The sequence below is a fragment of the Streptomyces sp. NPDC001373 genome (genome assembly GCF_042895815.1).
Taxonomy (GTDB): Bacteria; Actinomycetota; Actinomycetes; order Streptomycetales; family Streptomycetaceae; genus Streptomyces.
Genome location: NZ_JBIAWQ010000008.1, coordinates 177,725 through 293,067, shown reverse-complemented (window position 1 = coordinate 293,067; position 115,343 = coordinate 177,725). Strand labels below are relative to the sequence as shown.

The window sequence follows — 115,343 nt, the reverse complement described above, 5'->3', positions numbered from 1 at the left end:
TCTCCACCGACGACGCGGCGATCGCCCGCGCCGCCCGGGAGGCCGGCGCCGAGGTGGTGGAGCGCCCGGCCGGGCTGGGCTCGGACCGGGCCTCCAGCGAGTCCGCGCTGCTGCACGCGCTGGACGTGCTGGAGGAACGTCACGCCGAGACCGTGGACGTCCTGGTCTTCGTCCAGTGCACCAGCCCGTTCACCACCTCCGAGGAGGTGGACGACACCGTGCTGGCCGTCGTCCGCGACGGAGCCGACTCCGCCTTCACCGCCGTGCCCTTCCACGGCTTCCTGTGGAACGCCGACCCCGGCGCCGGCCCCGGCCACCGGGCACAGGGCGTCAACCACGACAGCGCGGTCCGCCTGCGCCGCCAGGACCGCACGCCCGAGTACCTGGAGTCGGGAGCCGTCTACGCCATGCGCACCGAGGGCTTCCGCCGCAGCGGCCACCGCTTCTTCGGCCGGACCCAGCTCGTCCCCACAGCCCCCGAGCGGGCCATCGAGCTCGACGAACCCGGCGACCTCGACCGGGCCCGGGCCCTGGCCCCCCTCCTGGACGCCCCGCAGACTTCGGCGACCCCGTCGCCGCGACCCCAGCAGTACCCCGGAAAGGAACTCTGAACAGTGGTGCACAGCAACCGGATCCGCCGGATCGGAAACAGGGAGGTCGGCGCCGGCCGGCCCGCCTATGTGATCGGTGAGATCGGGATCAACCACAACGGCGAGCTGGCGAACGCCCTCGCCCTCATCGACGCGGCCGCCGACGCGGGCTGTGACGCGGTGAAGTTCCAGAAGCGCACGCCCGAGATATGCACCCCGCGCGACCAGTGGGACATCGAGCGGGACACCCCGTGGGGCCGGATGACGTACATCGACTACCGCCACCGCGTGGAGTTCGGCGAGGACGAGTACCGGGCCATCGACGAGCACTGCGCGAAGCGCGGCATCGACTGGTTCGCCTCTCCCTGGGACACCGAAGCCGTCACCTTCCTGGAGAAGTTCGACGTGCCCGCACACAAGGTGGCCTCCGCCTCCCTGACCGACGACGAGCTCCTCCTGGCCCTGCGCGCCACGGGCAAGACGGTCATCCTGTCCACCGGCATGTCCACCCCGCAGCAGATCCGGCACGCGGTGGAGGTGCTCGGCAGCGAGAACATCATCCTGCTGCACGCCACCTCCACCTACCCGGCCAAGGCCGAGGAGCTGAACCTGCGGGTCATCAACAGCCTGGAGGCGGCCTACCCCAACGTGCCCGTGGGCTACTCGGGGCACGAGACGGGCCTGCAGACCACCGTGGCGGCCGTCGCCATGGGCGCCTGCGCCGTCGAGCGGCACATCACCCTCGACCGCGCCATGTGGGGCTCCGACCAGGCCGCCTCCGTCGAGCCCGGCGGCCTCGCCCGCCTCGTGCGCGACATCCGCACCATCGAGACCGCCCTCGGCGACGGCGTCAAGAAGGTCTACGACTCCGAGCTCGGCCCGATGAAGAAGCTCCGGCGCGTCCAGGGCGCCCATTCCGCCGAGGGCGTGACGACCTCGGCATGAGCGAAACCCTCGCCCTGGTGGAGAGCCCGGCTCAACTACTGAATGTCCTGGAGTGGGCCCACGTCCACCCGGGCGAGGCAGCGTCCCTCACCATCGCCGTGCTTCAGCCGGTGGACCCGCGCTCGCGCGCACAGGTCCGCCGGCTGTGCCGGTACGCCTCGCAGGCCAAGGTGGCGTGGCGGCGCTACGAGGTCCGCGCGGGGTACCTGGGGCGGGCCGGCGAACTGGTCCGGCTCGGCCGGGCTGTCGCCGCGGCCCGGCGCCTGGTGATCGGGGACCTGTTCTCCCGCACCATCCAGCTGCTGCTGCCGCGCTCCCGGGCCCGCGAGGTGGTCGTCGTCGACGACGGCACCGCCACCACCGAGCTGGTGGCGTTGCTGACGAGCGGGCAGCAGCTGACCCGCTGGCACCAGGGGGACGTCAAGTCCTCCAAGGGCGGCCCGGTCAACCGGTGGCTGGCCCGGGAGGAGCTGGAGCGGGCCGTCTTCTTCACCTGCATGCCGGTGTCCGCCCCGCCGGGCGCCGAGGTACGGCCGAACGACTACGCCTGGAGCCGGGCCACCTTCGGCCCGGCGCGGCCCCGGCCCGGCGCGGACCTGGCGGGCAGCTCCCTGGTGGAGACCGGGGTCATCGACGAGGACCGCTACATCGAAGCCGTCGGCTGGATCGCCCGCAGCCGGGCGGCCGGACGCTATCTGGCGCACCGCCGGGAGAGCGCGGCCAAGCTGGAGCGGATCGCCGCACTGACCGGGATGGAGATCGTCCACCCCGAGCTGCCGCTGGAGCTGACCGCGCTGACCGAGCCCATCGGCCTGTCCCTGCTGACCTTCGCGTCCACCATCGCCTACACCCTGCCGATCGTGCTGCGCGGTGCGCCGGTACGGGTGGAGCTGTGCGAGATCGACGACGCCTGGATCACCCCGGACACGGCGGCCCGTTCGGTGGACTTCCTGCGGCGCATCTCCAGCCTGGCGATCGCCCGGCACGGCCTGGCCAGCATCCCGCCGCAGGGACGGCGGCGGACGGGCGGCCGGTCAGAAGCGCTGCCAGCGGCCCAGTGAGAGCCCGGAGCTGTCCTTCTGACGGTTGACCAGCAGTTCGCCCCGGGCGCTGATCGAGACGATGACGACCAGTCCGCGGGCGTCGACGGCGAGGGCCGGGGACCCCAGGCACTCCTCGCCGATCTCGGTCCACCACAGCCCCGCCGCCTCGTGCTCCGTCGGGTAGGCGGCGAGGACGGTACGGCCACCCACGGCCCGGTGGGCCAGCACTGTGCAGTCGTACCCGTCGACCAGCGCCCGGACGGCGGCCACCGCCCCGTAGGCCGGTCCGCCGCCCAGGGCCATCACCCCGGCGCCCTCGCGGTGGGCGAATACCCCGCTCCCGTCGGCCGCGTGCCAGAAGTGGGTGACGCGTCCCGGGGCCGTCTCCAGGGCCCGCACCGACCCGTCCAGGGCGAGGTACGGGACGTCCTCGCCCCTCTCCAGGGGGCCGCCCGGCCCGCTCTGGGCCCAGAAGGAGAGCCCCTTCTCGCCCGGGGCGGCGAACCATATCCGGCCGTCGGCGGTGGAGGAGGCGCAGCAGCCCTCGAAGGTCATACTGCCCCGCAGGTCCTGCCACGCCACCCAGTTGCCCTTCTTGTCCTGGCGCTTGACGTGGATGCCGCGCCCGTTGTTGCGGACGAAGACGTGGGGGGTGCCCTGGGCGTCCGCCGTCACGGCCGGCGGGCCGCCGCGCAGCGACATCTCGACGTTGTGGTAGAGGGTGCCGAGGGAGTCCCAGGGGCCCATCGGGCGTCCGCTCTGGTACTGCACGGCGTGGTGGTAGGTGAGGGTCTCGGTGCCGTCGCCGCCCTCGGCGCGGGCCCGGCGCCGGCCCGCGAAGTGGGCGTATCCGTCGGGGCCCTGACCCACCGAGAGGTCGGTCAGCCCGTCGGTGGGGAAGAGGTCGGGGCCGCTCCAGTCGGGGCCGCCGGGGACGCGCTCGGTCCAGCGGAGCAGACCGCCCTCGGCGCGCGCGTACGCGGTGAGCCGTCCGTCCTTGCCGGCGAGGACCCAGCGTCCGGCCACGGGGCCCAGGGCCACGGAGTTCCAGTCACGGGCGCCGGCGCCGCCGGGCCCCGCGGGGCGTCCGGGGGATTTGTTCGGACTGCGTCTGGATCGCGTCGCCATGGACCGCAAGCAACCCTTCCCCCGCACGATTCGAACAGAATCAGGATACCCCGGGGGTCGTCCGGCGGGCCGCTGCGTCTATGTTGGAGCCCGCGCTCCCCCGCCGCACTCCCCCCGCCACCCGTTCGGAAGGACCGGTCCCCGGGCATGACTTCAGACGCCACCGCCCCCGCCACGACCACGCCGGAACCGGCGCCGGAACAGGCCCCGACCCGTTCGCGCGCGAGCCGGATCCGCCGGGGACTGGCCTGGACGGCGGCCGTCGTGGTCCTCGGCTCGGCCGGAGCGGGCTGGTGGGTCTACAGCCACCTCGAGGGGAACATCGACAGCGTCGACCTGGACCGGGCCATCGGCGCGGACAACCGGCCGCCGAAGGTGGCCGAGAAGGCCCAGAACGTCCTGGTGCTCGGCTCCGACTCGCGGGCCGGCGCCAACGGCGAGCTCGACCACGGCAACGTCAGCGGGGCCCGCTCCGACACGGCGATGCTGGTGCACATACCCGAGGGCCGGTCCCGGGCCACCGCGGTGAGCATCCCCCGCGACACCCTGATCACCCGGCCCGAGTGCAAGGACCAGGACGGGAAGACCGTCCCGGAGGCGAACCGGGTCATGTTCAACTCCGTCTACTCGGTGGCCGGCCCGGCCTGCGTGGTCAAGACCGTCGAGCAGCTGTCGGGCATCCGCGTCGACCACTTCGTCGAGGTGGACTTCGCCGGCTTCAAGGGCCTGGTGGACGCCCTCGGCGGGGTCACCGTCACCCTCGACCAGCCGATGACGGGCGCGAAGGGCGGCCTGAAACTCGACGCGGGCACGCACCGGCTGAACGGCACGGACGCGCTGAAGTTCGTCCGCACCCGCTATGGCTACGGCGACGGCAGCGACCTCGGACGCATCGGCCTCCAGCAGCAGTTCATGCTCGCGATGCTCTCCGAGATCAAGAAGCAGGACGCCCTCGGCAACCCGGCCCGGCTCTACAAGCTCGCCGACGCCGGCACCAAGTCCCTGACCACCGACTCCGACCTGGCCTCGCTCAGCGCACTGGCCGACTTCGCGCAGAGCATGAAGGGCGTGGACCCGTCCACGATGGAGACCATCATGCTCCCGGTGGCGTACGACAAGGTGGACCCGAACCGGGTCGTGATCGCACAGGAGCAGGCCTCCCAACTGTGGGAGGCCCTGCGGACCGACCGGAAGGTGCCCGCCTCGGCGAAGGACTCCCCCGCCAAGGGCGGCTCGGGCACCAGGTCCAAGTCCCCGGCGCCCTCGCCGACCCCGTCGGCCTGAACCGCAGGCGCTCCGGCGGCCGCTCCTAGAGCTCCGCGTCCCGTCCGAGCTGGGCCAGGCGGCTCTTGCGCTTGCCGTACAGGAAGTAGACGACGAGGCCGATCACCATCCAGATCGCGAACCGCAGCCAGGTCTCGGCCGGCAGATTGAGCATCAGCCAGAGCGAGGCCGCCATCGACAGGATCGGCACCACCGGCACCCACGGGGTACGGAAGGCCCGGTGCAGGTCGGGGCGGGTCCTGCGCAGGATGATCACGCCGAGGGCCACCACGACGAAGGCGAACAGGGTGCCGATGTTGACCAGCTCCGCGAGCTTCTCCAGGCTGGTGAACCCCGCGACCACGGCGATGATCGAACCGAGCAGCACGGTGGCGCGGTAGGGCGTGCGGAACTTCGGGTGGGTGACGGAGAAGACGCGCGGCAGCAGTCCGTCACGGCTCATGGCGAAGAACACGCGGGTCTGCCCCAGAAGCAGGATCATGCACACCGTGATCAGGCCGATGGCCGCCCCGAGGCTGATGGCTCCGGAGAAGAAGGGCTGGTCGACGGCTTTGAACGCGGCGGCGAGCGGGGCTGTCGGAGACATCTCCTTGTAGTACTGCATACCGGTGACCACGATCGTCACGGCGACGTAGAGCAGCGTGCAGATGAGCAGCGAGCCCAGGATGCCGCGCGGCATGTCCCGTTGCGGGTTCCTGGTCTCCTCGGCCGCGGTGGCCACGACGTCGAAGCCGATGAAGGCGAAGAAGACCAGGGAGGCGGCGGTGAAGATGCCCATGACACCGAAGTTGGTGGGCTGGTAGCCGAAGATCAGCTGGACCAGGGGCGCCGTCCAGCCGCTGCCGCCGGGTTGTGGCTCGGCCGGCGGGATGAACGGGGAGTAGTTGTCGGCCTTGATGAAGAACGCGCCCGCGACGATGACCAGCAGCACCACGAAGACCTTGATGGCGACGACGATGGCGGTGATGCGGGCCGACAGCTTCGTGCCGATGACGAGGATCGCGGTCAGCGCGAGGACCAGCAGGAAGGCCAGCAGGTCGAAGTGCCCGCCGTCGTCGGGCCCGGACAGGGCGGTGGGCATGTCCCAGCCGAGGTTCGTGTGCATGAGCTGGCGCACGTACCCCGACCAGCCGACGGCCACGACGGCGGTGCCCAGGGCGAACTCCAGGACGAGGTCCCAGCCGATGATCCAGGCGGGCAGTTCTCCGATCGATGCGTACGCGAAGGTGTAGGCCGACCCGGCCACCGGAACGGTGGACGCGAACTCGGCGTAGCAGAGGGCCGCGAGGGCACAGACGACGCCCGATACCACGAAGGAGAGGGCGGTGGCGGGGCCGGCGTTGTTGCGGGCCGCGATGCCCGTCAGGACGAAGATGCCGGTACCGATGATGACACCGACACCGAAGACGGTCAGGTCCCAGGCGGAGAGCGATTTGCGGAGCGCGTGCTCCGGCTCCTCCGTGTCCCGGATGGACTGTTCCACCGTCTTGGTACGGAACGGGCTGTTGAGATCCGAGCTCACCGACGCACCTCCCAAGAAGTACGCGAACGGGCCGGGAGGCCCACCCTTCAAGGGTGATCTCCCGGCCCGTGTGCTGCAACCGCGCGACCGCGGCGCCCCCGCGGTACGGCTAGTCGACGGCGGCGGCCGGCTCGCTCTCGAAACGGCCGTCCAGCTTCGCGACCAGGCCGGTGACCTGGCGCGCGATGTCCGGGGCGGTCAGGCCGATCTCGGCCATGATCTCCTTGCGCAGCGCGTGGTCGAGGAAGCGCTGCGGGATGCCGAAGTCGCGCAGCGGCACGTCCACGCCCGCGTCCCGCAGGGCCTGCGCGACGGCGGCGCCGACACCGCCGGTGCGGCCGTTGTCCTCGACGGTGACGACGACCCGGTGGCGTTCGGCGAGCGGGGCCATGGCCTCGTCCACCGGCTTGACCCAGCGGGGGTCGACGACGGTCGAGGAGATGCCCTGCTTGTCGAGCAGGGCGGCGATCTCCAGGCACATCGGGGCGAGCGCGCCGACCGAGACGAGCAGTACGTCCGTGGGGGCACCTCCCAGGCCCGAAGGGCCGAGGGGGAGCGTGACCTCGGGGGCCGGCAGGCGCAGCACGTCCATGCCGCCGACCTTGCCGACGGCCGGCACGGCCGGGCCGACGACGCCCTTGGAGTAGCGCACCACGGTCGGGGCGTCCTTGACCTCGACGGCCTCGCGGAGCTGGGCGCGCAGCTGCTCGGCGTCGCGCGGGGCGGCGAGCCGCAGGCCCGGGACGACCTGGAGGATGGACATGTCCCACATGCCGTTGTGGGAGGCACCGTCGTCGCCGGTGACACCGGCGCGGTCCAGGACGAAGGTGACCCCGCACTTGTGCAGGGCGACGTCCATGAGGACCTGGTCGAAGGCGCGGTTGAGGAAGGTCGCGTAGACCGCGAAGACCGGGTGGACGCCGCCGGTGGCCAGGCCGGCGGCCGAGGTGGCCGCGTGCTGCTCGGCGATGCCGACGTCGTAGATGCGGTCCGGGAAGGTGTCCGCGAACTTCTTCAGGCCGACCGGGTGGAGCATCGCCGCGGTGATGCCGACGATGTCCTTGCGCTCGTGGCCGAGCTTGACCATCTCGTCGGCGAAGACGGAGGTCCAGCTGGCGGCTGCGGCCTTGACCGGCAGGCCGGTGTCGGGGTGGATCGGGCCGATGCCGTGGAAGCGGTCGGCCTCGTCCTGCTCGGCGTGCGTGTAGCCGCGGCCCTTCTGGGTCAGGCAGTGCACGATGACCGGGCCGCTGAAGCGCTTGGCGCGCTGGAGAGCGGACTCCAGGGCCTCGATGTCGTGGCCGTCGATGGGGCCGATGTACTTCAGGCCGAGGTCCTCGAACATGCCCTGCGGGGCGATGAAGTCCTTGAGGCCCTTCTTGGCGCCGTGCAGGGTCTCGAAGAGCGGCTTCCCGACGACGGGGGTGCGCTCCAGGATCTCCTTGCCGCGGGCCAGGAAGCGCTCGTAGCCGTCCGTGGTGCGCAGGGTGGCGAGGTGGTTCGCGAGGCCGCCGATGGTGGGGCCGTACGAGCGCTCGTTGTCGTTGACGACGATGACGAGCGGGCGGTCCTTGGCGGCGGCGATGTTGTTCAGCGCCTCCCAGGCCATGCCGCCGGTGAGGGCACCGTCGCCGATGACGGCGGCGACGTGGTGGTCCTCGCGGCCGAGGACCTCGTTGGCCTTGGCGAGGCCGTCGGCCCAGCCGAGGACCGTCGAGGCGTGCGAGTTCTCGATGACGTCGTGGTCGGACTCGGCGCGCGAGGGGTAGCCGGACAGGCCGCCCTTGGAGCGCAGGCCCGCGAAGTCCTGGCGGCCGGTGAGCAGCTTGTGGACGTAGGCCTGGTGCCCGGTGTCGAAGAGGACCTTGTCCTTCGGCGATTCGAAGACCCGGTGCAGGGCGATCGTCAGTTCGACCACGCCGAGGTTGGGGCCGAGGTGCCCGCCGGTCTTGGAGACGGCATCGACCAGGAAGGACCTGATCTCGGCGGCGAGCTGGTCGAGCTCCTCCTGGCTGAGCCGGTCCAGATCGCGCGGTCCCTTGATGCGGGTCAGCAGCACCCGTGCCTCCTTGCAGTTGCTGGCTGGTCTGTCGAGTCTAATGTTCCGCTCGCGAGCGGATTCATCGGGCGGTGCCGGGAGGGGTACGCCCACGGTCATACCTGTACACCGCACGGCGGAATCACACCTCCCAAACGGACGTATAACCGCACACTCATACGTACATATGTACGCACAGGTGCCCGGCGCCACGCGGAGTGGCACCGGGCACTGTGACGGGTCTTACCGTGGGGGCGAGGCCCCGGGCGCGCGGTCAGGCGCGTCCGGCGGTCTTCTGGGTCTTGCGGGTGACCGAGTCGATGACCACGGTGGCGAGCAGTACGGCACCAGTGATCATGTACTGGATCGGAGTCGCGATCCCCTCCAGGGCCAGACCGTACTGGATGGAGGTGATGACCATGACGCCGAGGAGGGCGTTCCAGGTCCGGCCGCGTCCGCCGAAGAGGCTGGTGCCGCCGATGACGGCTGCCGCGATCACGTTCATCAGCAGGTCGCCGGCGCCGGCGCTCTGGTTGGCCGCCGCGATCTTGGAGGCCCAGAAGAGCCCGCCGACGGCGGCGAAGGTGCCGGAGATGGAGAAGACCGCAATGCGGATGGCGTTGACGTTGATGCCCGCGCGGCGGGAGGCCTCGACGCTGCCGCCGAGGGCGAAGACGTTGCGGCCGAAGGTGGTGCGGCGCAGGAGGAAGTCCGTGCCGACCAGGGCCAGCACGAAGAGCACCACCGCGAGCGGCAGGCCCTTGTACTGGTTGAAGACGACCGCGGGACCGAAGGTGAACACGGCCAGCAGGCCGGTGCGCAGCAGGATCTCGGAGAGCGGGCGCGAGGGGACCCCGGCGGCCGCCCGGCGGCGGTTGTCGAGGAAGGACGCGAGGAAGTACACGGCCGTGGCGAGCGCCGCGAGGCCGTAGCCGGCGGCCACGTCCGAGAAGTAGTACGTCGTCAGCTGCCCGACCACGCCGTCGGGGTCGATGTTGATGGTGCCGTTGCTGCCGAGGATCTGGAGCATGGCACCGGACCAGAACAGCAGGCCCGAGAGGGTGACGGCGAAGGCGGGGGCGCCGATCCTGGCGAAGAAGAAGCCGTGGATCGCGCCGATCAGGGCGCCGCCGGCGACGGCGGCGAGGATCGCGAGCCATTCGTTGACGCCGTGGGTCACGGCGAGGACGGCGACGATCGCGCCCGAGACACCGCTGACCGAGCCGACCGAGAGGTCGATCTCGCCGAGCAGCAGCACGAAGATGATACCGACGGCGATCATGCCGGTGGCGACCATCGTGATCGCGATGTTGGAGAGGTTCTCCGGGGAGAGGAAGTTCGAGTTCAGGCTCTGGAAGATGCCCCAGATGACGATCAGACCGAGGACGACCGGGATCGAGCCCAGGTCGCCCGCCTTCATCTTGCGGCCGAACTCGCTCAGGTAGCCGGAGAGGCCCTGCTCGCGCACCAGGAGGCGGGGGTCCACCGCCGGGATGGCGTCCGCCGGCGCGGCGGGGTTGGCCAGCCGGGCCACCTCTTCCGCGTGGGTGTGGTGTTCGGTGCTCACTTGCGGGCCTCCCCGGTGCGGGCCGCCCGGCGGGTCACGGCGTTGTCCGTGGCCCCGGTGATGGCGGAGATGATCTCTTCCTGCGAGGTGTCGGCGACGTTGAAGACACCGTTGTTGCGGCCCAGCCGCAGCACCGCCACCTTGTCGGCGACGGCCTTCACGTCGGCCATGTTGTGGCTGATGAGGATGACGGCGTGGCCGCGCTCGCGCAGCCTCTCGACCAGGTCGAGGACCTGGGCGGTCTGCTCGACGCCGAGGGCCGCGGTGGGCTCGTCGAGGATGACGAGCTTGGGCTCGCCCAGCATCGAGCGGGCGATCGCCACCGTCTGGCGCTGACCGCCGGAGAGGGAGGCGATGGGGATCCGGACACTGGGGATCCGGATGGACAGGGTGGTCAGGAGCTCGCGGGCGCGGCGCTCCATCTCCACCTCGTCGAGCACGCCGTAGCGCTTGAGCTCGCGGCCCAGGAAGAGGTTGCCGACGACGTCGATGTTGTCGCACAGCGCGAGGTCCTGGTAGACGGTCGCGATGCCGAGGTTCTGGGCGTCGTGGGGCTTGCCGATGGAGACCGGACGGCCCTCCCACTCGATGACTCCGTCATCGATGGGGTGCACGCCGGCGATCGTCTTGACCAGCGTGGACTTGCCGGCGCCGTTGTCGCCGACCAGGGCGACCACCTCACCGGAGTGGATCTCGAGTTCTACGTCGGTCAGGGCCTGGACGGCGCCGAACCGCTTCGAGACCCCTCGCAACGCCAGCACGGGCGCAGCGGACACATGAACCATCTCCTTCGCCGCCTGACCGGCGGGGATGTCGTGCAAAAGAGCAGGAGCGGGGCGGATGGGATACGACAAGCGAAAGGTGAAACGTTTCTGCCCGGCGCCCCGCGGGTGGCGGGGACATGAGGAGCGGGGCGCCGGGCAGGGCAGGGGGGCCGGCTCTCCGCGGCGGGAGGCGGCGGAGGGCCTTACTTGAGGCCGATGGCGGCGCAGGCGGCCGCGTACTTGTCGGTGCAGATCTCGTCGACCGTGTAGACGCCGTCCTTGACGACGCTGTCCTTGATGTTGCTCTTGGTCAGCGAGACGACCGGGATCAGCACGGAGGGGACGCCCTTGGTGGTCGGGCTGTCGACCTTGTTGTTGATGATGTCGTCGGCCTTCTTGCCCTGGGCGAGGGCGACGGCCATCTCGGCGGCGGCCGAGGCCTCGGGGGCGTACGGCTTGTAGACGCTCATGAACTGCTCGCCCGCGACGATCCGCTGGACGCCTGCGAGTTCGGCGTCCTGGCCGGTGACGGGGGGCAGGGGGCTGAGACCGGCCGCCTTGAGGGCGGTGATGATGCCGCCGGCCATGCCGTCGTTGGCGGAGTAGACGCCGATCACCTTGTCCTTGCCGAGCGCGGAGAGGGCGCCCGCCATGTTGGTGTTGGCGTTCTCCGGCTTCCACTCCTTGGTGTCGTACTCCTTGCCGATGTTCACCTTGCCGTCGAGGACGGAGTGCGCGCCCTTCTTGAACAGCGCGGCGTTCGGGTCGGTGACGGAGCCGTTCATCATGACGATCTGGCCGTCCTTGGCCTTGTCGCCCAGGGCCTCCAGCAGGGCCTTGCCCTGCACCTTGCCGACCTCTTCGTTGTCGAAGGAGGTGTAGCCGTCGATCGGGCCCTCCGCCAGGCGGTCGTAGGCGACGACCGGGATGCCGGCGTCCTTGGCCTTCTTGACCGAGCCCGCGATGGCCTTGGCGTCGACCGCGTCGATGATCAGGACGTTCACCTTGTTGGTGATCATCGTGTCGACCTGGGAGTTCTGCGTGGTCGCGTCCTGCTTGGCGTTGGCGTAGACGACCTGGGCCTTGCCGTTGGTGAGATCGGAGATCTTCTTCTCGATCAGCGGCTTGTCGAACTTCTCGTAGCGCGCGGTCTGGTTCTCCGGCAGGAGCAGGCCGACCTTGATCGCGTCACCGGCGGCCACGGGACCCGAGGGCTTCTCGCCCCCCGCTTCCTTGGCGCTGCCACAGGCGGCCAGCGAGACGGCCATGGCGCCGGCGGCCACGGCAACAGCGGCTCTACGCATACGCGTGTTCATGAAGTGAACCTCCCTGACGAGGCCGCAACACCGCGGCCGAGGTGGATGTGAGTCAACCCCGGCCGCGAGTTTGCCGTCAAGGAGTGAATCCTTAACGAGATGACAACGGAGTCATCCGTTATCTAAATGAAGACACGACGACGGGAGTGCGCATCCCACCATTTTCTGCCAAAAGTGTTGAATCGCCCATCTCGCTGAGTACGAGCGCGAGTGCGCCGAGTACCTCGGCGCGGCTGCCCAGCGTCCCCGTCAGGACCGACAGCTGCCGGGCCGCGCTGGGGATCGCGTACCGCCCCACGGATTCGCGGATCGGCGCCAGGACCAGCTCACCGGCCTCCGCCAGCGAGCCGCCGAGCACGATCCGGCTCGGGTTCAGGAGGTTGCACAGGCTGGCCACGCCGCTGCCGATGTGCCGCCCCACGTCGGCGATGACCCGGCGGCAGCCCGGGTCGCCCTCGCGGGCCAGCTCGACCACCCGCTCCATCGTCAGTTCCGGCCCGTGGCTGCCCTGGAGCAGGGGCAGCACGTAGCGGGCCGCGGCGAAGGTCTCCAGGCAGCCGCGGTTGCCGCAGCGGCAGACCGGGCCCGACTCGTCCAGGGTGATGTGCCCGATCTCCCCGGCGGTGCCGCCGGGGCCGCGGTAGATCTGCCCGTTGATCACCAGACCGGCGCCCACACCGCTCGCGACCTTGATGTACGCCAGGTCCCTGACCCCGCGCCCGCTGCCCCACACCAGCTCGCCGAGGGCGCCGAGGTTCGCGTCGTTGTCCACGTAGACGGGCACGCCGAGGCGCTGCGAGAGCTCCTGGCGCGGGTTGATCCCCGCCCAGCCCGGCAGGATCGCGGTCGACCCGAGGGTGCCGGACTCCACGTCGATGGGACCCGGGACGCCGAGCCCGACGCCGATGACCTTGTCCCGGGCCACGCCGACCTGCTCGACCAGCCGTCCGACCAGCGCCTCCGCGCGGTCGAAGCCCTCCACCCAGGAGGCGTCCACGTCCAGCGGCTCGGACTCCTCGGCCAGCACCTGGTGCGCGAGGTTGCCGACCGCCACCCGCAGGTGGGTGTGGCCGAAGTCCACGCCGATCACGATGCCCGCGTCCCCGCTGAGCGAGACGCTGCGCGCCCTCCGGCCGCCCGCCGAGGTGTCGGTGACCTCGACGGTCCCGCCCTCCTTGAGCTCGCGGACGATGTTGGAGACCGTCGCCGCCGACAGTCCGGTGGTACGGGCGATCTCCGCCTGCGTCAGCGAACCCGCGAGGCGCACCGCCCGCACGACCCGTTCGAGATTCGCGCGATGCAGCGAGGACTGCGATCCGGGAGTCTGCACGACCCATCCACTCCTGCCCATAAGCGACGGCCATCCGTCGCCCCCCGGCCGGTCGTCGCGGTAGGTGTTCCGAGACCCCGGCTTCTCTCCAACTTGTGAACCTTAAGTCGAGCCTTTGGCCCCTGAGACGTCAAGGCCCTGAGACAGACGGAAAAGGACACCTCAGGCCAAAGGGGTGCACACCGCCCTCCGAGATCGTGTTACGGTCGCCGAGGCGCCCCGTCCTCTGCGGCCTTCCGGCCGGACCCGGCGCCGTGTTCTGACGGCGCGACGCGAGGAGGTGTTCGGGATGAGTCCCGATCGAAGTCCTCGCCGCGCCCACGTCGGCTGACTCTTTCCCCTGGGAACCCTTCTTCCCTTCCTTCCGCATGCCCTGACTCTCCTGTCCGGCATACGTCATCCCTGTCCACGGCGTACCCCGTGGCGGCTCCCGCCACCCGCGCCGCACCATGACCACTCCACGTGACCGCGCGGCTGCGCGCTGCCCGGACGCGGTGGAGGGAGGTATTCGTCATGACCATGCTCACCCCCCGTTCCCCGGCGAAGCTCGCACCGCCGGGCCGGACCCGCCGCGAGCGCCAGGCCGCCGAGCTGGAGACCGCCACCCGCCTCGTCGGCGAGCGCCTCGCCGCGATCAGCACCCGGCCGGTGGTGCAGGTCCTCCAGGAGGCCGACACCTCCCGGGGCGGCCTCACCCACGGCGAGGCGGTGCGCCGCCTGGGGCTGCACGGCCCCAACACCGTCGCCCGGGAGCGCGCCCCGCTGTGGCCGGTGCAGCTCGCGAAGGCGTTCTGCAACCCCTTCATCGGCGTGCTGGTCTTCCTGGCCGCCGTCATGTTCTGGCAGGACCCCGAGGACCCCGGCGTCCTCATCCTCTCCGTGATGGTCGCGCTCAGCGGACTGCTGCGGTTCTGGCAGGAGTACCGCTCCGGCCGCGCCGCCGACGCCCTGAAGCGGCTCGTCACCACCACCTGCGCGGTACAGCGGCGGGCCGGCAGCGGCTCGGCGGCGACCACTCTCGAGATCCCGATGGACCAGGTGGTCCCGGGCGACCTCGTCAGGCTGGCCGCCGGCGACCTGATCCCGGCCGACCTGCGGCTGATCACCTCCAAGGACCTGATGGTCAGCCAGGCGGCCCTGTCCGGCGAGTCGTTGCCGGTGGCCAAGGCCGATGCCTCCCCCGGCTCCGAGGACCTCGGCCGGCACGGGAGCAGCGACCCGGTGGAGGCCGGCAACCTCTGCCTGATGGGCACCTCGGTCACCTCCGGCACCGCCACCGGCGTGGTCGTCGCGACCGGCTCCGACACCTACTTCGGGTCCATGGCCGGCACCCTCGTCGGCGAGCGCCCGCAGACCAACTTCGACAACGGCGTGCGCAGGGTCAGCTTCCTGCTGATCCGCTTCATGCTGGTCATGGTCCCGGTCGTCTTCATGGTGAACGGCCTGACCAAGGGCGACTGGAACGAAGCCTTCCTGTTCGGTGTCGCCGTCGCGGTGGGGCTGACCCCCGAGATGCTGCCGATGGTCGTCTCCGCCAACCTGGCGCGCGGCGCGGTGGCCATGTCCCGGCGCAAGGTCGTCGTCAAGCGGCTCAACGCCATCCAGAACCTGGGCGCCATGGACGTGCTCTGCACGGACAAGACCGGCACGCTGACCGAGGACCGGATCGTCCTGGACCGCTACCTGGACGTGCACGGCGACGAGGACGGCGAGGTCCTGGAGTACGGCTACCTCAACGCGCACTTCCAGACCGGCCTGCGCAACCTGCTGGACCAGGCGGTCATCGACCGGGTGAACGAGGCCGAGGAGGTTGTCGTCGACGCACGGTTCACGATGGTCGACGAGATCCCCTTCGACTTCGCCCGGCGGCGGATGTCCGTGGTCCTGAACCGCAACGCGATGGTGGACAGCCCCGGCCGCTCCGAACACGTGATGATCACCAAGGGCGCGGTCGAGGAGGTCCTGGACCTCTGCGGCCACATGACCGACCGGGGCGAGCGGGTGGAGCTCACCGAGGAGCTGCGCCGGCGCGTCAGGGCGATCGCCGAGGACAACAACCGCAGGGGCCTGCGGGTCCTGGCCGTGGCCACCCGCCGGATCGACACCCCGCGCGACACCTACACCGTGGCGGACGAGGACCGGCTCACCCTCGTCGGCTTCCTCGCCTTCCTCGACCCGCCGAAGCCCTCCGCCGCCCGGGCCCTGCAGGGCCTGGCCGACAAGGGCATCGCGGTCAAGGTGGTCACCGGCGACAACGAGCTGGTCGCCGCCCGGGTCTGCGCCGACGTCGGCATCGCGGTGGGCCATGTGGTCCAGGGCTGCGAGGTGGACGCCCTCGACGACGCCGGCCTGCGCGCGCTGGCCGCCCGTACGACGGTCTTCGCCAAGGTCAACCCGGTCCAGAAGGCGCGGATCGTCCGGTCCCTCCAGGCGGACGGCCGGACGGTCGGATTCCTCGGGGACGGCATCAACGACGCCGCCGCGCTGCGGGACGCCGACGTGGGCATCTCGGTCGACACCGCCGTCGACATCGCCAAGGAGTCGGCGGACATCATCCTGCTGGAGAAGGACCTGACCGTCCTGGAGCAGGGCGTGGTCCAGGGCCGCACCACCTTCGGCAACACGATCAAGTACATCAAGATGACGGCCTCGTCGAACTTCGGCAACGTCTTCTCGGTCCTGGTGGCGAGCGCCTTCATCCCCTTCCAGCCGATGCTCGCGATCATGCTGCTGGTCCAGAACCTCGTCTACGACATCGCCCAACTGGCCACGCCCTGGGACCGGATGGACGAGGAGTACCTGCGCAAGCCGAGGAACTGGGACGCCAAGGGCATCTTCCGCTTCATGGTGACGATCGGTCCCATCAGCTCGATCTTCGACGTCGCCATGTTCGTGATCATGTGGAACGTGTTCGCCGCGAACACCGTCGGCGAGGCCTCGCTCTTCCAGACCGGCTGGTTCGTCGAGGGCCTGCTCTCGCAGACCCTCATCGTCCACATGATCCGGACCCGCAAGATCCCCTTCCTCCGGTCCCGCGCCTCCTGGCCGGTGATGGCGGCCACCGTCCTGGCGGTGCTGACCGGGCTCTGGCTGCCCTTCTCGCCGCTGGCCCCAGCACTGGGCTTCACCGCCCTGCCGGCGGACTACTTCCCCTGGCTGGCCGGCGTGCTCCTCGCGTACTGCACGCTGACCCAGCTGGTGAAGACCTGGTACGTCCGCCGGTTCGGCACCTGGCTGTGAGGAGGCCGGCCTACTTGAGGGTGGCCGAGGTCAGTCCCGCCTGGATCTGGCGCTGGAAGGACAGGTAGACCACCAGCATCGGGATCATCGCGATGGTCACGCCGGCGAAGAGCACCGGCAGGTCCGTCTCGTAGCCCATCTGGTACTGGAGCTGGATCAGGCCCTGGGTGAGCATGTAGCGCTCGGGGTCCGATCCGCTCTGGGGCTGCATCAGCACGGAGGGCAGGATGTACTGGTTCCACTGGCCCAGGACGTTGAATATCCCCACGCTGATCAGGCCGGGCTTGGCCATCGGCAGCATCACCCGGAAGAAGATCCGGGTGTCGGAGGCCCCGTCGATCACCGCCGCCTCGTGCACCGCCGTCGGCAGGGTGCGGAAGAAGGAGTGCATGAAGAAGACGGTGAAGGGCATCGAGTAGGCGACGTAGACCAGGATCAGGCCCTGGTACGTGTTCAGCATGTCCAGGCGCTTGACCATGAAGAACAGCGGAACGAGCGCCAGGAACACGGGGAACATGGCCCCGCTGACGAAGAAGTAGTAGATGACCCGGTTCCCCCGGAAGGGGTAGCGGGCCAGCACGTACGCCGCCATCGAGCCGAGCAGCATGGTCAGGGGGACGGAGAAGGCCAGTACGACGAGGGTGTGGCCGAAGTAGCCGCCGATCCCCTTGTCCCAGGCCCGGCCGAAGGCGTCGAAGTGCCAGTTGGCGGGCCAGCTCAGGGCGGAGGCGCCGATCTGGGAGTCGGTCTTGAAGGAGCCGAGCGCCAGCCAGACCAGGGGCAGGACGATCAGCACCGCCCAGACGGCGAGGAAGCCGTGGGAGAAGACGTTCAGCGCCGTGCCGTCGGAGCGGGCCCTGCCGCCGCCGTCGGGGCGGCCGCCTCCCCGGGACCGTTCGGCGGCGGACTCGCCGGGTGCCTTGACAACTGTGGTCATCGGGTCTCCCGCTCAGAACTCGATGCGCTCGCGGCGGGTGGCGCGCAGCGTGACGACGGAGAGGATCATGGTCAGGACGAGCATCACGACGCCCATGGCGCACGCGTAGCCGCTCTTGCCGAAGTAGAGGAAGTTGCGCATCAGCACGGTCGCCATGACCTCGCTGTGGTGGTCCGGGCCGCCGCCGAACTGGCCGGAGGTCATGGTGGACACCAGGACGAACATGTCCATGGCGGCGATGCCCAGGTAGACCGCCGAGGTCTGCACGGAGTCCCACAGCAGGGGCAGCGTGACCCTCAGGAAGGTCTGGGCGCGGCCGGCGCCGTCGAGCAGGGCGGCCTCGTAGATGTCCTTGGGGACGGACTGCATGGCCGCCGAGAAGAGGACCAGGTAGAAGCCGACCCCGTGCCAGACCACCACGAGCAGCAGGCACCACAGGACCAGGTCGGGCTGGTTGAGCCATTCGACGGGGTGGGCCGGGTCGACCAGGCCCGCCTTGGCGAGGAATCCGTTCAGCAGGCCGCCCGCGTCGCTGCGGTACACCGCTCCGAAGAGGACCGCGAGGATGGCGAGGGAGAGGACCTGCGGGAAGAAGTAGACGATCTTGTAGAAGGCCGAACCGCGGACGCCGCGCACCCCGCCGGCCCCGCTGCGCCCTCCCGCGTTCACCATGAAGGCGAAGAAGAGGGCCAGCAGGATGGTGATGACGGGGACGAACACCAGGAGCAGCAGGTTGTGCCACAGGGCGCCGCGGAAGACCTCGTCCTCCATCAGGGCCGAGTAGTTCTCCAGGCCGACGAAGTCGAACGTCGGCGACTGGCCCGACCAGTTGGTGAAGGAGTAGCCGAACGTCTGAACGTACGGCCAGATGACGAAGGTCAGATACAGCGCGAGCGGCAGGAAGAGGAAGCCGGCGATGAAGCCGGTCCGTCCCCTGCTCCGGGCTACTTGGCTCATGGTGTCCGTCCCTGGTGACGCCGCCGGTGGACGTGGGGTCAGCTGCGGTGGTTGTTCTTGGCGTTGGGGTCCTTGGCGGCCTTGTCCACCGCGGCCTGGGCCCGCTTGATCCACTCCTTCGGCTGGATGCGCTGGGCCATCAGCTCATTGGACGCGTTCTGGATCTCGGTGTCCATTTCGCTGTACCAGTCGGGGTACAGGTAGTTGAAGGTGTCCGCCCCGGCGGCCTTGACGGCGGCCACGGCCGACTGGGTGCCCGGGCGGAGCTTGACGCCCGGGTCCACGCCGTCCTTGACGACGGTGAGCGAGTTGGCCTGCTGGGCGAAGACGGTCGACCACTCGCGGGAGAGCATGGAGCGCAGGAACTCCAGGCCGGCGGCCTTGTTGGCGGCCTTCTCGGGGACGATGAAGGGCTCGTTCGCGCCCGCCCGGATGGCGGTGAAGGGGAGCTTGCTGTCGGCGAGGACCGGGACCGGCAGGAACTTCATGTCGAAGTCCGGGGGGGTCTGCTTGAGCTGCTCGTTCTCCAGCCAGGAGCCGGAGGGGATGAAGGCGGCCTTGTACTGGTTCCAGGCGGTCTGCGACTCCGTGTGGGTGAGGCCGTTGGTGCCGGGCATCAGGTAGCCCTTCTCGACCACCTCGTAGACGGCCTCGACGGCGGCCAGGGCGGCCGGGTTGCCCTCGAAGGCGTTCGGGGCGAGGTTGTCGATGGCCTTCATGGCCTCCAGACCGCCCTTCTTGGCGATCAGGTCCATGATCACGACATTGATGTAGTAGGGGTACTTCCCCTGGTGGGCCAGGCCGCCGATGCCGGCCTCCTTGGCCTTGGCGCAGACCGCCAGGAACTCGTCCCAGGTCTTGGGCTCGGTCCAGCCCTTCTCCTGGAAGAGCTTGCCGGAGTACCAGAGGCCGAAGACGGTGTAGACGTAGTTGAGGGAGACGAACCTGCCGCCCTGGGTGCCCTGTTCGACGGTGCCCGCGATCAGGGTGTCGCGGATCTTCTTGCCCGGGTCGTCGAGCGAGGGTGCGTCGAGCACCGCGGTGAGGTCGGCGAGCTGGCCGCCCTTGGCGAGGACGTCGACCTTGATCTGCTGCGCGCCGGAGTCGTCGATGACGTCCGGCGGGTTGCCCCCGTTGAAGCGCGGCTGGAGCTTGGCGGCGATCTCCTGGGTCCCCAGGTGGGAGCTGGAGGTGCCCCACTTCTTGTCGAAGGCGGCCTCCCAGGCCTTCGCGTAGTCGTCGCCGAACCCGCCCTTGAAGACGACCACGTCGAGCTCGCCGCCCTTGGCGACTCCGAACGGGTTGTCCTTGGACACGAGCCCCTTGTCGGGCCCCTTCGTGGAGGCGTCCCCACCGCCGGAGGCACAGGCGGACAGGAAGTTCATCGTCGGCACGGCGATCAGTCCGAGCGCTGCGGAGCGCTTGACCAGATCACGGCGGCCGAGGCCCTCACCGGTGGATCCCATGCTCAAGTCCTCGCCTTCGTCAGGATTGGGGCACAGGTATAGTCCACTCCGGCTTTGCTGAGCAAGATCGTGCACAAGGATCGTTCCCGGCTTTTCCGAGTTGAGACCTGTCCGTCATCCGATTCCTCCGCCCCGAAAAGCGGAAGGGCCGCACCCCCTTTGACGGGGGTACGGCCCTATGGTGCCGACAAGCGGCGGATCACTCCGCCTGGCGCGCCCTTAGCCGCGGATGAGGTTGCGGAGGACGTACTGCATGATGCCGCCGTTGCGGTAGTAGTCCGCCTCGCCCGGCGTGTCGATGCGGACGACCGCGTCGAAGGAGACACCGGTGTCGGTGGTGACCTTGACCGTGCGCGGGGTGGTGCCGTTGTTCAGCTCCTCCACACCGGTGAAGGAGAAGGTCTCCTCGCCGGTGAGGCCCAGGGAGGCCGCGGTGGCGCCCTCGGGGAACTGGAGCGGGAGGACGCCCATGCCGATCAGGTTGGAGCGGTGGATGCGCTCGTAGGACTCGGCGATGACGGCCTTGACGCCGAGCAGCGCGGTGCCCTTGGCGGCCCAGTCGCGGGACGAGCCCGAGCCGTACTCCTTGCCCGCCAGGATGACCAGCGGGATGCCGGCGGCCTGGTAGTTCTGCGAGGCGTCGTAGATGAAGGAGACCGGCGCGCCCTCGACGGTGAAGTCGCGGGTGAAGCCGCCCTCGGTGCCCGGCGCGATCTGGTTGCGCAGGCGGATGTTGGCGAAGGTACCGCGGATCATGACCTCGTGGTTGCCGCGGCGGGAACCGTAGCTGTTGAAGTCGCGGCGCTCGACGCCGTGCTCCGTGAGGTACTTGCCGGCCGGGGTGTCGGCCTTGATCGCACCCGCCGGGGAGATGTGGTCGGTGGTGACCGAGTCGCCCAGCTTCGCCAGCACGCGGGCGCCGGCGATGTCGGAGACCGGGGTGGTCTCCATCGTCATGCCCTCGAAGTAGGGGGGCTTGCGGACGTAGGTGGACTCGGCGTCCCACTCGAAGGTGTTGCCGGTCGGGATCGGCAGCGCCTGCCACTGGGCGTCGCCCGCGAAGACGTCCGCGTAGGACTTCGAGAACATGTCCTCGCCGATGGCGTTGGCCACGACGTCGTTGACCTCGGCCTCGGAGGGCCAGATGTCCTTGAGGAAGACCGGGTTGCCCTCGGTGTCCGTGCCGATGGCCTCGGTGGTGACGTCCACCTTCATGGAGCCCGCGATGGCGTACGCGACGACCAGCGGCGGGGAGGCCAGGTAGTTCATCTTGACGTCGGGGTTGATGCGGCCCTCGAAGTTGCGGTTGCCCGAGAGGACCGAGGTGACCGCGAGGTCGTGCTCGTTGATCGCCTTCGAGATCTCCTCGTCCAGCGGACCGGAGTTGCCGATGCAGGTGGTGCAGCCGTACCCGACGAGGTTGAAGCCCATCTTGTCGAGGTACGGGGTCAGGCCGGCCTTGTCGAAGTAGTCGGTGACGACCTTCGAGCCCGGGGCCAGGGTGGTCTTGACCCACGGCTTGCGGGTCAGGCCCTTCTCGACCGCCTTCTTGGCCACGAGCGCCGCGGCGACCATGACGTAGGGGTTCGAGGTGTTGGTGCAGGAGGTGATCGCGGCGACGGTGACGGCGCCGTGGTCGATCTCGAAGGAGGTGCCGTCGGCCAGGGTGACCTGGGTCGGGCGGCTCGGGACGCCGTTGGTGGCGGCCGGGGCGTCGGAGGCCGGGAAGGACTCCTTGCCCGCCTCGTCGGCGTCGTCGACGTAGTTCAGGACGTCCACGGCGAACTGCTCCGCGGCGTTGGCCAGGACGATGCGGTCCTGCGGGCGCTTCGGGCCGGCGATGGACGGGACGACCGTGGAGAGGTCCAGCTCGAGCTTCTCGGAGAAGTCCGGCTCGGCCTTCGGGTCCAGCCAGAGGCCCTGCTCCTTGGCGTACGCCTCGACCAGCGCGACCTGCTGGGCGTCGCGGCCCGTCAGGCGCAGGTACTTCAGGGTCTCGTCGTCGATCGGGAAGATCGCGGCGGTGGAGCCGAACTCCGGCGACATGTTGCCGATGGTGGCGCGGTTCGCGAGGGAGGTGGCGGCGACGCCCTCACCGTAGAACTCGACGAACTTGCCGACGACGCCGTGCTTGCGCAGCATCTCGGTGATGGTGAGCACCAGGTCGGTGGCGGTGGTGCCGGTCGGCAGCTCGCCGGTCAGCTTGAAGCCGACGACGCGCGGGATCAGCATGGAGACCGGCTGGCCGAGCATCGCGGCCTCGGCCTCGATGCCGCCGACGCCCCAGCCGAGCACACCGAGGCCGTTGACCATGGTGGTGTGCGAGTCGGTGCCGACGAGGGTGTCCGGGTAGGCCTGGCCACCCCGGACCATGACCGTGCGGGCCAGGTGCTCGATGTTGACCTGGTGGACGATGCCGGTGCCCGGGGGGACGACCTTGAAGTCGTCGAAGGCGGTCTGGCCCCAGCGCAGGAACTGGTAGCGCTCCTTGTTGCGGCCGTACTCCAGCTCCACGTTCTGGGAGAACGCGTCCTTGGTGCCGAACTTGTCGGCGATGACCGAGTGGTCGATGACCAGCTCGGCCGGGGAGAGCGGGTTGACCTTGGACGGGTCGCCGCCGAGCTCCTTCACGGCCTCACGCATGGTGGCGAGGTCCACGACGCAGGGGACGCCGGTGAAGTCCTGCATGATCACGCGGGCCGGCGTGAACTGGATCTCCTGGCTGGGCTGCGCCTGGGAGTCCCAGCCGCCGAGCGCCCGGATGTGGTCGGCGGTGATGTTCGCGCCGTCCTCGGTGCGGAGCAGGTTCTCCAGCAGGACCTTCAGGCTGTAGGGAAGGCGCGCGGCGCCCTCGACCTTGTCCAGCCGGAAGATCTCGTACGACTCGTCGCCCACCTGCAGCGTGCTGCGGGCGTCGAAGCTGTTCGCCGACACGACAGTCTCCTTCATGCATGATTTCGCGCGTATGACCGCATCCTGCCGCCACGCCCTGTGGCCAATCCGCTGAGGTAAGGCTAAGTTAGGTAACCCTTACCCACGGGGGCGGCTGCGGTGCGCCTTCGGCAGATATCTCGATGTCGAGATAACTCTAGTACATGGCCGCGCCTCGGGTCAGCACGCGTCCGTGTCCGTCTCGGCACGTCGCACCGCCCCTCGTCCGCCGTCCACCGCTGCCGCACATCTGGTCACGGCGCGCTCAACGGACGGAGGAGGTCCGGTGGAGCAGGGTCGCGGGGACGGTGAGCCCGTCCGGGGCGGCGGGGGCTCCGCCCTCCAGCAGGGCCACCAGGGCCGCCACCGCCGTCTCGGCGAGCGCCTCCGGGTGGAGGGTGACCGTGCTGACCGGAGGCAGACAGTCCGCGTACGCAGGGTCCTCGCTCGCGCAGACCAGCAGCAGGTCGCCCGGCACCGACAGGCCGTGCCGGGCCGCGGCGGCCAGCGCCTGGCGGCCGCCGGGGTCGTAGAGGGAGTAGACGGCGTCGGCCGCGCCTTCGGCGAAGGCCCGGTCGAAGGCGTGGCCGGGCGCGTCGTGCGGATCGAACCGGAGCGGCAGCGGCGTCCGGCCGCGGCGCGCGCACCAGCGGCCGTACGCCTCGGTGACGGCCCGGGTGTAGTGCTCGTCGCCGAAGCCGGTGTGCAGCGCGATGCGGCGCGCCCCGGCATCGGCGAGGTGGTCGAGCACCTCGTGGGTGGTGGCGGTGTGGTCGTTGTCCACCCAGACGTCGCCCGGCCGGGGGTCGGCGGGGCGCCCGTCGAAGACCAGCGGGATGCCCCGGGCCCGCAGGGCGCGCAGCACCGGGTCGTCGCAGGGGCTGTCGAGCAGCAGCATCCCGTCCACCGCGAGGTGGTGCCAGGGCGTTCCGGCGCCCCGGTCGGCGGGCAGCGTGGTCAGGGCGTAGCCGTGGGCGTGGGCCGCGGAGGTGGCGGCGGTCAGCCAGCGGGAGAAGTAGGCGACGGCCACGAAGTTCCAGGGCGCCCCGGCGAAGGTGGTGACGGCCAGGCCCAGGGTGCGGGTGCGGGGCGCGCGCGGGAAGCCGTACCCCAGGCCGGTGGCGATCTCGCGGACCCGGCGCCGGGTGCCCTCGGCGAGCCGGCCGGTGCCGTTGAGGGCGTGCGAGACCGTGGCGGTGGACACCTCCGCGGCGCGGGCGATGTCGGCGAGGGTCGGTCCTGGCGGCACGCGGGTCATCGTACGGATTCCGCGCCCGGCGGGGTATGCGGAATCCGTCGCGGCGGGCGGGTTCTGGTTAAGGGGTTAATCACCCAGTGTCCTGGCCACAGCCAACGGTTTGGAGTGGTCATGACGTCTTCTGTTTCCCGGCGCGGGCTCCTCGCGGCGGCCGGGGCCGCCGGGGCGGCGGGCCTGCTGGGCCCCGCGGCGGGCAGCGCCTCGGCGGCCCCGGCGCGCGGACCGGCCGCCCTGGTGGTGCACGGCGCGCGGGTGTTCACGGGCACGTCCGGCGGCGCGCCGGTGACGGCCGTGGCGGTCGGCCGCGACGGGCGGATCCTGGCCGCCGGCACCGACGCGGAGATGCGCCGGCTGTCCGGCCGGGACACCGAGGTGGTCGACGGGCGCGGCGCCACCCTGATGAGCGGGATCCACGACGGGCACGTCCACCCGCTGGGCGCGGGCGACCGGTCGCTGCGGCCCTCTCTGGAAGGGGCCGAGACCACGGCCGCCGAGCTGACGGAGATCCTCACGGGGTTCCTCGCCGACACCGGCGGCGCCGGGGCGGAGCCCGACACCTGGCTGGTGGTGGAGGACTGGAACCCGGTCGGGCTGCTGCCCACCGGCACCCTCCCGCACCACGCGCTGCTGGACGCGCTGCCGACCCGGCGTCCGGTGGTCCTGGTCGGCGGCGACGGGCACAACCTCTGGGCGAACGGGCGGGCGCTGGACATCGCGGGCATCACGGCCGCCACCCCCGACCCGGCGGGCGGCAGGATCGTCAAGGGCGCCGACGGGCAGCCGACGGGCGTGCTGAAGGACGACGCGCAGGACCTGGTGAAGCGGCACGTGCCCGAGCCCACCCGGGCCGAGCTGGTCGAGGCCTGCGCGAAGGTACTGGCCCAGGCGGCGGCCTCCGGGGTGACGACGATGATGGACGCCCTGGCCGGACGGCACGAACTGGAGCTCTACCAGGCCCTCTCGGCGGCCGGGCGGCTCCCGCAGCGGATCGTGCCGGCGATCCGGCTGGACGTGGAGCAGACGAAGGACCCGGCGGCCTCGAAGGCCTACGCTCTGGGGCTGGAGCGGGAGTTCCGCGGGGTGGCCGGGCTGCGCTTCGGCACCGTGAAGGTGTTCCTGGACGGGGTCATCGAGTACCCGGCGCAGACCGCCGCACTGCTGGAGCCCTACCTCGACGGCCAGGGGCACTCCACGGCGAACCGGGGCGAGCTGTACACCTCGGCCGCCGACTACGGGCGGCTGACCGCCGCGTTCAACGCGGTCGGCTGGCAGATGCACGCCCACGGCCTGGGCGACCGGGCGGTGCGTACCGCCCTGGACGGGTACGAGGCCGCCCGCCGGGTCACCGGCAGGCTCGACCTCCGCAACACGATCGCCCACCTCCAGCTGGTGGACCCGGCCGACCTGCGGCGGTTCGCCATGCTCGGGGTGGCGGCCTGCATGCAACTCCAGTGGGCCACCGCCGACACCTGGACGATGGAGGCGCTGCTGCCGTACATCGGTCCGGAGCGGCACCGCCGCATGTACCCGGCGCGCAGCCTGGAGCGGGCCGGGGCCCGGCTGACGGGCGGTTCGGACTGGCCGGTGGACGCGCTCCAGGTGTGGAACCAGCTCCGTACCGCCATCGACCGCCAGGGGGCGTACGGCGCGGGCGCGCTCCACCCGGAGCTGGAGGCCCTGAGCCGGACCTCCGTCCTGCGGATGCACACCCTGGGCACGGCCTGGCAGCTGCGCCAGGACGGGCTGACCGGGACCGTGGAGCGGGGCAAGGCGGCGGACCTGGTGCTGCTGGACCGGGATGTGACGCGCTGCCCGGTGGCCGACATCAGCGGAACGCAGGTGCGGATGACCCTGGTCGGCGGGCGCGTGGTGCACGACGCCGGGTCGGCGGCGGGCCGCGCCGCCGCGGCGGGCCTGGCGCGCGGGGCGGCGGGCCCGCGCCCCGCCTCGTACGCGGCGGTCCACGGCGGCCGCCACCGCGCCTGCGGCTGCACGGGCCACTGAGAAGAGGGACGGGTGGGGGCCCTGGCCCTCACCCCCCCCCGCCCGCCCTTCCCCCTCCCGCTCGGCCCGGGCCACGACCTGACGCCCGGTAAGCCCCTTCCCGCCCGCAACACCCTTATGTCACCCATTCGTACCACCCGATGCGATCACCATCTCATATCTGAGATAACGTGCACCCATGGCAGACGACTACCTCGTACGCATCGGCAAGCTCATCCGTGACGCCCGGCAGCACCGGGGCTGGACCCAGACCCAGCTCGCCGAAGCGCTCGGCACCAGCCAGAGCGCAGTGAACCGCATCGAGCGCGGCAACCAGAACATCAGCCTTGAGATGATCGCCCGAATCGGTGAAGCGCTCGACAGCGAGATCGTCTCCCTGGGCTACGCCGGCCCGATGCACCTGCGCGTGGTCGGCGGCCGCCGTCTGTCCGGCGCCATCGACGTCAAGACGAGCAAGAACGCGTGCGTCGCCCTGCTGTGCGCCTCGCTGCTCAACAAGGGCCGTACGGTGCTGCGCCGGGTGGCGCGCATCGAGGAGGTCTACCGGCTCCTGGAGGTCCTCAACTCCATCGGCGTCCGCACCCGCTGGATCAACGACGGCGTGGACCTGGAGCTGATCCCCCCGGCCGCCCTCGACATGGACGCCATCGACGCGGAGGCGGCCGTCCGCACCCGCAGCATCATCATGTTCCTGGGCCCGCTGCTCCACCGGATGGAGCACTTCCGCCTGCCCTACGCCGGCGGTTGCGACCTCGGCACCCGCACCATCGAGCCGCACATGATCGCCCTGCGCCGCTTCGGCCTGGACATCACCGCGACCGAGGGCATCTACCACGCCAAGGTCGAGCCCGGCGTCTCCCCCGGCCGCCCGATCGTCCTGACCGAGCGCGGGGACACCGTCACCGAGAACGCCCTGCTGGCCGCGGCCCGCCACGACGGCGTCACCGTCATCCGCAACGCCTCCTCCAACTACATGGTCCAGGACCTGTGCTTCTTCTTGGAGGCACTGGGCGTGAAGGTGGAGGGCATCGGCACCACCACCCTCACCGTGCACGGCATGCCGGTCATCGACGTGGACGTGGACTACTCCCCCTCGGAGGACCCGGTCGAGGCGATGAGCCTGCTGGCCGCCGCCGTCGTCACCGAGTCCGAACTCACCATCCGCCGGGTGCCGATCGAGTTCATGGAGATCGAGCTGGCGGTCCTGGAGGAGATGGGCCTGGACCACGACCGCTCCGCGGAGTACGTCGCCGACAACGGCCGCACCCGCCTGGTCGACCTCACGGTCCGCCCCTCCAAGCTCGAAGCGCCGATCGACAAGATCCACCCGATGCCCTTCCCCGGGCTGAACATCGACAACGTCCCGTTCTTCGCGGCCATCGCGGCGACGGCCCAGGGCCAGACCCTGATCCACGACTGGGTGTACGACAACCGCGCCATCTACCTGACGGACCTCAACCGCCTGGGCGGCCGCCTCCAGCTCCTGGACCCGCACCGCGTCCTGGTCGAGGGCCCCACCCGCTGGCGCGCGGCCGAGATGATGTGCCCGCCGGCCCTGCGCCCGGCGGTGGTCGTCCTCCTGGCGATGATGGCGGCGGAGGGCACCTCCGTGCTGCGCAACGTCTACGTCATCAACCGCGGCTACGAGGAACTCGCCGAGCGCCTCAACTCGGTCGGCGCCCAGATCGAGATCTTCCGGGACATCTAGGACGGGAGCGCCGTCCGCCCGCCGGACCGGGATCGTTATTCGGCCGGTTGGCGCGCGGACCCTCGCCCGGGCGGGCGCGCGGACGGCAGAATCCCCCTCGTCGGTACGGAGTCGAGGGGGACGGTCATGGCAGTGGGGACGAGCGCGGAGACGGGTACGGGGACGGAGGTTCCCGGTCTGGAGGGGATACCGCTGCTCGGGTCGCTCCTCGACCTGAAGGCCGACTCCCTCGGCACCTACCTGCGGGCACAGCGGCGCCACGGCGACGTCGTGCGGATCGACGCAGGCCCGCCGGGGCTGCGCATGGAGCTGTACTGCGTCTTCTCGGCCGAGGGCGCCCAGCAGGTGCTGGCCTCCGAGTCGGCCAACTTCCGCAAGGACAACCCCTTCTACCAGGAGATCCGGGACTCCTTCGGCAACGGCCTGCTGACCGCCCAGGACGAGGACTACCTGCGCCAGCGCCGGCTCGTGCAGCCGCTGTTCACCCGCAAGCGGGTGGACGGCTACGCCGGGGCGGTCGCGGCCGAGACCGAGGGCACCCTCGCGGCCTGGACGGAGGCGCGGGACGGGATCGTCGACGTCTCGGACGAGATGATGCACCTGGCGCTGCGCGCGGTGTCCCGGATCCTCTTCGGCTCCGACGTGGACGCCACCGTCGACGTCGTCCACCGGTGCTTCCCCGTCATCACCGACTACGTCCTGCGCCGCGGCTACTCCCCGGCCAACGTCCCGCGCGGCTGGCCGACGCCGGGCAACCGGCGGGCGGCCGCCGCCATGGACGAGCTGTACGGGGTCTGCGACCGGATCATCGCCGAGCGGCGCCGGTCGGCGGACGCGGGCGGAGCGCCGGCCGAGGACCTGCTGACCCTGCTGGCCGGGGCGCAGAGCTCGGGCGACGCGGCCTTCGGCGCCGCCGAGCTGCGCGACCAGGTGCTGATCTTCCTGCTGGCCGGGCATGAGACGACCGCCACCTCACTGGCCTTCGCCCTGCACCTGCTCGGCCGCCACCCCGAGGAGCAGGCCCTGGCGCGGGAGGAGGTCCTGCGCGTCCTGGGCGACCGTGCGGCGCCGGAGGCCGCCGACCTCGACCGGCTGCCGTACCTCACCCGGGTGCTCAAGGAGGCGATGCGGCTGTACCCGGCCGCGCCGGTGTTCGGGCGGGAGGCGGTGGCCGCCACCGAGATCGACGGGCACGCCGTGCCGGCGGGCGCCACGGTCATCCTGGCCCCCTGGGTGACGCACCGCCACCCCCGCTACTGGAGCGACCCGGACCGCTTCGACCCCGGCCGCTTCACCCCGGAGGCCGAGGCCGGCCGGCCGCGGTACGCCTGGTTCCCCTTCGGCGGCGGGCCGCGCGCCTGCATCGGCCAGCACTTCTCGATGCTGGAGTCGGTGATCGCGCTGGCGATGATCCTGCGGGCCTACGAGTTCGAGGCCGTGGACACGCAGGTCCCGGTGGGCGCCGGGATCACCCTGCAGACCAAGGGGCCCATGCGCTGCCGGGTCCGCCGCACCGGACGGTAACGGGCCGGCCGCGGCCGGCGGTGGCCGGCGGGGTCAGGGGCGGTTCCCGCGGTCGGCGGCGGTCCACACGTCAGCGGTAGTCCTCGGGGTGGTCCTGCATCCAGGCGGCGACCCCGTCCCGGGCGCCGAACACCGCGGGCTGGTGCCGCTTCAGGTTCTCGAAGCCGTGGTCGGCGCCCAGCTCCCGGTCGAGGCCGGCGATCAGGGCGAGCGGCTCGGGGAAGTGGCCGGGGCCCCGGGGGTCCGCCTTCATCGCGCGGTCCACGCGGTGGAGTTCGTCGTGGACCCTGCCGAGGAGGTACGCGCAGTTCGCCGGGGTGCAGGAGTCCTCCAGGGTGGCCTGGAGCCCGGCGAAGGCGTCCCGCACCCTCTCCGGCTGCGGGGGCGGCGGCTGCGGACCGGCGTCGGAGGCGGAGGCGGCGAGGGCGGCCGCGGCGGGCCCGGGCGCGGGCCCCGACACCCGGCCGCTGTCGCAGGAGACGGTGAGCGCCGCCAGGGTGACGGTCGCGGCCGTCACGGCGGCGCCGCGCAGGATGGGTCGGAGCATCGGTTTCCCCCCGGTGATCGATGACCAGCCGACCCTACCCGGGAGACTCCCCCGGAACGCCTGCCGGGGTGTGGTTGCCCTTGAACCGCTCCAGGTCGGAGGCCCGGACCCGGATCACGAAGACCGCGATCAGCGCCCCGACCAGGGTGAAGGCCGCCGCCGCCTCGAAGGCCGCGCTCACGCCCGAGGTGAGCACCAGGTCGGACCAGGGCTTGGGGAACTGGTGCGTGCGCAGGAAGAAGGCCTTCTGCTCGGGGGTGGAGGCGCGCAGGAACGGCAGCGCCTGGTCCTTCGCCTCGTTGCGGCTGGCGGTCCCGAAGACGGTGACGAGGATCGACAGGCCGAGCGAGCCGCCGACCTGCTGCATGGAGTTGAGGAGTCCGGAGGCCGCGCCCGACTCCCGGTCGGGCACGTTGGACAGGGCCGTCAGCGTCAGTGAGAGGAACTGCATGCCCATCCCGGTGGCGAACACGACGATCGGGCCGAGGATGTCGCCCGGGTAGGTGGAGTGGACGTCGATCCGCGTCAGCCATGACAGTCCGGCGGCGCAGCAGAGCGCGCCGGTGACCATGAAGGGCTTGGGCCCGAACCGGGGCAGCAGCCGGGAGGTGGCGGTCGCCGTCAGGGCCACCATGACGCTGACGGGCAGGAAGGCGAGGCCGGCCCGCAGCGGGCTGAAGCCGAGGACGTCCTGCACGAACAGGGTCAGGAAGAAGAACATGCCGAAGATCGCGCAGGCGAGGAAGAGCATGATCCCGTAGGTCCCGGCCCGGTTGCGGTCCGCGAACATGTGCAGTGGGGTGATCGGCTGCGGCGAGCGCCGCTCGTTGAGGACGAACAGGGTCAGCAGGACCACGGCCGCGCCGAAGGAGCCGAGGGTGCCGGCATCGCTCCAGCCGTCCTGGGAGGCACGGATGAACCCGTAGACCAGCGCGACCATGCCGCCGGTTCCCAGGAACGCGCCCACGAGGTCGAAGTGCCCGGGGTGGCGTTCGGACTCGTGCAGGACCCTGCGCGCCATCACGGCGATGACCAGCGCGATGGGCACGTTGACGAAGAGCACCCACCGCCAGTTGAGCCATTCGACGAGCAGGCCGCCCATCAGGAGCCCGATGGCGCCGCCGCCCGCGGAGACGGCGGCGAACACCCCGAAGGCCCGGTTGCGGGCGGGGCCTTCGCGGAAGGTGGTGGTGATCAGCGCCAGGGCGGTCGGGGAGGCGATGGCTGCGCCGACGCCCTGGAGGGCCCGGGCGATCATCAGCTGGCCGGAGTTCTGGGCGAGTCCGCCGAGGAGGGAGGCCAGGCCGAACAGCAGGACGCCGGAGGCGAAGACGCGCTTCCTGCCGAGGATGTCGCCGGTGCGGCCGCCGAGCAGGAGGAGTCCGCCGAAGGTGAGGGTGTAGGCGTTGACGACCCAGGAGAGGCTCTCGGTGGAGAAATGCAGTGCCGTCTGGATGTGCGGAAGCGCTATGTTCACGATCGTGATGTCGAGGACGACCATCAACTGGCAGGAGGCGAGGACGAACAGGGCCGGCCCGTTGCCGTTGCCGGCGCCCTTCCCTCGGGCCTTGCCGTCGGTCCCGGTGCTGTGCGGCGATGCGTTCGGGTCCACCAGTCGACGCTACGCCCGCCCATCAGGGGTCACCACTCGAATGGGTTAGCCCCTGTGATATTTCACATGTCACACTAAGATCATGGACGATTTCCTCAGGCAGTCCGCCGCCACGGCCCGGTTCACCCATGGCTCGCCCCGCGCCTTCTCCTTCGGCGACGCCGGCCGCCTCCTCTGGTTCCTGCGCTCGACGGGCCCCACCGACGCCGTCGAAAGCCTCTGGGTCCTCGACACCGCCACCGGCGAGGAGAGCCTGCTCGCCGACCCCCGCACCCTCGTCCCCGAACCCGGTGAACTCCCCGCGATCGAGCGCCGGCTGCGCGAGCGCACCCGTCTGGTGGCCGCCGGGATCGGCACGTACGCCCTCTCCGGCGACGGCCGCCGCGCCGTCTTCCCCCTTTACGGGCGGCTCTACGAGGTCGCCTGCGACGGCGCCCCCGTACCGGTCCCGACCGCCGGCCCCGTCTTCGACCCGCGCCCCGCCGCCGACGGCTCGCGCACCGCCTACGTGGCGGACGACGCCCTCCACACCGTGCCCGGGGGCCGGATCAGCCCCGATGACGGGGCCCGGTGGGGCGTCGCCGAGTTCGCCGCCGCCGAGGAGCTCGACCGCACCCGGGGCCACTGGTGGTCGCCCGACGGGCGCACCCTGCTCGCCGCCCGGGTGGACGAGAGCGCCCTCCAGCGGCGGCACTTCACCGACCCCGCGCACCCCGAGCTCCCGGCCGAGGACTTCGCCTACCCCGAGGCCGGCGGCCCCAACGCCGACGTCCAGCTGTGGGTCCTGCGCGCCGACGGCGGCCGGGTACGGCTCGACTGGGACGCCGCCGCCCTCCCCTACGTCTCCGACGCGGGCTGGGAGTCCGAGGACGAGATCCTGCTGACCGTCCAGGACCGGCTCCAGCGATGCGTCGTCCTGCTCACCGCCGACCCCGCCACCGGCCGCACCCGCGAGCTCTCGCGCACCACGCACCCCCAGTGGGTGGACCCCCTGCCCGGCACCCCGGCCCGCCTGCCCGACGGACGCGTCCTCACCTCCGTGGACGTCGGCGACGGGGCCGCACGCGGACTCGCCGTCGACGGCAAGGCGCTCACCGGCGAGGACGTCCAGATCCGCGCCGTGGCCGGGATCCACCGAGACCGGCTGCTCGTCGAGGCCGCCCTGCGCGACCCCTCCGAGCAGCAGGTGCTCCTCCTGGACCCGGCGACCGGCGCGCTCACCCCGCTCGCCGACGGACCCGGCGTGCACACCGTCAGCGCCTGCGCGGCCGGGGCGCTGCTGCTGACCTCCGCCGACGCCGACGGCGTCCGGCGCACCCTGTACACCGCCGACGGCCGCGAGCTCAGCCCCCGCGACCTGTCCGCACCCCTGCCCTTCCGGGTGGTTCCGGCCCTGGAGCGGGTCACCGAACGCGAGATCCCCACCGCCCTCGTCCTGCCCCGCGGCCACGTCCCCGGCCGGCGCCTGCCCGTCCTGATGGACAGCTACGGCGGCCCCGGCGCCCAGGACGTCTGTGCCGAGCCCCGCCGCTGGCAGCACCGCCAGTGGTGGGCGGACCAGGGCTTCGCCGTCGTCACGGTCGACAACCGCGGCACCGCGAACGTCTCCCCCGCCCACACCCACGCCATGTACCGGGGGTTCTCCGAGGTCACCCTCGACGACCAGGTCGCGGCCCTGCGGGCACTCGGCGCCCGCCACGGCGACCTCGACCTCGAGCGGGTCGGCGTCCGCGGCTGGTCCTACGGCGGCTACCTGGCCGCGATGGCGGTACTGCGCCGCCCGGACGTCTTCCACGCTGCGGCCGCCGGGGCCGCGCCGACGGACTTCCGGCACTACGACACGGCGTACACCGAACGCTACCTGGGCCTTCCCCAGGACCACCCCGAGGTGTACGAGCGGGACTCCCTGATCCCCGACGCGCCCCGGCTGACCCGGCCCCTGCTGCTGGTCACCGGCCTGGCCGACGACAACGTCCACCCGTCGCACACCCTGCGGCTGTCGCAGGCGCTGACGGACGCGGGCCGCCCGCACCAGCTGCTGGCGCTGCCCGGCGTCACGCACATGACCCCGGGCGGGGCCCGGGAGAAGATCACGGCGCTGGAGCTGGAGTTCTTCCGCCGCGAACTGGCGTAGTCCCCCGTAACACCCGAAGGGCCCCGCGGACGCTGCTTGCCGTCCGCGGGGCCCTCCCTTCTTCCCGTGATCCCCGTCAGTCACCCGGGAAGTGACAGGCCACCTCGCGCGAGGCGGCGATCCGCAGCAGCGGCCGTTCGGTGCGACAGACCTCCTGCGCCTTGGGGCAGCGCGGGTGGAAGGTGCAGCCCGGGGGCGGGGAGGCCGGGCTCGGCGGGTCGCCGAGCAGCACGATCCGCTCGCGCCGCCGCTCCGCCGCCGGGTCGGGCAGCGGGACGGCGGACAGCAGCGCCCGGGTGTACGGGTGCTGCGGGTTCTCGTACAGGGACTTCTTGTCCCCGATCTCGACGATCCGGCCGAGGTACATCACCGCGACCCGGTCGCTGACCCGCTTGACCACCGAGAGGTCGTGCGCGATGAACACGTAGGCCAGGCCCAGTTCGGCGCGCAGCCGCTCCATCAGGTTGACGATCTGCGCCTGGACGGAGACGTCGAGGGCCGAGACCGGCTCGTCGGCGATCACCAGCCGGGGGCTGGTGGCCAGTGAGCGGGCGATGCCGATGCGCTGCGCCTGGCCGCCGGAGAACTCGTGCGGGTAGCGGTCGATGTGCTCGGGGATCAGTCCGGTCAGCTCCATCAGCTCCGCGGCCCGGCGCCGGGCGTCGGCCGCGCTCCAGCCCTGCACCAGCAGCGGGTCGGAGATGATCCGGGCCACGGTCTGGCGGGGGTTGAGGGAGGAGTGCGGGTCCTGGAAGACCATCTGGATGTTCCTGCGCAGGGGCCGCAGCGCGCTCTGGGAGAGCCGGCTGATGTCCCGGCCGTCGAACACGACGCTGCCCGAGGTGGGTTCCAGCAGCCGCACCAGCATCCGGCCGGTGGTGGACTTCCCGCAGCCGGACTCGCCGACCAGGCCGAGGGTCTGCCCGGCCTCCAGATCGAACGAGACCCCGTCGACGGCCCGCACGGGCGCCGAGCGGCGCCCGGTCAGGGTGCGCTTGCCGGGGAAGGCCATCGTCAGGTCGCGGACGCTCAGCAGCGGCCCGGAGGAGGACCCCTCCCGCGCGGCGGCGGGGTGGGGGCGGGTGGCCGGGGCGGTCATCGGGACACCTCCGGGGCAGGGGCGGCGGGAAGCACGCCGGCGAAGTGGCAGGCCGCCAGCCGGTCCGGGGAGCCGTACGGGCGCAGTTCGGGCCGTTCGCCGGTGCAGCGTCCCGCGTCCCCCGCGGGCGGCGCGGCGGCCACCGCGCAGCGCGGGGCGAAGGCGCAGCCCGGCGCCGGGTGGAGCAGGGAGGGCGGCGAGCCGGGGATGGACGGCAGCGGGACGTCGTCCGCGCTGTCGAGGCGGGGCAGCGAGTCGAGCAGCCCCCGGGTGTAGGGGTGGGCGGGACCGCTGAACAGATCGTCGACGGAGGCCTGTTCGGCGGCGCGGCCGCCGTACATGACCAGCACCTCGTGGGCGACGCGGGCCACCACCCCCAGGTCGTGGGTGATCATCACGACGCCGAGGCCGCGCTCCTCCTGAAGGCGGGCGATCAGCTCCAGGATCTGCGCCTGGACGGTGACGTCGAGGGCGGTGGTGGGCTCGTCCGCGATGAGGAGGTCGGGTTCGCAGGCCAGGGCCATGGCGATCATCGCGCGCTGGCGCATGCCGCCGGAGAACTGGTGCGGGTACTCCCCGGCCCGGCGGGCCGGTTCGGGGATGCCGACCTCGCCGAGCATGTCGACCGCGCGTTTGCGCGCGGCGGCCCGGCCGGCCCGGAAGTGCACCCGGAAGTGCTCGGCGATCTGCTCGCCGACGGTGTAGTAGGGGTGCAGGCTGGACAGCGGGTCCTGGAAGATCATGGCCATCTTCCGGCCGCGGACCGTGGCGAGCTGTTTCTCGGGGAGCCCGGTGAGCTCCTGTCCGGCGAGCCTGACGGAGCCCGCGACCTCGGCACCGGCCCGGTGCAGGCCCATGACGGCGAGGGAGGTGACGGACTTGCCGGAGCCCGACTCGCCGACGATGCCGAGGGTGCGTCCGGCCTCGACGGTGAAGCCGAGGGAGTCCACGGCCCGTACGGTGCCGCGCGGGGTGCTGAACGTGACGCTGAGGTCGCGCACTTCGAGGAGGGGGGCGGCGGGGGCGGTCATCAGTACCTCACCCTCGGGTCGATGACGGCGTACAGGAGGTCGACGACGAGGTTCGCGACGACGATGAAGAAGGCGGCGAGCAGGGTGACCCCGAGGACCACGGGCTGGTCGGAGCTGACGAGCGCCCCGTAGAACAGCCGGCCGATGCCGGGGAGTCCGAAGATGGACTCGGTGATCACGGCTCCGGCGAGCAGGCCGCCGAGGTCCATGCCGAAGATGGTGAGGATCGGGGTCATCCCGGAGCGCAGGCCGTGCTTGACGACGACGGTCCGCTCGGGCATGCCCTTGGCGCGGGCGGTGCGGATGTACGGCTCGGCCATCGCCTCGATCATCGAGCCGCGGCTCTGGCGGGCGTACATCGCGGCGTAGAGCAGGGCGAGCGCGGTCCAGGGCAGCAGCAGGTTGCCGGCCCAGCCGAGCGGGTCGGCGGTGAGCTCGTGGTAGCTGGGGTAGGGCAGCAGCCCGGCGATGCGGATCACCCCGTAGATGAGCATGACCGAGGTGAAGTAGACCGGCAGGGAGGCGGCGGCGACCGCGCCGACCATCAGCGCCTTGTCGGTGGCGGTGTCCTTGCGCAGGGCCGCGGTGATGCCGGCGCCCAGGCCGAGCAGCAGCCACAGTACGGCGGCGCCGAAGGCGAGGGAGGCGGAGACCGGGAGGCGGTCCATGAGCAGGTCCCAGACGGGCAGGGAGTTCTCGTACGAGTAGCCCAGGCAGGGGAAGTCGCACCGGACGGCGTACTGGCCGGTGCCGAGGGTGCGCCCGGTGAAGATGCCGGTGAGGAAGTGGGTGAACTGCTCCCAGAGCGGCCGGTCGAGGCCGAGGTATTCCCGTACGTCGGCGAGCCGTTCGGGGCTGCAGGTCTTGCCGCAGGCCGCGGCGGCGGGGTCGGTGGGCAGGACGTAGAAGATGAGGAAGGTGACGGCGGCGATGGCGACGAGCACGCCCGCGAGGGCGAGGAGCCGGCGCAGGAGGTAGAGGATCAACTGCGGCCGCCCCTCGGGTCGAGGATGTCGCGCAGGGCGTCGCCGAGGAGGGTGAAGGCGAGGACGGCGAGGAAGAGGAAGACGCTCGGGATGACGAAGTACATCGGGTCGGTCTCGTAGAAGGCGACGGACTCGGCGATCATCTGGCCCCAGGAGGGGGTGGGCGGGCGCACGCCGACGCCGAGGTAGCTGAGGGCGGCCTCGGTGCTGATCATGCCGGGGATCAGCAGGGTGGTGTAGGCGATGACCGGGCCCGAGACGCCGGGGAGGATGTCGCGGGTCAGGATCCGCCAGGGGCCGGATCCGCCGACGCGGGCGGCGTCGACGTACTCGCGGTGTTTGAGGGAGAGGGTCTGGCCGCGGACGACGCGGGCCACGCCGGGCCACCCGAAGAGCCCGATGACGGCGGTCATCAGCACGATCCGGTTGACGTCCTTGGCCACCGACAGCATCGCGATCATGAAGATGAGGGAGGGGAAGGACATGGTGAGGTCCATGAGCCGCGACAGGACGGCATCGGTGCGGCCGCCGAAGTAGCCGGCCGCGATGCCGACGGCCGTGCCGGCGAGGACGACGATGGCGGTGGCGGCGAAGGCGATGAGCAGGGAGACCTGGGCGCCGTGGACGACGCGGGCGAACAGGTCGCGGCCGGTGACGGGTTCGACGCCGAGCCAGTGCTCGGGGCTGATCCCGCCGAAGGAGCCGAGCGGCTGGCCGGCGAGGTAGGGGTCGACGGCGGCCTTGTCGAACTCCTCGGGCGACCAGCCGCCGAGCGCGCCCAGCCAGGGGGCGGTCAGGGCCGTCAGGACGAAGAGGAGGACGACGCAGAGGCTGACGCGGACGGCGGGGCGGCGGCGCAGTTCCCGCCGGGCGAGCTGCCAGGGGCTGCTGCCCGGGGGGACGGCCCCGGTGGGCGTCGTGGCAGGGGCCGCCTCGGGGGCGGCGCCGGGTGCGGTGGTGGTCATGGTGGCTCGGGGTCCCGGTCCCGGCTTCCTCAGCCCTGGCTCTTCGACGGGTCCTTGAGGCCGATGCTGCCGTAGTCGACGGTGCCGGTCCACACGGGGTGGCCGTAGGCGCCGGCGATGTTGGGTCCGACGAGGAGCGGCTTGCGCTCCAGCAGGATCGGGATGGACGGGGACTTCTTCATGACCTCGGCGTCGAGGTCGATCCAGGCCTGGTTGGCCTGCTTGGCATCGGCCATGGCGTTGATCTCGTCGATCCGCTTCATGGTGGCGTCGTCGCGGAACTGGGCGTAGTTGCCCTGGTTTCCCTTGTCCTTGATGGTCCGCCCGTCGAAGACGAAGGGGATCCAGGTGGAGCCGGAGGGGTAGTCGGGGCACCAGCCGGTGTACGTCATGTCGGGGGTGGTGGAGAGGTCGCCGATGACGTCGTAGTAGGCGCCGGGGTCGACGGTGTCGATGACGACCTCGACGCCGGCCCGGGCCAGGCCCTGCTGGAGGGCCTCGGCCTTGGCCTTGTCGCCGGTGGAGACGGAGAGGGAGACCTTGAGGTGCTCCTTGCCGGCGGCCTTGAGGAGCTCCTTGGCCTTGGCGGGGTCGCCGGCGGCGGGGATCTTCAGGGTGTCGGCCTGCTTGCCGCCGGTGAGGGCCGGGGGCAGGTAGGCGGTGGCGACCTCGTTGAGGGCGGGGCCGCCCGCGGCGGTGACGACGGCGTCCTTGTCGACGGCGTACTGCATGGCCTCGCGGACCTTGGGGTCGTTGAAGGGAGCGCGGGAGTTGTTCAGGTGGAGCATGGTCGTACAGCCCTGGGACTCGGCGAGCAGGCGGGCCTTGACGTCGGGCTTGGGCAGGACCTTGGGGGCGCTCTCGGGGCGCATGTTGAAGTACTCGACGGCGGAGGCGTCGGCGCCCTCGCCCGCGATCAGGCGGTCGTCGATCTGGCCGCCCTTGAGGCCCATGACGACGACGAACCGGTCCGGGTAGGCCTTGCGGACGGAGTCGGTCTTCGGGTCCCAGTGCTCGTTGCGGACGAGGACCAGCTTCTTGTCGCGCTCGTAGGACTCGATCTTGTACGGGCCCGAGGAGAACGGGCGGGAGTCGTACTGGGTGCCCTTCTCCTGGGACTGCGGGACCGGGGCGAAGGTGGGGAGGGTGGCGGTCTGGGAGAACTCGGCGACGGGGCGCTTGAGTTCGAAGACGATCGTGCGGTCGTCCGGGGTCTTGACCGAGTCGAGGTGCTGCCCCTGGAGGGGGCCCTTGTAGCCCTCGGTGCCGGCCAGGTACTGGGCGGCGTAGTCGGGGCCGCCGGTGAGGTCGGGGGCGAAGGAGCGCTCGACGTTGTACTTGACGTCCTGGGCCTTGACCGGGCTGCCGTCCTCGTACTTCAGGCCCTCCTTGAGGGTGAAGGTCCAGGTGCGGCCGCCGTTGGAGGGGGTGCCGAGGTCGGTGGCGAGGTCGGGGACGAGCTCGCTGCCGCCCTTGCCGGGCTCGGCCTTGAAGGTGACGAGCGTGCGGTAGAGCAGACGGGTGCCGAAGTCCATGGCCGGCATGACCCAGTTGCGGGCCGGGTCGAGGTGGGAGAAGTCCTGGTTGGACAGGACGGTGAGGGTGCCGCCCTTCACGGGGGTGCCGCCGAGGGTCTTGCCGTCGTTGGCGGCGGCCGGGTTGGCGCCGCCCTTCCCCTCGGATCCCTTCTTGGGGTCGGAGCAGCCCGCGGCGCCGAGTGCGAGCGACGCCACCAGGGCGGCGGCGAGGGCGAGTTGCGTGCGCTTGGTCATGGGTCACTCCAGTGAAGGGCCGCGCTTTAGGGTGTGACCGGTAACATAGTAATGTGAAATTGTACTGACAACCCCTCGTCGCCGCCGTTATCCAGCCGTGTCCAAATCGGCTCCCCTGCCGAGGAGTTGGGGCGCGGAGGACGCGTCGGCCGCTGGACGCGAAAAGCCGCCGGGCGGTTGCCCGGCGGCTTCTGCGCGAGGAGTGGCCCCTACAGGCCGGAGCCGAGGCCGCCCTGGGGGCGGCCCACCGGTTCGTCGCGGCCCTGGGCCCACAGGGAGCGGACGTGGCCGAGGTGGCGCTGCATGCACTCCTCGGCCGCCTCCGCGTCGCCGGTCAGCATCAGGTCCAGCAGTTCGAGGTGCTCCTCGGCGGAGGAGACCAGCTTGCCGGCCTCGTCCAGGCCCGTCAGCCCGTACAGCCGGGAGCGCTTGCGCAGGTCGCCGACGGTCTCGACCAGGCGCTCGTTGCCGGCGAGGGCGAGGAGGCTGAGGTGGAAGCGGCGGTCGGCCTCCAGGTACCCGATGAGGTTGTGCTCACGTGCGCTGCCCACGATCTCCTCGGCGATCGGGCGCAGCCGCTCCAGCTGCTCCCGCGTGGCCGTGCGGGTGATCCGCCCGATGGTCGGGACCTCGATCATCGTGCGCAGCTCGGTGTACTGGTCGAGGTCGCGCTCGCTGACCTCGGTGATCCGGAAGCCCTTGTTGCGGACCGGTTCGACCAGGCCCTCGCGGGCCAGGTCCAGCATCGCCTCGCGCACGGGCGTGGCCGACACGCCGAGTTCGGCGGCGAGACCCGGAGCCGAGTAGACGCTGCCGGGACGGAGCTCTCCCGCTATCAGCGCGGCCCGGAGGGCATGGCCGACCTGGTCGCGCAGCCGTTCCTGGGCCTTGATGAGACTGTGCTGCTTCAGGTCACCCATTGCTCTTCCTCCGAGACCCCGCACACCACGGACGTGCGGAGGAACAGCGTACAATGTCACGTTTCGCCGTTCGCTCCGGTCGCGTGGTAGATCGCCACCGCGACGGCAAGATCTTCCCAGGCCATGCCCACGCTCTTGAAGAGCTGTGGACCGTCCGTCCGTCCTCCGGGGAGGTTCCGTCCGGTGACCAGGTCCGCCAGGGTGCCGTGGATGTGACCGGGACCGATCGCCCCCTCGGCCTCGGGGATCAGCAGGTCCCCCGCCTCGCGCAGCGCCGCCGCGCGCGACTCCACGTACACCGCCGCGCGTCGCACGAGGGCGGTGTCCGTCTCCCGGGCGTCCGGCTCGTGGGAGCCCACGGCGACGACCACCGCCCCAGGGGCCACCAGCCGCCCGTCGAAGAGCGGCTCGCGGGCGGTGGTGCAGCAGAGCACCAGGTCGGCCCCCGCCACGTCCTGCGGCGTGCCCGTGCGGGCCGGGACGCCCAGGGCCCTGGCGTACGCCGCCAGTTCGCCGGCGCGGCCGGCGTCGCGGGCCACGACCACCGCCTCGGCGAGCTCCCGCAGCTCCAGGACCGCGTCGAGGTGCCCGTAGGCCTGCGGGCCCGCGCCGAAGAGCACCAGCCGTAGCGGGCGGCCGGGTTCGGTGAGGTACCGCAGGGCGAGGGCGGAGACCGCCGGGGTGCGCAGGGCGGTCAGGGCGGCGCCGTCCAGGACGGCCAGCGGGCGCAGGGTGGGGCCGTCCAGGAGGAGGTAGCTGCCGGTGATCCGGGGCAGTCCGCGGGCCGGGTTGCCGGGGGCCACCCCGGCGATCTTCACCCCGGCGTACGCGCCCGACGCGGCCGGCATGAGCAGGAGCTCGCCGCCGGGCGTGGGTACGCCCGTGCGCTGCGGGCAGGCCTCCGGGTCGAGGCCGGCCCGCAGGGCGCCGTCCAGGGCGTCGGCCGCCCGCGCGGTGGTCAGCAGGCCCGCCGTCTCGTCCGCGCCCAGCAGGACGGGAACCGTCGCGGGGGCGGCCGTCACAGCAGGAAGCCCGCGCCGAGGGCGTCGGACGGGTCGACGGTGAAGAGGTGCTCCCCCGTGCGGTAGGCGGTGCCGGTGACCTCGGTGACCCCGCCGTCGAGGATCCGGCCGGTGAACACCGTGCCCGTCACCGACTCGTGCAGCAGGTCCTCCCCCGCGCCCAGCCGGCCGTCCTGCGCCAGCAGCGCGAGCCGGGCGGAGGTGCCCGAACCGCAGGGCGAGCGGTCGATCTGCCCGTCGGCGAACACGGTGACGTTGCGCTGGTGCGGCCCGAACGGGGTCTCGGGCAGCTCCTCGTGGAGGATCACCCCGTAGACGCCGGAGAGCAGCGGGCCGTCCGGGTGCCAGGTCGCCGGGTGGGTGGCGAGGGCCGCGCGGATCTCCCGCCCGGCGCCGACCAGGGCCGGCAGCGCGGCGCGGGTCACCTCCAGGCCGAGGTCGCGTGCGGAGACGGAGGCGTAGCAGGCGCCGGCGTGCGCGATGTCCACCTCGACGATGCCCAGGGTGGTGGCCACCGGCACCTTGCGGGCGCCCACCACGGCGGGGACGTTGCGGAAGGTGACCCCGGTGGTGCGGCCCCCGGCCCGGTGGACGGTGGCGGCGACCCGGCCCGAGGGCACGTCGATCCGCACCTGGACGTCCCCGTCGTCGGGGGCCGCGACCCGGCCGGAGTCCACGGCCCAGGCACCGAGTGCCATGGTGCCGTGGCCGCAGGCGGTGGAGTAGCCGTCCTTGTGCCAGAACAGCACCCCGAGGTGGGCCCCGTCGTCGTCCGGGGGCACCACGAACCCCCCGTACATGCCGGCGTGTCCGCGCGGCTCCTGGACCAGGAGCCGCCGTACGTCGTCCAGCGGGCCGCGCCGCGGCGCCGTCCCGGATCCGCCCGGGCCGATGGCGGTGGCGCAGCGCTCGGCGACGGTGTCGCCGGGGACGGAGGGCATCCCGTCGCGGGCGGTGTCGACGATCCGGAAGGGCTCGCCGGCGGTGTGGTAGTCCACGGTGCGGACGGAGGTCGGGGCGGTCACAGCAGGAACCCTCCGGGGAAGGGGTCGGACGGGTCGAGGAAGTACTGGGCGGTGCCGGTGATCCAGGCCCGGCCGGTGACCGTCGGGACGACGGCCGGGTGGCCGGCGACGGTGGTCTCCCCGATCAGGCGGCCGGTGAACTCGGTGCCGATGAAGGACTCGTTGACGAAGTCGGTGTCGAGGGGCAGCAGGCCCCGCGCGTGCAGCTGCGCCATGCGCGCGCTGGTCCCGGTGCCGCAGGGCGAGCGGTCGAACCAGCCGGGGTGGATCGCCATGGCGTGCCGGGAGCGGCGGGCGTCGGAGCCGGGGGCGGCGAGGTAGACGTGCTTGACGCCGGAGATGGAGGGGTTCTCTGGGTGGACGGGCCGGTCCGGGGAGCCGTTGACGGCGTCCATGACCGCGAGCCCGGCGGCGATCAGGTCGTCCTTGCGGGACCGGTCGAAGGGCAGTCCCAGGGCGTCGAGTTCGACGAAGGCGTAGAAGTTCCCGCCGTAGGCGAGGTCGTAGGTGACGGTGCCGAAGCCGGGGACCTCGGCCTTCAGGTCGAGGCCCACGCAGAAGGAGGGGACGTTGGTGAGGGTGACGGCGGTGGCAGCGCCGTCCTCCACCCGTACGTCCACGCTCACCAGCCCGGCCGGGGTGTCGAGCCGCACCGTGGTGACCGGTTCGGCCACCGGGACCATGCCGGTCTCGACCAGGACCGTGGCCACCCCGATGGTGCCGTGCCCGCACATGGGCAGCAGGCCCGACACCTCGATGTACAGGACGCCGAAGTCGGCGTCGGGTCGGGTGGGCGGCTGGAGGATGGCACCGCTCATCGCCGCGTGGCCGCGCGGCTCGTACATGAGCAGCGTGCGGACGTGGTCCAGGTGTTCGATGAAGTGGAGCCGCTTGTCGGCCATGGTGGCGCCGGGGATCACCCCGACTCCCCCGGTGATCACCCGGGTCGGCATGCCCTCGGTGTGGGAGTCCACCGCGTGGTAGACGTGGCGTGTGCGCATCGGTTCGCCCCTCCGGCCGTTCGCTGGTTCGTACTGGGTGGCTGGACAGCCGGGTGGCTAGTTGAGGCCCTCGGCGAGGGCCTTCTCGGTCGCGGCGCGCACGGCGGCCTCGGTCTCCCCGGTGAGCGGGAAGCGCGGGGGGCGGGTGGCGCCGCCGGGGCGGCCGGCCAGGGCCATGGAGAGCTTGATGGCCTGGACGAACTCCGTCTTGGAGTCCCAGCGCAGCAGGGAGTGCAGGGACTTGTAGAGCGGCAGGGCGGTGGCGGTGTCACCGGCGACAGCGGCCCGGTAGAGGGTGGCGCAGGACCGGGGCAGGGCGTTGGGGTAACCGGCGATCCAGCCGACGGCGCCGGCCAGGGCCAGTTCGAGGAGGACGTCGTCGGCGCCGATGAGCAGGTCGAGGCCCGGGGCGAGCTCGGCGATCTCGTAGGCGCGGCGGACGTCCCCGCTGAACTCCTTGACGGCGACGATGCTGCCGTCGGCGTGCAGGCGCGCGAGGAGGGAGGGGGTCAGGTCCACCTTGGTGTCGTACGGGTTGTTGTAGGCCACCACCGGCAGGCCGGAGCCGGCGACCTCGGCGTAGTGCGCGCGGACGGTCCCCTCGTCGGCGCGGAAGGCGTTGGGGGGCAGGAGCAGGACGGAGCCCGCTCCGGCCTCGGCGGCCTGGTCGGCCCAGCGGCGGGCCTCGGCGCTGCCGTACGCCGCCACGCCGGGCATGACGCGGGCGCCGTCACCGGCGGCCTCGACGGCGGTGCGCACGACGCGGGCCCGCTCCTCGTCGGTGAGGGTCTGGTACTCGCCGAGGGAGCCGTTGGGGACGACGCCGTCGCAGCCGTTGGCGATCAGCCAGGCCACATGCTCGGCGTAGGCGTCGTAGTCGACGGTGAGGTCCTCGCGCAGTGGCAGGGCGGTGGCGACCATGATGCCGTGCCAGGGGCGGGTGCGGGTGTCGGGGCCGTGGTCGGCGGAGGGCGCGGGGGTGGGCGCGTCGGTCATGGAAGGACTCCCTAGTGTGGTGTGTGACATTTTACTAGTGGGCGTGGATCGGCCACAAGGGGCCGGAGGGCGCCGGTTGGGGCGCGGTGGTGATTCGGGGGAGCGGCCCCGGCGCTCAGGGGCCGGGCGGGGTCTGCGCCGGGGCGGTTCCCGTCGGGGCCGCCTCCGCCGGGGGCAGCGCGGCGAGGTGGCGCAGCGGGACCGGACAGGACAGCGGCCGCCGGTCCGGCGCGGGTTCCCCGCCGGCCAGGGCGGCCACCGCCGGACCGCACATCCGGCCCTGGCACCAGCCCATGCCGGCCCGGGTGAGGAGCTTGACCGTCCGCGCGTCCCGCGCCCCGAGCTCCTGGACCGCCTCGCGGATCCGGCCGGCCGGGACCTCCTCGCAGCGGCACACGTCGGTCTCCTCGCGCAGCCAGCCGGTCCAGCCGGAGCCGGGGCGGTGCGCGGCGGCCATCGCGCCGGCGAAGGCGCGCAGGCGGGCGCGGCGGCGGACGAGGGCGTCGGGGACCGGCCGGCCGGCGATCGCGTGGGCGGCGATCTCACCCTCGGTCAGCGCCAGTGCGGCCCCGCCGATGCCGCCGGTCTCGCCGGCCGACCAGACGCCCGGGACCGAGGTCCGCTGGGCCGCGTCCAGTTCCAGGGCGACGGTGCCGTCGGGACTGGGGCGGGTGGCGCAGCCGAGGCCGGTGGCCAGTTCCAGCTGGGGCACGAGGCCGTGTCCCACGGCGAGGGCGTCGCAGGGGATCCGGCGGGCGGTGCCGGGCAGCGGGCGCCAGTCCTTGTCGAGGCGGGCGACGGTGACGGCCTCGACGCGGGTGGTGCCGTGCGCCTCGGTGACGGCGTGGCGGGTGAGCAGGCGGATGCCGTGGCGGAGCAGGGCCCCGCCGTACGTGGCGCCTTCGGCGAGTTTGGCGGGGTTGCGCAGGAGGGCGGGTGCCTGGGGGGCGTACGCCGTGTAGGAGGCGGCCTCCAGGACGGCCGGGACGGTGGCTCCGGCCGCGGCGAGGGAGCCGGCCACGGCGAGGAGGAGCGGGCCGCTGCCGGCCACCACGACGCGCCGGCCGGGCAGGACGAGGTTGTTCTTCAGCATGGCCTGGGCGCCGCCGGCCCCGACCACGCCGGGGAGGGTCCAGCCGGGGAAGGGCAGCTGGCGTTCGTAGGCGCCGGTCGCGAGCAGCACGGCGCGCGCCCGGACGGTCTCCCGGGTCTCGTCGGGGGCGTGGCCGGCCACCGCGTGGAGGGTCCAGGCGCCGGAGGTGCCGTCGGGGACCACCGTCCACACGTGGTGCCGGGGGAGGTACGTGATGCGGCCCGACCTCTCGTGGGCGCGGAGGGCGGCTTCACGGGTGGCGAAGGCCCGCCAGTCGTGGTGCAGGGCCTCGGGACGCTCGGCGCCGAGCGCGGCGGCCGGCCGGCGGTAGTACTGGCCGCCGGGGCGGTCGGCCGTGTCGAGGAGGGTGACGCGCAGGCCGAGCCGGGCGGCGGTGACGGCGGCCGCGAGCCCGGCGGGGCCCGCGCCGATGACGGCCAGGTCGGCGGGGGTCGCCCCGGCGGAGGGTGTGGACTCAGACGGCGAGGTCGGCATGGCCGGTGCCCTCCTGCGTGGTGACGGTGTCTCCGGGGCGGGCCGGGACGAGGCAGGCGCGCTGGTTGGGGCGGCCGTTGACGGTGACGAGGCAGTCGTAGCAGGCGCCGATCCCGCAGAAGGCGCCGCGCGGGGCGCCGCCCTCGCGGGTGGTGCGCCAGGCGAGGATCCCGGCCTCCCACAGGACGCCGGCGATGGTCTGGCCCTCCTGGGCGGGCAGTGCGCGGCCGTCGAAGTCGATCGGGTACGTGGCCGCCGGGCTGCCGCCGACCAGCTCGCGGGGGCTGCGCTTCAAGAGGGGCTCCTGGGGTGTGCGGGGGACGGGGCGGCCGGGGTCACGGACCGAAGCGGTCCGGGCGGAAGGGGGCGGGGTCCAGCGGGGGTTCGGCTCCGGTGAGGGCCGCCGCGACGAGGGCTCCCGTCGCGGGGGCCAGGCCGATGCCGGCGCCCTCGTGGCCGCAGGCGTGGAGGAGGCCGGGGGCTCGGGGGTCCGGGCCGATGGCCGGGAGGTGGTCCGGGAGGTAGGGGCGGAAGCCGTGGTAGGTGCGCAGGGCGCGGACGTCCGCCAGGACCGGGAAGAGGGCCGCCGCCTGGGCCGCCAGGCGGCGCAGGGCGTCCGTGGAGAGGGTGCGGTCGAAGCCGACCCGCTCGCGGGTGGCGCCGATCAGGACCGGGCCCGAGGGGGTGCCCTCGACGACCGCCGAGGACTGGAGGGCAGCCGAGTCGCTGGCCACGTCCGCGATGTAGTCCGCGGCGTAGACCTTGTGCCGGACCACCCGCGGGAGGGGTTCCGTCACCAGGACGAAGCCGCGGCGGGGCAGGACGGGCAGGGCGGTTCCGGCGAGGTCGGCGATCCGGCCGCCCCAGGTACCCGCGGCATTGACCACGGCCGTCGCCCGCAGCGTCCGACGGGAGGTGCGCACACCCCGGACGGCCCCCGACTCCAGGAGGAGCCCGGTGACCTCTTCGCCCGGGTGCACGGCGGCGCCCGAGGCCCTCAGGAGCTGGGCCGCCGCCTGGGCAGGCTGGACCTGGGCGTCCTGGGGGTAGTGGAATCCGCCCGCCAGGCCCGGGGCGAGGTGGGGTTCCAGCTCGTGGAGGCCATCCGGGCCGACTTCGGCGGAGACCACCCCGGCCGTGCGCTGGCCTTCGGCGAAGTGGCGCAGGGCCTTGAGGGTCGTCTCGTCGGGGGCCACCACCAGGCCGCCCTTGGGCTCGTACTCGACGGCCCCGGGGAGTTCGGCGGAGAGGTCCTGCCAGAGGCGGGCGGAGAGGAGGGCCAGGTCGAGTTCCGGCCCGGCCTCCTTGTCGGAGACGAGCAGGTTGCCCTCACCGGCGCCGGAGGTGCCGCCGGCCACGGGGCCCCGGTCCACCACCGCCACGGAGAGACCGGAGCGGCTCGCGTAGTACGCGCACGCGGCTCCGACGACGCCGGCGCCAATGATCACGACGTCCATGTCAGTAATATGTCACATTCTTTTGATGGTGCCTAGGGTCGCCCGGGCCGGTTCCGCCCCCCGTGGGACTCGGAACCGGCCCGGGCGTGGGGTCAGCTGCGGAGGGGGCCCTCACAGCTGTAGGGGGAGGTGCCCGCCGCCTTGTTGTCCCAGATCTCCAGCGGCCCGAAGGAGCAGTTCATGTCCGCCAGGTTGTTGGAGGCCGCGCCCGCCCGGTCGAGCAGGAAGTAGTCGACCGTCTCGGACATGTCCTTGAAGTTCTGGTCGTCGCTGCGCCAGTTCTTCAGGTTCGCGGTGATCCGGCCCGTACAGGTGAAGCGGCGCTTGCCTGTGTCACCGTTCTCCACGCAGTCCGGGGTGTTGTAGGTCGCCGACGCGAAGGAGGACTTGACCGACGCGAGCGCGGAGTCGCGCAGCTGGTCGTTGGGCGTGAAGGTGGTGTTCGGGACGTAGAGCTGGTCCACCTTGGCGATCTGGGCGTCCAGGAAGCGGTTGTAGTCGCGCTGGAGGTAGGTGTCCGCGCCCATGCGGTTGCGCCAGGCGTCGAAGCCGGCGACGTCGTTGGCGCGGAGGTAGCCGTACATCTCGCGCAGCAGCGAGGGCTTCTCGGTCCAGAGGAACTCGAAGAACGTGCCCGCGTAGTTGTAGAAGCGGAAGCCGTCGCCGTCGTACGTGGCGTGCAGGAGCCGGTCGACGCTCATGCGCGGGCCGCCGCCGGCGGTGTCGTTGATGATGCCCCGGACCAGGGACTTGCGGACGGCGATGCCGTTGTCGCGGGTGGAGCCGTCGAAGAACTCGGCGGTGCCCTCGTCCATGGCGGTGGTGCGGTCGCCCTGGTACCAGTCGCCCTGGCCGAAGAAGCCGGGGACGGCGAAGCGGCCGTTGAGGTAGTGCGTGTACTCGTGGCGGAAGAGCTCTTCCAGGGTGAGGGAGGAGTCCTGCGGGACGCGGCGCTGGTAGGTGTAGAAGGTGGCGCCGTTCTCGATGTAGATGCCGCCGTTGTTGGTGCCGTATCCGGTCAGGATCGGGTGGTAGTTCTCGTAGTCGGCGCGGGAGGCGTACAGCACGATGTTCAGCGTGCTGTTGGGGTCCCCGGCCAGCGGCTGGTCGGTTCCCAGGACGCGGTGGAACTGGGTCTTGACCTGCTTGCTCGCGTAGTAGAGCTGGTCGACGGTGGCCCGGTCGAGGGCGGTGCGGACCTTGATGCCGCCGTTGTCGTAGGTGTAGGTGTTCGGGAAGAGCTGCTTCTCGATGTCCTCCTTGCACACCCCGTACGGCTTGCACGCCTCATAGAAGTTGAGCCAGGAGACCAGCTTGGCCCACTGCTCGCTGCCGTTGCCCCAGCCGGACTTGACGGGCTCCAGGAGGGCGCCGAGGTCGGTGGTGATCTGGTCCTTGAGGCCGTCCACCTGGCCGAAGCGGCCGTACTCGCCGAGCGCGTCGCGGGCCGCCCAGGAGTTGGCGGTGCCCTTGAGGTGGGTGTAGCCCGCGAAGGCCTTGAAGAGGGCACGGTAGGCGGGGTCGGCGGTGACGGCGGCGTGGAAGGCCGCGTCCTGGTTGCCCGGGTAGACGCCCAGGTAGTTGACGGAGAGGGCCGCGAGGGCCGCGCCGCCCCAGGCGGCGTCCGTGTTGGTGGCCGGGTGGGAGGCGTCCAGGGTGGCCAGGACCTTCTTGATCAGGCCGAGCTGGTGCTGGCGCAGACCGGGGGCGCTGCCCGCATAGAGGGCCTCGCGCAGGGTGCGGGCGTTGGAGGCCGTGACGTCGAAGGTGTGGGCGGCATCCCCGAAGTCGGCGATGGCCCGGCGCATGGCGTCGACGGTGGGGGCGTCGGTGACGTCGATCTCGGTGCGCGAGTAGTCGTGGTAGGCCACGGCGTGCAGGTAGGTGAACATCTCCTCCAGGTGGGAGGAGTTGCGGCCGTCGTGGGCGGCGGACAGGGCGGATATCCGGCGGGACACGGCCTGGACGTGGGCGTCGGACATGACCGGCGCGAGGCGCGCGTCCCAGGTCCATATGAGGCCGCGCAGGCAGCCGTCGGCGGTGACGGCCGGGTCGGCGAGGAAGTCGGCGAACTGCTCCGGGCCGAGGCCGGTGATCCCGTCAAGGGTGCAGGGGACGCCCGCGGCGACGCTCTTCGCGGTGGGCGCGGCCTGGGCGGGGGCCGCCTTGCCGCTCTTGTCGGCGCCGGGGGCCGGGTCGGCGGCGCCGGGAACCCGGTTGTCGGCCACGGACTTGCCGCCGGGGGCGGGGGCGGGAACCGGGGCGAGCTGCTTGGCGTCGGCGAGGCGGTCGACCTCGTCGAAGGGGTTCGGTGCGGCGGCCGGACCCGCGGCGAAGGCGGCGGGCGCCGACGCGGCGGGTGCGGCGGCGGGGGTGCCCCGCTCGGCGGCCTGGGTCACTGCCTGGCCGGCGGTGGCGAGGAGGGTGACCGTGACGGCGGCCGAGAGGAGAGACGTACGCACAGCTCTGTGCTGGGACACCTGGGACTCCTGTGGGAAGGGAGGTGGGGGTAGTGGTGCGTGAACTGCCCTGCTTCACACGGCGTTTGACGGGGATTAATGCGCCGCGGTGTGAGCTGTAACATAGTAATGTGAAATTGCACTGACAAGACCTGTGCGCCCCCCAGTTCAGTCCTTCTTGAGGGAGCCTCCGTGACCGACACCTCCTCCCGCCTGAACACCGGCAGCCACGACCTCCCGGTATCAGCGGAGTTGTCCCGCTTCATGGCGGGGAACTGGGCGCCTTCGCCCCTGCCGGCGGGCTCCCGGGTGACCGCGTACGACGTGACCCCCGCCCGCCGCGCCCGGCTCTCCGCGCGCTTCCCGGGCGAACGGCTGATCGTCCCGGCCGGCGAGCTGAGGGTCCGCTCCAACGACAGCGACTTCCGCTTCCGCCCGCACAGCGCCTACGCCTGGCTCACCGGCCTGACGGGCGAGGACCAGGTGGGCCACGTGCTGGTGCTGGAGCCCGCCGGCCCGCACGGCCACGAGGCCGTCCTCTACCTGCGCCCCCGCTCCGACCGCTCCGACGGCACGGAGGAGTTCTACCGGGACCGCCGCTACGGCGAGTTCTGGGTGGGGCGGCGCCCCGACCTGGCCGAGGCCGAGCGGCTCACCGGCCTGCGCTGCGCCCACCTCGACGCGCTCGGCTCCCCCACCGCCCGCGACGCCGCCACCGACACCGCCCTGGCCGCCGCCCTGTCGGAGCTGCGCCTGGTGAAGGACGCCTGGGAGGTCGACCAGCTCCAGCTCGCCGTCGACCACACCACCGCCGGATTCGAGGACGCCGTGCGCGCCCTGCCCCGGGCCCTCGTCCACCCGCGCGGCGAGCGCTGGATCGAGGGGGTCTTCAACCTGCGGGCCCGGGCCGAGGGCAACGGCCTCGGCTACGAGACCATCGCCGCCTCCGGCGCGCACGCCTGCGTGCTGCACTGGACCCGCAACGACGGCCGGCTCGACCGGGACGAACTCCTGCTGCTGGACGCGGGCGTGGAGACCGACAGCCTCTACACCGCCGACATCACCCGCACCCTCCCGCTGTCCGGGCGCTTCTCCCCCGTCCAGAAGCAGGTCTACGAGCTGGTGCTCGCCGCCCAGGAGGCCGGCATCGCCGCGCTGCGGCCCGGCGCGAGCTTCCGCGACTTCCACCGGGCGGGCATGCGGGTCATCGCCGACGGCCTCGCCGCATGGGGCGTGCTCAAGGACGCCGAGGGCGACCTGTACCGGCGCTACACCCTGTGCAGCAGCGGCCACATGCTCGGCCTCGACGTCCACGACTGCGCCCAGGCGCGCGCCGAGACCTACCTCGACGGGGTGCTGGAGGAGGGCCAGGTCCTCACCGTCGAGCCGGGCCTCTACCTCCAGCCGGACGACGAGACCCTCCCGGCCGAACTGCGCGGCATGGGCGTGCGCATCGAGGACGACCTCGTCATCACCTCCGACGGTGCCCGCCTGATGTCCGGCGCCCTGCCGCGCACGGTGGCCGGCATCGAGGAATGGATGGGCACCCTCCTCGACTCCGCCTCGTAGCCCGCCTCACGGGAGCACCGCGATCCCGTCCAGTTCCAGCAGGGCCTCGGTGTCCCAGAGGCGGACCACTCCCACCACGGCCATCGCCGGATAGTCGCGGCCCGCCAGCCGGTGCCAGATCCGCCCCAGTTCGCGGGCGTGGGCGCGGTAGTCCTCCACGTCCACGGCGTACACCGTCACCCGGGCCAGGTCCGAGGGGACGCCACCCGCCGCCGCGAGGGCCGTCAGCAGGTTGGCCAGGGCGCGCTCGAACTGCTCCGGCAGGGTCCGCCCCACCACCGTGCCCGATCCGTCGAGGGCGGTCTGGCCGGCCAGGAACACCAGCCGGCCGCCGGTGGCGGTGACGGCGTGGGAGAAGCCCGTCGCAGGGGACAGCTCCGGCGGGTTGATCCGGTGCGGGCCCGGACGGCCTGCGCTCATCGGGCCGCCACCCCCCGGTACAGCTCCTTGGCGATGATGCCGCGCTGCACCTCGCTGGCCCCCTCGTAGATCCTGGGGGCCCGCACCTCCCGGTACAGGTGCTCCAGCAGATGGCCCCGGCGCAGCGCCGCCGCACCGTGCAGCTGGACGGCGTGGTCGACCACGTACTGGGCCGTCTCCGTCGCGAGGAGCTTGGCCATCGCCGCCCGGCGGGGCACGTCCGGGGAGCCGCTGTCGTAGGCGCCGGCCGCCGCGTACACGAGCAGCCGGGCGGCCTCGGTGCGTGTGGCCATCTCCGCCACCCGGTGCGCGACCGCCTGGAGGTCGGCCAGCACCCCGCCGAAGGCGGTACGGCCGGCGGTGTGCGCCAGCGTGGCGTCCAGCGCGGCCCGCGCCATGCCGACCGCGAAGGCCCCCACGCTCGGCCGGAAGAGGTTCAGGGTCTCCATCGCCACCCGGAACCCCTGCCCCGGCGCCCCCAGCACGTCCTCCCGGCCGACGGGCACCCCGGCGAAGGACAGCGAGCCGATCGGGTGCGGCGAGAGCATGTCGAGCGCCTCGCCCGTCAGCCCCGGCCGGTCCGCCGGGACCAGGAACGCGGTGATGCCCTTGGCGCCCGGCGCCTCACCCGTGCGGGCGAACACGGTGTAGAAGTCGGCCTCGGGAGCGTTGGAGATCCAGCACTTGGCCCCCTCCAGCCGCCAGCCCGTCCCGTCCGGCGCGGCCTCCAGCGCCAGGGCCGCCGCGTCGGAACCGGCGCCCGGCTCGCTCAGCGCGAACGCCGCCACCAGCCGCCCCGCCCGGACCCCCGGCAGCCACCGCTCCCGCTGTGCCGCGCTCCCCGACCGCAGCACCGGATGGCCGCCGAGGCCCTGGAGGGCCAAGGCCGTCTCCGCCTCGGTGCACCCGTAGGCCAGGGACTCCCGCAGCAGGCACAGCTCCAGCGCGCCGGAACCGAAGACCCGCTCCAGCAGACCGATCTCGCCCAGCTCCGCCAGCAGCGGCCGGTTCACCCGGCCGGGCTCGCCCTTCTCGGCGAGCGGCCTCAGCCTCCGCTCCGACAGGGCGCGCAACTGCGCGCACCACTCCTCTTCTTCCCCACCGAGCGCGAATCCGGCCATCCGAAGGCCCCCAAGTCCCGTCGAGTCATCTATCGCGTCCTGTTGACTGCCGTCACCATCACGATACGCTCTGGACAGATCAGCACGGCCGGCTCCACCCCAATCCGGACGTCGCAAGGGGGCGAACCCGCCTTGGAGCTCAAGCCCTCCGCCCACACCGACACCTTCGCGCGCGACAGCCTGCCGCCGGCTCACGCCTGGCCGCAGCTCCTCTTCGAGCTGCCCGAACTGGCCTACCCTGACCGGCTGAACTGCGGCGCCGAACTGCTCGACGCCACCATCGACCGGTTCGGGCCGGACCGGCCCGCCTTCCGCAGCGGGTCGGGCGAGGTGTGGTCGTACGGGGAGCTGCGCGAGCGCGTCGACCGCCTCGCCCATGCCCTGACCGTCGATCTGGGCGTCGTCCCCGGCAACCGGGTGCTGCTGCGCGGCCCCACCGGGCCCTGGCTCGCCGCCTGCTGGCTGGCCGTGATGAAGGCGGGCGCGGTGGCCGTCACCGTCCTGGCCCAGCAGCGCGCCCAGGAGCTGGCGACGGTGTGTGCCATGGCCAGGGTCCGGCACGCCGTCTGCCACGCCGACGCCCTCGGCGACCTGGCCAGGGCCGAGGTCCCCGGGCTGCGGATCGCCCCCTACGGCGGGAACTCCCCCGACGACCTCCTGCGGCTGGCCGACGCCCACCGCGCGCCGTACCCCGCTGTCGAGACCTCCGCCGACGACGTGGCCCTCATCGCCTTCACCTCCGGGACCACGGGCCGCCCCAAGGGCTGCATGCACTTCCACCGCGACCTCCTCGCCGTCGCCGACACCTTCTCCCGCACCGTCCTGAGACCCCGCCCCGACGACGTGTTCGCCGGCAGTCCTCCCCTCGGGTTCACCTTCGGCCTCGGCGGACTGGTCGTCTTCCCGCTGCGGGCCGGGGCCTGCGCCCTGCTGCTGGAGGAGGCCGCACCCCGCCGCCTCCTGCCCGCCCTCGCCGAGCACCGGGTCACCGTCGTGTTCACGGCCCCCACCGCCTACCGCTCGATGCTGGACGCCCTCGGCCCCTACGACACGGGCGCGTACGACCTTTCCGCACTGCGCCGCTGCGTCTCCGCGGGCGAGAACCTGCCCGCCGCCACCTGGCAGGCCTGGTACGAACGGACCGGACTGCGGATCATCAACGGCATCGGGGCCACCGAACTGCTGCACATCTTCATCTCCGCCGCCGATGAGGACATCCGCCCCGGCACCACCGGCCGGGCCGTCCCCGGCTGGCAGGCCCGTGTGGTGGACCCCTCCGGCCGGCCGGTGCCGGACAACGAGCCCGGGCTGCTGGCCGTGCGCGGTCCGGTCGGCTGCCGCTACCTGGCCGACCCCCGTCAGGGCGAATACGTACGGGACGGCTGGAACCTGACCGGCGACACCTACGTCCGCGACCCCGACGGCTACTTCCGCTACGTCGCCCGCGCCGACGACATGATCATCTCCTCGGGCTACAACATCGCGGGCCCGGAGGTGGAGGAGGCGCTGCTGCGCCATCCCGACGTGGCGGAGGTCGCGGTCGTGGGCCACCCGGACGAGCGGCGCGGTCAGGTCGTGGTGGCCTACACCGTGCCGCGCGAGGGGGCCGTGCTCACGGAGGACGGGCTGCGGACCTTCATGAAGGGGGAGCTGGCCCCCCACAAGTGCCCCCGCTCCTTCGTCTTCCTGCCGACGCTGCCCCGCACCCCGACCGGCAAGCTTCAGCGCTTCCGGCTGCGCGATCTAGAGTGAACCCGTGGTCGAGCAGCACACTCCGCGATCCCTGATCGTCACCTTCTTCGGCGCCTACGGACGCTCCTTCGAGGGAGCCGTCCCGGTGTCCGCCCTGGTCCGCCTGCTGGGCGCGGCCGGCGTCGACGCGCCCTCCGTCCGCTCCTCGGTGTCCCGGCTCAAGCGGCGGGGCTTCCTGGTGCCCGCGAAGGCCGCCGACGGCTCCGCCGGCTATGAGCCCTCCGAGGAGGCCCGGCTGCTGCTGGAGGACGGCGACCGGCGGATCTACGGGGCCGTACCGGTCTCGCCGGAGTGGCTGGTCGCCGTCTTCTCCGTCCCGGAGCAGGAGCGCCACAAGCGGCACCTGCTGCGCTCGCGCCTGGCCCGGCTGGGCTTCGGGTCGGTGGCCCCGGGGGTGTGGATCGCACCGGCCCAGCTGACCGAGGAGACGGAACACACCCTGGAGCGGCTGCACCTGACCGGATACGTGGAGCTCTTCCGCGGCACCCACCTCGGCTTCGCCCCGACGGCCGAGGCGGTGGCCCGCTGGTGGGACCTGGCCGCCCTGGCCAAGCAGCACGAGGAGTTCCTCGACCTGCACGAACCCGTCCTGCGGGCCCTCCACTCGGGCCCCGAGCCCACCCCCGAGGCCGCCTACCGGGCCTACCTGCCAGCCCTGGACACCTGGCGGCGACTGCCCTACGCCGACCCGGGGCTGCCGCGGGAGCTGCTTCCGGCCGACTGGCCGGGCGACCGGGCCGCGGCGGTCTTCACCGAGCTGCACGCCCGGCTGCGCGACACGGGCGCCCGCTTCGTACAGCCGTAGCGGGGCGGTGCGCGTCGCCCGGCCGGTGACTTCGTGAGCGTCCATGGTTCCTCCTCGTCCGAGGGCCCGCCGTGGTCGGCCGGGCCGGTGTCCTGCTCGCCCTCCCAAGATCCCAGCGGCCCGACGCCGGCTCCTCCCCTATGCGGGGGTATCGCCTCCCCCGCCCGGGGGAGCGCGCCCGCCTCCCCCGGGCGCCCCCGGAAAAACCCGGTGCGGGCCGCCTCCCGCGCCCGTCACGATGGGGCATGGCCTGGACCTTCAGCACCGATCTGGCGGCCTGTCCGGCCGCCGCGCGCCGGACCGTCGCAGCGCACCCCGTCGTCAACACCACCCTGCTGAGCGTCATCGACGCCCTGGAGCGGTGCGGCCCCCGGGCCTACGGCGACGCCGAACCCCTCTTCGGCTGGTGGACCGGGCCCGACGGCACGGCCGGCGGGGTCGTGCTGCACACCCCGCCCCGCCCGCTGCTGCTCGGCGTCCTGCCCGCCGAGGCGGTCCGGGCCCTGGGCGGCGCCCTCTCGTCGGAGCCGCTGCTCGCCCGCGTGCGCAGCCTGACCGTCCGCCGCACCGACGCGGAGACGCTGGCCCAGGCCTGGGCAACCCCGACCCGCGTCGGCGAGGAGCTCCGCCTGTACCGGCTGGGCACCCTGACGGCCCCCGACCCGGCCCCCGCAGGACGGGCCCGGCACGCCACCGAGGCGGACCTGCCGCTGCTGACGCGGTGGTGCGCGGAGTTCAACCGGGAGTGCGGCATCCCCGGCGTCCCCTCCGAGGCCTCCCTGCGCGACCGGATCTCGTACGGCGGGTTCCTCGTCTGGGAGCGGGACGGCCGGCCGGTCTCCTTGGCCGGCTTCTTCCGGCCGATCGGCTCCGCCTCGCGCATCGGACCCGTCTACACCCCGCCCGCCGAGCGCCGCCGCGGTTACGCCGCCGGGGTGACGCACGCGGTGAGCGGGGCGGCGTACGGGGCCGGGGCGAGCGAGGTGCTGCTCTTCACCGACCTGGCCAACCCCACCAGCAACGGCGTCTACCGGCGCCTCGGCTTCACGCCCGTCGAGGACCGCGTCGAGCTGGTCCGCGCCTGAACCCCGGGAGCCCGGCCTCCCGGAGGCCGCCTCACCCCTTCCCGGTGGGCGGCTTGCGGCTGCCCGCCCGGTACGGGGCGGGCCAGGGGGCGCCCGGGCCCGCGTACCCCTGGTCGGCGGCCGCGTGCAGGGTCCAGTGCGGGTCGTACAGGTGCGGCCGGCCCAGGGCGCACAGGTCGGCGCGGCCGGCCAGCAGCAGGGAGTTGACGTCGTCCCAGGAGGAGATCGCCCCGACGGCGATGACGGGCACGCCCAGGGCGTTGCGGATCCGGTCGGCGTAGGGGGTCTGGTACGAGCGCCCGTACTCCGGGGCCTCGTCCGCGACCACCTGTCCGGTGGACACGTCGACGGCGTCGGCGCCGTGCGCGGCGAAGGCGGCGGCGATCCGCAACGCCTCCTCCGGCGTGGTGCCCCCGGGGGCCCAGTCGGTCGCCGACAGCCGGACCGTCATCGGCCGGTCCCCGGGCCAGACCTCGCGGACCGCGTCGAAGACCTCCAGGGGGAAGCGCAGCCGGTTCTCCAGGGGGCCGCCGTAGGCGTCGTCGCGGTGGTTGGTGAGCGGGGAGAGGAAGCCGGACAGCAGGTAGCCGTGCGCACAGTGCAGTTCCAGCAGGTCGAACCCGCAGTCGGCAGCCCGTGCGGCAGCCGCCGCGAAGTCGGAGCGGACGGCCGCGAGGTCGGCCGCCTCCAGGGCGCGTGGCACGGCGGAGACGCCGGGCCTGTAGGGCAGGGCGGAGGCGGCGACCAGGGGCCAGTTGCCCTCGGGGAGCGGATCGTCCATGCCCTCCCACATGAGCCGGGTCGAGCCCTTGCGGCCGGAGTGGCCGAGTTGGACGCCGAGGGCGGTGCCGGGCGCCGAGGTGTGGACGAAGTCGGCGATCCGCTTCCAGGCGGCCGCCTGCTCGGCGGTCCACAGGCCGGCGCAGCCGGGGGTGATCCGGCCCTCGGCGCTGACGCAGACCATTTCCGTCATGACCAGCCCGGCCCCGCCGAGGGCCCGCCCGCCCAGGTGCACCAGGTGGAAGTCGCCCGGCATCCCCTCCTCGGCGGAGTACATGTCCATCGGCGAGACGACGACCCGGTTGCGCAGGGTCAGCCCGCGCAGGGTGAACGGGGTGAACATGGGCGGGGTCGACGCCCCGTCGGGCCCCTGCGGCGGACAGCCGAAGTCGGCCTCCACCGCACGGGTGAACCGGGCGTCGCGCAGCCGCAGGTTGTCGTGGGTGACCCGGCGGCTGCGGGTGAGCAGGTTGAAGGCGAACTGCCGGGCGGGCTGGCCGACGTAGCCGCCGATCTCCTCGAACCAGCGCATGCTGGCGGCGGCCGCCCGCTGGGTGCTGGCCACGGCGGGCCTGCGCTCGGCCTCGTACGCGGCCAGGGCGTCGGGGACCTCGGGATGCCCGGCCAGCGCCTCGGCGAGCGCGAGGGCGTCCTCGACGGCGAGTTTGGTGCCGGAGCCGATGGAGAAGTGGGCCGTGTGGGCGGCGTCGCCGAGGAGGACCACGTTCCCGTGCGACCAGCGCTCGTTGACGACGGTGCGGAACCGGGTCCAGGCGGAGCGGTTGCCGCGCAGCGGCCTGCCCCGCAGCGCCTCGGCGAAGATCTTGGCGCAACGGGTGGCGGACTCCGCCTCGTCGCACAGGTCGAAGCCGGCCGCCCGCCACACCTCCTCGCGCATCTCGACGATGGCGGTGGAGGAGTCGGCGGAGTACGGGTAGGCGTGCAGCTGCATGATGCCGTGCTCGGTCTCCGCGATCTCGAAGCGGAAGGCGTCGAAGGCGAAGTCGGCGGCGAGCCAGACGTAGCGGCAGCGGCCGGGGGTGACGGTGGGCCGGAAGTGGGCGGCGCCGCTCTCGCGGGTGGTGCTGTGCACCCCGTCGGCCGCGACGACCAGGTCGTGGGAGCGGGCCAGGGACCGGGCGTCGGGCGCCTGGGCGCGGAAGCGGAGCCGGACTCCGAGGGCCTCGCAGCGTGCGTGCAGGATCTCCAGGAGCCGGCGCCGGCCGAGGGCGGCGAAGCCGTGGCCGCCGGAGGTCAGCAGCCGGCCGCGGTGGACGATGTCCACGTCGTCCCAGCGGACGAACTCGGCGGCGAGGGCGGCGTGGACGACCGTGTCGGCCCGTTCGATGCCGCCGAGGGTCTCGTCGGAGAGGACGACGCCGAAGCCGAAGGTGTCGTCGGGGGCGCCGCGCTCCCACAGGTCGACGGCGTGCCCCTGCCGGGCCAGCAGTGCGGCGGCGTAGAGCCCGCCCGGTCCCCCGCCGACGACGGCCACCCGCCGGGCGGGCGCGGACCCGGTGACGGAGACGGACACGGGGTTACCTGCCCTTCCACTGCGGCGGCCGCTTCCCGGTGAAGGCGGCGTGGAACTCGGCGTAGTCCTGGCCGTGCATCAGCAGGGCCTGCGTGCTGGCGTCCAGCTCCACGGAGGCGGCCAGCGGCATGTCGAGCTCGGCGGTGAGCAGGGCCTTGGTCTGGGCGTGGGCGAGGGCGGGCCCGGCGGCGAGGCGGGCGGCGAGTTCGGCGGCCCGGGCGTCGGCCTTGCCCTCGTCGACGAGCTCGCTGAGCAGCCCGATGCGCTCCGCCTCGGGGGCCCCTACGGGCTCTCCGAGCATCAGGATCCGGGTGGCGTGGCCGAGGCCGACGACCCGGGGCAGCAGGTAGGCGGCGCCCATGTCGCCGCCGGAGAGCCCGACGCGGGTGAAGAGGAAGGCGAAGCGGGCGGTGGGGTCGGCGATGCGGAAGTCGGCCGCGAGGGCGAGTACGGCGCCGGCGCCGGCGGCCACCCCGTGGACGGCGGCGATCACCGGGAAGGGGCATTCGCGGACGGCGCGGACGACCTGGCCGGTCATCCGGTTGAAGTCGAGGAGTTCGGAGGTGTCCATGGCGAGGGTGGCGCCGATGATCTCGTCCACGTCCCCGCCGGAGCAGAAGCCGCGGCCCTCGCCGGCCAGCACGAGGGCGCGCACGGAACGGGTCCGGGAGAGTTCGGCGAGCAGATCGCGCAGGTCGGCGTAGGCGCCGAAGGTGAGCGCGTTCAGCTTCTCGGGGCGGTCGAGGGTGACGGTGGCGATGCCGTCCTGGCGGGTGACCCGCAGGTGGCGCCACTGTCCGGTCGCTGGTGTGGAACCGGTGAAGGGGCTCACGCGCACGACGCTATCACCTACTTGTGACTGCCGTCACGGAAACGCGACATCCGAGGGAGGAGGCATCCCGGGGAGGGCATCCGGGGAGGGGTATCGGGAAGGTGCGGCCTCCGGCGAAGCCGAGGGTCCCGCCCCTCGCGGCCATGGGTCCGCCCCTTGCCGTCGGAGTGCCCTACGGGGCGCACCTGGCCGCTCCGTAAGGTTGAAAGCGGGAGTTCCCCTTCCCCGCGCGACACCGCCGAGCTGCCGACCGCCGAGCCGGTCGCCAACGCGGTGGAGCACACCACCGCGGGGGCGCCGATCGAGCTGGTCGTGGAGACAAGGGCGGGCGGCTGCCAGGTGGAGGTCCACGACGGCGATCCGCGGCCACCCGGCGAGCTCACCGCCCGCCCGTACGAGGAGCACCCCGACCCCTGGCAGGAGCACGGCCGCGGCCTGGTGCCGCTCCGGGCCCTGAGCACTGCCTGCGGCCACCGCCCCACCGAGCGCGGCAAGGCCGTCCGGTTCACCCTGCCGGCCGCCGCGGCCGCCGCCGGGCCCCGCGGGGCCCGGCACGAGCGGCCCGTATGACTATGCGGCAGGCTTCGCCAGCGTCGCGACGAGCACGGCCTTGATGGTGTGCAGCCGGTTCTCCGCCTCGTCGAAGACGACGGAGTGCGCCGACTCGAACACCTCGTCCGAGACCTCCAGCCATTCCAGCCCGTGCCGCTCGTGGACCTCCCGGGCCACCCCGGTGCCGAGGTCGTGGTAGGCGGGCAGGCAGTGCAGGAACCGCACGTCCGGGTTCCCCGTCGCGCGCAGGACGTCCATGGTGACGGCGTACGGGGCCAGGGCCGCGATCCGCTCGTCCCAGACCTCCTTGGGCTCGCCCATCGAGACCCACACGTCGGTGGCCACGAAGTCGGCCTGCGCCACGCCCTCGGCGACCTCCTCGGTCAGGGTGATCCGCGCCCCGCTGGAGGCGGCCAGCTCACGGGCCCGGGCCACGACCGCCTCGGCCGGCCAGTACTCCTTCGGCGCGACGATACGTACGTCCATGCCCAGCAGGGCGCCGGTCACCAGGTAGGAGTTGCCCATGTTGAAGCGGGCGTCGCCCAGGTAGGCGAAGGCGGTCCGCTCCAGCGGCTTGGCGCAGTGCTCGGTCATGGTGAGCACGTCGGCCAGCATCTGGGTGGGGTGCCAGTCGTCGGTGAGGCCGTTGAACACGGGCACGCCGGAGTACACGGCGAGCTCCTCGACCGCCTGCTGGCTGTCGCCCCGGTACTCGATGCCGTCGAACATCCGGCCGAGCACGCGCGCGGTGTCGCGGACGGTCTCCTTGTGCCCCATCTGGGAGCCGGAGGGGTCGAGGTAGGTGGTGTGGGCGCCCTGGTCGGCGGCGGCGACCTCGAACGCGCAGCGGGTGCGCGTGGAGGTCTTCTCGAAGATCAGGGCGATGTTCTTCCCCTGGAGCCGGCGCTCCTCGGCGCCCGCCTTCTTGGCCGCCTTGAGTTCGGCGGCGAGCTCGACCAGACCGCGGAACTCGGCGGCGGTGAAGTCGAGCTCCTTGAGGAAACTGCGGCCGAAGAGGTCGGTGGCCATCGGGACTCCAGGGGAACGCTGACAGGGGATTATGGAAGTCTATACGATCCTCTGCATTCATATTCAGTCGGGTGGATCACATGCACGGTGTCCGCACCCGTGATCACCAGCCCGTACCCCCTCAGCCTGCCCTCACCCGGCGTCCCGTTCCACCGGGCAGCTCATGCAGCGCGGCCCGCCGCGGCCCCGCCCCAGCTCGCTGCCGGGGATCTCGATCACCTCGATTCCCTCCTTGCGCAGGTGGGTGTTGGTGGTGACGTTCCGCTCGTACGCGACGACCACCCCCGGCTCCACCGCCAGCACGTTGCACCCGTCGTCCCACTGCTCGCGCTCGGCCGAGTGCACGTCCTGCCCCGCGGTCAGCACCCGCACCCGGTCCAGACCCAGCGCGGACGCGATCGCCCGGTGCATGTGCTCCGGCGGGTGGTCGCTCACCTGGAGCTCGCTCGCCCCCTGCCCCGGCCGGATCGTGTAGGAGCGCAGCATGCCGAGCCCCGCGTACTGGGTGAACGTTTCCGCGTCGACCATCGTCATTACCGTGTCCAGGTGCATGAAAGCCCGCCGCTTGGGCATGTCGAGCGCCACGATCACCGATGCCGACCCGGCCGCGAACAGACCCCGGGCGAGCATCTCCACCGCCTGCGGGGTGGTCCGCTCGCTCATCCCGATCAGGACGGCGCCGTTGCCGATGACCAGGACGTCCCCGCCCTCGATGGTCGACGGGTAGTCCGACTGCCCCTGCGACCAGTAGTGGAAGGGTCCCGAGCCGGTGAAGAGGGGGTGGTGCCGGTAGATCGCCTCGAAGTGCACGGTCTCGCGCTGCCGGGCCGGCCAGCGCATGGCGTTGATGGACACCCCGTCGTAGATCCAGGCGGAGGTGTCGCGGGTGAAGAGGTGGTTGGGCAGCGGCCCCAGCAGGAAGCCGTCCATGTCCAGCACGTGGAAGCGCACCGACACCGGCTCGCTGTGCCGCTCCAGGAACTCACGCTTCGTCATGCCGCCGACCAGCGCGTCCGCGAGCTCGGCCGAGGGCAGCCCGTCGAAGACCGAGCGCAGGTGGGCGGTCGCGAGCGGCCCGTACTCCTTCTCGTCGAAGACCCGCTCCAGTACGAGGTGGCGCGCCTCGGTGATGTCGAGGGCCTCGCGGAGCAGGTCGCCGAAGAGGTGGACGGCGACGCCCCGGTCGCGCAGCACGTCGGCGAAGCCGTCGTGCTCCTGGCGGGCGCGGCGCACCCACAGCACGTCGTCGAAGAGCAGCGCGTCCTTGTTGCTCGGCGTGAGCCGCTTCAGCTCCAGGTCGGGGCGGTGGAGGATGACGCGGCGGAGCCGCCCGGTCTCGGAGTCGACATGGAATCCCATGCCGTACACGTACCCAGACCGAACGGCTTTCCGACCAGGCGCCGGTCGCGCGGATCAGCGCAGGCCGAGAAGCGCCGACGGGGAGCCGACGAGGTCCGGGGCGACCACGCCCAGCTTGGGGGTGGTCAGGTTCGGGATCCCGTAGTTGCTGCCGTCGGGCATGGTCAGCGGGGCACCCAGGACCGCGCCGGGGGTGCGGGTGAGCATGGTGGTCGGCGGGGACTCCACGGTGCCCTCGCCGTCCGTCTCCTTGGAGCCCAGCAGGTTGGGCACCGGGGAGGCGACCTTGGTGAGCCCGAGGTCGGTGGCGACCGGGACGGCCGGGAGCAGTGGGGTCGGCAGCAGGTCGCCCTTGTGGTGGACGGGCGCCTCGGGGGCGCCGACGACCGGCATCGGGACGGCGGTGGCCACCTGCGGGGCGGGCACGCCCAGCGTGGTCTCCACGGCCTCCAGCGGGACCCCCACCGGAACCGAGTCCGCCAGGGCCGGGGAGGTCGCGGCGGCCGCGGCCATACAGGTCATGAGCGCCGCAATGCTTCCGCGCGCGGTCATCTTCATAGGTGACGTTCCGTCCTTCCAGGGTCGCGGACACTCCGCTGCCCTGAATGAACGATCCCGCCGGCGGCTTTCCCGGCCTTCTCCGCGAAAGTTCCCCCATACGACCTAATTCGAGGCCGTACGGGGGCCGCCGCTTTACGCGGTCTTCGGTTTCACAGCCGGGGGTCGACCGGCTCCGACTCCAGGGCGAGGACGGCGAACACCGCCTCGTGGACCCGCCACAGCGGCTCCGCCGCCGCCAGCCGGTCGAGCGCCTCCAGGCCGAGCGCGTACTCGCGCAGGGCGAGAGAGCGCTTGTGCCCGAGGAACCTCTCGCGCAGCCGCTCCAGCCGGTCGGGGCGGGTGTACTCCGGGCCGTAGACGATCCGCAGGTACTCCCGCCCGCGCACCTTCAGTCCCGGCTGCACCAGCCTTCCCTTCCCGTCCCGGGCGTAGGCCTGGAGCGGTTTGACGACCATGCCCTCACCGCCGGCCCCGGTCAGCTCCAGCCACCAGCCGGTGCCCGCGCGGACGGAGTCCTCGTCGGCCGTGTCCACGTACACCCGGCTGGTGCGGCGCAGCAGCGGGTCGGCGGAGCGCTCGTCGGCGTCGGCGAGGCGGTCCAGCCAGGCGAGCTGCTCGTCGTGCGGTACGGCCGCCAGGGACCGCCCGGCCGCGGCGAGCAGCTGGAACGGCGCGAACCGTACGCCCTCCAGCCCGTCGGTGGTCCAGCAGTAGCGCCGGTAGGCCTCGGTGAAGGCCTCGGCGTCGGCGGCCCGTCCGCGCTGGCGCTCCAGCAGTCCGCCCGTGTCCACGCCCCGGGCCCCGGCCGCGGCCAGGGCGGCGACGGCCTCCGGCAGGACGGTACTGGAGGCCGCGCCGACGGCCGCGTACTGGTTGCGCAGCAGGCCGGCGGACTTCAGGGACCAGGGCAGGAGTTCCCCGTCCAGCAGCAGCCAGTCCGTGCCGAGCTCCTCCCACAGTCCGGCGCCGCCCACGGCCGCGCGCAGCCGGGCGAGGAACTCCTCGGTGAGCTCCGGCTCCTGGAAGAAGGGACGCCCGGTGCGGGTGTAGAGCGAGCCGGTGGGGCCGCCCTCGACACCGAAGCGCGTCCGGGCGGTGGCGGCGTCCCGGCACAGCAGCACGGTGGCGCGGGAGCCCATGTGCTTCTCCTCGCACACGACCCTCGCGATGCCGTCGGCCCGGTACTGGGCGAAGGCCTCGGCGGGGTGCTCCAGCCATCCGTCCTCCCGGGAGGTGGCCGTCGGCGCCATGGTCGGCGGCAGGTACGGCACCAGGCGGGGGTCGACCGCGAAGCGGCTCATGACCTCCAGGGCGGCGGCCGCGTTCTCCTCTCGGACGCCCACGTTGCCCAGGTGGCGGGTCTCCACGACACGGCGGCCCTGCACGTCGGCCAGGTCGAGCGGGCGGCCGTCGAGCCCTCCGGGCGCCTCGGCGGCCAGCGGCTTGACGGGCTCGTACCAGACCTTCTCCGCGGGTACGTCGACCAGTTCGCGCTCGGGCCAGCGCAGGGCGGTCATCCGGCCGCCGAAGACGGCGCCGGTGTCGAGGCAGATGGTGTTGTTGATCCAGGTGGTGTCAGGGACGGGGGTGTGTCCGTAGACCACGGCCGCCCTGCCCCGGTAGTCCTCGGCCCACGGGTAGCGCACGGGCAGGCCGAGCGTAGCCGTGACGGGCGGCGACCCGGTCGGCCCAGGCGCGGAACTCCTCGCGGGTCCACTCGAAGCGGTGGTCGCGGTGGCGGACCCGTCCGGCGGGCAGCAACTCCCAGCGGACGTTGTACTCGACGTTCGGGGTGGTCACGAGGACCGTGCGGGGGCGGGCCGAGCCGAAGACGGCGTACTCCAGCGCGGGCAGCCTCGGCAGGTCCAGATGCTCGATGACCTCGCTGAGCACGGCCGCGTCGTAGCCGGCCAGCCGCTTGTCGGTGTACGCCAGGGAGCCCTGGAGCAGCCGGACCCGCGAGCTCTGCCGCTCGCCCATCCGCTCGGGCCGCAGCCGGCGGGAGGCGGTGGTCAGGGCGCGCACGGAGACGTCCACGCCGACGATCTCGGTGAACGCGGGGTCCCGCAGGAGCGCCTGGACGAGCTGCCCCTCGCCGCAGCCCAGGTCGAGGACCCGGGCCGCTCCGGCCTCGCGCAGCGCGGCGAGGACCGCGTCGCGGCGGCGTACCGCGAGGGGCACGGACCGCTCCCGCGGCTCGCCGTCCGGCCCGGCTGCCGCCTCGCCCACGGCGTTGTCGAGTTCCTCGGCCTCGCTGCCGTCGGCCTCGGCGAGGCGCGCCAGTTCCAGGCGTTCCATGGCGCTCTGGGTGAGCCGCTTGTGGCGGGCCAGGTAGCGGGCGGTGATGAGCGCGTGCTCGGGGTGCGCCGCCAGCCAGCCGTCCCCGGCGCGCAGCAGCTTGTCCACCTCGTCGGGGGCGACCCAGTAGTGCTTGGAGTCGTCGAGCACGGGCAGCAGCACGTACAGCTGGCGCAGGGCGTCCTCCAGCCGGAGCTCACCCTCCAGCACCAGCCGCAGGTAGCGGCTGTCGCCCCAGGCGGGGAAGCGCTCGTCCAGGGCGATCGGGGTGGTCTCCACCGAGTCCCAGCCCAGCGGCCCGAACAGGCGTCGCACCAGGTCGGCGCCGCCCCGGGCGGGCAGCACCGGTATCTCGATCCGCAGCGGGCGCGCCTGGCCGGGGAGCTCGGGCCGGGCCGCGCACCGGCCCTTGAGGGCGGTGCGGAAGACCCCGCTCAGGGCGACCGCGAGCAGCGAGGAGGCCGCGTACGGCCGGTCGTTGACGTACTGCGCGAGCGCGGCGTCGGGCGCCCCGCCCCGGCCCTTGCCCCGGCCGTGCCGTACGAGCGCGACGGGGTCCACTTCGAGGAGCAGCGCGGCGGTGCAGCGCTGGTCGGTCGCCTCGGGGTAGAAGACATGGGCGGTGCCGTGGGAGGTCGCGAAGGCCTGCGTCCTCCCGGGATGCTTGTGCAGCAGGAATCCCAGGTCAGTGGCAGGTTTCTCCGTGGTGCCGGTCATGCTGATCGTCAGGAACATGCACTTCAGTATGTGCCGGGGCTCCCCCGCGGCCCACTGGTTTTCATACCGGCGGCGGACGGTGGAGAGCGGCACGCAGGCCGGCGATTTGGGGCGGGCCGATGCGGCAGCAGCCGCCGACGAGCCGGGCCCCGGCCTCCTGCCAGGCGGTGGTGGGCCAGGGGGCGGGGTGCGCGGGGACGTGCCAGGTGCGGGTCCCGGCGTCCCAGACGGAGCCGTCGTTGGGGTAGGCCAGCAGCGGCTTGGCCGTGACGGAGGCGGCGACCTCCAGGGCGGGCAGCACGTCCGCGGGATCGCAGCAGTTGACGCCGACCGCGATCACCTCGGGTGCGTCGGCGGCCTGGGCGAAGGCCTCCGCCAGGGGCTGGCCGGCCCGGGTGCGGCCCTCGGCGACGGTGTAGCTCAGCCAGGCCCGCGCGCCCGTGCCGGCCAGCACCCGCAGCAGGGCCCCGGCCTCCTCGGAGTCCGGAACGGTCTCCAGTGCCAGTACGTCCGGCCCCGCCGCGAGCAGTGCCTCGATCCGGGGGCGGTGGAAGGCGGCCAGCGCGTCCCGGGTGAGCCCGTACCGGCCCCGGTATTCGGAGCCGTCGGCGAGGACCGCCCCGTAGGGGCCCACCGAGGCGGCCACCCACACGCCGTGCCCGGCGGCGCGCGCCGCGCGGTCGGCCACCCGGACGGCGCGCTCCAGCAGAACGGGGTCGTCGCCGACCTGGTAGCTCGCGGTGATCAGCACCTCGGCGCCGGCCCGGGCGTAGGCCGTGTGGGCGGCCTCCACCTGGTCAGGGTGCTCGGCGAGGACCCGGCCGGTCCAGAGGTCTCCGGACAGGTCGCAGCCCTGGTCGGCGAGCTGGTTGCTCAGCCCGCCGTCCAGGAGCACGGGCCCGCGGGCCAGGGCTTCGGCGAGTGGGCCGGTCGCGCGGGGCATCGGCGGGTCCTCCGTCCGGTGGGGGGATCGGGGTCGGCTCGGGCGGATCAGCCGAGCTGGGACATGACCTGTCCGGCGATCAGCTCCAGGTGGTCCAGGTCACCGAGGTCGAGGACCTGGAGATAGGCGCGGGAGGAGCCGATGGCCGCGTAGGTGCCGAGCTTCTCGACGACCTCGGCCGGGGAGCCTGCCAGGCCGTTGGCCTTGAGCTCGTCGACCTCGCGGCCGATGGCGGCGGCCCGCCGGGCGACCTCGGCGTCGTCCTTGCCCACGCACACCACCAGGGCGTTCGAGTAGACGATCTCCTCCGCCTTGCGCCCGGTCTCGGCGGCGGCCTCCCGGACCCGGGCGAACTGCCGGCGGCTGTCCTCGACCGAGGCGAACGGCATGTTGAACTCGTCGGCGTACCGGGCGGCGAGGCGGGGGGTGCGGCGCGCCCCGTGCCCGCCGACGAGGACGGGGACCTTGGCCTGGGCCGGCTTGGGCAGGGCCGGGGAGTTCTCCAGCCGGTAGTGGGTGCCGTGGAAGTCGAAGGTCGCGCCGGGCTCGGTGGCCCACAGGCCGGTGACGATGGCCAGCTGCTCCTCCAGCCGGGCCATCCGCTCCGCCGGGAAGGGGATCCCGTACGCCTTGTGCTCCTCCTCGAACCAGCCCGCACCCAGGCCGAGTTCGACCCGGCCGCCGGACATCTGGTCGACCTGCGCCACCTGGATCGCGAGGACGCCGGGCAGCCGGAAGGTGCCGGCCGTCATCAGCGTGCCCAGCCGGATCCGCTTGGTCTCGCGGGCCAGGCCGGCGAGGGTGATCCAGGCGTCGGTGGGGCCGGGCAGGCCGTCGACCGACCCCATCCGCACGTAGTGGTCGGAGCGGAAGAAGGCGTCGAAGCCGAGTTCCTCGGTGGCCTTGGCGACCGTCAGGAGGGTGTCGTAGTCGGCGCCCTGCTGGGGCTCGGTGAAAATGCGGAGATCCATGACTCCATCCTGCCCTTCCCACTCCTTTGCCGGGTGAATCTGCGTCAACCGGGCGGCGCGCGCCCCGGCGCGTCAGTGACCAGCGCGGACGGAGATCGTTGGCCCGGGCGGAGCCGGGCCACCCGGCCCGCGCGCCGGCGGTCTCCCCGCCGGTACGACCGCCGTCCCCTTCCAGACCGGAGGGGCCAGGGCCGAGGAGGCCGCCATGTCCCACGAGTCCGCGCCCGGGCACCCGGACAGACCGGACAGGCAGCACACGACCGCGTACACGGGGAGCCGGCGGTGCCCGCCCAGGGCGGCACGCCGAAGAGCCTGCTCCAGCAGATGGAGGAGCTGATGGCGGCGCTCAACGCCGACCTGTCCCGGCTCGACGCCGACCTCCAGCACTCGTCGGACCGCAACGCCCCCGCCGCGCTGGTCGGCCCGGGCAGGTCCGCGTACGAGGGCGGGCCCGGCTCCGACCGGTCCTTCTGACCCCGCGGGGGTCCGCCGCCCGCGGCGGGACCCCGAGCCCGACGCCCCGGACCCGCGGCCCGGCCGCCCGGCGCGCGCCGGGCCTCAGAGCACGCCCGAGGCCGAACCCCGCTCCCGGACCGCCATCCTGCGCAGCAGGGCCCGGACCCGGTCGCTCGACTCGTCCGCCGCGTCGATCGACTCTATGCACTGCCAGTACAGGCTCTCGTCGTCCGTCGCGCAGGCCACTCCGACGAGCGCTATCCCGACCTCGCCGAGCAGCGCCTGAAGTCCGAGCAGCGCCTGCCGCACGTCCGCCACCGCCGTCAGCTGCGCTGCGCGCGGCGGCTGTTCGGGTGCGACGCCCTCACCGTCGGCCAGGGCCGTCCGGTCGACGGCCCCGCAGCCTCTGCCCCCCGCTTCTCCCAGTCCCCGCGCCTCCGCTCTCAGCTCCGGAGGCCCGGTGACCGCCAGCCAGCTCCCCAGCCCCTGGGCGAGTGCCTGGGCCTGCCAGGCCTCGCCCACGATGTCCCACGCAGCCGCGCTCCGTGCCAGCGCGTGCCGGCCGGCAGCGATGAGCCGTACCGCATCCATATGCCGTCCCCCGTCCGCACGACATCCTGTCCATCTCCACTACCCAGAGTGAAGGCACCGGGCCGGTAAAGCCAGGGGTATTCGGAAATCTGCGGACACAATCAAGATTGTGGACGACACCATCACTCCGAAGAGTGACATTCTGGTGTCGATGTCCCGGTCGCCGGAAAACGCCGCTCGTTCCTCTCGATCTTCGCGGCGAGCGCATCCAGCACATCCACCCCGAGAACCTCACAGAACTGCAGCAGATACGCCAGCACGTCGGCCACCTCATCGGCCACCCGGTGCGCGTTCTCCGGCTTCTCCATGATCGCCGCCGACTGTTCCGGTGTCAGCCACTGGAAGATCTCGACCAGTTCGGCGGCTTCCACGCTCAGCGCGACGGCCAGGTTCTTGGGCGTGTGGTACGGGGCCCAGTCCCGGGCGGCCGCGAACTCGGCCAGCCGTCGCTGGAGTCGGTACAGCCGCTCGTCGCGCGGCGGCCGGGGCCCGTCGTCCGTGGGTGCAGCACTCATGGGGACAGGTCTACCACCGAGACGCCGGGGATCCCGCGGGCGGTTCCCGCCGCGTCCTCGCCGACCGCCCCCACCAGCCGGACATGGCCGCGCGCCCCGGAGAGCAGGGCCAGGCGCAGCAGTTCGCCGCACTGGCGCCGGTCCAGGCCGCGGTCGAGGCCGTCGGCGAGCACGGTCAGCGCCTGCCGGGCCGAGAGGAGCTCGGCCGCCGGGTCCACGGCCAGCACCCCGGGCCCGGTGAGCAGGACGAGGGCCAGCGCCAGGAAGCGGAGTTCACCGTCGCCGAGCCGGGCGAGCTCCGTGGCCGGGCGCCCGGCGCCACGCTCCAGCACGGCCGCCACCAGCCCGCCGGCGCCCCCGCCGCGGGCTCCGGCCGCGCTCGGCCCGTCGTCGCGCACCCCGAGCGCGGCCACCGGGCCCGCGCACCCGGTCTGCGCCGCCCGGGTCAACAGGGCGTGCCGGGTGCCGCATTCGTGGCGCGTCCGGCGCAGGACGTCGGCCAGGTTCCCGCAGTCGCTCCGCAGCCGCCCCTCCCCGGGCGGCACGGGTGCCCGCATCCGGCCGGGCCGGGGGTCGCAGGGGAACACCGACCGCAGCGCCACCACCACCTGCTCGGCGGCGGCCAGCACCCGCCGCTGCCCGGCCGTGGCCCCGGCGACGCGCAGGGGCAGCAGGGCGGTGCCGAGCCGGTCGTCGGGCAGCGGAGCGCGGGTCATCCCGGCGGAGCCGCCGGTCAGCCAGGCGGCCTGGACGGAGCGGCGGCGCGGGTCGCGCAGGGCGGTGGCGAGGAGCACGTCGCCGTGCTGGGAGAGCCGCTCGCCGGCGATCCGCAGGGACGGCTCCACCTGTACGGCGAGGTCGAGGCGGACGGGACCGGCCGGACCGTCGACGGTGCAGCCGATCCGGAAGCCGCGCCGGCCGTCGGCGTCGGGCAGTACCGCCTCCGGCACCCGGGCCGCCGCATCCGGGAAGACCTCTTCGAGCACGGCCCCGGAGGCGAGCCGGGACAGGGCCCTGTAGGCGTCCAGCGCCTGGGACTTGCCGCTGCCGCTGGGTCCGGCGAACAGGGTCAGCGGCCCCAGCGGGAACACCGCCGCCCGGTGCGGCCCGAAGGCGGACAGCTGCAACTCGGTGACGGCGGGCCGTTGGTGCTCCCGGGGCAGCGCCCCGGGAGCCGTGTCCTCGCCGGCCGCGGCGGGTAACGCGACGGGGGCTCCTGGCCCGGCCGCGTGCAGTGTGGCGTCCATGGGCGGACGGTACGGTCCGCGGGCCCCTGCCGGGCCCGGCGAACCGTTCCACCGCCGCGACCTTCCTACGATCGGGGGACGGCCGCGGCCGCGATGCCCTCGACCTCGGTGCCGACGGGCGCCAGCAGGAAGACGTTCCGGTCGACCCGGTGCATCCCGCTGCCCAGCCCGAAGACGACCCCGCTGCTGAAGTCGAGGATCCGCTTCGCCACTTCGCTGTCCGCGCCGGTGAGGTCCAGGAGCACCGGGATCTGCGCGATCAGGTACTCCGCCACCTCCCGCGCGTCGGCGAAGATCTGGACCCGGATCACCACGAAGCGCCGCTGTTCCGCCGCGGACGACCCGGGGGCCTTGGGGATCGTGCGGTGGTCCACCCGGGAGGGCCATTCGTTGCGACTGCGCAGCGGCACCACCTGCGCGAGTCCCTCCCACTGCTCGTCGGTGACGTCGTACCTGCTCACCGGGCCGCCTCGGCCGTGCGCTTCATGTGCATCCCCCCATCCTCTCGCGTTTCACCCGTTCGGCCCAACACCGACACGAAGCACGTAGGGTCGCCGCCATGACCAATGGCGAGGAGGTCCGCACGTTACGCGACATCGCGGGCGACGGCCCCGTCCGGCGCACCGCACCCGGGACCGCCGGGGCGCCGCCCCCGCGCCCCCGGCAGCGCGAGGACGCGATCCGCAACCACGCCCAGATCCTCGCGGCCGCCGAGCAGTTGTTCACGGAGCGGGACCCCCGCAGCGTGACGATGGACCAGATAGCAAAGGCCGCCGGCGTGGGGCGGGCCACCCTCTACCGGCGCTTCCCCGATCCGCCGGCCGTCGCCGCGGCCCTCCTCGACGAGCACGAGCGCATCCTCCAGGGCCGTCTGGCCTTCGGCCCGCCCCCGCTGGGCCCCGGCGCTCCCCCGGCGCAGCGCCTGGCGGCCTTCTACGCCGCCGTCCTGAACCACCTGGAGCGGCACCTCCCGCTGACCCTGGGCATCCGGCCGGGCCCGGCCCGGTTCTCCGCGGGCGCCTACCGGCACTGGCGCGCGCACGTCCGGTCCCTGCTGGTGGAGGCCGACGCCCCCGATCCCGATGTCAGCGTGGACGCGCTGCTGAGCCCCCTCGCCCCGGAGGTCTACCAGTTCCAGCGGCACACCCTCGGATTCCCGCCCGAACGGATCGCCGAAACCCTCGGGCGGCTGGCCCGCGGGGTACTCCCCGAACCACGAATAAGTTAGGTTAGGCATACCTAACTTTCTGGGTGACCTTCTGGACGAGGGAGAGATCCGCATACGCCTGCCCGGTGCCCCCGCCGCCACGCCCGCCGCCGCCCGGCCCACCGACGCCGAGCGAATCCACTCGGTCCTGGCCGCCGCCCACTCCATGACGGTGGTCGTCGACGGGGTGCGCCACGAGGTCCGCCACCTCGACGACGACGATCCCCTCGGCCGCCTCCATCTGCACCAGGCGGCACCCGCCGCCGGACACCCCGCCCGCCTCCCCGGCGACGGACGCCCGTCCGTCCGCCTGGAGTTCACCGACGTCGCCCCGCCCCCCGTACGCGACCGGGTCCGCGCCCGCGTCACCGCGCCGGGCCGCCTGCTGACCCCGTACACCGGCGAGGACGCCGGCCCCGACGCCACCGCCTGCGTGGAATACGGCCACGCGGTCCTCCAGACCGCGGAGGGGACCTCGCACCTCGGTCCGGAGAAGCTGGACGGCGCCCGGCCCGACCCGCTCGCCCCCTACGAGGCGGGCATGCTCACCACCTCCTCGACGAACACCCCGAACTGGTCACCCTGCTGCTGCGGCTGGTCGGGCCGCGCCCCACCGCCGTCGTCCGCGCGCTGCCGCTCGCCCTGGACCGGTACGGGATCACCCTGCGCCTGGAGGAGCGCAGCGGGCACCGGGACGTCCGGCCGGCCTTCCCCTCCCCGCTGGACGACGTCGAGCAGTCGGGCGTGCAGATCCAGGCCCTGCTCAGCGCGGCCCGGCGGCGCTCGCACCCCGACACCCTGCCCGCATGAGGCCACGCGGAGGCCCGCACGAGGACCGCTCGAGTCCGGGAACCGGACGGAACACCACCGGCCGCCCGGTTCGTTGCCCCGTACATGAAGGCCATCACCTACCGCAGCTACGGAACTCCCGCCTCCCTGGAACTCGTTGAGGTACCCGAGCCCAAGGTCGGTCCCGGCGAGGTGCTGATCCGCGTCAGAGCCGCCGGGGTCAACCCGGTCGACTGGAAGCTCGCCGCCGGCTTCCTCGGGCACGTCCTGGAGATCCGGCACCCGGTGATCCCCGGCTGGGACGTGGCCGGCGTGGTCGAGGCCGTCGGCCCCGACACCGACGACTACGCCGTGGGCGACGAGGTCTACGGATACGTCCGCAAGGAATGGGTCCAGCTGGGCACGTACGCGGAGCTGGTCTCGGCCCCCGTGCGCACCCTCGCCCGCAAGCCCGCGACGCTCACCTTCGAGGAGGCCGCGGGCCTCCCCCTGGCCGGGCTCACCTCCTACCAGGCCGTCACCCGCGCCGGGGTCACCGCCGGCCAGACCGTCGTCATCCACTCCGCCGCCGGCGGGGTCGGCTCGCTCGGCGTACAGGTCGCGGTCGCCCTCGGCGCCCGGGTCATCGGCACGGCCAGCGCCCGCAACCACGACTACCTGCGCTCACTGGGCGCCGAACCCGTGCTGTACGGGGACGGTGTGGCCGAGCGGATCGCCGCGCTGGCCCCCGGGGGCGTCGACGCCGGGCTCGACTTCTACGGCGAGGGCGGCGTCGAGCTGCTCCGGTCCGTGGTCCGCCCGGGCGGCCCGGTGATCTCCGTCGCCGACAACGACGCGGGCGACAAGGGCGCCCAGCACATCTGGGCGCGTTCCTCCACCGCCGACCTCACCGCCCTCGCGGAGCTCGCCGACACCGGCAGGCTCGCCGTCAAGGTGGGCCACGTCCTCCCGCTCGCCGAGGCCGGCCGGGCCTGGGAACTGAGCGCGACCGGGCAGGCCCGCGGCAAGATCGTCCTCACGGTCTGAACGCGTCTGACGCCCCGGGCGCCGCGCGGGCCGGTCCCCTCCCCGCCCTTCCTCCGTTCCCTGGAACTCCGCCCCAGACCCTCCTCGGGACCGCAGGCCGACCGCCTGCGGACCGCGCCGTGGGGGCCGGCCCCAGACCTCCGCGCCTCAGACCGGCGAGGCTGATCTTGCCCAGCCACGCCGGATGGCAGGGCGGCGACCACAGTCACGGCCCCACCCCGTGACCGCCCGGCCAGGGCGCGGGCTCATCTGAGAGGGGGAGATCACATCCGTTGGTTCTGGTAACCGCCGAGTAGCCACCCCTAGCATTCGGGCCATGACGGTCCTGCCTGACGACGGGCTCTCCCTGGCCGCCGAGTTTCCTGACGCGACACATGAGCAGTGGCAACGCCTCGTCGAAGGCGTACTGCGCAAGTCGGGCAAGGAAGTCTCCGGCGAGGCAGCGGAAGCAGCACTGTCCACCACGCTCGAGGACGGGCTCACCACCCGCCCGCTGTACACGGCGCCCTCGGGCGCGGACGCGAGGGCCGACAGCACCGGGTTCCCCGGCTTCGCGCCCTTCGTCCGCGGCGGCACCCCGGACGGCACCAGCACCTCCGGCTGGGACGTGCGCCAGCGGATCGCGGGCAGTGACCCCGTACGCGTCAACGAGGCGGCGCTGGCCGACCTGGAGAACGGCACCACCTCGCTCTGGCTGACCGTCGGCCGCGCCGGCGTCCCCGTCGCCGGCCTCGGCCGGGCCCTGAACGGCGTCTACCTCGACCTGGCCCCCGTCGCCCTCGACGCCGGCGCCGAAGCCGCCGAAGCCGCCCGCGCGTTGCTCGCCCTGTACACGGAGCGCGGGGTGGCCCCGGAGGCCGCCCGCGCCGCGCTCGGCATCGACCCGCTGGGCCACGAGGCCCGTACCGGCGAAGCCCAGGACACCACCCCCGCGGTCGAGCTGGCCCGCGAGGCGGCCGCCTCCTGGCCGGGCGTGCGCGCCCTGGCCGTGGACGCCCTGCCGTACCACGAGGCCGGCGGCTCGGCCGCCGAGGAGCTCGGCCTGTCCCTGGCCACCGGCGTCGCGTACCTGCGCACCCTCACCGAGGGCGGACTCGGCACCGAAGCCGCCTTCGGGCAGCTGGAGTTCCGCTACGCGGCGACCGCCGACCAGTTCCTCACGATCGCCAAGCTGCGCGCCGCCCGCCGCCTGTGGGCCCGGGTCGCCGAGGCCTGCGGGGTCCCGGAGGCCGGCGCCCAGCGGCAGCACGCCGTCACCTCCCCGGTGATGATGACCCGCCGTGACCCGTGGGTGAACATGCTGCGGACCACCGTCGCCTCCATGGCGGCCGGCGTGGGCGGCGCGGACTCCGTCACCGTGCTCCCGTTCGACGGCGAACTGGGCCTGCCGGACGCCTTCGCCCGGCGCATCGCCCGCAACACCTCCACCATCCTTCTGGAGGAGTCGCACCTGGCCCGGGTGATCGACCCGGCCGGCGGCTCCTACTACGTGGAGCAGCTCACGGACGAACTGGCACACGCCGCCTGGGAGTTCTTCCAGACCGTCGAGCGGGCCGGCGGCCTGCCCGCCGCGCTCCGCTCCGGCCTGGTCGCGGAGCGCCTCGCAGGCACCTGGGCCGCGCGTTCGAAGAAGCTGGCCACCCGCCGCGAACCGATCACCGGCGTCAGCGAGTTCCCGCTGCTGTCGGAGAAGCCGGTCGTGCGCGAGGCCGCGCCCCCGGCCCCCGGCGGGGGCCTGCCCCGGGTGCGCCGGGACGAGGCGTACGAGGCGCTGCGCGCCCGCAGCGACGCGCACCTGGAGTCGACCGGCGCCCGCCCGAGGGTGTTCCTCGCCGCGCTGGGCCCGGCCGCCGCGCACACCGCGCGGGCCACCTTCGCCTCCAACCTGTTCCAGGCGGGCGGCATCGAGCCCGTCCACGACCCGGTGTCGGTGGACGCGGCGACCGCCGCCGAGGCGTACGCGGCGAGCGGCGCGGACGGTGTGGCGGTGCTGTGCTCCAGCGACGCGCTGTACGAGGAGCAGGCCGAGGCGGTGGCTGCGGCGCTGCGCGCGGCCGGCGCGTCGACGGTGTTCCTCGCGGGCAGGCCCGGCACCTCGGCCGGAGCCGTGGACGAGTACGTCTTCGCCGGCTGCGACGCGGTCGCCGTGCTGTCCTCCGTACTCGACCGGATGGGAGTCGCGCAGTGAGCGGCATGAGCAGCATCCCCGACTTCTCCGGGCTCGCCCTCGGCGGGACGGCTCCGGCCGCCACCGAGGACCAGTGGCGCGCGGCGGTGAAGGAGTCCACCGGGAACGCCACGGGCGACCTGGTGTGGGAGACCCCCGAGGGCATCGGCGTCCAGCCGCTGTACACCGGGCGGGACCTGGAGGGCCTGGACTTCCTGGGCACGTACCCGGGCGTGGCCCCCTACCTGCGCGGCCCGTACCCGACGATGTACGTGAACCAGCCCTGGACGATCCGGCAGTACGCCGGCTTCTCCACGGCCGAGGAGTCCAACGCCTTCTACCGGCGCAACCTCGCGGCCGGCCAGAAGGGCCTGTCGGTGGCCTTCGACCTGCCGACGCACCGCGGCTACGACAGCGACCACCCGCGCGTGACGGGCGACGTCGGCATGGCGGGCGTGGCCATCGACTCGATCTACGACATGCGGCAGCTGTTCGACGGCATCCCGCTGGACAAGATGTCGGTGTCGATGACGATGAACGGCGCGGTGCTGCCGGTCCTCGCCCTGTACATCGTGGCGGCGGAGGAGCAGGGCGTCTCCCCCGACAAGCTCGCCGGGACCATCCAGAACGACATCCTCAAGGAGTTCATGGTCCGCAACACGTACATCTATCCGCCGAAGCCCTCGATGCGGATCATCTCGGACATCTTCTCCTTCACCTCGCAGAAGATGCCGCGGTACAACTCCATCTCCATCTCCGGGTACCACATCCAGGAGGCGGGGGCCACGGCCGACCTGGAACTGGCCTACACCCTCGCCGACGGCGTGGAGTACCTGCGGGCCGGACAGGGCGCCGGGCTGGACGTGGACGCGTTCGCGCCGCGCCTGTCGTTCTTCTGGGCGATCGGCATGAACTTCTTCATGGAGGTCGCCAAGCTGCGCGCGGCGCGCCTGCTGTGGGCGAAGCTGGTGAAGCAGTTCGACCCGAAGAACACCAAGTCGCTGTCGCTGCGCACGCATTCGCAGACCTCGGGCTGGTCCCTCACCGCGCAGGACGTGTTCAACAACGTGACGCGGACCTGCATCGAGGCGATGGCCGCGACGCAGGGCCACACCCAGTCGCTGCACACCAACGCCCTCGACGAGGCCCTGGCCCTGCCGACGGACTTCTCGGCGCGCATCGCCCGCAACACCCAGCTGCTGCTCCAGCAGGAGTCGGGGACCTGCCGGTCGATCGACCCGTGGGGCGGCAGCGCGTACGTGGAGAAGCTGACCTACGACCTGGCGCGCCGGGCCTGGCAGCACATCCAGGAGGTCGAGGCGGCCGGCGGCATGGCGCAGGCCATCGACGCGGGCATCCCGAAGCTGCGCGTGGAGGAGGCCGCGGCCCGTACCCAGGCGCGGATCGACTCGGGCCGGCAGCCGGTGATCGGCGTCAACAAGTACCGCGTGGAGAACGACGAGCAGATCGACGTCCTCGTGGTCGACAACTCCTCGGTGCGCGCGCAGCAGATCGCGAAGCTGCGGCGGCTGCGCGAGGAGCGCGACGAGGCGCGCACCCAGGACGCGCTGCGGGCGCTGACGAACGCCGCCGAGCGCGGGGCCGGCCAGGGCCTGGAGGGCAACCTGCTCGCCCTGGCGGTGGACGCGGCACGGGCCAAGGCCACGGTCGGCGAGATCTCGGACGCCCTGGAGAAGGTGTACGGGCGGCACGCGAGCCAGATCCGTACGATCTCGGGTGTGTACCGCACCGAAGCAGGCGAGTCCCCGTCCCTGGAGCGCACCCGTGCGCTCGTCGACCGGTTCGAGGAGGCGGAGGGCCGCCGTCCGCGCATCCTGGTCGCGAAGATGGGCCAGGACGGCCACGACCGCGGCCAGAAGGTGATCGCGACCGCCTTCGCCGACCTGGGCTTCGACGTGGACGTGGGCCCGCTGTTCCAGACCCCGGCGGAGGTGGCCCGCCAGGCCGTCGAGGCGGACGTCCACGTGGTGGGCGTCTCGTCGCTGGCGGCCGGCCACCTGACCCTCGTACCGGCGCTGCGCGAGCAGCTGGCGGAAGAGGGCCGTGAGGACATCATGATCGTGGTGGGCGGTGTCATCCCGCCGGCCGACGTTCCCACGCTGCTGGAGATGGGCGCCGCGGCGGTGTTCCCGCCCGGCACGGTCATCCCGGACGCGGCCCACGACCTGGTGACGCGGCTCGCCGCGGACCTGGGCCACGAGCTGTAGGCGGACGCGGGATGCCCCCGAAGATCGACATCGACGTGTACGTGAAGGGCGTGCTCGACGGGAGGCGCGCGCACATCGCGCGCGCCATCACCCTCGTCGAGTCCACCCGGGCCGACCACCGGACCCTGGCCCAGCGGCTGCTGACGGAGCTCCTGCCCCACGCGGGTAAGGCGCGCCGGATCGGCATCAGCGGGGTGCCGGGGGTGGGCAAGTCCACCTTCATCGACGCGTTCGGGACGATGCTGACGGGCCTCGGGCACCGGGTGGCCGTCCTCGCGGTCGACCCCTCCTCCACGCGGACGGGCGGCTCCATCCTGGGCGACAAGACACGGATGGAGCGCCTGTCGGTGGACCCGGCGGCCTTCGTACGCCCCTCGCCCTCGGCGGGAACCCTGGGCGGGGTCGCGAAGGCCACCCGGGAGTCGATGATCGTGATGGAGGCGGCCGGCTACGACGTGGTCCTCGTCGAGACGGTCGGCGTGGGCCAGTCCGAGACCACGGTCGCCGGCATGGTGGACTCCTTCCTCCTCCTCTCCCTGGCCCGCACGGGCGACCAGCTCCAGGGCATCAAGAAGGGCGTCCTGGAGCTGGCGGACGTCCTCGCGGTGAACAAGGCGGACGGCCCGCACGAACGCGACGCGAAGGCCGCCGCCCGGGAGCTGTCGGGCGCGCTGCGCCTGATGCACCCGGCGGACGCGGCCTGGACCCCGCCGGTACTGACGTGCAGCGCGCGGGAGTCGACGGGGCTGGAGGAGGTCTGGAACCGCCTGGAGCAGCACCGGGTCCTGCTGGACGCGGGCGGCCGGCTGGCGGCGAAGCGGGCGGCGCAGCAGGTGGAGTGGACCTGGTCGATGGTCCGCGACGAACTCCTGGAACGGCTGAAGGCGGACCCGGCGGTACGGGAGCTGGCCCCGGCCCTGGAGGCGGGCGTCAGGGCGGGCGCCGTCACGGCGACGTCGGCGGCGGACCGCATCCTGGCGGCGTTCGCCGGAAACTGAGTACGGCCCGGGCCCGCCGCCGTTTCGTGCGGTGGCGGGCCCTCGGTGCGAGGGGGCCTACGGGAGGCACTCCAGATGCACGGAGGTCGGCAGCCGGTGGGTACCGCGGATGCGGTCGCGGCTCGTCTCGACAGTGAGCCTCGCCAGGCCGGCCAGTCCGGCGAGCGGGGTGATGTCGACGTGGTCCCCCTCGGCGACGTCGCCGAGGAGGGCGCATCGTTCCAGGCCGGGGAAGAGCTCCGGAATCCGTCGAACGGCCTCCTGGGGCCTCTTCTCGCCGTCCTCCCAGTTGAGGATCAGGGTGCGGAGTTCCGGGAGCATCGGGCCGGCCGGAAGGCGGTCCAGGGCAGAGAGCTGGAGGTCGAGGCTGACGAGACGGGGCAGCTCCGGGAGCGTACTCACGTCGAGATCCGGCCGGCCGCTGATAACGCTGAGGTGCCGGAGCGGCAGGCCACTGAGCGGGGAGATGTCCTTCAGGTGCGGGCAGTGGCTGAGGTCGAGCTCGGCCAGGGCGGTCTGCCCCTCGAGAAAGCCCAGGTCGGGAACGGTCGCGGCCAGGAGCTTGATCCTGGTGGGGCTTCGGTGACGGAGAAAGCCCGTCAGGGCCTCTGCGGACACACCGCTCCTGATGTCCAGCTGCTCCACCCTGATGCCGAGCCGGTCCAGCTGGCGGAGGTGCTCGTCCGACCTGAGCGTGTAGAAGAGGTGTGCCGGGTCCAGGTGGGCGATGACCTGGTCGGCGTAGTCGGCGCTGCCGAACCGGGACCAGCTCCACACGAGCTGCGAGCGGACCGCGATCGACGCGGACTTGGCGAACTGCGAGAGGAAGGGGATGGCCGCGTCCGAGGCGACGTGCGAGGCCGCGATCACGACGTGGTGCGCTTCGGCGTGGCTGAGCCCCTCCGCGCCGGGAAGCAGCCCCAGGACGAGCGGACCGACCTCCGCCAGGGCCCGGGCCTCCTGTTCGCTCCTCGGCGGAATGAGCGTGGCCGTGCGCTCCTCCACCGCCGCGCGGACGTCCGGGTCGAGGGTGGTGGCATGTTCCAGACAGGCGGCGGCGAGCAGGTAGATCCGGGCCTGCACGCGACCGTCCCTGGAGCCGTCGCCCAGGGCGAGCAGGTCGCGGAAGACCGCCGTGCGCTCGGCGGGGCGGGCCAGGGCGACCGCCATGCGGATGACGTCCTCCCACTGGTCGTCGCCGGCGTGGGCGGTGAGCAGCCCGAAGTCCCCGTCCTCCACGGCGGCGCGGGCACCGAGGAAGTCCTGGAAGGTGCGGTGGACGAAGTCCACCGTGCCGGGGGCCGGTTCGCGGAGCAGGCCGCTGCGCTGGAGGAAGTGCTCGAAGACCACGGGCGCCCCGCCCAGGGCGGCCGCCTCGGGGACGGCGGGGAGGGCCCGGCCGATGATGTCCTCGGCCCGTGAACGGTCCATCTCCGTACGGCCGTTCTTGATCAGCCAGTACGCGAGCCGCTGGAGCAGGTCGAGCTGCGGCTCCTCCCGGAGGTCCGGCAGGCGCATGTCGCGCTCGCGGTCGCGGCGGCTGAGCAGCATGGAGAGGGCGGCCTCGTAGAGGTCCTTGCGGCCGTGCGGGAGGTAGCCGCGCCGGTCGCGGTGGAGGGCGCAGATCAGGCCGCACATCAGGGGATTGGTGGCGAGCCGGCCGAGATCGGGTTTGAGACGCACGGATGCGAGCAGCTGGGCCTCGTACGCCTCCAGCTCCTCGTCCTCGTCCGTGCCCTGGCGGGCGGCGGCGTGCCAGCGCCTGATGAAGGTGGCGGTCTCGGCGGGACCCATCGCGGACAGGGTCAGCTCGGTGAAGCCGTCTTCGGAGAGCCAGTCCATGCCGACGGCGGAGGGGCGGGAGGTGACCAGCCAGCGGTTGTCGCCGTCGTAGAGGTCCATCAGGTCCCGCAGCCAGGTACGTGTCCGCGCGCGCTCGGCGTCGGGCACCTCGTCGATGCCGTCCACGAGGACCAGGCCCCGGCCCGCCGCGAGAACCCGGTGCGCCCAGCCGTCGGGCTGGCTCCCGCCGAGCGGGCAGCCTGCGGCGGTGAGGAAGTCCCGGGGCGCGGGGAGCCGTTCGCCGTGGCGGGTCAGGGTGCGCAGGGGCAGGACGAAGGGGACGCGGTCCTCCAAGTACGCCATCCGTGGCGGGAGGTCCTGCCGGGCGGCGGAGACGGCCAGCCACTGGACGAGGGTGGTCTTGCCGGATCCGGCTTCACCACGCAGCAGGACACGACGGCTGCCGGCGAGGGCCTGGTCGGCGGGCTGCGACGCGGGAGCGTGGGCGAGGGCTTCGAGGACCTGTTCGGCCCTGTCGACGTCGACGGCCCCTTCCATCTGGAACACACCCGAGGGGTGGTCGTACGGGGCCGCCGCGTCGAGCCACCTGGCCGGGACCGGCGTCACTGCGGGCAGTCCGGTCGCCTCCAGGCTCAGGTACGCCGCGTCCAGCGGCCACCGCGTCGGGGAGCTGCCGAGGTCGATGCCGTAGATCGTCAGCTTCGCGTGCCTGCGGGCGACATACGGCAGGTACTCCGCCTCGAACGCCGCGTCCTGGGCGCCCGGCAGCGGGTCCCGACGGATCAGTTCGTCCACCTTGGCCGTCAGTTCCGCGATCCCCCGGGTCTGCGCCACCAGGCTGTGCGCCACGAAGGTCGAGCGTTGCGTGAAGAAGTGCAGGATGTGCAGACAGGCGGCTTCGAGCAGACGTTCGTAGAAGTACGTTCCGTCCGCGGTCAGTTCGCGCTCGGGGCGGTCGGCCGCCCGCCGCAGTTCGCGGGCGAAGGCCGAGGTACCGAGCCGGACCGCCTCCACGTCGCTGAGAGTGAGGTCGCCCAGCGCGTGGAGGGTGGCGGCGAGGGCGTCGGCCACCGCCTGCTGTTCGTCGGCGGCAACGGCGCGCTCGCCCGTGCGCAGGGCCTGGCGGACCAGCTTCCCGGCCAGGGCGCGCAGGTCGGACTCGGTCAGGGAGCGCTTCTCGCCGCGGAACGAGACGTAGCCGGAGATCCTGATCGGCTTGTCGACCAGGCCCGCGCCGGGGCCTTCCGTGACGAAGAGCTTCCTGACGAGCGGGCCGATGGCCGCCGAGGCCAGGCGGCTGCCGATGATCCCGGGCTCCATCTGCGCGTCCCCCCGCGACGTTGTGATCGTTGCGGGGGAATCCTATGGCGCCCGGGACGCGGGCGGGCCGGAACGGCTAGGCGTCGACGAGGACCGCGTCCTCCTCGGACAGGGACGCGCGCAGGACGCGGGCCTGTTCGACCGGGTTCTCGGAGGACAGCAGCGCGGAGAGGACCGCGATGCGGGCCTGGCCGGCGCGGAGGGTGCCGGTGGGGACGGCTCCGGCGGCGACGAGGTCGACCGCGCCGCCGTGCGTGTAGATCTCGGTGACCGGGCCGGCCGGGACGCGGGTGGTCAGGGCGACCAGCACGCCGCGGGCCACGGCTTCCCGAACCGCCTCGACGATCTCCGGGGTGGCGTTGCCGGCGCCGGTGCCGACGAGGACGATGCCCCGGGCGCCGGCCGCGACGGCGGCATTGAGGAGCACCGGGTCGCCGTCGGCGTGGTGCATCACCATGTCCACGCGCGGCGGGAGCTCCGGCATCGCGGGCAGGGCCAGTGCCTGCGGGCGCTGCGGCTGCCGCAGGACGGTGACCTTGCCGAAGCCGACCTTGCCGAGGAGCTCGCGAGAGGGGTCCGCGAACGCGTCCAGGGCCACGGCCTGCGTCTTCATGGTGCCGCGGGCGGCGTGCACACGGCCGGCGAAGGCGACCAGGACGCCGAGCCCGCGCGTGGTCGCGGCGGTGAGCAGGGCATCGTAGAGGTTGCCGGGGCCATCGCCCTCGGTGGAGCCCATGGGCAGCTGCGAGCCGGTGAAGACGACGCTGCGGGCGTCGTGGTGGTGCAGGTCCACCAGGAAGGCGGACTCCTCCAGGGTGTCCGTGCCGTGGGTGACGACGATGCCGTCGACGGCGGGGTCGGCGAGGACCTCGTGGACGGTGCGCAGCAGGGTGAGCTGGTGGGCGGTGGTGAGGCGGGGGCTGTTCACGCTGAACAGGTCGACGACCTCGACGGTGATGCCCTCGGGCAGTGGCGCGGTGGCCATGACCTCGCGGCCGTCCGCCTCGGCGGCGAAGCCCGAGCCCGTCCACCGGCTGGCTATCGTCCCGCCGGTGCTGATGACGACGATGCGCCCCATGGCCATCCTTCCCTGACGTCTGAACCCCGGAGCGGGGTTCGCACACATTTCCTGGAAGGAGCAATGATAGTGAGATCTACGCGCAATGCGATTGCGCGTTGTCAGCATCCTGCGACAAACCCTGGGGGATAATTGCGCGGTGGACGCTATTGATCGTGAAATCTTGCGTGAGCTCCAGCGCGACGGCCGGCTCAGCAACCAGGAACTGGCCCAGCGGGTCGGCCTGACCCCCTCCCCCTGCATGCGCCGGGTGCGGCAGCTGGAGCAGGACGGGGTGATCCAGGGCTACCGCGCGGTGATCGACCCCGAGGCGGTCGGCCGCGGCTTCGAGGTCCTGGTGTCGGTGGAGGTCCGCCGCGACCGCGAGGCGGTCGAGGCCTTCGAGGCGGCCCTCCAGGACATCCCCGACGTCATCGAGGCCTACCGCCTCTTCGGCAGCCCCGGCTGTCTGCTGCGCATCGCCGTCAACGACCTCCGCGCGTACGAACGCCTGTGGATCGAGCGCCTGACGGCCCTCTCGGGGGTCACGGAGGTCAACTCGCAGATCATCATGAAGCGCATCAAGGAACCCACGGGCCTGCCGGTCTGAGCCCCGGCCCGGGTGGCCTTCGACCGAATCGGCGGCAGACGTCAATCACGATCCGGTCGGGGCGGTGAGCGTGAAGACCTGGAGGCGGCTGTAGTCGCCCGAGGCAGAGCCGAAGCCCCAGCAGCCCTCAAAGTCGCCGGTCAGGGGGGCGCCCGGAGGACGGGAAGGCGAGCGCCTTCGTGCCGGAGCTGGCAGCCGCGCGTCCTGGCTGGCTTCGGATCACGAATCCAGCAGCATCAGGTCGAACTCCACGAAACGCAGTGCAGCTCACCCCCGCACTTCGACCAGGGTGAGCACTCGCTGGCCGTAACGTCTCCCTGCGCGCCGCCTGTTCCCTTCTGAACTCCTCGGCGTCGACCCACCAATGCCGGGCCTCTCTGTCCCACCGGGCCTTGACCAGGCGCTTCGCCTCGTCCTTCTCCGCATACGGGACGCCGAGGTACAGGCGGCCGTCCCGAACGAGCCCCGGGAACACCTCGTCTGTCGTCCCGGACCGCTGGGCCGGCACCTCGGGCGCAGCCGTGGCCTGCTCGGCCGGGCGCCACGGCGCGCGCGCCGGCCGTTCCATACGGGTCTGTTCCACGAGCCGTCGTACGCGCTCGCAGGAGGCAGGGTCGGTGCAGCGCATCATCAGGTCGGTCGGTCCGATGTTCGCGAGCAGGTTCTTCGAACCGTGCCACAGGACGGCCCCGTCCAGGATGAGGACCTTCTCGTGCATGCGATCGCGGAACTCGACCCCGCAGCCGGCCACCTCCAACTCCTTCACGAGTTCCCGGTGCCGGGCCACGCGGGAGGGTTCCTGCTGTTCTTCGGGCGGGCGGGTGAAGACCGTGACCCGGACCCCGGCCGACGTCCGCCCGCCCGGCGTCGATGGGGCTGCCGCCGACCGCTTCCAGGCGTTCGGCCAATACGGACCAGGTGGCCGAGTCGTCCACCAGTGCCAGCGACGACTCCTGGATCGCCGAGATCACACAGGAGGTCGCCCCTCGCCGCAAAGCCGCCGAACGCAGATGTCCCGACGAGATCGGCGCGGCAAGCCCGGGTGCGTCCGCTGCGAGGCCTCTGAGCACAGGGAGCGGCATGACACCACGTCACCCGACAAGCGACCAACACACCGCGCCTGACACTCACAAGGCACACAGCCGGACGGCTGTCTCACCCCGCGAGGTCCGTCAGCAGCGCGTCCAGAACGGCCTCCTCCTCGACGCGCAGGGCGTGCTCGGCCAGGGCGAGCGCCAGGTCGGGGTCCCACGGCGACGGCGCCGGCTTCCCGTCCAGCGGGCGCAGGTCGGAGCCGGCGGCCGCCACGGCTGCGCGGTAGTCGTCGGCGCAGTAGCGCCAGGGCCGCCACGGCACGTGCCCCGACAGCGTCGTGGCGATGCGCAGGCCTCCCCAGTCGAAGTCGCCGTGGTAGCGGAAGGCCGTACCGAGCGCGTGCAGGGAGGTGAGGAGGGTCAGGGCGGCGGCCGACGGCTGCCCCTGGACGCATATCAGCGGTCGGGCGTCCGGTCCGTGGTGGTCCGCCGCGGCCGAGAGGACCGCGGGGTTCTCGCAGACGTGGACCACGGGCGGTGCCGTCCGCGGCGGGCGGCGGGCGAGCTGACGGAGCGTGAGGACACACGGCTCGCCCGCGTCGGCCATCCAGTCCAGGGCCTGGGTCCCGCGGAGGTTGAGGGTGAGCACCGTCGAGGACACGTCGTCGCGGAGCAGTCCGACGGAGGCCCATGCGGCTCGTCTCCAGGCCGCTCCCGCACCGTCGGGGTGGCCGGTCAGAGCGCGGGCGCCGGAGAGCGCGAGGGTGGCTCCCGGCGTCCCGTCGTCGAGTGCGTGAGCGCTCCCCAGCACCTCCGCGGCGAAGACCGGAAGCGACCGTGCCGGTGCGACCGGCAGTTCCCGCAGCACGCGGGCGGTCTGCTCCACCAGCGGACGGGCGGCGGTGGGAGTCCGGGCGAGCCGGCGCACGAGTCCGTCCTCGCGCACGCGGACGGCCCAGGCGGCGTACGCCGGGAGCTCCTCGGCCAGCAGGGTCAGGGGTGCGTACGCCTGCCCCCAGGCCTGTTCCTCGCTGCGGCGGACCTCGTCGAGCGGGACGACCCGCCCCGTGAGCACCGTCACGGCCGCCTCCAGGCCCTCCGGGCTGATGCCCGATCCGACCAGCACGGCCTCCACGGCGTCGAGCCGGACCGTCAGCGCCCTGCCGACGCCCGGTGCCCGGCCCAGCAGTCTCTCGGCCGCCGCCCGTTCGGCCGGGCTCGGCGTGGCCAGCGAGACCGCCCCGGTGAGGGGCTGCCCGCGCTCCAGGCGTCGGCGTACCCGCTCCACCAGCCAGGCCAGGTCGTCGCCGCCGAGGAGGCGGCGCAGGCGGGTTTCGTCCACCGCGGGACCGCTCACGCCCACAGGGTCTCCTGGTCGGCCGTTCGCACCGGGTCCTCGCGGCGCGTGCGGGCCGTGCCGTCCCATTCCCAGCGGGTGACCAGGACCGCGGCCACCTCGTCGACGCGGGCGAGCTGGGCGATGGCGATGCCCGGCACCTGCGGATAGCAGGCCCACTCCCGCTCGCTGGTCATGACCACGTCCAGGTCGAAGGCGTACAGGAGCCCGAGGCACTTGGCGCGCGAGTCGTCGTCCACCCCTGCGAACGCCTCGTCCAGGGTCACAAGGCGCGGTGCGTACGGGCTGCCCGCGCTCGCGTAGTGCGAGGAGGCGGCGGCGAACAGGGGGACGGACACGGCCAGGACGCGTTCGCCTCCGGAGGCGGGCCCCGTGGCGGGGACCCAGCGGCCGTGCTGCCGGCGCTCGACGGCGAACTCGTGCCAGGAGCGGTAGTCGAGGGCCGCGGTGAGGTGCTCCAGTCGGCTGCCGGCCGCGTCCTCGGTCTGCTGGCGGGCGATCTGCGCCTGCAGGAACTCCCCCACCGCGGCCCGGTCCTCGGCCGTCCACGCGTCAGCGGTCTGCAGCAGCCGGCCTCGGGCCTCGGCGAGGCCGACCGGGGCCTTGCGGGAAGGCCGCCACACCAGGCGCAGCCTCATGCCGGTGGAGGTGGGCCGTTCCTCCAGCTCGGCGTTCATGGCCAGTACCTGCCGCTCGGCCGCCGCGATCAGCTCCTGGAGGGTGCCGGCCACCTCCGTGATCAGGTGGGTCTCGAGGATCTCGCGCTCGTGTGCGGAGAGGATGCGGGTGAGTTCGCCGACCTCGACCGCGAGCGCCTCGGCGAGTGCGGGCACGGTGCGCTCACGGCCCTGGTAGACGATGTCGACGATCATGCCGTCCTCGACCATGCGCGCCGAGGCGGTGTTGCCGTGCCGCGACAGCGCGTCCTGGAGGATCTTGAACTCCTCGCTCAGACGCCGCTGCACCCGTTCCCAGGCACCGTCCGAGTCGTCCGTCGCGGACAGCTCCGATTCGAGGGCGCGGGCCAGGGCGATGGCCGGGGTGGGCGCCCACGGGCCGTCGTCCGCGGCCGGTACGACGAGATCGGGGAGCGCGACCGTGATCAGCCCCGTGGCCGTGAAGCGCTGGAGCGCGGCGATGGCCTCGGAGCGTGCCGCGGCGGCTTCGGCGACGTCCTTCTCCAGCTGTTCGATACGGCCCTCGGCCCGGCTGGCCCGCCGGTCCGCCTCCGTGTGCCGTTCCCGGGTGAGCTTCTCGTCGGCGGCGCACCCGCGCAGGGCTTCCGCGGCCTCGGCGAGCAGCCGCTCCAGCTCCGCGACGGCGGCGCCGACGGTCGCACGCAGTGTGGCGAGCCGCTCGTCCGCGGCGGCCGCCTGACGGACGGCCGCCTCCGTGCGCAGGGCGAGTTCGGCGGTCCGCTCCCCCGCCCGGACCGCCTCCTCGCGTTCCTCGTCCGCCTGCCGGGACGCTTCGCTCCGCTCACGCAGCGCGGGCCAGAGTCCGGCCAGCACGACGTCGAGTTCGGCGAGGGCCTGCCGTACGGCGGCCAGCGCGGGCCGGTCCGGGGGCAGCCCCAGATCGGCCGCGGTCTCCTCCAGTTCGGTGGTGGCCGCCTCGGCCCGCTCGGCGGCGGCCGTCGCCTCGGCGGCCCGCTCGTCGCGCCGCACCCGGGCCCGGCGCACGGTGTCGGCTGCCGCCGCGGCGTCGGCGTGCGCCCTGATCAGGGGCGCGTCGTCGGGCACGGCCCCCAGTTCGACATCGAGCGTGCGCCGGCGGCTCGCCACCGCCCGCAGCTGCGCGTCGGCTTCGGCCGACTCCTGGCGGAGAAGGAAGAGTTCGGCCCGCAGGGCCGCCATCCGGGTCCGCCTCGCGGCTTCCCGGGCGCCCTCTCCGATGTACTCGGCGGCGGGTTTGGCCCAGCGGCCGGTGAGGGCGCCGACGCGGTGGCGTCCGTCCGGTGCGACCCAGGTGCCGTCCGCGGTCCCGGTGCCCGCGGGGCCGGCGGGCGGTACACCGACGGCCGGTGCCGCGTCCCCGGGAGCGCCGCCGAGGCCGATCGCCTCCAGCAGCCGGGCCACCGACTCCACGCCGACCCGCGCCGCCTGCGCGTCACCGTGGTCCACGGCAGGGCGCAGTACGTCGGCGAGCGACGGTCCCCCGACCGGTCCGGAGTCCGGGGCGAGGAGTACGTCATGGCCGTCCGCGGCGAGGGCCGCGCCGTCGGGGCGCACCCACGCGTCCAGCAGCCCGGAGGCCTCCAGGGCCGCCTCCAGCCCGGCGCGGTCGCGGTCCGCGACCTCGTCCCGGAAGTCGACGAGCCGCCACAGAGGGGCACCGGGCGCCTGGTCCCGAACTCCGGGGCTCCGCGTGTACGGGGCCTGCGGCCCGGGTCGGCCGCCGGACTCCAGCCCGGCGAGTTCCTGCTCCGCGGCGCGGGTACGGGCGGCCAGGCCGGCCCGGTGCTGCGCCGATTCCGCCGCCTGGTCGGCGAGGACCGCCGCGGAGACGCTGTGCGCTTCCGCGGCACGGCGGCGTGCGGGGTAGGGGCCGTCCTGGTGCCGGGTCCACTCCTGGAGCTCGTCCAGAAGGCCGGCCGGGTCGGCGTACGCCAGCTCCCCGCACCGGCCCGCGTGCTCGCGTACGGCGTCGACCAGGGCCCTTCCGGCGGCCCGCGCCGTGTCGTCGGCCGCCTCCAGCGCCTCGGCGGCCCGCGCCAGTTCGGTCTCCGCCTCGTCGAGCCGCAGTACGGCAGCCCGGCGCCCGGCCGTCACTTCGTCGGCCCGGTCGGCGAGCGCCTCCACGTGTGTGAGGGTGCGGTGCCTGCGGCCGGTCGCTTCGGCCACCGCGGCCCGCAGGTCGGCGACCGCCCGTCCTTCGTCCCCGGGAAGGTCCAGCCGGGCGGTCGCAGCCGTCTCCCTGGCCCGGAGCAGCGTGTCCCCCGCCAGCTTCCGGGCGGCCCCGAGCCGGTTCTCCGCGGCAGCGAGGCGGCCGAGCGCCCTGGTGTGCCGCAGCGAGGCCTCCTCCCCGTCTTCGCGCGCACGGGCGCGGTCCGTCTCCGCCCGCTCCAGCGCCTGTGCGGCCCGTTCCAGTTCCTGGGCGCTGCGCATCTCGGGACCTTCGCGCAGGGCCGCGTCGGCCGCCTCCAGCCTCGCCCGGGTCTCCGTGAGGGCGGCGGCGCGCTCCTCCGCGGCCGCCCGGTCCCCCTCCGCCGCGGTCCTCTGGGCCTGCGCCTCGGCGAGGTCGCGCAGCAGCTGCTCGTACCTCGAGTGTTCGCTGCGCGGGAGGCGGGCGCGACGGCGGGAGGCCGCGCGGGCGTAGCGCCGGTAGTGGTCGAGGAACACGGAGGCCGCCCGTTGGGCGGCTCCGGCCGCCCGCAGCTCCTCCTTCTCCTCGTCCAGGGAGCGGAAGGCTTCGGCCACGTCCGCGATGACGGCCTGGTCCATCGGCGGAAGGGCCTCGGTGAGGGCGCGGGAGAGGGCGGCCTCGTTGGGGCGCTTGGACAGCTGGGGCTGGCGCAGCTGGATGAGCAGGTCGACGAGGGCTGCGTAGCGTTGCTCTCCGAGGCCGAACAGGGTCTCGTCGACGGCCCGGCGGTAGGCCTTGGCCTGGTCGTGGACCATCCCCTGCCCGGCGACCGCCTCCATGAGCCGATCCCGTGACAGGGCGGTACCGGTGGCGTCGAGCAGGCTCAGGGTCCCGGCCGCGCGCACGTCGGCCGGGCCGTGGTCGATCCGCTGCGCGGTCACCGCCCACCAGTGCCGGGCGATACCGCGCCCGCTGACGGCCTTGAGCCCGCACAGGAGCGTGCAGAACTGCTCCTCGCCGCTCACCGCGTCGCGGCGGCCGAACTCCACCCAGGTGTAGCCGAGGCGCTCGGAGTGCGGGTGCTCACCGCCGAGCAGCAGGTTCCACTCCATCCGCTTGCCGGGGTCCCCGTCCGGTTCCACGCGGCGGGCACTGAGGTCCCCGTCGAGCAGGAAGGGCAGGGTCAGGGCCAGCACCTTGGACTTGCCGGTGCCGTTGTTCCCCCGGAGCAGCAGTCGGCCGTCGCGGAAGTGGAACTCCTCCACGTCGTAGTGGAAGAGGTCGACGAGACCGATCCGCAGGGGCTGCCAGCGGGGGCGCTCAGGGGCGGGAATCGGGGGACGGGGGGTCACGGCCGGTGCGCCTTTCGCTGGGCGGGCACCCGTGCGGTGCCGGCTGTACGGGGTTCGAGCACGACGGTCTCCCCGACGGCGTAGCGGGCGAGCGCCGGGCGCGGCACGACTCCGTCGGCGGTACGGGCGACCAGGCCGAGGGCGGCCAGCCGGGCGACGGCCTGTTCGGCCAGGTCGGCCTCGGCCCCGGGCTCACGGGCCGACTTGGACCAGAATCCGCCGTGCTCGGCGGCCAGTTCGACCACGCGGCGCTCGAGGTCGGCCAGGGGGACGACCGGTCCTGCCGCCGCCGTGAGGTACTCGGCGAGCAGGAGGGTGACGTGGCCGCGGGTACCCGATTCGGGCATGCGGACATCGGTGAGGTCGTCTTCGGGGTCGACCATGGCGATGCCTTCGGCGCGCACTTCGGCGACCAGGCCGGTCAGTTCGCTGATGCGGGCGGTGAGGAAGCCGCGCTGGCGCGTCAGGTAGCCGAGTTCGGCGTCGGTCAGCCCGTCGTAGTAGAGGACGGGGTCGTCGAGCAGCCGCCGGGTCAGCGAGCGGCGCATCGCGCGGAAGCGCAGTTCGTCGCTGTCGAGGGCGGTTTCCGCCGTGAGCTCGGCGAGCCGGGCCTCCAGTGTTTCGGCCCCGATGGTGGAGGGTCCCCTGCGGGTGGCGAGAAGACCTGCGAGCACCCGCCGTTCGACGTCGTACAGGACGTCGCCTGCTCCGCTGACGTAGGCGTCCTCGTCGCCGGCGACGCGCCGCAGCACGCCGAGGTGGAGCAGGAGCCGTACGACGGCGGCCAGGTCGAGCCGCTCGTCGCGGCGGTCCAGGGTGAACTCGATGCCGGCCGCGGCCAGCCGGGGGTCCTTGGCGTCCAGCACGATCTGGTCGGCGAGGCGGCCCAGCGCGATCTGTGCCTCGCCGCGTTCGAGGGCGGCGAGGGCGAGGCAGAGCAGGACGTACCGGCGGCGGCTGAAGGGGGCGGCGCTGCGGGTGACCTCGCGCGCCGGATGCGTGGCGTCGTCGGGCACGGCGGGGATCTTGCCCAGCCGGGCGGTCTCGGCGTCGACCTGGAGGGACCAGCCGGTGTTGCGGTCGAACCAGTCGCGCAGCTCGGAGGCGTGCCGCCGGACGAGGCGGAACTCGTCGGCGTACGCGCCGTGCGCGAGCAGCAGCGGCTGCTTCAGCAGGGCCCGGGCGGCCTTGCGCCGCTCGGCGGCGTGCTGCCCGTCGAGTACTTCGGCGAGCGGCGTGGTCGTCACGCTCCCCTCCCTCCACTTCCTTCGCCTTCGGTGAGGTCGACGATCTCGATGCTGTGGTCCGGGCCGCGGAAGATCCCGTCCGGTGTGCGGACCTCGGCCGTCGACCCGTCGGCCGGTGCCGTGAGCCGGATCTCCATGGAGCCGTCGGCGCTGGTGGCCACGGTGTGCGTCATACCGGGCCGCCAGGTGGCCAGGGCGTCGCCGAGGAGCTGGAGGAAGAGCCGGAAGCTGAGCGGGTCCAGCTCGCCGAGTCCGGACAGCCTGGTGACGCCGTGGGTGACGAGCCGGGCCCGGGCCGCGGCCGTCTCCGCGGCCTGCTTGGCGGCCGTCTCGGCGAGCAGTCTGCGCGCCTCCCTCCGGTCCTCGACCTTGCGCGGTTTGCCGCGCCGCTCGTAGCTTCCCGTGCGGCGCAGCTGCGGGCTGATCCGCAGCGGTGCGGCGTCGGCCCACGCCGTGCCCGCCGGCTCGGGGCGGGCGTGGCGGGCGGCCAGCGTCTCGGCGTCCACGGTGAGGTGCCGGGCCGGGTACAGCCCGAACGCGGTGCGCCACAGCCGGTGCCGGGCATCGTCGTCGGGCGCTTCGGCGAACCAGCGCGCGAGGGTGCGGAAGTCGGCGGAGCGGTCCGAGCGCCCGGCCCGCCGCTCGTTCAGCGACCGTACGACGGCCAGCAGCTGCGGGATCGCGCCCAGCGCGCGGCCGCGCAGCAACCGGGCCTGCGACTCCCGGCCGTCCCGGGTGAGGAACCAGGCCGCCAGGCCCTCCCACCGGCCGGCCCACCGCTCGTACGCGGCCCGCCCCGCGTACGCCGCCTCCTGCGGGGTGGCGTCCGCCGCCTCGCGGGCGGCCGCGGCACGCAGCAGGAGCTCGATGCTCCCGCCCTCCTCCAAGGAGAGGATCAGCCGGGCGATGCGCCCGCCGAGGGTGATCAGGTCCTGGATGAACCGCTCCAGGTACTGGATGAGCTGGTCCTTGTAGGCGAGGAAGGCCTCCTCCCCCACGTCGTGGAGGTCGATGGTCCGCTGGAGGGAGCCCATGAACGCCCGGGCGTTGTCGGCGAGGGCGCCGAAGCGGCTCGCGAGCCCGTCCAGCGCCAGATGCGTCTTGGCCGGATCGGGCTCCTCCTCGGCCGCCAGCACGAGCAGGGCGCGCAGCTGCGTCACGATGTCGTGCAGCGCGACGGCCTGCAGCGCGCCCCGCCGCCCCAGTGCCTCGTCGAACGCGGACAGGGCCTGCTCCGCCGCCTCGCCCTCCCGCGTGAGCTGGTAGATGAACCGCCTGCGGTAGAAGTCCTCGACGGCCGTCACCCGCCCGGTGTCCGGATCGGCCCGCAGGTTCCCCCAGGCCACCAGGCCGTCGAGCGCCTTGACCACGGCGTCGAGCTCCGCCGGCCGGGCTTCTGGCGCCAGCCCCGTGTACACGTCCTCGGGGCGCAGATGCACGGCGAACCGCTCCTTGGCGACGAGGAATTCCCGCATCACCGCCCGGTACAGCAGCACGTTCGGAGCGGTGAGATGCGCGAAGGGCCCGTACCCGCCGGCCGGGCCCGCCACCTGCGGAGAAACCATGTCCATTGCCTGCCATCCTCCCGGAATGGCGCCCATGATCGGCAAGGACGTGCGTACTTGGCCGATTCGCATCGGTCCGGGCCGGGTCCGAGCGAAGCCGTCATCACGCGGGCGACGGCGGCCGACGGATGTCCGCCGGCCGCCGTCGTGTGTCACGCGAGCGTGAGGAAGAGCTTCTCCAGTTCTTGCTCGGTCATGGGGGGTGCGCCTTCCTCGCTCTCGGCGAGGCACTGGCGCATCCCGCTCGCGACGATCTTGAATCCGGCCCGGTCGAGGGCGCGGGAGACAGCGGCGAGCTGCGTGACGACGTCCTTGCAGTCGCGGCCGGCCTCGATCATGGCGATGACGCCCGCGAGCTGCCCTTGAGCGCGCCGCAGCCGGTTGAGGACCGCGGTCGCCGCCTCTTCTTCCACCTTCACCGGGTTCCTCCTTCTCGCCGGCCATCGACTCAAGAATACCCCTTGGGGTATAACGCCAGGGGTGTGCGGCCGATTCCAGGGAGCCTACCTGGGGCGCGCCCGAGGCGGGCCGCGGACGGCGTGCCCGCAGGGTGCCCCAGGTCACGGCGGTCGCTGCCGCGAGGCGAGGTCATCGCCACCTCCCTGTTCGTCGTCGGCGTCACCAGCCTCGTCGGGTTCGTCCCGCATGCCCCGGGCGGGTCGGGTGCGCTGGTGCACCGGGCTGATCTTCGGCGCGGTCAGCATGATCGGTGCCTACGGTGGCGGACGCCTTGCCGAGTACATCGGCACGGTCAGGATGGAACCGCCGCCCAGGACGCCCGGGCCGACCCCGGCCAGGACGGACGCGGCGAGCACGAGCGTGATCACGAGCGGTCCCGCAGAGAGGCGACGACGGTACGGATGTCAGTGCGCGGTCCGCGGTTGTAGGGCAGCTTGGCCAGCATCATGCCCATTGCACAGGTGTTGCTGAGCGCGGCGAACGTCAGCCCGGCGCCGATCGCCGTGCCGATCAGATGCACGCCGGGCACGAACACACCCACGATGCCGGTGACGAGCACGACCGAACCGGCGATCAGGCGGACCTGGCGCTCCAGCTCCCAGCGCGCCTCACCCCGGTTGACGGGAGCTCCGGCGGCCTCCCAGGCCATCATGCCGCCGTCCAGGACACGCAGGTTCGGCAGGCCCGCCTCGGCGAGGGCCTGCTCGGCCTGGGCGGCGCGGGCACCGGAGCGGCAGACGAGGACGACGTCCTCGTCGAGGTGGGTCAGGAGTTCGGCGCGGTGCTCGCGCAGGGTGTCGAGCGGGACGTTGTAGGAACCGGGGATGTGGACCGTCCGGAACTCGCCCGGGGTGCGCACGTCCAGAACGCGGGGAGCGCGTCCGCTGTCGACGAGGTGCTGCAGGGCTGTGGGGGTGAGGACGGTGGCGCGGGAGGCGTCGGTGGTCATGAAAACTCCGTTGTGGTGAATCGGCCCCGGACAGGAACACGGGGCGGAGCGGGGTAGAGGTGCGGGTAGGAAGGGCCGGCACACCCGGCGGTGCCCGTCAGGGCGTCGAGGGCCCCGTCGCGGGGGCACCGACGACTGCGGTCCGCCGGATCAGACGGCGTCGGGCACTTCCGTCAGGGCCCAGGCGGCGTAGCCGCCGAGGATGTCGGAAACGTCGGTGAAGCCGTGGTGACGCAGCAGGCTCGCGGCGATGGAGGAGCGGTGGCCGCCTGCGCAGTGCACAACGAGCGGCTTGTCGCGCGGGATCTCGTCCAGGCGGCGCGGCAGCTCGCCGAGCGCCATGTGCAGGGCGCCGTCGATGAAGCCGTTGTCCCCGCGCTCGCCGCAGGTGCGGACGTCGATGACGGCCGGCGGATTGTCGCCTGCCAGGGCGGTGCGGACGTGGGCGGCGGTGAGGCGGCTGGCCGGGGTGACCTCGTCGGCCAGGGTGGCCAGGGCGTCGTCCGGGGAGCGCAGGTAGCCGGCCACGCGGTCGAAGCCGATCCGGGCCAGGCGCGTGACGATCTCCTCCTCGCGGTTCTGCGGGGCGACGACCAGCAGGTCGGCGTCGGCGGGCAGGACGGTGCCGGCCTGCTCGGCGAAGCGGCCGTCGGCCGGCACGTTCACCGAGCCGCGCAGGTGTCCGGCGGCGAACTCCTGCGGGTCGCGGGCATCGACCACCACGGCGCCGGAGGAGCGGAGGCCGGTGAAGTCCTCGACGCCCAGCGGCCTCGGCGCGGCGGCCGGGTCGAACAGCTCGCGCTCCTTGCGGTTGAGCTCGGCGTCGAAGGCGAAGTAGCCGGGAGCGGTGGACTGGCCGGCGGTCACGATCGCGACGAAGTCCTCCTGCGACATGGGCGCGCAGGCATAGTTGGTGGCCCGCTGCTCGCCGATGGTCGACTGCTTCTCCGTCGACAGGTTCTTGCCGCAGGCGGATCCGGCACCGTGCGCGGGGAAGACCCGCACCTCGTCCGGCAGCCCCATCAGCTTGTTCTGCACGCTGTCGTGGAGCATGGCGCCGAGTTCGTCGGCCGTGACGCCGATGGAGGCGAGCAGGTCGGGGCGCCCCACGTCGCCGATGAAGAGCGCGTCGCCGGTGAGCACGCCGTACGGGACGGTGTCCATGCCGTGCTCGTAGACCAGCACGCTGATCGATTCCGGGGTGTGCCCCGGGGTCTCCATGATCTCCAGGGTGACGTCGCCGAGGCTGATGGTCTCGCCGTCGGCGAGCTTGCGGATGGGGTACTCGGTCTCGGCGCGGCGTCCGTAGCCGATCCATGCACCGGTCTCGGCCGCCATCTCGAGGTGTCCGGCGACGAAGTCCGCGTGGAAGTGGGTGTTGATGACGCCGACCACGGTGAAGCCGTGAGTCTCGGCGTCCGCCAGGTACTCCGAGACGTCCCGGCGGGGGTCCACGACCACCGCCTCGCGGGTGGTCTCGTCGGCGATCATGTACGACGCCTGGGAGAGGCAGTCGAGGTAGTACTGGGCGAAGAACACGGAAACCTCCGTAAACGATGGTTCAGATACCCTAGGGGGTATCGGAGAGGCCAAAGGCGGCCCGCTCCCCGCAGGGGCGGGCGGGCGAACGCGGGAAGGTCGAACCACCCCGGGGGCGGACCCCGTCACCATCGGGCGGCCCGCACCGACCCGGCCCCGGGTCCCACCGGCGACGGAAAGGGCATCCGTCACGGCGGCGGCGCCGAGCGCGGGGTGAGGTGCGCACGTCGACGATCACGGCGCCGGGACTCCAGGCCGCGGCAAAGGTCTCCAGGTCCACTTGACGAGCCATGAGCGAGATCCACTTCCAGATACCCCCCTGGGTATTACGCCTCCGACGGTAAACACCTCACGCCGGGACTGTCAAATACCCCCCTGGGTATTCGAAAGCCGATGGGTCGCGGAATCGCGGAACAAACCCGCCCCTACGCCCGTTGAAGCCCCCATATACCCCACCGGGTATACGGGAGGAGAGTGGAACCCATGCCCACCGTCGAGCTGACCAAGGAAAACTTCGAGAAGACCGTCACGGGCTCGGAGATCGTGCTGATCGACTTCTGGGCCGGATGGTGCGGGCCCTGCCGCAGGTTCGGCCCCGTCTACGAACGGGCGGCCGAGCGTCACCCGGACATCGTCTTCGGCAAGGTCGACACCGAGGCACAGCCGGAACTCGCCGGCGCCTTCCGGATCTCCTCCATCCCCACCCTGATGGCCGTCCGCGACCGGACCGTGCTCTACGCGCAGCCCGGCGCGCTGCCGCCACAGGCACTGGAAGAAGTGATCGCCAGGATCCGGTCCGTCGACATGGACGGCGTCCACCGGCAGGCCGCCACCCGCACCGCCGAGCGAAACTGACGCCCGGAGCGTCACCACGGGGCCAGGCCGAAAGACCGAACGGCCCGCCATCGCCTGTCGTCCGCCTCTGAACGGGTGCGTCAGGACATCATGCTGTTCGCGGCCCGAACCCGGGCCGCGAACAGCCGGCAGCACGACGACCGGATCGGCCGCATGCCGAGGCGGTCGCCATCCGAAGAGTGGGGTGAAGACATGGACTACGACCGCACCATCAAGGTCGCCGGAGCCTTCGACGAGACGGTGGAGACCGTCCGGAGCGCCCTCGCCGACCAGGGCTTCGGCATCCTGACCGAGATCGACGTCCAGGCCACGCTCAAGGCGAAACTCGGCCACGACATGGAGCCGTACCTGATCCTCGGGGCGTGCAACCCCCCACTCGCCCGTCAGGCGCTGGACGCCGACCGCTCGATCGGGCTCCTGCTGCCCTGCAATGTCGTGGTCCGCGCCGACGGCGACCAGGTGATCGTGCAGGCGATCGACCCCGCGACCATGGTCACACTCACCGGCGTCGACGCCATGACCCCTGTCGCGGACGAGGCGGCGCGCCGCCTCGACGCCGCGCTCGCCGCCGTTGCAGAAGGCGGCACGTGAGCCGTCGAGATGCCGCACGGAGCTGACCACCGACCGCACAGCTCGCTCACTTCGGCCATTTCGCCCGGGTCACGGTGGGACCCCCGGATCAGGAACCACAGGCCGGCACGCTCGTCGCCGTCGGGCGCGACGAATCCGCGGCGCCGGATCACCCCATATCCCCCGACTTCGGCCGGCCACACCCCGACCGGGACTTGTGGACCGTGAGCCAGGGGTCCCGCCTCCACACAATGCGGGCTTAACGGCTGCCCCCACCCCTCGAAATATACCCCCCGGGGTAATGGTGTTAGAGTGAATGACATACCCCCGGGGGTAATTTTGCGTGAAGGGAGTATCGCGCGTGTTCTTCGTCGACACCATCGAGCGCGAGGGGCTCGGCAACCGCCGCCACCTCGCCGGTGGCGAGCAGGCGGCGGCGGTCGATCCGCGGCTGACCGAGGGGCCGGCCCGCGCACAGCACGCCTCGGCCCACCGCCTTGCCGACGCCCTGCCCGACGAGACGGCGGTCCTGCCCACGCACGGGTTCGGCGGCTTCTGCTCCTCCGCGCAGGCCGGCGCGACGTGACGACGATCGGCGAGGAGAGGGCGGCCAACACGGCTCCGACCGTGGACGTGGACACCTTCCTCGCCGACCTGCTCACACAACCCCGAACGAGAAACGAGAAACGAGAAAGGTGACGTCGACGATGTTCCTCTTCCGCAGGAGCCGACAGCGCTTGTCCGTGGACGAGGCGCGCACACGTACCGGCGGGAAGCGGCCCGAAGCCGTGCTGCTGGATGTGCGGGAAAAGCCCGAATGGCAGACCGGACACGCCCCGGACGCGGTCCACGCCCCACTGACCGCTCTGGCTGCGGGAGCGGCGCTGCCCACACCCGCGCAGGGCCGTCCGCTCGTGCTGATCTGCCGCAGCGGCCACCGCTCGCAGCAGGCCGCGAAGCTCCTGACCGAACGGGGTGCGGACGCGGTGGACGTCAAGGGCGGCATGAACGCCTGGGCCGCTGCCGGGTACCCGGTCGTGGACGAACGCGGCAACGGCGGCTCGATAGCGTGAGCGTCCTGATCCTCGCCCTGGTCGCAGGGGCCGTCATCGGCCTGGCCCTGGGTGCTCTCGGCGGCGGTGGCAGCGTGCTCGCGGTCCCGGCGCTGATCTACCTGCTCGGGTTCTCCCCGGCGGCGGCGACCACCGCCAGCCTGATCATCGTCACCGCGACCTCGGCCACCGCCCTCTACGCCCACGCCCGGGACGGCAACGTCGTCTGGAAGACCGGTGCGCTGTTCGCGCTCGCGGGCGTCGCACCGGCTTTCCTCGCCGGAGCCGTTGCAGGGCACCTCCCGGCGACGCTGCTCACCGGGGCCTTCGCCGTCGTCGCCGCGCTGGCCGCGGTACGGATGCTCCGCCCGACGGGGTCCGAACCGCCGGAGCGGATACGGCCCGCGAAAGCGGCCGGTGCCGGGGCAGGACTCGGCACCGTGACGGGACTTCTCGGCGTCGGCGGGGGGTTCCTCGCGGTTCCCGCCCTGGTGGGCGTCCTGGGCCTGCGGATGAAGCAGGCGGTGGGCACCAGCCTGCTGGTCATCACCGTGAACTCGCTGGCCGCGCTCACCGCACGGACGGGAACGGGCGGAGATCTGCGCTGGGAGGTGATCGCCCCCTTCACCGGTGCGGCGATCCTGGGCGCCTGGGACGGCAAACGCCTCGCAACCAAGATCACCGGCGTAACCCTGCAACGGATCTTCGCCTACGTCCTGCTGGGGGTGGCGACCCTCATGCTCGCCGATGTGATCGTCTGAGCGGCCGGCGGCCGGGCGCCCCCTTCACAGACCGCTTGGCACGGCCCGTAGCGTTCCGGCAGGTCACACCACACAGTAGCGGTCCGCAACCACCACAACACCCCGTTGCCCACCTGCCGGCACCCCCGCAACAGCCGCCCGAAGCCGCCGCTGAAGAAGCGCGTCACGCCGGGCAATCGGAGGCACAGGTGGCGCCACACCGCTCGGCTGACAGAGGACACCCAACACACCCCCCGGCTGCCCGACATCCCCGAACCACGAGCCGCCGACCTCAGGCCCTTCTCGGGCACTGGAGCCCGTCCGGCCCCTGACTCAACACGAACCGGACACCTCACCCAGCCTCACGGAACGTCACTACCGGGAAGCGGATGGGGCAGGGGCAGGGGCAGGGGCTCGCAGTGCGGGGCATCGACGCGCACATCTTCCCGCCCGGTGACAGCCTCGCTGAGCCGGAGACAGTGCCGTACGACATCGTCTTGGCGAACCTTCCGTTCAATCAGCCTGCCTGGGCGCCAAAGGACCGACAGGATCAACCCCTCGTCGACCCCGGTGGCTGGATGAGCGTCCGCCCAAAGGCTCTGCCAACTCCGCGTGGATACTTCACATCGCGCATGCCCTGTCTACCCAAGGCCGGGCAGCCTTCCTCATGGCTGACATCGCAGCCAAGAGCCCCCAACCCGCGGCACGAAAGCTCCGGGAACGGCTGGTACGGGACAACACAGTCGAGTGCGTGATCGCACTGCCACCTCGCGTGTTCGGTCACACCGAGGCCACCGCCGGCATTTCACGCCTGGAGGTCACATGGCCCGACGCGCGAACACGCACACGGTTCCACGAGGTGACGGATCCCCTTCACTCCATGGCCAGGAAACTGGCCATGGAGAGCAGGACTCTGTACGACCTGAAGGACGCCCTGCTGCGCGACATCTCAGCAAGGTCCGACGTGCTCTCGGAGGAGCGAACTCTCGAGCCTCCAGCTCCAAGGCGGCACGTACGCGGTGACTAAATGCGACTCTTCACACCCGCGACCATACGGTGAGTCAGTTCCCGGATCTCCGCCAGAAGGGCCTCCGGCTGTCGGTCCAGGTCGAGGGCGTGCTGGTGGAGGACCGTCCCCGCGCGGCGTACTCGGTGGCTGGTGTGAGGAGCGCTGCCCTTGGCGTACACCAGATGGCCCTCAGGCAGGCCGAAGGCAGTGCAGTAGGCAAGCATCTGATAGAGGTCCTCGTTCGGATAGCCTCGCCGCTTGCCGGCCTTGTACTTGGCGTCAGCCACGATGCACGGCATCCCCGAGTCCGCGTACCAGACGAAATCCGGTCGTAGCCGGACGGAATCGCATTCGTCCAGGTGTACATCCTTTGCCTGCAGGGCACTCCGGCCTCCGTAGGGACGCACCGCCTCCCGCAACGCTGCGCACACGAAGTCCTCGTACACGCGGTTCATGTCGAAGAGGAACCCGTCCATGCGCAGGCTACCGGGCAGGTGCTCTGCCGACGCCCCGTCCAGAACCACCTGAGCGAGGTGGAGGGCCTGGTGATAGCGGGTGTTGAGACGCGTGGGCCGCCAAGCCGGAATCACCTGTCCGCGTACGAGCGGTGTGATGTCTGCCAGCCGGGCACGCTGGCGCATCAGGCGCGTCCGTACCGTCTGGGGCACACCGGGGAGGATCAGAAGGCGGTCGACGGCAGCACGCAGGATCCGGTTTTCGGCGATGTCGGTGGTGAACTCGTCGTAGGCCACCTCCACTGGCAGGGGCATCCCGAACCGCCGTCTGATCTGCTCGGCCTCCCGAATCCGGCCCCGTACGACGAGGGACGCCTCCTCGACGGTCCGGTAGCCCTGGAGCAGGCCCCGCCGCAGAGCCCGGTCGGTCTGACGCTCGACGGCATGGGCAAGTGCGGGGAGCAGTTCGCTGTGTTCGGCGACATCGACCACGCCGTTCCGCCAGCCGCCCGGGTCACTGCTGTAGCCGAGCAGGAAGAACAGACGCGCGACGGGCACCTTGGGAGTGATCCGTACGGTGACGGTCTCGCCACCCGGGACGGCAACGGCCACCACCCCGACCTTGCTCCCCGCACGCAGGCGCCACATGCCCGGCACATAGGAGTCGGGGGCGGCTTCTTCGAGGATCTTCGCGGCTGCCAGTGCGCGGCCCACCGTGTCCGGCATCGGGAAGGCTCGGGCGGGCGCGTGCTCGACGAGGGAAACGACGGCCGTCACTCCGAGTCGAACCCTTCACCCGATTCCTGCTGCCCCGACAGCATCGCCACCGCCCCACGCAGCGCCGACAGCCCGTAACGGCTTTCGATGTCCACGCCTTCGCCGTAGTGGTGCTCCTCCAGCAGCGGGAGGATCTTCGTCCGCCAGGTGCGCTCCAGTCCTCCCTCCCGGAAGACTCCGGACTTCATCAAGTAGGACGGTCCGATCCGGAAGTCGGCGTCGTCGATGCGGGCGTTCAACGCGTCCAACAGATCGGCCGGCTCGGGATCCTTGCCTTCCTCGGCCAGCCACCGGCGCAGGAGTCCGCCGGTCGGCTCGATGCGCGGAGACAGTTCGACGAAGGCGAAGCGCCGGCGCATCGCCGCATCCACGAGGGCGATCGAGCGGTCGGCCGTGTTCATGGTGCCGATGATGAAGAGGTTGCGGGGCAGGAAGAAGTCCTCGCCCGAGTAGGTCAGCCGAACCGAGCGGTCGCGGTACTCCAGGAGGAAATACAGCTCGCCGAAGACCTTGGCCAGGTTGGCCCGGTTGATCTCGTCGATGATCAGGAAATGCGGGATGTGCCGGTTTCCCTCGCGGCGGGCGAGCGCGGCGAACTCCCGCAGTGGACCGGCTGTGAGGCGGAACGCAACCTCGCGCGTCTTGGGGTCCTCACGAGGGCGGAAGCCCTCGAAGAAGTCCTCGTACGCGTACGAAGGGTGGAACTGGACCACATTCACCTGCTCGCGTCCCCCGCCGAGATACTCGGCGATCTCCTGCGCGAGAAACGTCTTCCCCGTGCCCGGGGGACCGTAGAAGATCAGCTGCTTCTCGTCCTCCAGGACGTTCCTGACCTCCTGCAACCACTCCACGTCGTGCACGTTGAGCGCCTTCCGCAGCTCCTCGGTGGGTTCGGGCAGCTCCACTTCGCGGCGGGCCGTGACAGCCGCGGGCTCGGCTCCGGGCTCGGCCCCGCTGTCCAAGGCCTCCTGCACGAGTTCCTCGTCGCTGACGCCCAGACCGTCGATGATGGCCTTGGAAGTCGTCAGATCGACCACGTCGTGCTTCAGCGACAGCTGCAACCGGAGTTCCTCGGGCAGCTCCGTCAGCGGGAAGCCCTCCCTCCCCCACTCCACGGGGCGGCGCAGGCTGCTGCTGCCGTCCTCGGCGATTCGCTGCTCGACGCTTCCGGTGATCTCACCGATGTAGAGCCGGCCGTCGGAGACGGTGCACACCGTGTCTCCCGGCCGCATCCGGGAGAAGAAGGAGTGCAGTTCGTCGACGAGCTGCACCTTCTCGTCGTAGGTCGCAGTCGACTCGTAGTCCTCGTCGACGAAGGTACGGAGCTGCTCCTTGCTGACGCCCTGGGCCACGTCCGGCCGCAGCCGGAGAGCAGCGAGGGTCACTCGGCCCTCAAGAAGCCACAGCTGTTGTACGAGGTCGGAGGCCCAGGGGTGGGCAGCCCTCACGAGCCACGCGCGGCTGGGGCCCGACCAGACCTGTTCGAGGAAATCGGCGAGCGGCCGACCGTCCTCGGTCTTCCATTCGAGCCACCCGTTACAGCTGCGGCCCACGAGAATGTCACCTGCGGCGGACGGCGAATTGCATTCGACGTCCCGGACCACCTCCAGCCACCCCGGCCAGGTGGCGGTCTCGAGTATCGCCCCTTCCTCGATCAGCTTCTCCCGCAGCCTGTGCGAGGAGGGTGTCCTCAACGGAAAGGAGGGCACGACGTCCGGACGAGCCGGGGACCCGGCGAGCACGACCATCTTCTGACTGCCGTTGGTACCCATCTCGGAGAGCAGCCGCCCTCGCGCCGTCGGCCCACCGTGGGGCAGGCGCAGCTGGAATTCCGGGTATTCCTCGGCCATCGGTCTCCTCGTCCGGGTGGTGTGTGCCAGTGGGCATGAACGCATTGTGGGGCGCGATGATCCACTGCGATGGGGATGTGCAAGTTTCCGGCCAACGATGATGTCCGGATGTCACGGGTTCCAGCCGCGGATTGCCCCGTGCACGAAGAGCCGTCCATGATCTACAGCGGGAGCATCGTCACAGCAAGGGGGAAACGGTGGGAATCGGAACGTCCAACGGCACGGCCAGGCAGCGGCACACCGACGAGTTGGCCGCCGCCTCCTCCATGACAGCCTCACAGCTGGCGCAGGCGGTAGGCCGGTTCGACGGCGACAAGGCCGCCATGGTGCGCGCGGCCGTACGCACGGCCGAGCGTGCTTTCTCCGAACTCGACGCCTGCGACAACGTCATCGATGAGGCATCGGAGACGGGCCGAAAGATCGCTGACCGACTGGCTGAGCTACTCGCAGCCGAGGAAGCCGCAGACATTCCCGTACAGCTGGCCGCGCTGGAAGCCGCCTCGGCACTCGTCCGCGACACGGACGGGACACGCACTCTGCTGAACCGTCTCCTCGGGCGCGAGGAGGAATTCGGGCAGAGGCCGCCGGCTGTCCGTCATCTCTCATCGGCCGACCTTCCCGGCCTGCCTTCTGCCTACACGGACGAGACCGGCTTTGAGGACCTGATGGCCGTGGCCGCCCGTGGAGAGGAACTGGCACCGCGACTGCGGGACGCCCATGCCGAGCGCCTCGGCATGGTGGCGGACCACGTGGTCCGTGTGGTGCGGGAGGCAGCCGCGGCCGGCTTTGCCGAGCGGGGGTTCGCCGTCGAGTCGGTCCACGAGGCCCGCCATGCCTACGAGCTGTGGCTCCGATGTCTCGCGGAACGTAACCGGGATCTCGGCTGAAGCGGCCATCAGCTCCCCTGGGCTTCTCCTCCAGCGGGTACGGAACCGTCGTCCAGATGGATACCGTGTGCGCTATTGCCCAGTCACACACGACTGTCCGTCCAGATGACATCCCACCCGAGTGGAAAGGCAGCTCGTGCAGATCGCACCTCTCAGCCCACACGACCCCACCGAGCTGGGCGGCTACGAGCTGCTCGGCCGCATCGGGCACGGCGGGATGGGGCAGGTGTATCTGGGAGAGTCCCCGGGCGGTGAGCCCGCCGCAGTCAAGGTGATCAAGCCTTCCGTCGTGGATTCCGAGACACGGCAGCGCTTCGCCCAGGAAGTGGAGATCCTCAAGACGATCTGGGGTGCCCGGATCGCAGCGCTCCTGGACGCCGACCCGGAAGCCGACCGCCCGTGGCTGGCCACCGAGTACATCGAGGGACTCGACCTGAGCCGGCACGTGGCGAGCCACGGACCGCTCCCCTCCCTGCTCACGGCCTCGCTCGGGGCGACTCTCGCCGAGGCACTCGCGACCGTGCACAAGCAGGGTCTGCTGCACCGCGACCTCAAGCCCGCCAATGTGCTCCTGGGCCCCAACGGCCCGAAGATCATCGACTTCGGACTCGCGGTCTTCGCCGAGTCGAGCGTGTCCCTGACCGCACCCAACACCGTCGTCGGCACCCCGTCCTGCATGCCGCCGGAGCAGGCCAATGGTGAGAAGCCGCTGACGCCGGCCGTCGACGTGTACGCGCTCGGCGCCGTGCTGCTGTTCGCCGCCTCCGGCCACCTCCCCTACCAGGCGGCCAACATCCACGTCCTGTTCCACCAGGTCACCGACCCCGCGAAAACCCCCGACCTGTCGGGGGTGCCGGACGAGCTCGTGCCCTTGCTGACGGCCATGCTGGCGCACCAGGCCCAGGACCGGCCCGCCCTCGACGACGTGGTGAAGCAGTGCCGCGCCGTCATCGAGGCGCAGGGCTTCAAGGTCGCCCAGGCCCGACGCCGCCTGACGAGTCACACGGCTGCGCCCACGCAGCTGCTGGACAGCCTGCTCCCCCCGGCCGAGGCACCGACCGTTCCCTTCTCCCCCGCCGGAGAGCCGGAGGCCGGGGCGACCGCGGAACCGCCCACGACCGGGACCGGTACCGAAACGACCCGCGTACTGCCTCCTACCGGCCCCGACCGGACCCCCACACTCGTCGACCACCCCGAGCCCCAGCCCGAGGCCGCCGGCGCCATGGGTCCGGCGCAGAAGCCGCCCTCAGCGCCGACCGCCGACGCGGGCCAGGCCCCGTCTCCCCTCCCGGTGTCCGGCCCCCCGGCCAGGGCCCGTGGCGGACGCCCCCGCCACTCCGCCCAGGCCCGGATCACCGCCCAGCGTCTGCGCGAGGCCTATGCGGCATCCGCGACCTTCTGACGGGCGCGAACCCGCGATACTGGAGGGCCTGCCCCATCCGCCACGAAACGCCACAGGAGGCCACGGGTGACCGTCGTCCAGACCAGCTCCGAGCAGAACGGTGACCTGTCGGCTGAGGCGGGGCATGAGCAGTTCCCGGCCGGCGCTCAGGTCCTCGTCCGCGACGAGGTGTGGCTGGTCAAGAGCTCCGTACTGACCACGGCGGACGGCGCCCGCGTGGAAGTGGTCGGTGTGTCCGACTTCGTCCGCGACCAGGAGGCCGTGTTCTTCACGCGTCTGGACACGATCGAGCTGATCGATCCGCGGGACACCCGGCTGATCGCGGACGACTCCCCGAACTACCGCCGCTCCCGTCTGTTCCTGGAAGCCGTCCTGCGTCGTACGGCGCTGCCCCAGTCGGAGCGCCGGCTGGCCCTCGCGGACTCCTTCCTGCTGGATCCGCTGCCCTACCAGCGTCGGCCCGCCGAGCTCGCCCTCTCGGGTGCCAATCTGCGCCCGCGCCTCCTCATCGCTGATGTGGTGGGCCTGGGCAAGACCCTGGAGATCGGCCTCACCCTCGCCGAGCTGATCCGTCGCGGCCGGGGGGAGCGGATCCTCGTCGTCACCCCCCAGCACGTGCTGGAGCAGTTCCAGCACGAGCTGTGGACGAGGTTCGCGATTCCGCTGGTGCGGCTGGACTCGGTGGGCATCGAGCGGATCCAGCGGGAGATCCCGGCCGGCCGTAACCCGTTCACCTTCTTCAAGCGCGTGATCGTCTCCATCGACACCCTCAAGAACACCGACCAGTACCGGCACCACCTGGAGCAGATCCGCTGGGACGCGGTCGTCATCGACGAGTCACACAACCTGATCAACCGCGGCTCGCTCCGCAACCAGCTCGCCCAGACCCTGGCCCCCCGCACCGACGCCCTCATCCTCGCCTCCGCCACCCCGCACAACGGTGACGCGAAGTCCTTCGCCGAGCTCATCGGCCTCCTGGACCCCGCGGCGATCCGCGACCCCGAGAACTACCGGGCCGAGGACATCGAGCACCTCTTCATCCGCCGTACGAAGGTCAGCACCGAGGTCCGCGAGCAGATGAAGGGGCAGTGGGCGGACCGCGGCCCGTCCGAGGCGGTGCACTGCCCGGCCACCCCCGCCGAGGAGAAGATCTTCGAGGAGCTCGCGGCGGTCTGGCTGCCGAACGACGGCGGCACCTCCGTGAGCTCGGTGCCGCTCTTCCCGTACACGCTCCTGAAGTCCTTCCTGTCCTCCCACGCGGCCTTCAGGGCCACCGTCGCCGCCCGCATCAAGACCCTGGAGAAGAAGGACGACCCCCGGAGCACAGCGGCGGAGCTGTCCGCCCTGCACCGCCTGACGGAGCTGTCCGCGGACATGACCGAGGCGGATTCGGCGAAGTTCGGCGCGCTGGTCGAGCAGCTGAAGAGCATCGGTGTCGGCCCCTCCTCCGATACCCGCGTCGTCGTCTTCTCCGAGCGCGTCCAGACCCTGGAATGGCTTGCCACCGTCCTCCCCGCCGCCCTCGGCTTCCGGGGCCGCACCGCGCAGGGCTGCACCCAGGTCATGCACGGCGGCCTCTCCGACGAACAGCAGATGGACGTCGTGGAGAAGTTCGGACTCGCCGGCGCTCCGGTACGCATCCTGCTGACCGGCGATGTGGCGTCCGAGGGCGTCAACCTGCACCGCCAGTGCCATCAGCTCGTCCACTACGACGTCCCGTGGTCGCTGATCCGCATCGAGCAGCGCAACGGCCGCATCGACCGCTACGGGCAGGCCCACCAGCCGCAGTTCCGTGCCCTGATCCTGACCAGCGAGGTCGAAGGCGCCAAGGACGACACCCTCGTCTCCGAACGCCTGCTGGAGCGCGAGGACCAGGCGTACCGCGCGCTCGGCACCGCCGAGGCCGTCAGCGGGCTCTACCGGGCGGAGGCCGAGGAGAAGTCCCTGATCCAGGACCTGCTGCGCGGCAAGACCGTGGACGAGTCGCTGGACGCCCGGCAGTCCGGGGCCGACGCGGATGCAGCCGTGATGGACGACTTCCTCGCGGACTTCTTCGGCTCGGTCGGAGAGCATCCGGCAGAAGCCGCGGACGCTGCCGCGGAGGACTCCTCGGAGACTCCCGCTCCGGAAGCGCCCGCGAGCGGCATGGGCGCGAGCAGCGCCGTGCTCCCCCGCCTCTTCGACTCCACCGCCCACTTCCTCGACGAGGCGCTCCGCGAGGTGTACCCGGATGCCCGTGATCGGCTGGACCTCGACCGTGACGACCAGTCGGGGCTGTTGTCGTTCAAGCCCCCCGCCGACCTCCTCCACCGGCTCAAGGCCCTGCCCGTGGACTACCTGCGGGAGCAGGGGCTGCGCGAGCGCCTGCTCGTCACCTTCAACCGGCGGCTCGCCCAGCATTCGCTCCAGCGGGCCCGCGAGGCGGACTCCATGTCGAGCTGGCCGGAGATCTCGCTGCTGACCGATCTGCATCCGGTGGTCGAGTGGCTCACCGACAAGGTGCTGGTCCGGCTCGGCCGCCAGGAAGCTCCGATGATCACCGCAGGCGTCGCGGAGCCCACGTTCCTCGTGCAGGGGGTGTACTCGAACAGCCTCGGCAGGCCCACCGTCGTGAAGTGGATGGGCGTCACCAGGAGCGGGACCGTGAACGCGGACATGGTGTCCCTGCTGCGCAGCTCTGGCGTGGGCCCCACCATGGCGAACAAGCTCCGCTACCGCGACCCCGCCCCGCTGAAGGCCGCCATCCCCGACGTGCTGAGCGCCGCCGAATCCTTCATGGAGGAGCACCGCGACGCCTGGGACCGGCCGCTGCGTGAGTCGATCGCGCTCCACAAGGAGCGGCTCGGCGAGTGGGAACAGCCCACTCTCGCCGGCGAACACACCAAGAAGCGGCTCACCGACCTCGCCGACGACCTGCTGACCACCGGACAGCGCCCCATGCTGCGCGTCCTCGCGGTCCTGCTTCCCGACCCCGACGCCCCACCCGCTGCGCCCGCGTCCCCGTCCGCCGCGCCCGCCGCACTGTGAGAAGAGCCCTGTCATGACGTACGACTCCCTCGTCAACCGCGGCGACTACTTCTCCGCGCACTACCTCGCCGAGGTACTGCCCAAGGACCTCAAGTCGGGCCTGCTCCAGACCTGGAAGGAGCGGGAGGAGGCCGCCAGGCCGCCGGCAGACGCGGCACAGGAAACGGCCCCTGACGAACTGGGCGCGGTGCGGGAGCCGAAGAGCATCGCGCTCCCCGTCACTCCGCGCGCGGGACTGCGCGCCCTGCGCCGCGACTACTTCCGGGCACGGTCCTTCTTCGCCCTCCCCGAGGACGCCGACGGCACCACCTCCGCGCCCGACACCGAGGACGACTCGGTGACGTACGCCGCCCCCGCCTGGCGGGAGCGGGTGCTGGCCCTGAACTCCGACGTGCTGCGCTCCCTCGGCTACGACGCCAAGCCGCGCACCATCACCGTGGAACGGGCCCGCCAGACCTACGAGATCCCGGTCGCGCACGCCGAGAAGGGCCTGGTCGCGATCAACTGCGGCTGGGCGGCCGAGCCCGACGCGGCCCTGGACCCCGAAGGCCCGGGCCGGCTCCTGGACCCGGTGCCCCTCGACGGCTCGCACACCCTGGCCACCGGTTCGAAGCTGGCCTCGTTCCTGTTCGCCTGCGAGGACGCGCCACGCTACGTCCTGCTGCTCGTCGGCGGAGTCATCGTCCTGGCCGACCGCGCCGTCTGGGGCGAGGGCCGGTACCTGGCGGTCTCTCTCGACACCGCCCTACAGCGCAACGACAGCCGTGCGGGCGGTGAACTCGACACGATCGCGGCGCTGTTCGGCGCGGACTCGCTGCGCACACCGGAGGAGGGCGGTGAGAACCCGCTCGCCGAGCTCGTCGGCAAGTCCACCAAGCACGCGGTGGGCGTCTCCAGCGAACTCCGCGACGGCCTGCGCACGAGCGTCGAGCTGATCGCCAACGAGGTGCTGGAGCGCCTGCGCGAGCAGGGCGTGCAACCGCAGGACATCGGCGAACTCCCCGAGCTCGGAAAGCAGCTGACCCGCGAATCGCTGCGCTACCTGTACCGCATCCTGTTCCTGCTGTACGCGGAGGCCCGCCCGGAGCTGGGGATCCTGCCGTCCGACTATCCCGAGTACCAGCTGGGCTACGGCCTCGGGCGCCTCGGCGAACTCGTGGCCGAGCGGGACCTCATCGACGAGAAGTCCCGCAAGGGCTTCTACCTGTACGAGTCCCTGGACCTGCTGTTCCGCAAGGTCCAGGACGGCTACCGGCCGCGTCGCACGCACGGGGCGGCGGCCGAGGCCGAGGCCGTCGAGGCGAAGACCAGCGAGGACCTCGGTCTGCGCTTCGAGCCCCTGCACTCCAAGCTCTTCGAGCGCGAGTCGATCCAGCTGATCGGCGCGGACACCGTCCCCGACCCGCGCCACGACGCCGACGAGGCCCTCGCCCGGGGCGAGTCCGTCCGCTACCTCGACACCCGACTGCGCAACGCCACGCTGTACGCGGTCCTGCACAAGCTCATGCTCACCAAGGGCAAGAAGGGCGAGCGCGGCGGCTTCATCTCGTACGCACAGCTGGGCATCAACCAGCTGGGCGCGGTGTACGAGGGCCTGATGTCGTACACCGGCTTCATCGCGGGCGAGGAGCTGTACGAGGTCGCCAAGGGCGGCGACCCCAAGGACGGCTCCTGGCTGGTGCCGAAGTCGAAGACCGAGGAGTATCCGGACTCGGTTTTCGTCAAGCGGCAGCACAAGGACACCGGCGAGGAACTGCGGGTGCGGTACGACCCGGGTTCCTTCGTGTACCGCCTCTCGGGCCGCGACCGGCAGACCTCGGCGTCGTACTACACCCCGGAATCGCTGACGAAGGTCACCGTCCAGCTGGCGCTCCAGCACCGCCTGGACCAGGACGGCACCATCACCGAGGCGCGGGAGCTGCTGGACTGGAAGATCTGCGAGCCGGCCCTCGGCTCGGGCGCGTTCCTCAACGAGGCGATCAACCAAGTCGCGGCCGAGTACCTGCGCCGCAGGCAGCAGGAACTGGGCCGGGCCATCGACACGGAGCAGTACGCGGTCGAGCTCCAGAAGGCCAAGGCGTACATCGCGCTGCACAATTCGTACGGCGTGGACCTCAACGAGACGGCGGTCGAGCTGGCCGAGGTCTCACTGTGGCTCAACACCATGCACCCGGGCATGGAGGCCCCCTGGTTCGGCCTGCACCTGCGCCGCGGCAACTCGCTCATCGGCGGCCGGCGCGAGGTGTACCCGGCGGAGCGCCTGAAGAAGGGCGGCTGGCTGGGCACGACCCCGGAGCGCTATCCGCTGGTGGACGCGCTGTCGGGGACGCCGCTGCCCGAGGGCGCGGTGCACCACTTCCTCCTTCCGGCGAAGGAGTGGGGCGCGGTGGCGGCCGAGAAGGAAGCGAAGGCGCTCGCGCCGGAGGCAGCGAAGGCGCTGGCCGCCTGGCGCAAGGCGATCACGAAGTCCCCAACTGCGAAGCAGACTGCCCGACTCCAGGGCTTGGCCCGGCGTGCCGAGTACCTGTGGGACCTGGTAGTGCAGCGGCTGACGATCTCCGAGCGGGAGATCTCCCGCCGCATCGACGTGTGGGAGGCGAACGAAGACTGGCTGCGCTCACCGAAGGAAGCGGTACCGAGGGAGAAGGTCCTGGGGGACCTGGTGGCGGTGGACACCCCGTACTGGCGGCTGAAGCAAGTCATGGACACGTGGTGCGCGCTGTGGTTCTGGCCGGTGCAGGAGGTGGGGCTTCTTGATGGCTCTAACGGTCGCTACGCGCGCGCCGAGAGCGTAGCCGCGCAGGGGTCCGAGACCGCTGATGCAAATGCAGTGATCCGTACGTACGAGGAGATCGACCTCCTCGGCAACGTCACGGTCAAGGAGGTCAAGCGCGGCGACATCGACAAGCGCAGGAAGGGCACTCGCAAGGGGGAGCAGGCCTTCACCGAGCAGCGCCGCGACGTAATCCCGCTCGCGCAGCTCGAAGACTGGCTGGACTTCGCGGAGGCCCTGCTCGGCACGCATGACGTGCCTGAGAAGTCGCTTGTCGCGTCGTTCGACTCGCTCGACTCACTTGAGCGGTACGAAAACGACCTGCCCGAGTGGATGGGCATGGACCGCTTCCAGTGGCTGGAGAGCCGGTTCCCATGGACGGCGGTTGCAAAGGACGTAGCCAAGGCGCAGGGATTCTTCCACTGGGATCTAGAGTACGCCCAGGTCTTTGCTCAGGGCGGATTCGACTTGCAGGTAGGCAACCCCCCGTGGGTTAGGCCACAGTGGCGTGAGGACCTGGTTCTGGCTGAGCTGGAACCTTGGTTTGTGATGGCGGAAGATCCGAGCGCGGCGGAGTGGCGCCTGCGCAAGCAAGACGTGCTGGGCACGCGTGCGGACGGCACGGGCTTCGTCCTCTCCGAACTGGCGGCCCATGCGGGGGCCGTCGCGACACTGGGTAGCCCGATCATGTATCCGCTCCTGATTGGTACCCAGGGCGATCTCTACCGTGCCTTCATGGCTCAGGTATGGCAGCACATCGCAATGCACGGCAGCGCAGGCATGATTCACCCGGACACGCACTTCGGCGGCGTACGCGAGGGTGCCATCCGGGCCGCCAGTTATCGCCATCTCCGGGTGCACGCACATTTCGTCAACTCGGCGAACTGGGCCTTCGAAGATCTTTCCCGTTCACAGGAATTCGCGATGCACATCTATGGCAGGTCGCAGGAGCCCAACTTCCTGCATGTCAGCCAGCTGCGCGACGCCGAGGCGCTGCCCGACTCGCTGATCCACGACGGACGAGGCGCCGCGCCGGGAATCAAGCACAACGGCTCGTGGGACATCCGGCCGCACCGCGAGCGCGTCGTGCAGGTGGACATGGCTTTGCTGACCAGTTGGCATGCCCTGACGGGATCGACGGGTGGATCGGCACAGACTCCGTTGCTGTACCCCGTCCTCGTTGGCGAGCAAGGGGCAATCGAGGCACTTGCTGCCTACGGCAACACCTTGGCCGATTACAACCCAATGGTCTCAAGCGGATACCACGAAACCGGCGCCAAGAAGGACGGGCTGATCCGCTGGGGCAACCAGGCCGTCCTCGAACTCTCAGACGTCATCCTTCAAGGACCGCACATTTCGTACGCCCTGCCGTTGGCAAATGAGCCGATGATTCCCTGCCTCAACCAAAGACACTGGGAGGCGATCGCGCCGACGGAACTTCCAGAGGCGCACGTCCCCGTGAGCAACTATGTGCGGGCCACGGACGAGGCGACCTACCTAGCGGCCCAGGACTCCTGGCTTGGAAAGCCCTCCACATCGCATTTTCGGCTGGCCTGGCGAAGGATGATCCCCTTCAACACCAGCCGCAGCCTCCACGCCGCCCTGCTTCCGCCCGGCCCGGCCCATGTCCACACAGTGCAGACGGCATCCCTGGCCGACGGGCGCCTGACGACTCTCAACGCGGGCTTCTGGGCTTCTCTACCCCTCGACTATCTGCTGCGTATCACTGGCCGCGGGGACCTCCAGTTCACCGAGGCCCGCAAGATGCCCGCCCCCGACCCCACGCACCCACTGGCCTCCGCCCTGCTCCTCCGTACCCTCCGACTTAACGCCCTCACCACCCACTACGCCCTGCTCTGGGCAGAACTCTTTGACCCCCGCTGGGCGGGCTACGAGGACTGGGCCAACCCCAACTGGCCGCGCCTGAAGCCTCTTGCCACCAGTCTCACTCCCACCTGGGCGTACAGCACACCGCTCCGCACGGAGTATGAGCGCAGGGCCGCGCTCGTCGAGCTCGACGCCCTCGTATCCGTGTGGCTCGGTATCACAGCCGACCAGCTCGCCGCGATCTTCAAGTCCCGGTACCCGCAGCTGAACGACTACGAGGCGAAGACCTGGTTCGACGCCAACGGCCGCAAGATCGCCGAAAACTTCAACACATACGGACACGGCCAGACCAAGCAGGACTGGCTGGACTTCGAAGCGCACCTCGCCGACCCCGGCAACACCCCGCCCCCAGCCGGCTACGTCGCCCCCTTCTACAAGGCCGATCGCGAGGCTGAGATGCGGGCCGCGCATGCGCACTTCCAGGCGCGGCTGGATGCGGAGATCGCCGCTGGCCGGTGGGTACCTCCGTCGCGCGAAGAGGTAGAGGCGCAAGCCAGCGGCGAGGCGTGAACTGGCGTAGCTCGTAGGGCAAGGGTCTACCTCGGACAATGATGTGTCCGAGGCAGACCTTTTACCGCTCCGGGTGAGTCCTACCGAGCGCGAAACCGACGAACGCGGTCCACGCGGACGCAGCGAACATGAGGCCCAGACGGGTTGTGTCCTTGGAGTCACGGACATGGATGGCGTGGGGGCATGCGGCCACCTCAAGGCATTGGCCGCCGTCCCCAGCGCTGTGGCTTGACTTCCGCCACGCCATGGCAACCTCGACGCACTCACCACCAGAGCCGGTGCTGTAACTGCTCTTGAACCACGCCAACTGAGCGACGGTTCCGGCGGACTGTTCGGCATTCATGAGTCTCCCAGCAACTTCTCGACGAAGATCAGCGATGCGCGCGGAGTAAGCGCCTGGGCCCTGAGGATGCCGTACTGCTCCTCCAACTCCCGAACCGCCTTGCGGTCGGTGTGCAGACGGCTGTCCTTGTACCCCTCCACGTAGGCGATCCTCCGCCCGTCGCGTGTCTCGATCAAGGTGAACGGGCCTTCAAGGCCAGCATGCTCCTCCACGTCAATGGGCATCACCTGGATTTCGACGTTACGGCGCAGGCCGACCAGCTTGATCTGTTCGAGCTGCCCGCGCATCGCACTCCGACCACCCAGGGGACGCCGCAGGACCGACTCCTCGATGATGAAGCTGATCGTCGGCAGAGGCACGTGTACGAAGATCTCCTGCCGGGCAAGACGCG

87 protein-coding genes and 3 pseudogenes (2 of these 90 running past the window's edge) are annotated in these 115,343 nt (G+C 72.2%); 33 read left to right on the top strand and 57 right to left on the bottom strand.

Annotated features, from left to right (window positions below; all coding sequences use genetic code 11):
• The 3 genes in view from ACFY15_RS20510 to ACFY15_RS20500 are tightly spaced (at most 6 nt apart) and all read left to right on the top strand, a layout consistent with a single transcriptional unit that may run on beyond the window.
• On the top strand, positions 1-611 hold the 3' portion of the coding sequence (locus tag ACFY15_RS20510) for a cytidylyltransferase domain-containing protein (RefSeq protein ID WP_390688809.1). It extends 178 nt beyond the left edge of the window; the window shows 611 of its 789 coding nt (coding positions 179-789); the start codon falls outside the window, past its left edge; its stop codon occupies positions 609-611.
• A 6-nt stretch (positions 612-617) separates the two neighbouring features.
• A complete protein-coding gene (locus ACFY15_RS20505) occupies positions 618-1,535 on the top strand; it encodes an N-acetylneuraminate synthase family protein (RefSeq protein ID WP_390688901.1) in 918 nt (305 codons plus the stop codon).
• Positions 1,532-2,596, top strand: coding sequence for a hypothetical protein (locus ACFY15_RS20500; protein ID WP_390688810.1), 1,065 nt, complete (start codon positions 1,532-1,534; stop codon positions 2,594-2,596). Before ACFY15_RS20505 ends, ACFY15_RS20500 begins: the two co-directional genes overlap by 4 nt.
• Here ACFY15_RS20500 and ACFY15_RS20495 read toward each other — a convergent pair.
• The gene (locus tag ACFY15_RS20495) at positions 2,570-3,619 is read right to left on the bottom strand and encodes a hypothetical protein (RefSeq protein WP_390688811.1); all 1,050 of its coding nucleotides are present in this window, start codon (positions 3,617-3,619) and stop codon (positions 2,570-2,572) included. The genes ACFY15_RS20500 and ACFY15_RS20495 overlap by 27 nt on opposite strands.
• A 234-nt stretch (positions 3,620-3,853) precedes the next feature.
• Here ACFY15_RS20495 and ACFY15_RS20490 point away from each other — a divergent pair, with 234 nt between their 5' ends.
• Positions 3,854-4,990, top strand: a complete 1,137-nt coding sequence (locus ACFY15_RS20490; RefSeq protein WP_390825886.1) for an LCP family protein — start codon at positions 3,854-3,856, stop codon at positions 4,988-4,990.
• Between the two features lie 25 nt (positions 4,991-5,015).
• On the opposite strand, the gene ACFY15_RS20485 is transcribed toward ACFY15_RS20490, so the two are convergent.
• The 6 genes from ACFY15_RS20485 to ACFY15_RS20460 form a co-directional block, all read right to left on the bottom strand.
• Complete coding sequence (locus ACFY15_RS20485; RefSeq protein WP_390688813.1) at positions 5,016-6,512, bottom strand: amino acid permease; 1,497 nt, start codon at positions 6,510-6,512, stop codon at positions 5,016-5,018.
• A 109-nt stretch (positions 6,513-6,621) separates the two neighbouring features.
• The gene (dxs, locus tag ACFY15_RS20480) at positions 6,622-8,571 is read right to left on the bottom strand and encodes a 1-deoxy-D-xylulose-5-phosphate synthase (RefSeq protein WP_390688814.1); all 1,950 of its coding nucleotides are present in this window, start codon (positions 8,569-8,571) and stop codon (positions 6,622-6,624) included.
• 253 nt (positions 8,572-8,824) lie between these two features.
• Positions 8,825-10,117, bottom strand: coding sequence for a sugar ABC transporter permease (locus tag ACFY15_RS20475; protein WP_390688815.1), 1,293 nt, complete (start codon positions 10,115-10,117; stop codon positions 8,825-8,827).
• A complete protein-coding gene (locus tag ACFY15_RS20470) occupies positions 10,114-10,902 on the bottom strand; it encodes an ATP-binding cassette domain-containing protein (protein WP_042818391.1) in 789 nt (262 codons plus the stop codon). Before ACFY15_RS20470 ends, ACFY15_RS20475 begins: the two co-directional genes overlap by 4 nt.
• A 182-nt stretch (positions 10,903-11,084) precedes the next feature.
• Positions 11,085-12,197 carry a substrate-binding domain-containing protein gene (locus tag ACFY15_RS20465; RefSeq protein ID WP_390825885.1) on the bottom strand — a complete coding sequence of 371 codons (1,113 nt, stop codon included), beginning with the start codon at positions 12,195-12,197 and terminating at the stop codon, positions 11,085-11,087.
• 118 nt (positions 12,198-12,315) lie between these two features.
• Complete coding sequence (locus ACFY15_RS20460) at positions 12,316-13,527, bottom strand: ROK family protein (protein WP_390688817.1); 1,212 nt, start codon at positions 13,525-13,527, stop codon at positions 12,316-12,318.
• Between the two features lie 513 nt (positions 13,528-14,040).
• Between ACFY15_RS20460 and mgtA the strand changes: the two genes are divergently transcribed.
• Entirely contained in the window at positions 14,041-16,767 is a 2,727-nt protein-coding gene (gene mgtA, locus ACFY15_RS20455; protein WP_390688818.1) for a magnesium-translocating P-type ATPase, read from the top strand.
• A gap of 10 nt (positions 16,768-16,777) precedes the next feature.
• Here mgtA and ACFY15_RS20450 read toward each other — a convergent pair whose 3' ends face one another.
• From ACFY15_RS20450 to ACFY15_RS20430, 5 genes are all read right to left on the bottom strand, one after another.
• Positions 16,778-17,704 (bottom strand): carbohydrate ABC transporter permease, encoded by a 927-nt coding sequence (locus tag ACFY15_RS20450; protein ID WP_390688819.1) that lies wholly within the window; start codon positions 17,702-17,704, stop codon positions 16,778-16,780.
• Between the two features lie 12 nt (positions 17,705-17,716).
• The gene (locus ACFY15_RS20445) at positions 17,717-18,661 is read right to left on the bottom strand and encodes a carbohydrate ABC transporter permease (protein ID WP_390688820.1); all 945 of its coding nucleotides are present in this window, start codon (positions 18,659-18,661) and stop codon (positions 17,717-17,719) included.
• A 38-nt stretch (positions 18,662-18,699) separates the two neighbouring features.
• Entirely contained in the window at positions 18,700-20,127 is a 1,428-nt protein-coding gene (gene ngcE / locus ACFY15_RS20440) for an N-acetylglucosamine/diacetylchitobiose ABC transporter substrate-binding protein (RefSeq protein WP_390688821.1), read from the bottom strand.
• 219 nt (positions 20,128-20,346) lie between these two features.
• Positions 20,347-23,061, bottom strand: a complete 2,715-nt coding sequence (gene acnA / locus ACFY15_RS20435; protein ID WP_390688822.1) for an aconitate hydratase AcnA — start codon at positions 23,059-23,061, stop codon at positions 20,347-20,349.
• 262 nt (positions 23,062-23,323) lie between these two features.
• Positions 23,324-24,316, bottom strand: coding sequence for a LacI family DNA-binding transcriptional regulator (locus ACFY15_RS20430; protein WP_390688823.1), 993 nt, complete (start codon positions 24,314-24,316; stop codon positions 23,324-23,326).
• Positions 24,317-24,427: 111 nt separating this feature from the next.
• On the opposite strand from ACFY15_RS20430, the gene ACFY15_RS20425 reads away from it, so the two are divergent.
• The 3 genes from ACFY15_RS20425 (at position 24,428) to ACFY15_RS20415 (ending at position 29,552) form a co-directional block, all read left to right on the top strand.
• Positions 24,428-26,320, top strand: coding sequence for an amidohydrolase (locus ACFY15_RS20425; RefSeq protein ID WP_390688824.1), 1,893 nt, complete (start codon positions 24,428-24,430; stop codon positions 26,318-26,320).
• A gap of 178 nt (positions 26,321-26,498) precedes the next feature.
• A complete protein-coding gene (locus ACFY15_RS20420; RefSeq protein ID WP_390688825.1) occupies positions 26,499-28,028 on the top strand; it encodes a helix-turn-helix domain-containing protein in 1,530 nt (509 codons plus the stop codon).
• A gap of 126 nt (positions 28,029-28,154) precedes the next feature.
• Positions 28,155-29,552, top strand: coding sequence for a cytochrome P450 (locus ACFY15_RS20415; protein ID WP_390688826.1), 1,398 nt, complete (start codon positions 28,155-28,157; stop codon positions 29,550-29,552).
• A gap of 70 nt (positions 29,553-29,622) precedes the next feature.
• Here ACFY15_RS20415 and ACFY15_RS20410 read toward each other — a convergent pair whose 3' ends face one another.
• Together ACFY15_RS20410 and ACFY15_RS20405 are read right to left on the bottom strand one after the other, a co-directional pair.
• Complete coding sequence (locus tag ACFY15_RS20410; protein ID WP_390688827.1) at positions 29,623-30,099, bottom strand: hypothetical protein; 477 nt, start codon at positions 30,097-30,099, stop codon at positions 29,623-29,625.
• 34 nt (positions 30,100-30,133) lie between these two features.
• Positions 30,134-31,711, bottom strand: a complete 1,578-nt coding sequence (locus tag ACFY15_RS20405) for an MFS transporter (RefSeq protein WP_390688828.1) — start codon at positions 31,709-31,711, stop codon at positions 30,134-30,136.
• An 82-nt stretch (positions 31,712-31,793) separates the two neighbouring features.
• On the opposite strand from ACFY15_RS20405, the gene ACFY15_RS20400 reads away from it, so the two are divergent.
• Positions 31,794-33,845, top strand: coding sequence for a prolyl oligopeptidase family serine peptidase (locus ACFY15_RS20400; protein ID WP_390688829.1), 2,052 nt, complete (start codon positions 31,794-31,796; stop codon positions 33,843-33,845).
• Positions 33,846-33,921: 76 nt separating this feature from the next.
• On the opposite strand, the gene ACFY15_RS20395 is transcribed toward ACFY15_RS20400, so the two are convergent.
• From ACFY15_RS20395 to ACFY15_RS20330, 14 genes are all read right to left on the bottom strand, one after another.
• Positions 33,922-34,944, bottom strand: coding sequence for an ABC transporter ATP-binding protein (locus ACFY15_RS20395; protein ID WP_390688830.1), 1,023 nt, complete (start codon positions 34,942-34,944; stop codon positions 33,922-33,924).
• Positions 34,941-35,975 carry an ABC transporter ATP-binding protein gene (locus ACFY15_RS20390; protein WP_390688831.1) on the bottom strand — a complete coding sequence of 345 codons (1,035 nt, stop codon included), beginning with the start codon at positions 35,973-35,975 and terminating at the stop codon, positions 34,941-34,943. Before ACFY15_RS20390 ends, ACFY15_RS20395 begins: the two co-directional genes overlap by 4 nt.
• Positions 35,975-36,961, bottom strand: coding sequence for an ABC transporter permease (locus tag ACFY15_RS20385; RefSeq protein ID WP_390688832.1), 987 nt, complete (start codon positions 36,959-36,961; stop codon positions 35,975-35,977). Before ACFY15_RS20385 ends, ACFY15_RS20390 begins: the two co-directional genes overlap by 1 nt.
• Entirely contained in the window at positions 36,958-37,926 is a 969-nt protein-coding gene (locus ACFY15_RS20380; protein ID WP_390688833.1) for an ABC transporter permease, read from the bottom strand. Before ACFY15_RS20380 ends, ACFY15_RS20385 begins: the two co-directional genes overlap by 4 nt.
• Before the next feature lie 29 nt (positions 37,927-37,955).
• Complete coding sequence (locus ACFY15_RS20375; protein WP_390688834.1) at positions 37,956-39,698, bottom strand: ABC transporter substrate-binding protein; 1,743 nt, start codon at positions 39,696-39,698, stop codon at positions 37,956-37,958.
• Positions 39,699-39,907: 209 nt separating this feature from the next.
• Positions 39,908-40,618, bottom strand: a complete 711-nt coding sequence (locus ACFY15_RS20370; RefSeq protein WP_390688835.1) for a GntR family transcriptional regulator — start codon at positions 40,616-40,618, stop codon at positions 39,908-39,910.
• Between the two features lie 56 nt (positions 40,619-40,674).
• Positions 40,675-41,640 (bottom strand): ornithine cyclodeaminase family protein, encoded by a 966-nt coding sequence (locus ACFY15_RS20365; RefSeq protein WP_390688836.1) that lies wholly within the window; start codon positions 41,638-41,640, stop codon positions 40,675-40,677.
• A complete protein-coding gene (locus tag ACFY15_RS20360; RefSeq protein ID WP_390688837.1) occupies positions 41,637-42,665 on the bottom strand; it encodes a proline racemase family protein in 1,029 nt (342 codons plus the stop codon). Before ACFY15_RS20360 ends, ACFY15_RS20365 begins: the two co-directional genes overlap by 4 nt.
• Complete coding sequence (locus ACFY15_RS20355) at positions 42,662-43,666, bottom strand: proline racemase family protein (protein ID WP_390688838.1); 1,005 nt, start codon at positions 43,664-43,666, stop codon at positions 42,662-42,664. Before ACFY15_RS20355 ends, ACFY15_RS20360 begins: the two co-directional genes overlap by 4 nt.
• Before the next feature lie 57 nt (positions 43,667-43,723).
• Positions 43,724-44,662 (bottom strand): dihydrodipicolinate synthase family protein, encoded by a 939-nt coding sequence (locus tag ACFY15_RS20350; protein ID WP_390688839.1) that lies wholly within the window; start codon positions 44,660-44,662, stop codon positions 43,724-43,726.
• Positions 44,663-44,777: 115 nt separating this feature from the next.
• The gene (locus ACFY15_RS20345; protein ID WP_390688840.1) at positions 44,778-46,250 is read right to left on the bottom strand and encodes an NAD(P)/FAD-dependent oxidoreductase; all 1,473 of its coding nucleotides are present in this window, start codon (positions 46,248-46,250) and stop codon (positions 44,778-44,780) included.
• The gene (locus ACFY15_RS20340) at positions 46,231-46,545 is read right to left on the bottom strand and encodes a (2Fe-2S)-binding protein (protein WP_390688841.1); all 315 of its coding nucleotides are present in this window, start codon (positions 46,543-46,545) and stop codon (positions 46,231-46,233) included. The genes ACFY15_RS20345 and ACFY15_RS20340 overlap by 20 nt, the downstream gene beginning before the upstream one ends.
• A gap of 40 nt (positions 46,546-46,585) precedes the next feature.
• Positions 46,586-47,707 (bottom strand): NAD(P)/FAD-dependent oxidoreductase, encoded by a 1,122-nt coding sequence (locus tag ACFY15_RS20335; protein WP_390688842.1) that lies wholly within the window; start codon positions 47,705-47,707, stop codon positions 46,586-46,588.
• Positions 47,708-47,799: 92 nt separating this feature from the next.
• On the bottom strand, positions 47,800-50,187 hold the full coding sequence (locus tag ACFY15_RS20330) for a collagenase (RefSeq protein ID WP_390688843.1): 2,388 nt from the start codon (positions 50,185-50,187) through the stop codon (positions 47,800-47,802).
• Between the two features lie 171 nt (positions 50,188-50,358).
• Here ACFY15_RS20330 and ACFY15_RS20325 point away from each other — a divergent pair, with 171 nt between their 5' ends.
• Entirely contained in the window at positions 50,359-51,735 is a 1,377-nt protein-coding gene (locus ACFY15_RS20325) for an aminopeptidase P family protein (RefSeq protein ID WP_390688844.1), read from the top strand.
• Positions 51,736-51,741: 6 nt separating this feature from the next.
• On the opposite strand, the gene ACFY15_RS20320 is transcribed toward ACFY15_RS20325, so the two are convergent.
• Together ACFY15_RS20320 and ACFY15_RS20315 are read right to left on the bottom strand one after the other, a co-directional pair.
• Positions 51,742-52,155: a RidA family protein gene (locus ACFY15_RS20320; protein WP_390688845.1), complete on the bottom strand. Its 414-nt coding sequence runs from the start codon at positions 52,153-52,155 to the stop codon at positions 51,742-51,744.
• A complete protein-coding gene (locus ACFY15_RS20315) occupies positions 52,152-53,276 on the bottom strand; it encodes an acyl-CoA dehydrogenase family protein (RefSeq protein WP_390825884.1) in 1,125 nt (374 codons plus the stop codon). Before ACFY15_RS20315 ends, ACFY15_RS20320 begins: the two co-directional genes overlap by 4 nt.
• Before the next feature lie 132 nt (positions 53,277-53,408).
• Here ACFY15_RS20315 and ACFY15_RS20310 point away from each other — a divergent pair, with 132 nt between their 5' ends.
• From ACFY15_RS20310 to ACFY15_RS20300, 3 genes are all read left to right on the top strand, one after another.
• Positions 53,409-55,028, top strand: coding sequence for an AMP-binding protein (locus ACFY15_RS20310; protein WP_390825883.1), 1,620 nt, complete (start codon positions 53,409-53,411; stop codon positions 55,026-55,028).
• A 4-nt stretch (positions 55,029-55,032) separates the two neighbouring features.
• A complete protein-coding gene (locus ACFY15_RS20305) occupies positions 55,033-55,833 on the top strand; it encodes a PaaX family transcriptional regulator C-terminal domain-containing protein (protein WP_390688848.1) in 801 nt (266 codons plus the stop codon).
• A 245-nt stretch (positions 55,834-56,078) separates the two neighbouring features.
• Positions 56,079-56,918 carry a GNAT family N-acetyltransferase gene (locus tag ACFY15_RS20300; RefSeq protein ID WP_390825882.1) on the top strand — a complete coding sequence of 280 codons (840 nt, stop codon included), beginning with the start codon at positions 56,079-56,081 and terminating at the stop codon, positions 56,916-56,918.
• Between the two features lie 31 nt (positions 56,919-56,949).
• Here the strand turns inward: ACFY15_RS20300 and ACFY15_RS20295 are convergent, their stop codons facing one another.
• A complete protein-coding gene (locus ACFY15_RS20295) occupies positions 56,950-59,232 on the bottom strand; it encodes a bifunctional salicylyl-CoA 5-hydroxylase/oxidoreductase (protein WP_390825881.1) in 2,283 nt (760 codons plus the stop codon).
• Between the two features lie 4 nt (positions 59,233-59,236).
• A complete protein-coding gene (locus ACFY15_RS20290; protein ID WP_390688851.1) occupies positions 59,237-60,064 on the bottom strand; it encodes an enoyl-CoA hydratase family protein in 828 nt (275 codons plus the stop codon).
• A gap of 156 nt (positions 60,065-60,220) precedes the next feature.
• Here ACFY15_RS20290 and ACFY15_RS20285 point away from each other — a divergent pair, with 156 nt between their 5' ends.
• Entirely contained in the window at positions 60,221-60,634 is a 414-nt protein-coding gene (locus tag ACFY15_RS20285; RefSeq protein WP_390825880.1) for an ATP-binding protein, read from the top strand.
• Here the strand turns inward: ACFY15_RS20285 and argF are convergent, their stop codons facing one another.
• From argF to ACFY15_RS20250, 7 genes are all read right to left on the bottom strand, one after another.
• Positions 60,635-61,645: an ornithine carbamoyltransferase gene (argF, locus tag ACFY15_RS20280; RefSeq protein ID WP_390688853.1), complete on the bottom strand. Its 1,011-nt coding sequence runs from the start codon at positions 61,643-61,645 to the stop codon at positions 60,635-60,637.
• A 132-nt stretch (positions 61,646-61,777) separates the two neighbouring features.
• Positions 61,778-63,004 (bottom strand): arginine deiminase, encoded by a 1,227-nt coding sequence (locus ACFY15_RS20275; RefSeq protein ID WP_390825879.1) that lies wholly within the window; start codon positions 63,002-63,004, stop codon positions 61,778-61,780.
• Positions 63,005-63,058: 54 nt separating this feature from the next.
• Positions 63,059-63,526 carry a hypothetical protein gene (locus tag ACFY15_RS20270; protein WP_390688855.1) on the bottom strand — a complete coding sequence of 156 codons (468 nt, stop codon included), beginning with the start codon at positions 63,524-63,526 and terminating at the stop codon, positions 63,059-63,061.
• A gap of 188 nt (positions 63,527-63,714) precedes the next feature.
• Positions 63,715-65,211, bottom strand: coding sequence for a polynucleotide kinase-phosphatase (locus ACFY15_RS20265; protein ID WP_390825878.1), 1,497 nt, complete (start codon positions 65,209-65,211; stop codon positions 63,715-63,717).
• The gene (locus ACFY15_RS20260) at positions 65,141-66,598 is read right to left on the bottom strand and encodes a 3' terminal RNA ribose 2'-O-methyltransferase Hen1 (RefSeq protein WP_390825877.1); all 1,458 of its coding nucleotides are present in this window, start codon (positions 66,596-66,598) and stop codon (positions 65,141-65,143) included. Before ACFY15_RS20260 ends, ACFY15_RS20265 begins: the two co-directional genes overlap by 71 nt.
• Before the next feature lie 43 nt (positions 66,599-66,641).
• Complete coding sequence (mmuM, locus tag ACFY15_RS20255; protein WP_390688858.1) at positions 66,642-67,523, bottom strand: homocysteine S-methyltransferase; 882 nt, start codon at positions 67,521-67,523, stop codon at positions 66,642-66,644.
• A 47-nt stretch (positions 67,524-67,570) separates the two neighbouring features.
• Entirely contained in the window at positions 67,571-68,494 is a 924-nt protein-coding gene (locus ACFY15_RS20250) for an LLM class F420-dependent oxidoreductase (RefSeq protein ID WP_390688859.1), read from the bottom strand.
• Positions 68,495-68,776: 282 nt separating this feature from the next.
• On the opposite strand from ACFY15_RS20250, the gene ACFY15_RS20245 reads away from it, so the two are divergent.
• Complete coding sequence (locus ACFY15_RS20245; protein WP_390825876.1) at positions 68,777-68,968, top strand: hypothetical protein; 192 nt, start codon at positions 68,777-68,779, stop codon at positions 68,966-68,968.
• An 84-nt stretch (positions 68,969-69,052) separates the two neighbouring features.
• Here the strand turns inward: ACFY15_RS20245 and ACFY15_RS20240 are convergent, their stop codons facing one another.
• From ACFY15_RS20240 to ACFY15_RS20225, 4 genes are all read right to left on the bottom strand, one after another.
• Entirely contained in the window at positions 69,053-69,541 is a 489-nt protein-coding gene (locus tag ACFY15_RS20240) for a DUF6099 family protein (RefSeq protein WP_390688861.1), read from the bottom strand.
• Positions 69,542-69,663: 122 nt separating this feature from the next.
• The gene (locus ACFY15_RS20235; protein ID WP_390688862.1) at positions 69,664-70,056 is read right to left on the bottom strand and encodes a nucleotide pyrophosphohydrolase; all 393 of its coding nucleotides are present in this window, start codon (positions 70,054-70,056) and stop codon (positions 69,664-69,666) included.
• Positions 70,053-71,303, bottom strand: coding sequence for an ATP-binding protein (locus ACFY15_RS20230; protein WP_390688863.1), 1,251 nt, complete (start codon positions 71,301-71,303; stop codon positions 70,053-70,055). Before ACFY15_RS20230 ends, ACFY15_RS20235 begins: the two co-directional genes overlap by 4 nt.
• Before the next feature lie 65 nt (positions 71,304-71,368).
• Positions 71,369-71,764: a cell division protein SepF gene (locus ACFY15_RS20225; protein WP_042812951.1), complete on the bottom strand. Its 396-nt coding sequence runs from the start codon at positions 71,762-71,764 to the stop codon at positions 71,369-71,371.
• Positions 71,765-71,862: 98 nt separating this feature from the next.
• On the opposite strand from ACFY15_RS20225, the gene ACFY15_RS20220 reads away from it, so the two are divergent.
• From ACFY15_RS20220 to meaB, 6 genes and pseudogenes are all read left to right on the top strand, one after another.
• On the top strand, positions 71,863-72,531 hold the full coding sequence (locus tag ACFY15_RS20220) for a TetR/AcrR family transcriptional regulator (protein ID WP_390688864.1): 669 nt from the start codon (positions 71,863-71,865) through the stop codon (positions 72,529-72,531).
• Positions 72,532-72,583: 52 nt separating this feature from the next.
• Positions 72,584-73,320, top strand: a pseudogene (locus tag ACFY15_RS20215) (DUF2470 domain-containing protein).
• Between the two features lie 84 nt (positions 73,321-73,404).
• Positions 73,405-74,325, top strand: a complete 921-nt coding sequence (locus ACFY15_RS20210; RefSeq protein ID WP_390688865.1) for an NADP-dependent oxidoreductase — start codon at positions 73,405-73,407, stop codon at positions 74,323-74,325.
• A 316-nt stretch (positions 74,326-74,641) separates the two neighbouring features.
• Positions 74,642-76,513: a methylmalonyl-CoA mutase family protein gene (locus ACFY15_RS20205; protein ID WP_390825875.1), complete on the top strand. Its 1,872-nt coding sequence runs from the start codon at positions 74,642-74,644 to the stop codon at positions 76,511-76,513.
• Between the two features lie 5 nt (positions 76,514-76,518).
• Positions 76,519-78,720: a methylmalonyl-CoA mutase gene (scpA, locus tag ACFY15_RS20200; protein WP_390688867.1), complete on the top strand. Its 2,202-nt coding sequence runs from the start codon at positions 76,519-76,521 to the stop codon at positions 78,718-78,720.
• Between the two features lie 11 nt (positions 78,721-78,731).
• Positions 78,732-79,718: a methylmalonyl Co-A mutase-associated GTPase MeaB gene (meaB, locus tag ACFY15_RS20195; protein WP_390825874.1), complete on the top strand. Its 987-nt coding sequence runs from the start codon at positions 78,732-78,734 to the stop codon at positions 79,716-79,718.
• 57 nt (positions 79,719-79,775) lie between these two features.
• On the opposite strand, the gene ACFY15_RS20190 is transcribed toward meaB, so the two are convergent.
• Complete coding sequence (locus tag ACFY15_RS20190; protein ID WP_390825873.1) at positions 79,776-82,841, bottom strand: NACHT domain-containing protein; 3,066 nt, start codon at positions 82,839-82,841, stop codon at positions 79,776-79,778.
• A 76-nt stretch (positions 82,842-82,917) separates the two neighbouring features.
• Positions 82,918-83,919, bottom strand: coding sequence for an asparaginase (locus tag ACFY15_RS20185; protein ID WP_390825872.1), 1,002 nt, complete (start codon positions 83,917-83,919; stop codon positions 82,918-82,920).
• 139 nt (positions 83,920-84,058) lie between these two features.
• Here ACFY15_RS20185 and ACFY15_RS20180 point away from each other — a divergent pair, with 139 nt between their 5' ends.
• A complete protein-coding gene (locus ACFY15_RS20180) occupies positions 84,059-84,508 on the top strand; it encodes an Lrp/AsnC family transcriptional regulator (RefSeq protein WP_358812219.1) in 450 nt (149 codons plus the stop codon).
• Between the two features lie 127 nt (positions 84,509-84,635).
• Here ACFY15_RS20180 and ACFY15_RS20175 read toward each other — a convergent pair whose 3' ends face one another.
• The 6 genes from ACFY15_RS20175 to ACFY15_RS20150 form a co-directional block, all read right to left on the bottom strand.
• The gene (locus tag ACFY15_RS20175; RefSeq protein WP_390825871.1) at positions 84,636-85,295 is read right to left on the bottom strand and encodes a DUF5710 domain-containing protein; all 660 of its coding nucleotides are present in this window, start codon (positions 85,293-85,295) and stop codon (positions 84,636-84,638) included.
• A 368-nt stretch (positions 85,296-85,663) separates the two neighbouring features.
• Complete coding sequence (locus ACFY15_RS20170) at positions 85,664-86,899, bottom strand: TIGR02679 family protein (RefSeq protein ID WP_390688872.1); 1,236 nt, start codon at positions 86,897-86,899, stop codon at positions 85,664-85,666.
• Positions 86,896-91,056 (bottom strand): TIGR02680 family protein, encoded by a 4,161-nt coding sequence (locus ACFY15_RS20165; RefSeq protein WP_390688873.1) that lies wholly within the window; start codon positions 91,054-91,056, stop codon positions 86,896-86,898. The genes ACFY15_RS20170 and ACFY15_RS20165 overlap by 4 nt, the downstream gene beginning before the upstream one ends.
• Entirely contained in the window at positions 91,053-92,303 is a 1,251-nt protein-coding gene (locus tag ACFY15_RS20160) for a TIGR02678 family protein (RefSeq protein WP_390688874.1), read from the bottom strand. The genes ACFY15_RS20165 and ACFY15_RS20160 overlap by 4 nt, the downstream gene beginning before the upstream one ends.
• Positions 92,300-93,874 (bottom strand): TIGR02677 family protein, encoded by a 1,575-nt coding sequence (locus ACFY15_RS20155; RefSeq protein WP_390688875.1) that lies wholly within the window; start codon positions 93,872-93,874, stop codon positions 92,300-92,302. Before ACFY15_RS20155 ends, ACFY15_RS20160 begins: the two co-directional genes overlap by 4 nt.
• Positions 93,875-94,020: 146 nt before the next feature.
• Complete coding sequence (locus tag ACFY15_RS20150; protein ID WP_008741329.1) at positions 94,021-94,287, bottom strand: metal-sensitive transcriptional regulator; 267 nt, start codon at positions 94,285-94,287, stop codon at positions 94,021-94,023.
• A 165-nt stretch (positions 94,288-94,452) separates the two neighbouring features.
• Here ACFY15_RS20150 and ACFY15_RS20145 point away from each other — a divergent pair.
• Positions 94,453-94,612 (top strand): annotated as a pseudogene (locus ACFY15_RS20145) (TSUP family transporter); the annotation flags it as partial.
• 79 nt (positions 94,613-94,691) lie between these two features.
• On the opposite strand, the gene ACFY15_RS20140 reads toward ACFY15_RS20145, so the two are convergent.
• Entirely contained in the window at positions 94,692-95,276 is a 585-nt protein-coding gene (locus ACFY15_RS20140; RefSeq protein WP_390688876.1) for a rhodanese-like domain-containing protein, read from the bottom strand.
• Positions 95,277-95,426: 150 nt separating this feature from the next.
• A complete protein-coding gene (locus ACFY15_RS20135) occupies positions 95,427-96,815 on the bottom strand; it encodes a rhodanese-like domain-containing protein (RefSeq protein ID WP_390825870.1) in 1,389 nt (462 codons plus the stop codon).
• 483 nt (positions 96,816-97,298) lie between these two features.
• Between ACFY15_RS20135 and ACFY15_RS20130 the strand changes: the two genes are divergently transcribed.
• The 6 genes and pseudogenes from ACFY15_RS20130 to ACFY15_RS20105 all read left to right on the top strand — a co-directional run bounded on the left by ACFY15_RS20130 (position 97,299) and on the right by ACFY15_RS20105 (position 101,059).
• Positions 97,299-97,670 (top strand): thioredoxin family protein, encoded by a 372-nt coding sequence (locus ACFY15_RS20130; protein WP_390688878.1) that lies wholly within the window; start codon positions 97,299-97,301, stop codon positions 97,668-97,670.
• A 192-nt stretch (positions 97,671-97,862) separates the two neighbouring features.
• Entirely contained in the window at positions 97,863-98,261 is a 399-nt protein-coding gene (locus tag ACFY15_RS20125) for a DUF302 domain-containing protein (RefSeq protein ID WP_390688879.1), read from the top strand.
• A gap of 418 nt (positions 98,262-98,679) precedes the next feature.
• Positions 98,680-98,900 (top strand): annotated as a pseudogene (locus ACFY15_RS20120) (MBL fold metallo-hydrolase); the annotation flags it as partial.
• 47 nt (positions 98,901-98,947) lie between these two features.
• Complete coding sequence (locus ACFY15_RS20115) at positions 98,948-99,313, top strand: rhodanese-like domain-containing protein (protein WP_390688902.1); 366 nt, start codon at positions 98,948-98,950, stop codon at positions 99,311-99,313.
• On the top strand, positions 99,310-100,053 hold the full coding sequence (locus ACFY15_RS20110; protein WP_390688880.1) for a sulfite exporter TauE/SafE family protein: 744 nt from the start codon (positions 99,310-99,312) through the stop codon (positions 100,051-100,053). The genes ACFY15_RS20115 and ACFY15_RS20110 overlap by 4 nt, the downstream gene beginning before the upstream one ends.
• 505 nt (positions 100,054-100,558) lie before the next feature.
• Positions 100,559-101,059, top strand: a complete 501-nt coding sequence (locus ACFY15_RS20105; protein WP_390825901.1) for an N-6 DNA methylase — start codon at positions 100,559-100,561, stop codon at positions 101,057-101,059.
• Here ACFY15_RS20105 and ACFY15_RS20100 read toward each other — a convergent pair.
• On the bottom strand, positions 101,056-102,273 hold the full coding sequence (locus tag ACFY15_RS20100) for an McrC family protein (protein WP_390825869.1): 1,218 nt from the start codon (positions 102,271-102,273) through the stop codon (positions 101,056-101,058). The genes ACFY15_RS20105 and ACFY15_RS20100 overlap by 4 nt on opposite strands.
• Complete coding sequence (locus ACFY15_RS20095) at positions 102,270-104,123, bottom strand: DUF4357 domain-containing protein (protein WP_390825868.1); 1,854 nt, start codon at positions 104,121-104,123, stop codon at positions 102,270-102,272. Before ACFY15_RS20095 ends, ACFY15_RS20100 begins: the two co-directional genes overlap by 4 nt.
• Positions 104,124-104,320: 197 nt before the next feature.
• Between ACFY15_RS20095 and ACFY15_RS20090 the strand changes: the two genes are divergently transcribed.
• The 4 genes from ACFY15_RS20090 (at position 104,321) to ACFY15_RS20075 (ending at position 114,609) form a co-directional block, all read left to right on the top strand.
• Positions 104,321-105,010, top strand: coding sequence for a hypothetical protein (locus tag ACFY15_RS20090; RefSeq protein ID WP_390825867.1), 690 nt, complete (start codon positions 104,321-104,323; stop codon positions 105,008-105,010).
• A gap of 136 nt (positions 105,011-105,146) precedes the next feature.
• Complete coding sequence (locus ACFY15_RS20085) at positions 105,147-106,412, top strand: protein kinase (protein ID WP_390825866.1); 1,266 nt, start codon at positions 105,147-105,149, stop codon at positions 106,410-106,412.
• A gap of 66 nt (positions 106,413-106,478) precedes the next feature.
• On the top strand, positions 106,479-109,439 hold the full coding sequence (locus tag ACFY15_RS20080) for a DEAD/DEAH box helicase (protein WP_390825865.1): 2,961 nt from the start codon (positions 106,479-106,481) through the stop codon (positions 109,437-109,439).
• Between the two features lie 13 nt (positions 109,440-109,452).
• A complete protein-coding gene (locus tag ACFY15_RS20075; RefSeq protein WP_390825864.1) occupies positions 109,453-114,609 on the top strand; it encodes a class I SAM-dependent DNA methyltransferase in 5,157 nt (1,718 codons plus the stop codon).
• A gap of 61 nt (positions 114,610-114,670) precedes the next feature.
• Here the strand turns inward: ACFY15_RS20075 and ACFY15_RS20070 are convergent, their stop codons facing one another.
• Positions 114,671-114,952, bottom strand: a complete 282-nt coding sequence (locus ACFY15_RS20070) for a DUF397 domain-containing protein (protein ID WP_390825863.1) — start codon at positions 114,950-114,952, stop codon at positions 114,671-114,673.
• On the bottom strand, positions 114,949-115,343 hold the final stretch of the coding sequence (locus tag ACFY15_RS20065) for a helix-turn-helix domain-containing protein (protein WP_390825862.1). It continues 454 nt past the right edge of the window; the window shows 395 of its 849 coding nt (coding positions 455-849); its start codon lies off the right edge, out of view — the gene reads right to left on this strand; its stop codon occupies positions 114,949-114,951. The genes ACFY15_RS20070 and ACFY15_RS20065 overlap by 4 nt, the downstream gene beginning before the upstream one ends.

Excerpts from the sequence above, each read along its gene's own strand:
- ACFY15_RS20500 (WP_390688810.1), top strand. The coding sequence starts at position 1,532 with ATGAGCGAAACCCTCGCCCTGGTGGAGAGCCCGGCTCAACTACTGAAT.
- ACFY15_RS20490 (WP_390825886.1), top strand. The coding sequence starts at position 3,854 with ATGACTTCAGACGCCACCGCCCCCGCCACGACCACGCCGGAACCGGCG.
- ACFY15_RS20470 (WP_042818391.1), bottom strand. The coding sequence starts at position 10,902 with ATGGTTCATGTGTCCGCTGCGCCCGTGCTGGCGTTGCGAGGGGTCTCG.
- ACFY15_RS20465 (WP_390825885.1), bottom strand. The coding sequence starts at position 12,197 with ATGAACACGCGTATGCGTAGAGCCGCTGTTGCCGTGGCCGCCGGCGCC.
- mgtA (WP_390688818.1), top strand. The coding sequence starts at position 14,041 with ATGACCATGCTCACCCCCCGTTCCCCGGCGAAGCTCGCACCGCCGGGC.
- ACFY15_RS20450 (WP_390688819.1), bottom strand. The coding sequence starts at position 17,704 with ATGACCACAGTTGTCAAGGCACCCGGCGAGTCCGCCGCCGAACGGTCC.
- ACFY15_RS20445 (WP_390688820.1), bottom strand. The coding sequence starts at position 18,661 with ATGAGCCAAGTAGCCCGGAGCAGGGGACGGACCGGCTTCATCGCCGGC.
- ngcE (WP_390688821.1), bottom strand. The coding sequence starts at position 20,127 with ATGGGATCCACCGGTGAGGGCCTCGGCCGCCGTGATCTGGTCAAGCGC.
- ACFY15_RS20430 (WP_390688823.1), bottom strand. The coding sequence starts at position 24,316 with ATGACCCGCGTGCCGCCAGGACCGACCCTCGCCGACATCGCCCGCGCC.
- ACFY15_RS20425 (WP_390688824.1), top strand. The coding sequence starts at position 24,428 with ATGACGTCTTCTGTTTCCCGGCGCGGGCTCCTCGCGGCGGCCGGGGCC.
- ACFY15_RS20420 (WP_390688825.1), top strand. The coding sequence starts at position 26,499 with ATGGCAGACGACTACCTCGTACGCATCGGCAAGCTCATCCGTGACGCC.
- ACFY15_RS20415 (WP_390688826.1), top strand. The coding sequence starts at position 28,155 with ATGGCAGTGGGGACGAGCGCGGAGACGGGTACGGGGACGGAGGTTCCC.
- ACFY15_RS20410 (WP_390688827.1), bottom strand. The coding sequence starts at position 30,099 with ATGCTCCGACCCATCCTGCGCGGCGCCGCCGTGACGGCCGCGACCGTC.
- ACFY15_RS20400 (WP_390688829.1), top strand. The coding sequence starts at position 31,794 with ATGGACGATTTCCTCAGGCAGTCCGCCGCCACGGCCCGGTTCACCCAT.
- ACFY15_RS20395 (WP_390688830.1), bottom strand. The coding sequence starts at position 34,944 with ATGACCGCCCCGGCCACCCGCCCCCACCCCGCCGCCGCGCGGGAGGGG.
- ACFY15_RS20390 (WP_390688831.1), bottom strand. The coding sequence starts at position 35,975 with ATGACCGCCCCCGCCGCCCCCCTCCTCGAAGTGCGCGACCTCAGCGTC.
- ACFY15_RS20380 (WP_390688833.1), bottom strand. The coding sequence starts at position 37,926 with ATGACCACCACCGCACCCGGCGCCGCCCCCGAGGCGGCCCCTGCCACG.
- ACFY15_RS20375 (WP_390688834.1), bottom strand. The coding sequence starts at position 39,698 with ATGACCAAGCGCACGCAACTCGCCCTCGCCGCCGCCCTGGTGGCGTCG.
- ACFY15_RS20370 (WP_390688835.1), bottom strand. The coding sequence starts at position 40,618 with ATGGGTGACCTGAAGCAGCACAGTCTCATCAAGGCCCAGGAACGGCTG.
- ACFY15_RS20355 (WP_390688838.1), bottom strand. The coding sequence starts at position 43,666 with ATGCGCACACGCCACGTCTACCACGCGGTGGACTCCCACACCGAGGGC.
- ACFY15_RS20350 (WP_390688839.1), bottom strand. The coding sequence starts at position 44,662 with ATGACCGACGCGCCCACCCCCGCGCCCTCCGCCGACCACGGCCCCGAC.
- ACFY15_RS20345 (WP_390688840.1), bottom strand. The coding sequence starts at position 46,250 with ATGCCGACCTCGCCGTCTGAGTCCACACCCTCCGCCGGGGCGACCCCC.
- ACFY15_RS20335 (WP_390688842.1), bottom strand. The coding sequence starts at position 47,707 with ATGGACGTCGTGATCATTGGCGCCGGCGTCGTCGGAGCCGCGTGCGCG.
- ACFY15_RS20320 (WP_390688845.1), bottom strand. The coding sequence starts at position 52,155 with ATGAGCGCAGGCCGTCCGGGCCCGCACCGGATCAACCCGCCGGAGCTG.
- ACFY15_RS20315 (WP_390825884.1), bottom strand. The coding sequence starts at position 53,276 with ATGGCCGGATTCGCGCTCGGTGGGGAAGAAGAGGAGTGGTGCGCGCAG.
- ACFY15_RS20300 (WP_390825882.1), top strand. The coding sequence starts at position 56,079 with ATGGCCTGGACCTTCAGCACCGATCTGGCGGCCTGTCCGGCCGCCGCG.
- argF (WP_390688853.1), bottom strand. The coding sequence starts at position 61,645 with ATGGCCACCGACCTCTTCGGCCGCAGTTTCCTCAAGGAGCTCGACTTC.
- ACFY15_RS20275 (WP_390825879.1), bottom strand. The coding sequence starts at position 63,004 with ATGGGATTCCATGTCGACTCCGAGACCGGGCGGCTCCGCCGCGTCATC.
- ACFY15_RS20270 (WP_390688855.1), bottom strand. The coding sequence starts at position 63,526 with ATGACCTGTATGGCCGCGGCCGCCGCGACCTCCCCGGCCCTGGCGGAC.
- ACFY15_RS20260 (WP_390825877.1), bottom strand. The coding sequence starts at position 66,598 with ATGTTCCTGACGATCAGCATGACCGGCACCACGGAGAAACCTGCCACT.
- mmuM (WP_390688858.1), bottom strand. The coding sequence starts at position 67,523 with ATGCCCCGCGCGACCGGCCCACTCGCCGAAGCCCTGGCCCGCGGGCCC.
- ACFY15_RS20250 (WP_390688859.1), bottom strand. The coding sequence starts at position 68,494 with ATGGATCTCCGCATTTTCACCGAGCCCCAGCAGGGCGCCGACTACGAC.
- ACFY15_RS20240 (WP_390688861.1), bottom strand. The coding sequence starts at position 69,541 with ATGGATGCGGTACGGCTCATCGCTGCCGGCCGGCACGCGCTGGCACGG.
- ACFY15_RS20235 (WP_390688862.1), bottom strand. The coding sequence starts at position 70,056 with ATGAGTGCTGCACCCACGGACGACGGGCCCCGGCCGCCGCGCGACGAG.
- ACFY15_RS20230 (WP_390688863.1), bottom strand. The coding sequence starts at position 71,303 with ATGGACGCCACACTGCACGCGGCCGGGCCAGGAGCCCCCGTCGCGTTA.
- ACFY15_RS20220 (WP_390688864.1), top strand. The coding sequence starts at position 71,863 with ATGACCAATGGCGAGGAGGTCCGCACGTTACGCGACATCGCGGGCGAC.
- ACFY15_RS20210 (WP_390688865.1), top strand. The coding sequence starts at position 73,405 with ATGAAGGCCATCACCTACCGCAGCTACGGAACTCCCGCCTCCCTGGAA.
- ACFY15_RS20205 (WP_390825875.1), top strand. The coding sequence starts at position 74,642 with ATGACGGTCCTGCCTGACGACGGGCTCTCCCTGGCCGCCGAGTTTCCT.
- scpA (WP_390688867.1), top strand. The coding sequence starts at position 76,519 with ATGAGCAGCATCCCCGACTTCTCCGGGCTCGCCCTCGGCGGGACGGCT.
- meaB (WP_390825874.1), top strand. The coding sequence starts at position 78,732 with ATGCCCCCGAAGATCGACATCGACGTGTACGTGAAGGGCGTGCTCGAC.
- ACFY15_RS20190 (WP_390825873.1), bottom strand. The coding sequence starts at position 82,841 with ATGGAGCCCGGGATCATCGGCAGCCGCCTGGCCTCGGCGGCCATCGGC.
- ACFY15_RS20185 (WP_390825872.1), bottom strand. The coding sequence starts at position 83,919 with ATGGGGCGCATCGTCGTCATCAGCACCGGCGGGACGATAGCCAGCCGG.
- ACFY15_RS20155 (WP_390688875.1), bottom strand. The coding sequence starts at position 93,874 with ATGGACATGGTTTCTCCGCAGGTGGCGGGCCCGGCCGGCGGGTACGGG.
- ACFY15_RS20140 (WP_390688876.1), bottom strand. The coding sequence starts at position 95,276 with ATGACCACCGACGCCTCCCGCGCCACCGTCCTCACCCCCACAGCCCTG.
- ACFY15_RS20130 (WP_390688878.1), top strand. The coding sequence starts at position 97,299 with ATGCCCACCGTCGAGCTGACCAAGGAAAACTTCGAGAAGACCGTCACG.
- ACFY15_RS20125 (WP_390688879.1), top strand. The coding sequence starts at position 97,863 with ATGGACTACGACCGCACCATCAAGGTCGCCGGAGCCTTCGACGAGACG.
- ACFY15_RS20115 (WP_390688902.1), top strand. The coding sequence starts at position 98,948 with ATGTTCCTCTTCCGCAGGAGCCGACAGCGCTTGTCCGTGGACGAGGCG.
- ACFY15_RS20095 (WP_390825868.1), bottom strand. The coding sequence starts at position 104,123 with ATGGCCGAGGAATACCCGGAATTCCAGCTGCGCCTGCCCCACGGTGGG.
- ACFY15_RS20075 (WP_390825864.1), top strand. The coding sequence starts at position 109,453 with ATGACGTACGACTCCCTCGTCAACCGCGGCGACTACTTCTCCGCGCAC.
- ACFY15_RS20070 (WP_390825863.1), bottom strand. The coding sequence starts at position 114,952 with ATGAATGCCGAACAGTCCGCCGGAACCGTCGCTCAGTTGGCGTGGTTC.